The organism is Luteimonas panaciterrae (genome assembly GCF_020511115.1).
GTDB classification, from domain to species: Bacteria; Pseudomonadota; Gammaproteobacteria; order Xanthomonadales; family Xanthomonadaceae; genus Luteimonas; species Luteimonas panaciterrae.
Genome location: NZ_JAJAVH010000001.1, coordinates 56,343 through 171,685 on the forward strand (window position 1 = coordinate 56,343; position 115,343 = coordinate 171,685).

Genomic DNA, 115,343 nt, shown 5'->3' on the forward strand with positions numbered 1-115,343 from the left:
CATCACCGAGCAGATTGATCAGGGCGTGATGACGGGCGACGCCCGCATCGGCCAAGACGATGTCGCAGTCCTCGCCGCTGCCGACGAGGATCATTTCGCGTGCCGCCAGCGTGCGTCCCGCCCCGGCGTGCAGGCCCGACAAGATGCGCAGCACCTGCGTGCCATCCCCTTTCCCGGGGCCAGCGGTGGCGTTGTCGTGGCTGGAAGACATGGTTCGACTCACTTGCGGATGATCTACCGCGGTTTGTGACTTAGCTACCTAGGGAATTCCCGAGTCTGTCGCGTCGTGACCGTCTTGAACATCACTGTCCGGCACGAACGATGGACCCGGTTTGCCTAATTCGGGATGAACCCGGAGTAGGCGAAACGGGCACCGCATTCAGGCATTTCTGCCTGAATGCGGGGTCGGCGCGTCCTTGTGCCGGAAACCTCGTTACTGCCTTGAGGCTTCCCTCATGCGTTGATCTGCCCGGCCTGCACGATGCGCAGATCCGGAGCGAGCTCCTGATACGACAGGACCGGCAGATCGAAGAAATCCACTTCCATCAGCTTGCGCAGGTGGCGTCTCACATCCAGCGAGCACAGCAGCACCGGGCGCACGCCGGCTGCCTGCCGCGCCAGATGCGAGCGCACCTCGCTGCCCAGGCGCGCGGCCAGTTCCGGCGAGATCGCCAGCTGGCTGGCGCCGCCGGCCACGCGCACCGACTGCCGCAGCTTGTCTTCCAGTTCCGGATGGATCAGCAACACGTGCAGTGTGCGGTCGGCGTCAGCATAGCGATCGGCGATCTCGCGCTTCAGGGCCACGCGCACATATTCGGTGAGCAGCACCACGTCCTTCTCGCGCCCGCCGACATCCGTGATCGCCTCGAAGGCATCGCGCAGGTTGCGCACCGGCACGCCTTCCTCGGCGAGGCGGCGCAGCACGTCGGCCACGCGCTGCGGCGCGACCACGCGCAGCATTTCCTTCACCAGATCGGGGTAGTCGCGCTGCATGCGCGCGAACAGGTTCGAGGTTTCCTGGATGCCGATGAAGCTGCCCATGCGGCGCTGCAGGGCGGCGCGCACGTGGTCGGTGATCACATCCAGCGGCGCGCGCGTGTCCTCGCCGGCCTCGCTCACCCACTCGCCGGCCAGCGGCGGGAAGAAGCCGGCCAGCTTGGGCGCGGCATCGCTGGGCATGCGCGGCACGCGGAAATGCGCGTCGAAACGCAGGCGCCCGGAAGCCACGCGGGCGCCATGCGCGCTGAGGCGGTATTCGCCTTCGCCGAGCGCTTCGTTCGCGCGCACCTGCGGCGTCGGCACCGGCACGCCGAATTCCTCGCGCATCTTCTGCGTGATCTCGGTGATGCGCGCGCGCACGGGCTCGTTGCCGCCGGCGGCCGACAGTGCCGGCGCCAGTTCGAGCAACAGCGGCGCGGGCGGGGCGAGGTCCTCGGCTTCGACCTGCTTGTGCACGCCCGCCACTTCCTCCTCGGTGACGCGGAAGGCGCGGCGCAGCAGTTCGAAATGATGGCGATAGCGCCAGGCCGACATCGTCAGCAGGGCCGCGCCCAGCACCAGGAACACCTGCCAGGGGAATCCCGGCACGAACATCATCAGCAAGGCCAGGCAGCCGGTGATCAGCATCACGCGCGGCTGTCCGGAGATCTGCCGGGTGATCGCCTCGCCGAGGTGCCGGTCGTCCTGCTCGCCCGCGGTGCGCGTCACCACCAGGCCCGCGGCGATCGTGGCGAGGATGGCGGGAATCTGCGACACCAGGCCGTCGCCGATGGTGAGGATGCTGTAGGTGTGCGTCGCGGTGCCGAGGTCCATGCCATGTTGCAGCACGCCGACCGCCAGACCACCGAGCAGGTTGATGATGATGATGACGATGCCGGCGATGGCATCGCCCTTCACGAACTTCATCGCACCGTCGAGGCTGCCGTGCAGCTGGCTTTCCACTTCCAGCAGGCGGCGCTTGCGGCGCGCTTCGTCCTTGTCGATCAGTCCCGAGCGCAGGTCCGAGTCGATCGACAGCTGCTTGCCGGGCATGGCGTCGAGGGTGAAGCGCGCGGCCACTTCCGCCACGCGCTCGGCGCCCTTGGCGACGACGATGAACTGCACCACGGTGATGATCAGGAACACCACCAGGCCCACCACCAGATTGCCGCCGGCCACCATGGTGCCGAAGGTGTTGACGATGTGGCCGGCCTCGGCGTTGAGCAGGATCGAGCGCGTGATCGCGATCGACAGCGCCAGCCGGAACAGCGTGGTCAGCAGCAGCACGCTCGGGAAGCTGGAGAACGCGACGGGCGTGGGGATGTAGATCGACAGCAGCAGCAGGCCGAAGCCGATCGAGATGTTGAACGCCACCAGGATGTCGATCGCGATCAACGGCAGCGGCAGGATCATCACGCTGATGATCGTCACCGCCGCGAAGGCGAGGACGATGTCGCTGTAGCCGGTGCGCAGGCGCGGCCCGGTCCCGGCCGGGGCGGCCATGATGGATTCGATCAGTGAGCGCATGGGCGGTCTCCGCGGACGTCGGTCATTGCGAAAGCGTCGCCTGCGCGCAGCCCGTCAGCATCCGGGCATGCCCGGAAAGAAAGGGAAACCGTAACGCCTCGCCCTGCGGCGAGATCGCGAACCTGGCGCATTCTTCCCCTGACCTCATGCGTCACAAATTGGCGAATCACGATATACCGCCGGCGAGTTGAAGGCGTGAAGATGGTGTGACGACGGCGCGACAAAGCCCACTGCGCTCATCTAGATGTATTCGGGAATCGGACCGGAGAAAGGTCGGAGCGAAACCGGGACTTTAGCATCACAAAATCTTAACGTGAGCGGGGTATACCGGTGCCCTCGACCGCGGGGGGGGCTGCCGGTTCGGGGGTCTCCGGCGCGACCAGATCGCCGGGGTCGAGATCCGTGATGAATGTCACGCCTTGGCCCGCCACTCCCACGGCGAACACCCGTCCGGACCGTGATTTGACCAGCACGATCCGCTCCCTCGGGCCCACGGGAAGAATCTGTAGGATCGTCAGCGGGGTGGCGTTCTGCCCGGTCAGGCCGAAACGTCTCCGCGCGACATGCAGTACGGCAAACAGGGCGAGAATGATCAAAGCCAGCGGCAGCACAATCCCGAGCAGTTCGCCCGTCATGGACGGCGCGTCGGCCGGTGCGCCCGCCGCTGGCGTCGAGGCGGTGGCGGCGGCCAGTACCGGGCCGGCCCAGCCGCAGACCAGGGGGATGAGGATGGCCGGCAACCAGGACCGGAACACTCGGATTTGCGAACGATTTGAGGGCATGGGACCCGGCGGGACGGAGCGGACAAGCGGCGATTACCGTAGCAGGGCGTCCGTGCGCTGTCGTCTGCATGCCGGTTCGCGGCCAGAACGACCGGCATCGGCGGCCGCGCCATGAGCGCGCCCCGCGCCAAGCCGCACCCCGTTGCCGGACCCGGCCCGCTGCTGGAAGCCGTGCCCTTCGCCTGCGCCGCCTACGCGGACAAGGACGGCGCCCTGGTGGCGGCCAACCAGCGCTTCCTCGATGCCTTCTCGGCCCTGCCCGAGCACGTCCGCCGCGACGCCCTGCTGGCCGCGCTGCACGCCGATGCCGTCGGCGCCGACGCGCCGCCGCAGGAAGTACACACCCCGCACAGCGGACGCTGGTACGCACTGCACTGGGGCAAGGCCGAGCACGACGGGCAAGCCCTGTCGGTGCTCACCGCGGTCGACATCAGCGAACGCATCGAGGCGCTGGATTCGCGCAAGAGCCAGCAGGAGAAGCTGCTGTTCACCTCGCGCATGATGTCCGTCGGCGAGATGGCGGCCACGCTGGCGCACGAGTTGAACCAGCCGCTCGCCGCGATCATGAATTATTTGAACGGCAGCCTGCGCCTGGTCGGCCAGGCGGGCGGCTCCGCGCAGGTGAGCCCCGCGAAACTGGAGCACGCCCTCACCGCCGCGCGCACGCAGGCCGAGCACGCCTCGGCGGTGATCGCGCGCGTGCGCGAGTTCGTGCGCGCGCGCGAGCCCAAGCGCAGCGAGCAGGATGTCAGCGTGATGGCCGCCACCGTCATGGAACTGCTGCGTCTGGAAGCCGAGCGCCTGCAATTGCGCATCGACGTGCTGTTGGCGCCCTCGCTGCCGCCGGTGTACGCCGATCGCGTGATGATCGAGCAGGTGCTGCTGAACCTGACCAAGAACGCGATCGAAGCGATGCGTGAAGTGCCCGCAGCACAGCGCGAACTGCGCATCGAAGGCCGCGTCAATCTCGACGACGAGGTGGAAGTGCGCGTCGCCGATCGCGGCGCCGGTCTCACTTCCGCGCAACAAGGCCAGCTGTTCTCGCCGTTCTTCACCACCAAGAACGACGGACTCGGCATCGGGCTGGCGATTTGCCGCTCGATTATCGAATACCACAAGGGCCGGCTATTCTTCGAACCGCGCGAGGGCGGCGGCAGCATCTTCGGTTTCACCCTCCCGCGATTTGGTGAGAGGTGATCCATGGGTGAAACACAAGAAGCACGCATCTATCTCGTCGACGACAACGACGGTTTCCGCGATTCCACCGCGTGGCTGTTGGAAACGGCGGGATTCGAGGTGCAGGCCTTCGCCTCCGGCCCGGCCTTCCTGGAAGCGCAGGCGGGCACGCGCCCGGCCGAAGCGCCCGAATGCCTGATCTCCGATATCCGCATGCCGGAAATGAGCGGCCTGCAATTGCAGGAAGAACTGCTGCACCGCGGCATCGCGCTGCCGCTGGTGTTCGTGACCGCGCACGGCGACGTGCCGCTGGCGGTGGAGGCGATGCGCAAGGGCGCGTCCAACTTCCTCGAGAAGCCCTTCGACGACGAAGCGCTGATCGAAGCGATCCGCGCCGCGCTGGTCAACGCGCGCAACCGTCATGCGGCCGGCGCGCAGGCCGATTGCCTGGCCAAGCTGAGCCCCCGCGAACGCCAGGTGCTCGACCTCGTGGTGGCCAGCAAGCCGAACAAGATCATCGCCGACGTGCTTGGCATCAGCATCAAGACCGTGGAACTGCATCGCGCGAACATGATGAACAAACTCGGGGTACGCTCGCTGCCCGAATTGATGAAGGTAGCGCTGGGACATGGGTGAAGCCGCCGTAGCCACGCAACAGACCGCATCGCTGCGCGGACGCGTTCCGGCGCTGCGTCCGCTGCAGGCGCAGGCATTGCGGCGCTTCTTCGGCAGCGCGCAGCGCTGGTTCCTCAACGATGGCGGCATGCTCACGTTCTGGCCAGGCACGGCCGGCACGGCCGCCGAAACCTTCTACGTGGACGCCGACGGCACCGTGCTGCCGCTGCGCCTGGACGCCGGCGCGCCGCCGCAGCCGGGGCTGCGCTGGAGCGATTACAGCGGACGCTCGCGCATGCTGGCCTGGAGCCTCGCGCACGAACCGCAGCTGATGCGGCTGAGCGAAGGGCTCGGCATCTCGCTGCTGCCGGTGGCGGAATCCCCACAGCCCGACGACGACGACGCGCTCTGGTTCAGTTTCTCCATCGACGACGAGCCCGCCGAGGGCGGCGCGCCGCAGCCGGCGCGCACGCGCGGCGCGATCCGCTTCCCGACCGCGTGGCTGGATCGCCTGCTGGCCCGCGCCGAACCGGTCTACGCCGACGATCCGCTGCCCGAGGTCGCGCAGTGGCTGGATCTGCCCGCCCAGGTGACGCTGGAATGCGTCGGGCCGGTCCTCGATCAGGACGAATGGGACGAATTGCAGCCCGGCGACGTGATCCTTGCCGGCAACCGCCGCGCGCCGCCGGTGTTCGAAGCCCATGCCCGCGGCCGCGCCTGGCCGCTCGCGCCGACACCGGGAGGCTGGCGCGTCGAAGCCGACGCCAGGACGGTGACCACACCCAGATATCCGGAGCTCTACATGACGATGAACGAATCCGACCTTCCCGAAGAAGACGGCGGCGAAGCCGCGGTCGAAGACCATCCGGCGCGCCGCCTGCCGGTGCAGGTGGTGTTCGACATCGGCCAGATCGAACTGACGGTGGGCGATCTGGCTTCGCTGCAGCCGGGCTACGTGTTCGCGCTGCCCGCGCATCTGGAAGGCGCCAACGTGACCATCCGCGCCAACGGCAGCCGTGCCGGACGTGGCGAAATCGTGGCTGTGGGCGACACGCTCGGCGTGCGGTTGTTGGCATGGGGCTAGTGCCTTGCTTTCCTTCCTCCTCCGGGGGAAGTTGGCGCGAAGCGCCGGATGAGGGCGGGAAAATCCCGGCTCGCGGGAACGTTCCACGACAAGTGATTTCCCGCCCTCATCCGCCCCTGCGGGGCACCTTCTCCCAAGGGGAGAAGGAACACAAAACCTTCGGTCCACTGACAGGCAGGCCCTGACCTTATGGATTTCAGCACCCTCGACCCGGCACTCATCCTGGTGACCGTCGTCAGCTTGGCCTTGGCGCCCTTCGTGGCGGTGATGGTCACCTCGTTCACCAAAATAGTGGTGGTGCTCAGCCTGCTGCGCAACGCGCTCGGCCTGCAGCAGGTGCCGCCGAACGTGGTCATCAACGGCCTGGCGATCGTGTTGTCGATCTACGTGATGTATCCGGTGATCCTCGACACCCATGCGGCGATCGAGGCACGCAAGCAGGGATTGCCGCCGCCCGCGACCTCCATCATCACCACGCCGCCCGCGCAGACCGCGCCGCCGCCGCAAGCGCAGGCACAGACACCGCCACCGGCAACGGTTCCGAGTTCACCCGCCGCCGCCGCGGGCGAACAGGCCGAAGCCGAGGCCGTCGTCAACGCCGAGCAGAACGCGCAGGACCCCTTCGCCAACGTCACCGACGGCAGCCCGGCACCGCCGGCCGCACCCGCCGCCAACGCGCCGCCACCACAGGCACCGCTGCCACCCTTGCCCGCCAAGGGCGTGGAACGCCTGCTGGCGCTGGCGCAGGCCGGCAAGGAACCGCTGCGCGGCTTCCTGCTCAAGCATTCGCACGACGCCGAGCGCGAGTTCTTCCTGCAGAGCGCGCAACGCCTGCTGCCGCCGGCCAAGCGCAACGACATCTCCGCCAACGATTTCATCGTGATCATCCCGGCCTTCACCGTCAGCGAACTGACGGCGGCGTTCCAGATCGGCTTCCTGATCTTCCTGCCGTTCCTGATCATCGATCTGGTGGTGTCCAACATCCTGCTCGCGCTCGGCATGATGATGCTCTCGCCGACCACGGTGTCGCTGCCGTTCAAGCTGTTGCTGTTCGTGCTGATCGACGGCTGGGCGAAGCTGGTGCACGGACTCGTGCTCACTTACGGGAACTGACGCGATGGGCGAAGTCCTCGAACTCACCAAACAAGCGCTCTGGCTGACGTTGATTCTTTCAGGTCCGCCGGTCGGTGCGGCCGCGCTGGTCGGCTTGCTGGTGGCCTTCCTGCAGGCGGCCACGCAGTTGCAGGAACAGACGTTCGCCTACGCGCTGAAGTTCTTCACGATCGTGGTCACGCTGTTCGTCACCGCGGCGCTGATCGGCGGCACGCTGTACACCTTCGCGGATCGTCTGTTCCTCGATTTCCCCGGCATGGTGCGCTGAGCCGAGCCGTGCAATACGAATTGCTTGGCAATCCCCTCCTCGCGCTCGGGCTGACCCTGCCGCGCGTGATCGGCGCGTTCCTGATGCTGCCCTTGATCACCGCCGAGAACATGCCGTCGCTGGTGCGCAACAGCTTTCTGGTGAGCCTGGCGATCGTCGCCCTGCCGGTTGCACTCGCGGGCCTGCCGGCCGGCGGCATGCCCGTCACCGACATGGTGCCGATCCTGCTCAAGGAACTGTTCCTCGGCATCGCGCTGGGCTTCTGCTTCGGCATCGTGTTCTGGGCGATCGGCGCGGCCGGCAATATCCTCGACACGCAGATCGGCATGAGCATGGCCTCGATCATGGACCCGATTCAGGGCCATCAATCGTCCCTGCACGGACAGTTCCTGTCGCAGCTGGCGGCGTGGCTGTTCATGGCCAGCGGCGCGTTCCTGATCTTCCTCGATCTGCTGCTGTCGAGTTATTCGGTGTGGCCGGTCACCTCGTTCTGGCCGAACCTGCATCCCGGCGGCCTGTCCGCCTTCGTCGGCCAGTTCGGCTACATGATGACCGCGGCGCTGCTGCTGGCCGCGCCGGCGATGGTGATCCTGCTGATCATCGACATCTCCTTCGGGCTGGTGAACCGCTACGCGCCCTCGCTCAACGTGTTCGCGATGACGCTGCCGATCAAGGCGTGGCTGGCGACGGCGATCATCCTGCTGCTGCTCGGCTCGCTGGTGGAGTTCGTGCTCAGGCGGCTGGGCGATCAGCACGGGTTCTTGGAGATGCTGCAGAAAGTTTTTGGGTGAGCCAAGACGCGCTTTGCGCGGCACTGCCGCGCAGTCTTGGTGAACGCCCGGCCATGGATGGACGGGCCGGACGATCCGAAGCCATTCATGCCGCGCCATGGATGGCATCTGCTTGCTTCAAGGCAAGGCTTTAACTCGTCTCTTCCCCGCGATTGCGCCGCACGCTCTCCGCCCAGTGCAGCACCTCGGCCACGGCTTCGAAGAATTCGTCGCTGATGTAGTGGTCGAGTTCGATCTTCTCGTTCAATCCGCGCGCCAGTTCGATGTTCTGCAGGATCGGGATGCCGGCCTCCTCGGCCGCCTTCTTGATCTGCTCGGCGTCGTAATCCTCGCCCTTGGCGACCACGATCGGCAGGTCGTCGACACCGTGTTCGTACTGCAGTGCGATGGCGATGTGGGTGGGATTGGTCACGACGACGTTGGCTCCGCGCACGGCGTTGAGCATGTTCTGCTGCGACCATTCCTGATGCAACTGGCGGCGCCGCGATTTGATGTAGGGGTCACCTTCGTTCTCCTTCACCTCCTGACGGATGTCGCGCCGGCTCATGCGCAGCTTCTTGGTGTAGGTGAACTTCTGATACCAGACATCGAGCGCGGAGACGAAGAAGAACACGAAGATCGTCCACACGCCGATGCGCACCAGCGCATACCAGACCGCGGAGCCGATCGCGATCGGCGGCGAGCCGATCAGGCGCAGCAGTGACGGCAGCATGCCCCAGAGCACGACGCCGCCGATGAAGAGCAGGAAGGCGCTCTTGATGATCGACTTCACCAGCTCGACGAGATTGTCGAGCGTGAACATTTTCTTGAGGCCCTCGACCGGGTTCATCTGGTCGAGCTTGGGCGCCAGCTTCTTCAGGGACAGGATCGGCCCGACCTGCAGGAATTCCACCAGCACGCCCAGGAACAGCGCCATCACCAGCAGCGGCAGGGTCAGCCACAGCAGCACGTCGAAAGCGCCGGCGGCCACCTCGCGCACGGCGGTGTCGAATGGTTTGCCGATCGCGGCGAAGCTCAGCTCGAACAGTTCCTGCAGCTTGCCGTACATGAACCCCATCATCAGCCAGCCGCCCACCAGCCAGCCGAGCACGAGCACGGTGCTGGTCAGCTCCTTGCTCTTGGCGACATTGCCTTCCTTGCGGGCGTCGCGGATCTTTTTCTGGGTAGGCGGTTCGGTCTTGTCGGCGCCCTGATCCTTGTCGGCCATATGGGCTCACCTGTGGGTGGAAGCAGTGGCCGCGGCAGGCTAGCATGACCAGCGCTCGGACCCGGTTGCGCGGCCGGCGCCTGAACGCCAGGCAAGGCGGGATCTCCGAGCCGGCGGCAAGGCTCGATATCTAGGGTTACCCCTAGCTGCCCCGGCCCTGGCCGCCGCGATAAATTCCCTCCATCGCCGCCAATGCGGCCATTGCCAGGTTCCCCCGAACTCTCTGTCCATGAGCGGTATCAGCAGCCCGACCGATCCTCGCCTCACCGCACCCGGCCTCGACCAGGTGCATGGGCAGGTCGCGCTCGACCAGCCGCAACAGGGTGTCGTCCAGGATCCAGGCCTTCAGCCGGCACCGGCCGCGGTCCAGGACGCCGGCGAAGGCATCCTCCAGGCCCGCGCCTGGGATCAGGAAGGCCCGCACCATCTCGACAGCGAATCGGACCTGCAGGCGCAGTTCAGCGCCCTGTCCCTGGCCGACGCCGCCGCGCAGGCGCCGGAAGCGATCGCCGCACCGCTGGAACAGCCGGTCGTCGACGCGGCCTGAGCCGCCACCCCTGACGAAGCTCTAGACTGGCGGCCTTCGATGCCGCCATTTTTCATTCGTTCGCTTTAATTGATTCGCTTCATTCCGCATTCCCCATGACCGACATTCCGTCCCCCGCCGCCCTGCGATCAGCCGCCAGCCGCCTGGTGGCCGTGCTCGGCGCGCACGAGGATCCGGAATACCGGCTCGCCGTACTCAAGCGTCTGGCGCGGCGGATGGGCGAAGCAAGCCATTCGGAAGCAGGCTATCCCCTGTTCCTGCGCGTGCTCGGCGTGATCGCCGAAAGCGACGACGAGCACGCCAAGCGCCTGCTGGCCGAAACCTTCGGCACCGCGCTGCGGCGCATGGACATGCCCGGCGGCGCGCTGAACTCGTGGGGCGCGACGCGGGTGCCGGACAGCGGTGAACTGCTGTCGGCCGGTCCGTTGTCAGGCAACGTCTTCTCCGGCCAGTTCTTCGGCGCCACGCCGCAGCGCATGCTGGGACCGGTGGAATACCTCACCGTCTGGTACCTGCAGCGCACGCAGCGCATCTCGCTCGGCGCCGATGCCTTCCGCACCACGCTGTCGCGGCTGATCGCGCTGTTCAATCACAGCGACGACGCCCGCGCCCTGTATCCGCAGAAACTCGCCGCCGACGCGCAGAACGAACTGGAAGGCGCCTACACCCGCGCCACCCGCGAGCGCCTGGCGACGATCGCGGCGGCCTGGAAGGCCGGCAAGACGCCGGAGGAAGTGGCCGAGGCCGCGGTCGAGATTCCGCTGACCGACAGCCCGCGCGACTGGGTGGTGCGCGACCTGTAACGCTGTCCTGCACAGCGCACGCGCAGAGCGCCGTATCTAGAATCCCGATTCTGCGAGGCTGGTCCTTGCCGGCTCGCGGGGGCGCCGCCAAGATGCCCCGCCCTGGGGGAGAAGCTGCCGCATGCGACATCGATTCCGGAGACTCGCGTTCTCTGCCGCCTTGCTGCTGCTCGCATGCACCGCCTGCCAGCGCCAGCCCGACGGCAACACGACGACGACCACGCAGCCCCCTCCCGGCGCCGAACGCCCGGCGCAAGCCGTCACCCAGCTCACCCGCCACCTGCGCGACAACGATCTGGCCGCCTTCGCGCGCGATGCCGTGCCGCCGGCCGTGCACGCGCAACTCGAAACCGCCTGGCGCGAAGGCCGCACGCGCTGGCCGCTCGACGAACTGCCACTGGGCGAACGCATCCCGCAGTTGCTCGCGACGCTGTCCAAGCCCGGCTCGGAAACTAGTCTGCGCGCCGACTTCAACCGCCAGTTCGCCCACGCCGACGCCGAGCTGAAATCTACCGCCGCCACCCTCGGCCTGTTCACCGCGCAATACGTGCGCAACGAAGGCGACTTCAGCGAAAGCGAGCGCGAGCACTACAGCCAGCTCATCGTCGCCGCCACGCGCTGGGCACAGGCCGCGCCGCTGTCCGATCCGGAACGGGCGAAGACCGCGATCCCCTTGCTGGCCGCGACCGCGCGCAAGACCGGGCTGAGCACGGAAGCCGACTTCGCCCGCCTCGGCATGCAGGACAGCCTGCGCCGGCTCACGGAATTTTCCCGTGCCTGCAAACAGGTGCTGACCAGCTACGGCCTCGACATCGACGCCGGCCTCGACACCCTCGACGCCAGCTTGCAGTCGCAGACCGGCGACACCGCCCAGATCCGCATGCGCTACCACTTCGCCGGACAACCGATCGATGCGGTGGTGGGCGTGGAGCGCATCGACGGGCGCTGGTACGTCAGCGATTTCCTGCGGCATGCGAAAGCGGCCATCGCGGCAACCGCGCCACCGCCCGCTGCCGGGACGGCCAAAACCTCGGGCTGACGCCCTCCCAGCTCACGACAAGCGCTCGGCACGGGAGAGCCCACCCCCGGCTTCGGCATAATGCCGCCAATGCCGACCCAGCCGAACCTGTTCGATCCCGATCCGACCCCGTCGTCCGGCACCGCCGAACCGACCCCGGCCGAGACGCCGCGCGCCGACGCTTCCGTCCCACAAACCGGTGAGACGCACAACGACACGGCTGCCTCCGAGCCCCCGCACGCCGGCGGCGATGACGAATCCACCCAGCCGCCGCCCGCACCACCCGAACGACGCGATGTCCGCGTGCGCCGGCCCTGGTGGATCCGGCTGCTCGGCAAGTTCCTCAACCCCTGGATCGAACTGAAGATCGAACCGCAGGTACCGAGCGACCTGATCGGCGAGCGCCCGGTCTGCTATGTGCTCGAGGACTACGGCCTGTCCAACGCGCTGCTGCTCGACCGCGCCTGCCGCGAAGCCGGCATGCCCTCGCCGCTGAGCCCGCTGCCGGGCGATCCGCTCGGCCGCAAGCGCGCCTACCTCGCGCTGTCGCGGCGCAGCGCCGGCAGCATGCTCAGCTACCTGGCCGTGACCGGCGAACCACTGCCGACCAAGGCCAAGACCCACTCCGAATCGCTGGCGCGTCTGCTGGAAGCGCATCGCGCCGATCCGTCGCTGGATGTGCAACTAGTGCCGGTGTCGATCTTCGTCGGCCAGGCACCGGATCGCAGCAGCGGCTGGTTCTCGGTGCTGTTCTCGGAAAACTGGACGCTGGTCGGCCGCTTCCGCCGCCTGCTGGCGATCCTGCTCAACGGCCGCAACACGCTGGTGCAATTCGCCGCGCCCGTCGACGTGCGTGGGATCCTCGCCGAGCAACTGCCGCCCGAACGCACGGTGCGCAAGCTCTCGCGCATCCTGAGGACGCACTTCAACCGCATCCGCGAAGCGGTGATCGGCCCCGATCTGTCGACGCGGCGTCTGCTGATCGACAAGGTGCTCTCCTCCGATCCGGTGAAGGACGCGATCGCCGCCCAGGCCAAGCGCGACAACAGCAGCGTCGAGGAAGCGTGGAAGAAGGCCTACGCGATGGCCTACGAGATCGCCGCGGACTACTCGCATCCCGTGGTCCGTTCGCTGAGCTTCATCCTCACGCCGGTGTGGAACACGATCTACCGCGGCGTGCTGGTGCATCACCTCGACGCGCTGAAGGCGGCCGCGCCCGGCCACGAAGTGGTGTACGTGCCGAGCCACCGCAGCCACATGGATTACTTGCTGCTGTCGTACCTGCTCTACACCAAGGGCGTGGTGCCGCCGCACATCGCCGCCGGCATCAATCTCAACCTGCCGGTGATCGGCACGATCCTGCGCAAGGGCGGCGCGTTCTTCCTGCGTCGCAGCATCAAGGGCAGCCCGCTGTATTCGGCGATCTTCAGCGAATACGTCGCGCAGCTGGTGGCCGGCGGCTATTCGATCGAATACTTCATCGAAGGCGGCCGCTCGCGCACCGGCCGTCTGCTGCAACCCAAGGGCGGCATGATCGCGATGACGGTGCGCGGCTATCTGCGGCAACCGATCCGGCCCGTGCTATTCCAACCGGTCTACATCGGCTACGAGAAGCTGATGGAAGGCGGCAGCTATCTCGAGGAGCTGAGCGGCAAGCCGAAGGAGAAGGAATCGATCTGGGCGCTGCTGTGGGGCATCCCGCAGGTGCTGCGGCAGAACTACGGCCAGGTGGTGGTGAATTTCGGCGAACGCATCCCGCTCGCCGACATGCTCACCCAGCACGCGCCGGAGTGGGACGGCCAGCCGCTGTCGGAAGACGAAAAACCGCAATGGCTGTCGAACACCATCGACGCGCTGGCGCAGCGCATCAACGTCAACGTCAACCGCGCCGCCGACGTCAATCCGATCAATCTGCTGGCGCTCGCCTTGCTGTCTACGCCCAAGCACGCGATGGGCGAGGCCGACTTGCGCGAGCAGATCGCGCTGTCGAAGACGCTGCTGCAAGATGTGCCTTACAGCGACTTCGTCACCGTGACGCCGCACGCGCCCGAAGACATCATCGCCCACGGTGAGGAAATCAAGGTGCTGGAGCGTGTCACCCATCCGCTCGGCGACGTGCTCACGGTCGACGAGGACACATCGGTCCTGCTGTCCTACTTCCGCAACAACGTCATCCACCTGTTCACCGCCGCCAGCTGGATCGCCTGCTGCTTCCAGCACAACCGCCGCATGGCGCGCAACAGCCTGCAGCGCATCGGCCGCAGCGTGTATCCGTTCCTGCAGTCCGAACTGTTCCTGCCCTGGGACGAGGATGGCTTCGCCGATCGTATCGGCCGCACCATCGACGTGTTCGTGCGCGAGGGCCTGCTCGAGCAAGTGGGCGATGACGACGGCGGCATCCTGGCGCGCAACGCCGGACAGTCCGACGAAGTGTTCCGCCTGCGCGCCATCGGCCATCCGCTGCAGCAGGCGTTCGAGCGCTACTACATCGCGATTTCCGTACTGGCCAAGAACGGCCCCGGCGCGCTCGGCGCGGGCGAACTGGAAAGCCTGTGCCAGCTCGCCGCGCAACGCCTGTCGCTGCTGTACGCGCCGGCGGCACCGGAATTCTTCGACAAGGGCCTGTTCCGCGGCTTCATCCAGAAACTGCGCGAATTGAAGCTCGTATGGCTGGACGAAAACAGCAAACTGGTCTTCGACCAGCGCCTGGATACCTGGGCGAAGGACGCCAAGGTGATCCTCGGCCGCGAGCTGCGCCACACTATCGAGAAAGTGAGTCCGGAGGCAGCGAAGCCGGAACCCGAGCCGGATATGATGGCGTCGTAATCACATCACGGGAGTGACCATGCGGCTGATCGGAATGCTCGACTCGCCGTTCGTGCGCCGCGTGGCGATTTCCCTGCAATTGCTCGACCTGCGCTTCGAACACGAATCACTGTCGGTGTTCCGCACCTACGAGCAGTTCCGGGAGATCAATCCGCTGGTCAAGGCGCCGACGCTGGTTTGCGACGACGGCACCGTGCTGATGGATTCGTCGCTGATCCTCGAATACGCCGAGGCACTCGCCGCCCCGCGCAAGAGCCTCATGCCGAAGGACATCGCGCAGCGGCCGCAAGCCTTGCGCTTCATCGGCCTGGCGATGACCGCATGCGAGAAGAGCGTGCAGCGGTACTACGAACAGGGCCTGCGGCCAGAGGAAAAGCAGCATGCGCCCTGGCTGGACCGCGTCACCGAGCAGCTCCTGACCGCTTTCGGCGTGCTGGAGTCGGAACTGCAGCGGCATCCCCTCGCGGTGTCGCGCGAAGCTATCGACCAGGCGGGCATCACCACGGCCGTGGCCTGGCACTTCACGCAAGCGATGCATCCGGGTCTCGTGTCCGCGGCCGATCATCCCGCCCTGCAGGCCTTCTCCGGACAGGCGGAAGCCTTGCCGGAATTCAAGGCGGCACCGCACGGCGACAGCACGTATCGGCAGGATGGCTGACGCGATGAAGCAAGCCGCATGAGCGCCCCCATGAATGCCGCCGCCGCGAATCCGCCGCTCGCCGCGACGCACGCCTCGCCGGCCTCGGCCTGGTGGGACATTCCGCGCCTGGCCGGACGCCTGCTGTGGCGGCACTGGCCGGCGCTAACGTTCTGGTTCTTCGCGCAGCGCGTGGCCTACGACCTGCTGCTGGATGCGGCGATCAAGCTCGCCGAGCATTCCGTGCTGCTGGCCTGGGCGGCGATGGCACTGCTGATCCTCACGCAGCTGATGGGCACCATCGCGATGTTCCTGACGCTGCGGCCGTCGCTGCCTATGTTGACCGACGACAGCGTGCCCGTGGTGCGGGGATCCGGGCCGTGGACGCAATCCATTGCCGTGGCGCTGCTGCCGTTCTTCGCCTACTACGCCGCGTGGGGATTGCTGGAGAGCATCAATCGCGCTTTCGAGCTGCGCTATACCTTCAGCATCTGGTACGAGAATAAGGAACCGATCCACAACATCCTGCAGATCAAGGGCTGGTGGATTGCCTTGCTGGTTTCGTTCGGATTGCGCCACATCAGCAAGCGGCTAGCCGCGCACAGCGCCCGCCCGATCTGGCCGATGCTGGTGACGGTGTGCGAGGCGTACTGGATCTACATCGGCGTGGCCGTGATCGCACGCGGCGTCGCACGCGCCAAGGACTGGTGGCACGAGCGCGCGGTCTACGTGGCGGTCACCGACTGGTGGCAGAACCCGTTCGTGATGCCGGACTGGCTGCCCCCGGTCAAGCGCGTCGTGGAACCGCTCTGGGACGTGATCACCACTGCGGCCGGCGGCCTGGTGCTGCCGCTGATCTGGCTGGCGATCACTGCGATCGTGTACGGGCTCGACCTGCGCCGCACGCAGCGCATCGATAACGCCGACGCGCGCCTGCGCGTGGTGCGCAGGCGCTACCGCGCCGCGCACTGGGCCGTGCGCAAGCTCACCGACAAGGCCAGCGCCGGCTGGACCAGCAAGGGTGTGCCGGTGCTCAACAGCCTGCGCCTCGTCCTGCGCGCGGGGCTGCCCGCGCTGCTGACGCTGTGCGTGGGTTGGCAGCTGCTCGCCTTCATCGATGCGTGGGGATGGCGCCTGCTGGACCTTGCGCTCGGTCCGCGCGATCAAGCTTGGCAGATGGTGATCGGCCAACCGCTGTCGGCGTTGGTCAAGCCGCCCGTGACGTTGCGGCCGGCGCTGTTCACGGACGTGCTGCGCGTGGTGCTGCTGGCGGCGACGTTCGATCGCGCCATCGCGGGTTTGCCGCGAGCCGCGAAGAGCGGCCACTCGCGCTAGAACGCGAATCGCAGATAGCGGCCGGGTTCCGGCGCCTTCGGATTCTTTTCGTCGGTTGAGGGCATCACGATCTCGGGATGCAGCTCGCGCAACCGTGCGACCTGCGCGCGCGGCACCTGATAGATGTGCACGAACCGGAACGGCTTGCCCGGCGCCGCCCACGATTTGTCGCCGCGATCGTCGCTCCCGCAATCGCGCGACTGCGGATAGAGCTTGCGCGAAACGAACGCCTGATTGGCTTGCCAGAGGCGGCCTTGCGCATCCGAGAGCCGGCCCTGGCAACGGTTGAGCGTCTTGGCGACGGTGCCGGGCGCGGCGATCACCTCGAAACGCGCCACCAGCAGCGTCGCGTCCGGCCGCTCGCGCGACAACGGTCCTTCCGGCGGCAAGACGTCCACATCAAGCAGACGCCAGCGTGCACCGGCGTAGTCCGCCCATTGCCCGGCCGGCACGTCGGTCGGGAACAGCGGTTCGCGCTTGGCGTATTCGCGCAGCGCATCGCGGTACGGCGCGATCATCGCGAACGCGCCCAGCAACAACGCACCGATCAGCCATCCGAAATTGCGGCGCCACCAGCCGCGTTGCGCCGTCGTCGTGGTGTCGATGGCGGTGTTCATGGGCGCAGATCCAGGACGGGCTTGGCTTCGGCCAGCAGTGCCTTGGCGCGCGCCGCATCAATGCCCAGATCGATGTCGACGAGGCTGTCGCCGCCATTGGGTAGCAGATGGCCCCAGTACACCTGCAGATGCGCGCCTTCCAAACGATCGGGCGGCAGCTCGAAGAAATAGGCGCCCTGCGCGGGCAGCCCCGTGGCCAGCTCGCGCCCTTCGAGGTTGATGCCCTTCAAACGCGGCCGGTCGGAAGAGGCGCTGTCGTAGGCGAGACCATCGCGCGTGAGGATGCGCGCCTGCACCGCGCCCGGCCTTTGCGTGGCCTCGACCTCGGCCAGCACCGAGAGCCAGACGCCCGGCGTGTGCAGTTCGTAATCCGGCTTGCCGTAATCGCCCTTCAGCAGATAGGCGTGCGCCACCTTGATGCGCTTGATCCGCACCGTGAAATTGCGGCCCCGCGCCTCTTCGTTCGCGGTGTAGCGCTGCAGGATCGGCGCATCGCGATCCTCGTAGCGCGATTCGCCCTTGCGCAACAGCACGATCGCGGCCAGCACCAACAACACCCAGAGGAAGTGATGCCAGCGCCAGCGTCGCGACGAGGCGGCGCCCGAAGAGACAGCGTTCAAGGCGCGGCTCCCGCGCGTGGACGCCGGTCTTCCACCGGCAGCTCGAAACGCGCGCCGGGCGGTCCCTGCACCCAGGCGCTTTCGTCATTCAGATGTGCCCTTTCCTGGAACGCACGCCGGAACACGCCCCAATTTCGTTTGCCGCTGTCGATCGGCATGCCCTTAGGCAACTCCCAAATGAGATCGACCTGCGTCGGCAGGCGCGGCCCGAGATCGGACAGCAGCAGGTGGTCCCGCGCATAGGCCGCGGATTTGGCCTTCACCGGCGCGCCGTCGGGCGTCAGCAGGATCACGTCGCTCATCGGATAGCCGAAGCCCGATGCGCTGCGCGGGGTGAGATTCTCCAGCGTGACCTGCAACACCAGATAGTCCACCTGCTTCCAGTCGTAGAGATCCTTGCCGGGTTCCCGATCGGAAATCCAGGCGCGCAGCGGCGTCACCGCCAGCGCGCCGTTGTCATAGCGCTGTCCGGCGGCCAGGCGCGGCAGCTTGGCCTTCGATTGGGCCTTCTCGAACCCGCCCAGCTGTGCCGTCGTCGCGATGGCGGCCAGCGCCAGCACGCCGGCGGCCAGCCACCACGGATTGCGGATTGCTTGACGGAGATGGAATTCGCTCACGTGGGGCGTCGGCCGGGGGACCGGCCGCACCATAACATCCGTTCCCCGGAAGATCAGCTGCGGATCAGCCGCGGAATAGCGGAACCGCGAACGCCTGCGCGGCTTTGGCCAAGTCCGTCTCAGGCCGGCTCGTCGGGAATCAGCGCGCTCTCCAGCCGCGCGATCATGTCCTTCAGCTGCAGCTTGCGCTTCTTCATGCGCTTGACGGCCAGCTCGTCGGCCTCGATGTCGGCCTGCAGGCGCACGATGGCCGCGTCGAGGTCCCGATGTTCGAGCCTCAGGTCGATCAGCTGACGGCTGATGTCGGCGTCGTTGGGGAAGACCATGCGATTCGCGGTCGGCGATGGACAAGATTTCCTGAGTATAGGACGGCCGTCCCTGGCGAAACACAGTCGGCTTCGGATCGCCGGCTAGTAGAATAGGGGGCTCATGAGCGTCATCCTGCCCCTGCCCGATCCGATCGTCCGCCGTCCCCCGGGCGCGCAGCGCGACGCCCGCGAGCTGAACAAGCTCGGCAAGCGCCTGCGCCATCAGGTCGGCCGCGCCATCGCCGACTTCGGCATGATCGAGGACGGCGACAAGGTGATGGTCTGCCTGTCCGGCGGCAAGGACAGCTACACGATGCTGGACATCCTGCTCCAGCTCCAAAAGAAGGCGCCGGTCCGGTTCACCCTGACCGCGGTGAACCTCGACCAGAAGCAGCCCGGCTTCCCCGAGCACGTGCTGCCGCAATACCTCGAATCGATCGGGGTCGACTACAAGATCCTCGAACAGGACACCTATTCCGTCGTCACCCGCGTGGTGCCGGAAGGCAAGACCATGTGCTCGCTGTGCTCGCGCCTGCGGCGCGGCGCGCTGTACACCTTCGCCGAGGAACAGGGTTACACCAAGATCGCGCTCGGCCACCATCGTGACGATCTGGTCGCCACCTTCTTCCTCAACCTGTTCTTCCACTCGAAGATCAGCGGCATGCCGCCGAAGTTGCTTTCCGACGACGGCAAGCACGTGGTGATCCGCCCGCTCGCCTACGTGCGCGAGGACGACATCGCCACCTATGCGCAGGCCAAGAATTTCCCGATCATTCCCTGCAACCTGTGCGGCTCGCAGGAGAACCTGCAGCGCAAGCAGGTGAAGAAGATGATGGACGCATGGGAACACGAATCCCCCGGACGCATCGAGCAGATCGCGCGGGCGCTGGGCGACATCCGGCCTTCGCAGCTGAGCGATCCGAAGCTGTTCGATTTCCTCGCGCTGGGGCGTCGTGGTGATGCGCCGTTGCCGGATGCGCATGATTGGCTGGCGGGTGAGCCGCACGGCGACGCGGAGGTTGCGCAGGAGCGCATCACGGATGCCGATTGAAGGCCTGCAGGCCGGAGACATCCAACCCGGCGATATTTACGAAGACTGCGCCTATCATCCCTGCCTGTGCCTAGGCGTGGAAGCGAACGGCCTTGACGTCTGGGGTGTTTCGCTCGTCGATGGCTCCTATCCGCGCAGCTGCGACCTGCACCACTGCGGCGTCCGCAAACTCAGCTTGGAGGAGGCGTGGCGCTGGAAGCGTCACGGCCCTCCCGATATTGAACTCGATCCTGCCCATCGATGGTGGGCAGGATCCTCTGATCAGGATTCTTGATGTTCTTCAGAAATCTCACGCTCTTCCGCTTCCCCGTTTCGCTCGACCTCTCCGAACTCGACACCCACCTCGCCGAAGTCCCGCTCAAGCCGGTCGGCGCGCTGGAGTTGACCTCGCGCGGCTTCATCTCGCCCTTCGGACGCGATGCGGAAGCGCTCTCGCATCAGGTCGACAAGGCCATCTGGCTCAGTGTCGGCAGCGAGGACAAGCTGCTGCCCTCGGCCGTGGTCAACGACCTGCTGTCGAAGAAGCTGGCGCAGATCGAGGAAAAGGAAGGCCGCAAGCTCGGCGGCCGCGCGCGCAAGCGCCTGAAGGAAGACCTGGTGCACGAATTGCTGCCGCGCGCCTTCGTGCGGCCCTCGCGCACCGATGCCATGCTCGATCTCGAGCACGGGCTGTGCATCGTCGACACGTCCTCGCGCAAGAGCGCCGAAGCGGTGGTCTCCGACATCCGCCACGCGCTCGGCAGCTTCCCGGCGCTGCCGCTGAATGCGGAGATCGCACCACGTTCGGTGCTCACCGGCTGGATCGCCGGCGAGCCGCTGCCGCACGGCCTCTCGCTCGGTGAAGAATGCGAATTGAAGGACCCGGCCGAGCACGGCGCGGTGGTCAAGTGCCAGCACCAGGAGCTGCAGAGCGACGAGATCGCCAAGCACCTGGAAGCCGGCAAACAGGTCACGCGGCTGGCGCTCACGCTCGACGATCACGTGTCCTTCGTCATCGGCGAGGACCTGGTGATCCGCAAGCTGAAGTTCCTCGACGGCGCCGTCGATCAGCTCGAAGGCGGTGAACGCGAGGACGTGCGCGCCGAACTGGACGCGCGCTTCGTGCTGATGGCGGGCGAGCTGAAGCGGCTGTTCGAAGTGCTGGAGCCGGCGTTGAAATTGTCGAAAGCTGAACAGTAGGCCGTCATTCCCGCTCAGGCCGGAACCACGACGCTCGCTCTTTCGTCACAAATCCGACAGCAAGATTCGACCGCACCGGGTCACGAAACCGAGTCACGAAACAAAGATGAGATTCCTTCGCCGCAACGCGAAGGTTAGGATATCGACATGTCTGCTCTATCGCGCTTGCTGACGCGCCCACCTCGCAGTCTCGAACGCGATACCGTCCCCTTCGCTCTCGATGACGGCCGCACCGTCGACGTGCTGCGCGTGCGCGATCCGCGCGCGCGGCGTCTGCGGCTGTCGGTCGACGAGCGCGGCGCGCGCCTGACACTGCCGGTGCGCGCCAGCCTGATCTCCGGCGAACGCTTCCTGTGCGAACACCGCGACTGGCTCGCCAAGCAATTGGCCGTGCATGCCGACGCCGCCGCGCTGCCGCTGGTGCGCGGCGAATCGACATCCCTGCCGCTGCGTGGCGAGCAGGTGCCGCTGCGCTGGCAGGAAGGCCGCTTCGCACGCGTGCAGCACGAAGATAACGGGCTGGTGCTGCAATTCCCGGCGCGCGCCACCGATGTCGCGCTGCGGCGCGCGCTGCGCGATTTCTTCGAAGCGGAGGCGCGCGCCGACGTCGGCCGCTGGCTGCCGCGCTATCTGCCGTCGCTGCCGCACGGGCCGTCGCGCATCCGGCTCAAGTCCATGTCCTCGCAATGGGGGTCACTGGCGCCCAACGGCACGCTCGCGCTCGATCTGGCGCTGGTGCTGGGGCGTCCGTCGGCGTTCGAGTACGTGCTGGTGCACGAACTCTGCCATCTGATCCATGCCGACCATTCGCGCGCGTTCTGGCGCGAGGTGGAGCTGCGTTTCCCGGCCTGGCGCGACGAGCGCACCTACTTTCACGCCGAAGGCCGGCGCCTCAAGGCCGTGCTGCGGCAATTGTTGTCGACTGGTTGACGCGGCGATCCGATCTTCAAAGCCGCGATCTTCAAACCCGCTCTTCTCCGCGGCGCAACGGGCACCCACGCATGCTCACGGCGTCGCGGGCAACGCGTAGCGTTCGTTGCGATAGGCCCAGCTCGGCCACAGCGCGTGCGCCAGCGCGGTCTTTGCCAGGATCGGATCGACCGCGACCGGACTCAGTTTTTCGCCTTCGGCGCGATAGCGGTACTGCGTCGGCGCCCGCTCCGGCTGCAGCACCAGCAGCTGATCGCCTTTGAGGTAACCGTAGTTGTCGCCGTACTGCATGATCGCGCGGTCGGGGTCGCGCCGGGTCAGGTCGGCGCCGAGCATCGGGTGGATGCCGCTGACGCCGATCAGCGACAACAAGGTCGGCGCTAGGTCGATCTGGCTGACGAGGCGCTCGTCGCGCCGCACCGGCACGCCGGCGCCGAGGAATACCGCCGGAATGTGGAAATGCCGCACCGGCACCAGACTGGCGCCGAACACGCGCGAGTCATGATCGGCGGCAACCAGGAACACCGTGCGGCTCCAGTACGGCGATTTTTTCGCCCGCGCGAAGAATCGGCCGAGTGACCAATCGGCGTAACGCACGCTGTTCTCGACGCTGGCCGCCGGCGCAGTGGCATGGATGCGGCCGGCCGGATATTCCCACGGCGTGTGATTGGAGACGCTGAAGGCAACGGTGAAGTTGGGCGTGTCGCCGTCGCGCATCAGGCGATGGTGCAACTCGTTGAACATGTCCTCGTCGGACGCGCCCCAGGAGCCGACGAAGCCCGGCTTGACCGCGAACTTCGGCCGATCGATCACCTCGTCGAAACCGTTGCCGAGAAAGAACGCCTTCATGTTGTCGAAGTGCGCCTCGCCGCCGTAGATGAAGCGCGAGTGGTAGCCGGAGCGGCCGAGCAGGTCGGCAAGCGTGAAGAAGCCGTGCTGGCTGCGCGGCAGCTTCAGCACCGCCTCGGCCGGAGTCGGCAGGAAACCCGTGTTGATCGCCTCCAGCCCGCGCGCCGAGCGCGTGCCGGTGGCGTAGGCGCGCGCCAGCAGCCAGCCCTGCTCGCCGAGCGCATCCAGTTCCGGCGTGAGGCCGGCGCCGCCGAGGCTGCCGACGTACTGCGCGCCCAGGCTCTCTTCCACGATGATCACCACCTGCAGCGGCTTGGCCGGCGCCGCACTGGCCTGCTGGCGATGCAGGCTCGGAGAGTCCGGATCGAGCATCGCGCCCTCGAATCCGGCCGTCTCGCGCACGATGCGCTGCATCTCGGCCTCCGGCAAATTGCCGTACACCTCCACTGCCGAGCGCTCGCTGCTCATGCCACGGATCGCGTGCGCCACGTTGTAAAGTGAATTCAACGGCAGCGTGTTGATCATGCTGTCGCTGCAGAAGGCCACCTGCGCGGCGTTGAGCGGCCGATGCGCGAGCGTGCCGCGGATGGCCAGGAACAGCAGCGCGAAAGCCAGCGCCGTCGCCAGCGGGCGCAACCAAAGTTTCAACCTGGCGTCGAGCCGCTGCGCCGGCAGCAGACGCAGACCGATCCAGCCCAGCACCGCCAGCACGATCACGGCAACCAGCAAGTCGCCCTTGTAGCCATGCCAGAGCATGGCCGAGATTTCACGCGGGCTGTCGAGGTATTCGACGTAGAGCCGGTTCGGCCGCGTGTCGTACTCGCGGATGAACTGTGGTGTGGAAATTTCCAGCAGCACGAACAGCAGCCACCACAGCCGGTACCACCATGCCGTCAAATACGTCGGCCAGGCCAGATGTCCCAGCCACGGCGACAGTAGCGTCGGCAGCACGCAGACCATCGCCAACAAGCTCAGGTCGATGCGCCAGCCGCCGAACAGGATCGGCCACAGCCCGCCGGCATCGCTGACGCGCGGCCACAGCCACAGGCTCAGCGCGAGCCGGCTGAGGCTGAGGAATACCAAGGTGAGCAGCAAGAATCGCCACGTCAGCTGTCGCAAGTGTTGATCCGAAATGGATTTGATAACACCGCGGCGGCTGTTGGCGGCGCCCGCGTAAACAGGTGGGTGCGCAACGGATGCGCGGCAGTCTAGCGTGCATCCCTTCGCATCTCGTTAATTGATTCGGGGCTGAAGCGTTTACGTCTTGGTCGCCGGAGCCAGACTGGCCGGTTACGGTCCGGATGTCGTGGACTGCGATGTGCCGATCGCATGGTCCAGGCTGCTGTCGAATTCGGGATCGACGCGGATGAGGAAATCCCCGATTGCCGCCGCCACCACCGCCGGCTGTTCCATGTGCAGATGATGCGTGCCGGGCACGATCACCCGTTCGCCGCGCGGCAGCAGCGCGACGTTCTCGCTGCGCAGCGGTTCCGGCAGATAGGGCTGCGGCGGATCGGCGTAGATCACCCGCGTCGGGCATTCGATGCCGGCGATCAGATTCCGCACCTGTTCCACGGTCATGCGCACCATGGTGGGCAGGGTGAGGCGCGGGTCGCTGCTCCACTCGTAGCCACCCAGCCCTTCATCGGTATGCACAGCGCGCGCGCCACGATCGACCAGCAGCCGCGCCGCCATCTCGCTCACGCCGAGCGCACCCGCCTGCATGCGTGCGCGCACGGCCGTTTCCAGGCTCGGGAACGTGCGCAAACGCTTGCCCGCCAGCGCGCGCGTGGCCGCCACCGCCTCACGCAGACGCGTGACGGTGCGCTCTGGCGTCTCCGGCAGCGCGCCGAGCGCCTCGATGGCGAGGAAGCGTGTGATGCGCTGCGGACTGGCGGCCGCCACCAGGCTGGCGATACCGGCGCCCATCGAATGACCGAGCAGGGCGAAGCGGTCCCAGCCGAGCGCGTCGGCGATATCGAGCACGTTGTGCATCGCGCCGGCGAACGAATAATCCGCGCCGCGCGGCAGATGCACGCTGCCACCGTGACCGGGCAGATCCGGCGCGACCAGTTCGATACCCGACAGATGCGCCGACAGCGGCACGAAGCTGGCGGCGTTGTCGAGCCAGCCGTGCAGCGCCAGCACGCGCGGTGCGCCGGGCGTACCGCCGCGCAGACCGGTGATGCGGCCTAGCGGGATGTCGAGGGAGAACTCTTGCATTAGCCCCAACCCTTGCCATTCGCATGGCCCGCGTCGGGAGCTGCTTGGTCCTGGCGCAAGGAAGAGCGAGGAAGTGTATGTCGATACACGCCTGAGCGATGACGCCGCGCCAGGGGCAAACAGACCCGGCGCGGGCCATGCGAATGGCAAGGGTTGGGGCTCATGTCCATGTCTCCAGATGGCGTTGTGCCAATGCGGCCAGCGCATCGGCATGCTCCGGCGCGTCGTTGAGGCAGGGAATATAGGCGAGGCGTTCGCCACCGGCCGCGCGGAAGATTTCCGCATTCTGCATCGCGATCTCCTCCAGCGTCTCCAGGCAATCCACCGGGAATCCGGGACAGACCACGTCCACGCGCTTCACGCCGTCCGCCGCCAGCTGGCGCAGCGTGACGTCGGTGGCCGGCTGCAGCCAGCGTTCGCGGCCGAAGCGCGACTGGAACGTGAGCGTCCAGGCATCCGGGGCGAGATCGAGCGCGTGCGCCACGGCCTCCGCCGTGGCCCGGCACTGTCCGGCATAGGGATCGCCGCCATCGACCAGGCGCTGCGGGATCCCGTGGAAGGAGAACAGCAGCCGCTCGCCGCGACCGCGTGCCTCCCAGTGCGCCCGGATCGAAGCGGCGAGCGCGGCGATCACACCGGCATCGGTGGCGTAGTGCTCGATCATGCGCAGCTGCGGCGCGCGCGCGCCGTGCTCCTTGGAGAAGGCGGTGAGCGCGTCGGCGACGGACAGCGTCGTCGTCGTCGAATACTGCGGATACAGCGGCAGCACCAGCACGCGCGTGACGCCCTCCCGCGCCAGCGCATGCAACGCATCCGACAGCTTCGGCGTGCCATAGCGCATGCCATGCCTCACCCGCAGCGACGGCAGCCGCGCCTGCAAGGCTTCGGCCAGACGGCGCGTGTACACGCCCAGCGGCGAGCCTTCGGCCATCCAGATCTGCGCGTACTTGTGCGCCACGCGCGGGCTGCGCAGCGGCAGGATCAGCCCGTACAGCAGCGGCAGCCACAGCCAGCGCGTGAGCTGCACCACGCGCCGGTCGCTGAGGAATTCGGCGAGATAGCGCCGCACCGCTGGCGCCGTGGGCGCATCGGGCGTGCCGAGATTGACGAGAAGGAGGGCGGTGCCGTTATCGGGCACGCTGTGATCAAGCGTGCCGTTATCAGGCATGTGGTCGCGGGCAGGAACTGCTGGCATAGGTGTATAGGATGGCAGCCTTGGGGCGCTGCGTCCTTCACGCGATCGCCGCAAAACAGGACCCATGACCCGGACATCGCCCATGCATCGGCGATGTCGCGGAACTTCGAGACGCCCACCGGGTCCTGAAAATCAGACGCCGACGCGACAGGATGACGCCACCGAAGCCCTTCCGGGCCAAGACAACCCAAGATGCAAGACTCAGAATCGATTCACACCCGCGCGCTTAGGGTCTCGATGATCCCTGCAAGCGCTGCCATACCGCGCCTTCCCCGCTTTCGGAGCCCGTCATGCCTGTTACGAACCGTTCGCTTTCGCTGCGACTCGCCCTGCTCGCCACCGCCCTGACCCTGTCGATGGGCGTGGTCACGTCGGCCTGGGCCGGCGCCGACGAGGACAAGCGCGCGCAGGACGCCACGCGCGTGCTCACCACCATCCAGCAGATTCCCGAATCGGGCATCCCCGACAAGCTGCTCGACGAGGGCCGCGCGATCGTGGTCGTGCCGGACGCGCTGAAGGTCGGCCTGGTGATCGGCGGCCGTCGCGGCCACGGCCTGCTGTCGGTCAAGCGGCCCGACGGCACCTGGTCGAACCCCAGCTTCATCAAGCTCACCGGCGGCAGCATCGGCTTCCAGGCCGGCGTGCAGTCAGCCGATATCGTGCTGGTGTTCCGCAACGACCGCAGCCTGGAATCGATCGTCAACGGCAAGGTCACGCTCGGCGCCGATGCTGGCGTCGCCGCCGGTCCGGTCGGCCGCAACGCCGCCGCCGCCACCGATGGCCAGCTCAAGGCCGAGATCTGGTCGTGGTCGCGCGCCCGCGGCCTGTTCGCCGGCGTCGCCCTCGACGGCGCGGTGCTGTCGATCGACGATGCCGCCAACGAATCCGTCTACGGCCGCGACACCACCCCGCGCATGATCTTCGAAGGCCGCGAGCCGCAGCGCCCCTCCGACGCCGTGGTCGGCTTCCGCGATCGCCTCGAGGAGGCCAGCAACATCGCCCGCAATGCGCGCAACGCCCGCGCCAGCGACGAGGCCGCCCGCTACAACGGTCCCGCGCCCGCCGGCTCCCAACCCGTTGGAACGCAGCCCGCCGGCACCACCGCGCAACCTCTGAATGCGCCGGCGCAGGGCACGACCACGCAACCGGCACCGCAGGCCGATCCGCAGCCGCAACCCTTCCAGCCGGTGAACGACAACCCCGCCACCAGCGAACCGCTGCCGGCCACCCACTGATTCCGCATCCATGCGTCACAACGACGCACGGGCGCTGGGGTATCCTGTAGCGACACATTCACCCACAGCGAGGTACGCCATGGGCGGCTTTAGCATTTGGCACTGGCTGGTCGTACTCGCGATCGTATTGCTCGTGTTCGGCACCAAACGCCTCACCAGCGGCGCCAAGGATCTTGGCAAGGCCGTCAACGAGTTCAAGAAGGGCATGCACGACGAGGACAAGCCGACCGGCCAGATCGGCGACCAATCGCGCCAGGACGACAGCAAGTCGGACAGCCAGCAGCGCAACGACAACAACGTTCCGCGTTGATTTCGCTTTTGCCTTCTCCCACCGGGAGAAGGTGGCGCGTAGCGCCGGATGAGGGCGGAAACGTGTTGCGTTCGGGAGCGCTCCTAGGCACGCAATTCTTCCGCCCTCACCCCATCCCTCTCCCGGAGGGAAAGGGGCGTCGGTGCCGTGCGGAGTCGCTTCGATCACTTGTACCGGCATCCGAATCCTCACTGCAATCATCGACCTCTGAATGTTTGGCATCGATTTCCCCGAATTCGTGGTCATCGCCGTGGTCGCGCTGATCGTGCTCGGCCCCGAGCGCCTGCCCAAGGCCGCGCGCTTCGCCGGCCTGTGGGTGCGCCGCGCACGCGCGCAATGGGCGTCGGTGAAGAACGAGCTGGAGCGCGAGCTGGCCGCCGAGGAACTCAAGCGCAGCATGCGCGACACCGAAACCGCCATGCGCGACCTCGACGCGCGCGTGCGTTCGGTCGATGCCGGGGCGCGCAAGGAATTCGACGAGATCCGTAGCGCTGCAAGCATCGACACCGCCCGCGGCGATGCGACCTCGCCCGAGGACACGCCCGCGGCGGTGACGCCGACCGATCATCGCGATCCACCCGCCGATTCCCTCGACACCCCACTGCCGGAAAGCAAAGACGATGTCCGGCACGCCTGAGATCGACGAAAGCGAAACCTCCCTGATCAGCCATCTGATCGAGCTGCGCGCGCGCCTGCTGCGTGGCGTCGTCGGTCTGGTGGTGATCCTGGTGGCGCTGCTGCCCTTCACCAGCAAGCTCTACACCTGGCTGGCCATGCCGCTGATCGCGCGCCTGCCCAACGGGCAGCAGATGATCGCGATGAACCCGGCCGGCGCCTTCTTCGCGCCGGTGAAGCTGACCTTCTTCGTCGCCCTGTTCGTGGCGATGCCGTGGCTGCTGTATCAGCTGTGGGCCTTCGTCGCACCGGGCCTGTACCAGCGCGAAAAACGGCTGGCCATGCCGCTGCTGGCCTCGTCGGTGACGCTGTTCTATGCCGGCTGCGCCTTCGCCTACTTCCTGGTGCTGCCGGCGGTGTTCACCTTCCTGCTGCACTTCAAGCCGGACATCGTCTCGATCACGCCGGACATCGGCGCCTATCTCGACTTTGTGCTGGTGATCTTCTTCGCTTTCGGCGCGAGCTTCGAACTGCCGGTGGCGCTGGTCATCCTGGTTCTGCTCGGCTGGGTGACGCCGGCGCAGCTGAGCGAGTGGCGCGGTTACGCGATCGTCGCGATCTTCGTGCTCGCGGCCGTGATCACGCCGCCGGACGTGGTGTCGCAGCTGTTGCTGGCGATCCCGATGATGCTGCTGTACGAAGCCGGGGTCATGGCCTCGCGTCTGGTGGCGCCGAAGTCCGACGCGCCCGCAGACGAACGCGCCCACTGACCCGTCGCCGATGACGCCCGCAGGATTCTGGCGACGCTACGCGGCCTGGTCGCTCGATGCCGCGATCATCGGCGTCCCGACAGTCTTGCTGCTGTGGCGCAAGCTCGGCACGGCCGCATCGGCGGTGTCCGCCGACTACATCGCCCTGCTGCATCAGATCGTGCGCAGCATGACCGGTGCGATCGACGCCGGCGCGCTCCCCACCGAACTGGTCTCGCGCTGGCTTTCCGATCCCACGTTATGGGCGGCGATCCGGACGTTGCGTTACGACGTGTTCGCACTGCTGTGGCCGCCGATTCTGGTCTTCGCGGCGCTCGGCGCGCTGTATCACGTCGCCTTCGAAGCCTCCGCGCGCCAAGCCACGCCCGGACAGCGCGCGCTGCGGCTGCAGGTCTTCGATGCTTCCGGATTGCGCGTCGATGTGCCGCGCGCGCTTGGCCGCCACCTCGCCGGCAGCCTGTCCTGGCTCACGCTCAACCTCGGCCACGCCATGGCGGCGTTGCCGCCGCGCTATCTCGCGCTGCATGACCGGATGTCCGCCACGCGCGTGGTGCAGCGGCATCGGGACATGCCGACGTGGGTGCCGCTGTGGATCGGCGCCCAGCTCCTCGCTTGTTTTCTACTGACAGTCGCCCTGTTCGTCGTGACCAACTCAGTCTTCAACGCGGCGATCGAAAGCGCGCTCTAGCTAGACCTCGATTCCGATCGTGCCGCCGGGCCCGCGCGCCGGTGGCGACACGTCGTCCTGTTCGCCGAAGGTGTCGCGCCACGCGAAATACGCAGCGCCGGTCAGCACGACCAGCAGCACCATGCCCACGATGATCAGGATGATGAAGCCAAGCAGGCTGCCGAAGGCCGGATGCAGGAGTCCGCCGATCCACACCGCGATCAGGACGAAGACCACCGCGAACGCCCCCAGCAACAGCGAGCCTCCAAAAAACATTGCCCCGGCCAGGAAATTGGCCGGGAAATTCACCAACGTGGCGCGCAGGGCCGCGCGCAATGCTTCCGTCACCGGCAATTTCGAGAACAGGATGAGCGGAACTCCGAACAGGGTCAGTGCGAAGCTGAAATAGTTGAAGACCATCTGCACCAGCGTCATCAGACCTGGATTGTCGGGCGTTGGCATGGTCTCCGGCATGACGCCACCCGCGGCGGAACGCAACGCGGCCAGATAGTTGGTCCAGTATTCGCCGCCAGCCAATCCCACCACCAGTGCGGTGCTCAGGATTGCCAGCAACAGCTGGACGAAGCCGAGCAGCGCCAGCTGTCCGGCGCGCCCTTGGCGGAACGGTGCGAATAGGCCGCTCGCCTTCGCCTCGCGCCCGCTTTCGGCTTCGCGGATCACATGCATCAATCCGCCCAGCAGCACCGGAAACAACAGGAACAGGACCACGTACGCGGGCACCATCCAAGGCAGCACCGCATTGATATCGCTGCCGGCACTCAGCGTGGCCGAAACCGGCAACAGCAACAGCATGACCGACAGGTACAGCACTCCCATCATCAGCAATGCCGCGCCGAAGATGGCACGCGGATTGCGCGCGCCAAGATTGATCGCTTGCCGCATCCAGGCAATGGCCTGGGTGATCGGCTGTCTACGGACTTGCATGGGATCTCGTCTGATGTCGTGGCGCGGCGGTTCAACCCGCGACGGCAAGCGCCTGCGTCCTAGGAACAAAGCGCCTGACGAAGCGCCGCAGCACGCTGCGCGCGTGGGGGGTGGCGGAGATATTACGCGACACCGCATGCGCATCGATGCCTTCGCGCCCCAGCGCATCCGCGCGCGCCCGCACGTAGCCGCGCATGTGCGTGGAACTGAATTCAGGGTGGAACTGCACGCCCCAGACCCGATCGCCCCAGCGGAAGGCATGGCAGCCATCCTGTTCGGACATCGCCAGCACCGCGGCGCCCTCCGGCGCGCGCAGCACGGTCTGCAGGTGCGTGGTCTGCGCGCGGAAGCGTGCCGGCAGACCCGCGAACAGTGAATCGGCAGGCGCCTGCGGCGACAGGCCGACCTCGACCGTCCCCATTTCGCGCCCCTTCGGGTTGTCGCCGACCTCGCCGCCCAGCGCATGCGCGAGCAGCTGATGGCCGTAGCAGATGCCGAAGATCGGCACACCCGCGTGCGCCGCTTCGCGCAGCCATTCGGCGCTGCGTTCGCTCCAGTCGTGGCGGTCGGTGACCATCGCGGCCGAGCCGGTGACGATCACGCCCGCGAAACCCTCCCGGGTCGGCAGCGAATCCCCTCGCTCGACGTCGACCACCACCGCCCGATCGCGTTCGAGACCTGCGGCGGTGCGAATCCAGTGTGGGAAGCCGCCATGGCGGCGCATCGACGGCACAGGCTGGCCGGTTTCGAGGATCAGAAATGGGGCGGACATGGGGGAAATCCGGAAAGGCTTTCGTGATTGCGTCGCTATACTACCCGGCCGTCGTTTGCGGCACCGCAGGCCATGCCCGGACCTACTTTCCAGGAACTGATCCTCAAGCTCAACGCCTACTGGGCCGCGCAGGGCTGCGTGCTGATCCAGCCGCTCGATCTGGAAGTCGGCGCCGGTACCTTCCACCCCGCCACCTTCCTGCGCGCGCTCGGGCCGGAGCCGTGGAACGCCGCCTACGTGCAACCCTGCCGCCGTCCCACCGACGGCCGCTACGGCGACAATCCCAACCGGCTGCAACGCTACTACCAGTACCAGGTGGTGATGAAGCCGAACCCGGACAACATCGTCGACCTGTATTTCGACTCGCTCAAGGCACTCGGCATCGACCCGCAGGTGCACGACTTGCGGCTAGTGGAGGACAACTGGGAATCGCCCACCCTCGGCGCCTGGGGCCTGGGCTGGGAAGTGTGGTTGAACGGCATGGAAGTCACCCAGTTCACCTACTTCCAGCAGGCCGGCGGCCTGGAATGCCGGCCGGTGCTGGGCGAGATCACCTACGGCCTCGAGCGCCTGTGCATGTACCTGCAGAACGTCGACAACGTCTTCGACCTGGTCTGGACCCACGGCCCGCAAGGCACGGTGACCTACCGCGACGTCTACCACCAGAACGAAGTCGAGCAGAGCGCCTACAACTTCGAACACGCCGACGTGCCCGAACTCTTCCATCGTTTCGACGCCTGCGAGCGCGAGGCCCAGAAACTGGTCGAACTCGGCCTGCCGCTGCCGGCCTATGACCAGGTCTGCAAGGCTTCGCACAGCTTCAACCTGCTCGACGCCCGCCGCGCCATCAGCGTGACCGAGCGCCAGCGCTACATCCTGCGCGTGCGCGCACTGGCGCAGGCGGTGGCCAAACTCTACGAGGCCAAGCGTCTGGAAGTCCTCGCCGCCAAGGAGGCACGCGCATGAGCGCCAAGCTTCCTCTCCCCGCTCTTCCCCTGCTTGTAGAGCTCGGCACCGAGGAACTGCCCGTCAAGGCGCTGCCCGCGCTGGCGCAGGCGTTGTTCGATGGCGTGCTCGATGCACTGAACAAGCGCGGCATCGCCTGCGAACGCGGCGATGCCAAACCGCTGTACAGCCCGCGCCGTCTCGCGGTGCAACTGCCCGCGGTCGCCGTCGAACAACCCGAGCAGCGTTCGGAAGTGCTCGGCCCCTATCTCAACGTCGCCCTCGATGCCGACGGCCAGCCGACCAAGGCCCTGCAAGGCTTCGCCGCGAAGGCCGGCGTCGATTGGACACAGTTGGAACGCATCGCTGACAACAAGGGCGAACGCTTCGTCCATCGCGCGCTCAAGCCCGGTGCCAAGACCGCCGAACTGCTGCCTGAAGTGCTGCGCGAAGCCATCGCCGCGATGCCGATCCCCAAGCCGATGCGCTGGGGCGATCACGATTACGCCTTCGCGCGCCCCGTGCACTGGCTGGTGCTGCTGCTCGGCGACGACGTGGTCGAAGGCGGGCTGTTCGGCGTGCGCGCCGGACGCGACAGCCGCGGTCACCGCTTCCTGCACGGAGGCGCGGTCACGATCGCGCGGCCCGGCGACTATCTCGAAACCTTGCGCGCCGCCAAGGTGCTGGCCGACCCGGATGAACGCCGCACGCACATCGCCGCCGAAGTCGAACAGGCCGCGCGCGCCGTCGGCGGTCACGCCCGCATCGATGCCGACAATCTCGAACAGGTGAACTGCCTGGTCGAGTGGCCGAAAGCGGTGGCTTGCACGTTCGAGCCGGAATTCCTGGCCGTGCCGCAGGAAGCGCTGATCGCCACGATGGAAGCCAACCAGAAGTTCTTCCCCGTGTTGAGCGAGGGCGGACGGCTGACCGAACACTTCGTCGGCATCGCCAACATCGAGTCGAAGAACCCCGAGGAAATCCGCAAGGGCTACGAGCGCGTGATCCGCCCGCGCTTCGCCGATGCCAAGTTCTTCTACGACGAGGACCTGAAGCAGGGACTGAGCGCGATGAACGCCGGTCTCGCTTCCGTGACCTATCAGGCCAAGCTCGGTAGCGTGGCCGAGAAGGCGAATCGTGTCGCTGCGCTCGCAGAAGTCATCGCGCCGCAGATTGGTGTCGATCCCGTGCTCGCGCGCCGCGCGGCGTTGCTCGCCAAAGCCGACCTGCAGTCGCGCATGGTCAACGAATTTCCGGAATTGCAGGGCATCGCCGGACGCTACTACGCCAAGCACGATGCGGCGCTTGACGACTTGAGTGCCGACGATCGCCAATCGCTCGCAAACGCTATCGACGAGGCTTATCAGCCGCGCTTCGCCGGCGACGACATCGCGCTCTCGCCGCTGGGCAAGACGCTGGCGATCGCTGAGCGTCTCGATACCTTGGCAGGCGGTTTCGCGGCCGGCTTGAAGCCGACGGGCAACAAAGACCCGTTCGCGCTGCGCCGTAACGCGCTGGGCCTGGCCCGCTCCTTGATCGAAAGCGGGATCGACATCAACCTGCAGAGTCTTCTGTCGACCGCGGCACTACAAGCCGTCCTTGCCGTCGCCTCCACGAGCCCCAAGGACGCGGAGAAGCAGAAGGAACATTTGAAAGGCGTGGCAACCGCCACGACTGATACCACGGCGATTCGCAGCAGCTTCGTCGCCAACTTCCTCCGCGACCATGCCGTCGACCAGCAACAGGTGCTTCACGTTCTGAATGCCGACGCCATCGCCACGGAAGCTTACGACTTCATTCTCGACCGCCTGCGCGGCTACTACGCCGACAAGGGCGTCTCCGTGCAGCATTTCAACGCGGTTGCCGAGAAACATCCCACATCGCTCTACGACTTCGACCGCCGCATCGACGCCATCGGCACCTTCGCCACGCTGCCGGAAGCCGCCGCGCTGGCCGCCGCCAACAAGCGCATCGGCAACATCCTCAAGAAGGTGGAAGGCGACATCCCCGCTACCGTCGACGCCACGTTGTTGAAGGAACCGGCGGAAAGCGCCCTCGCCGAAGCCGTTGAAGCCGTCTACGCCGAAACCGGCCACGCGCTCGCCCACGGCGACTACGTCAACGCCCTCGCCCATCTCGCCCGCCTGCGCCCGCAGGTCGACGCCTTCTTCGATAACGTGATGGTGAACGTCGACGACCTGCCGCTGCGCAACAATCGCCTGGCTTTGCTGAAGCGCCTCGCCGACCGGCTTGGCAGCGTCGCCGCCATCGAGCACCTGTCCGGTTGACCGCGTGAATACCGCCCGCCTCGACGCCTGGCAACGCGCGCAATCCGCCCTCGCTCAGCGGAATCTGCCGGAAGCCGAGCGCCAGTTCGAGGCGGTGCTGCAAGCCGACCCCGGCCATGTGCAGGCGCGCGTCCTGATCGCCGGCGTGCTCCTCGCCACCGGACGGCTGCGCCAGGCATGCGCGCATCTCGTGCACGCGGCGAACTCGCTTCCGAACGATGCCGTCACCGTCTGTCGCGTCGCGCAAGCGCTGCTGCGTGTCGGCGAATCGGCCGCCGTGCGGGATTGCCTTTCGCATCCGGCGATCGCGCAATGCCGCGACGGCGCCGCGCTCGCTACCTTCGCGCATCTGCATCAGTCGCTGGGCGAGCACGCCAAGGCGCTCGACCTGATGGATCGCGCGCGCGCCCTGGGTTACGACAACGCGGATTTCCGCTACTTCCGCAGCATCCAGTTGCAGTTCAACGGGCTTCTGACCGAAGCCGAACAGGAACTGGAAAGCTGCCTGCGTCTTGGACCGACCTTCGGCCGCGCTTCGCTCACGCTGGCCAGATTGCGGAAACAGACACCGCAAACCCATCACCTCGACTACATCAACAAGCAACTGCCGCGGGTTCAAGCCGGCAGCGAGGACCACGCCGCCTTCGAGTTCGCCCGTTACAAGGAACTCGAGGACCTGGGCGAGTTCGACCAGGCCTGGACGGCGCTCGAACGCGCCAACGCAATCATGCATCAGCGCTTGAAGCATGATCCGCTCAAGGAAAAGGCACTCTACGATTCACTGGCGACGGCATGCGATGCCGCGTTCCTGCAGCAGTCCGCGACTGTGGCGTCCGATGCCGAAGGCCCGACGCCGATTTTCGTCATCGGCCTGCCGCGATCGGGCACCACCGTGCTGGACCGCATCCTGGGCAATCACTCCCAGGTCGTTTCGGCAGGGGAGCTTGGCGACTTCGCACATCAGCTTCGCTGGTCGGCGGACGTTCCCGGACAGACGTTGGTCGACGCCGCCGTGATCGATCGCCTGCCCAAACTCGATTTCGCAGAAATCGGGCGCCGCTATCTCGCACAGACGGGATGGCGCGCGATGGGGCATGCCTATTTCGTCGACAAGCTTCCGGCCAATTTCATGATCGCCGGCCTGATCGCCAAAGCGTTGCCGCAAGCGATCATCCTGCATCTTTCGCGCGACCCCATGGATGTTTGCTTCTCGAACTACCGCGCACTGTTCGGCAGTTCCTACCCATACAGCTACAACCTGCAGACATTGGCCGCGCATTACGGCACGTACCGGCGCCTGATGGCGCATTGGCATGCGGCCATGTCCGGCCGGATTCTCGATGTCGACTATCAGGCCCTCGTCACCGCCCCCGAAGACAGCGCGCGCAAGATACTGGCATTCTGCGGACTCGCGCAGGAAGACCACTGCATCGATCTTTCGCGCAACAAAGCGCCCGTTTCTACGCTGAGCAGCGCGCAGGTGCGCGAAGGCATCCATGCGCGCGGCATCGCCGAGTGGAAACGCTACGAGCGGCAGTTGCAGCCGTTGCGCGAGGCGCTCGATACGGTTCTGGCAACGACCGCGCAATGAAAAGGCCGGCTTGCGCCGGCCTTTTCGACTCCCTTCACTGCGACATCAGAACTTCCACGTGACCTCGACCGTGTAGGAACGCCCGTAGCCGTTGTAGTTGAAGATGTTGTAGTAGGGATAGGCCGTGTAGGTACGATCCTCCGGCGGCTCCTCGTCGAGCAGGTTGTTGACCGTGAGGGTCAACTCGACATCGTCTGTGAACTGGTAGCCCAGCGTCGTGTTGAATCGATAGTACGCGTCCACCCGCTTCGCATCCTTCGCGGCATAGCCGGCGGTGGTCAGCTGCGCGGCATAGTTCGGCGTGCCACCATAGCGGATGCCGTACAGGGTTGCGTTCCACGGGCCCTTGTTCCAGTTCAGCGAGGCACTGCCGACGCTGCGGAACTCTGACGAGTAGAACGGCTCGCTCAGATAGTCGATCGTCGGATCTTCCGGATACTGCTGACGCTCGTGATCCAGCGTGACGTTGTACTGCAGGCCCAGGCCGAAATTGCCGACGCTCGCGGTTTCCCAGCTGTAGTTCAGCTTGGCCAGGATGCCCGACACTTCCTCGTTGGAGATATTGATCGGGTTGGTGCGGACCGTATTGACCTGGTAAGGCACCGGCGCGGTCTCCGGGCTGCGGCCGATGCGGCCCAACGCGTCGACGCAGGTCGGCGATGCCGGATCGAGCTGACCGAGGCGGCAGGCCGATTCCGTGCGCATCAGGCTGTCGAGGCTCAGGTCGTTGACCTCATCCTCGATCTTGATGCGGTAGTAGTCGGCGCTGACGTCGAAGTTGGCCGACGGCGACCACACCACGCCGAAACCCCACGACTTGGCGGTGATCGACTTCAGCTCCCTGTTGCCCGACCGGGTGCCGAAGACCTGCTCGGCGTTGTAGGTGCAGTCGTCGATCGGCACGCCCGGTTCTTCGGTGGCGCAACGGTAGTAGTCGGTTGCCGTCGTGTAATAGCCGCTGTCGCCGGCAAACGTGTAGGCCATGTCGGGGGCCTTGAACGCCGTGGCGTAGTTCGCGCGGATCAGCAGCGACTCGATCGGCCGGAATTCCAGGCCGAGCTTGTAGGTGGCATCGCTGTCGGAGCTGCCGCCCTTGTTCTTGTAATGATCGTAGCGACCCGAAAGGTTCGCGGTCAGCTTGCTGAAGATCGGCACGCGGAATTCCACACCCAGCGCTTCATTGGTGCGCTTGCCCGAACCCTGCGTACCGGTGAGGCCCCAGAATTCGCCATTGACCACGCGCGGGTCGGTAGGATTTTCCCAGGACTGCTCGCCGGCCTGCAGCACCGCCGCGAATCCAACCGGACCGGCGGGAAGGTTGAACAATTCGGTATTGGTCAATTGTAGGTTGACGTTCTGCGTCCAAGTCTTGGAATCGGTCTTGATCTCGCCCTGGAAGCTGCGGTACTGCTCGGGTGTCAATGCCTTGTAGAACGCGGCCTCGTTCGGCGCGTAGACGGGATAGCCGTAGTACTCGCCCAGCTGCGGTCCGAGGAACTGCTGACGGAAGAAGTCCTCCACTTCGTCCTCGAGCGCCCACAACTGCCGGCTCTTGATCTTGTATTCGGAGCGGTTGTAGTAGGCGTCGTAGTTCCAGTTCGAGGAACCGAACGGTCCGCGGATACCCGCCGCCACGTTGTACGAATCGCTGGTCAGGCGCTCGTTGTTCGCGTTCAGGCCGCCGGTTTCCTCGGGCGCGAAGATGTGCTGGAAGGTTTCGAAGTCGCCGCTGTTCTGGTTGAAGATGATCTGATTGTCGCCACCGGCCGCCCAGAAGCGCGAGCCGCTGTTGCTCTGGGTCTTGCTGCGATTGATCAGCAGGGTGCTGTACAGCTCGGTGGTGTCGCTGAGATCGAAGCTGGCATTGAGGTAGCCGCTGAGCGAACTCTCCTTGTTCATGATCGAGGTGAAGCCGGGCTCGGCGCGACTGCCGCAGTAGAAGCCGCGGTTCGGCCGGAAGTCATAGGTGGTGGTGCCGTTGTAGAGATTGCTCAGCCCAGCGCAGGCATCTGCGCCCGGATCGATATAGGCGTTCTGAGTGGCGCTGATGCGGACGAACGTGCGGGAACCGTAGCGCAGCGCCGGATTCGGATTGTCGTTGGTGCTGTCGAAATCCTTGCGCTGGAAGCCATAGATCGGATCCTGCTTGGTGTACTGCAGACCATAGACCAGGTCGAGATTGCCGAAGGTGTGGCCGCCGGTGGCCTGGAAGCGCGCGTTGCCCCCACCGCCCTGGTCATAACCGCCGAAGCGGAAGCCCAGGGTGGTGCCGTCCAGATGCTTCTTGAGGATGATGTTGACCACGCCCGCGATCGCGCTCGAACCGTAGATTGCCGATTGGTTGCCCGGCGCGATGTCGATGCGTTCGACCATGGAGGTCGGGATGCTGGCCAAGTCGACGAAGTTGCTCTGGCCGTTGTAGAGCAAGGGATAGTCCGCCATCGGGCGGCCGTCGATCAGCACCAGCGTGAAGCCGGGATCCAGACCCAGCATGCTGATCGGCTCGGCGCCCGGCGTGAAGCCGGCGGTGAACTGCGAATCCTGCACCGCGCCGGTCGCCATCGGCTGCGAACGCAGCACGTCATAGACATCACGGAAGCCTTGGCGCTTGATTTCTTCCGCGGTGATGGACTGCACCGGTGTCGCGGTCTCGATCTCGGCCTGGGGAATCAGCGACCCGGTCACCACGACCTTGTCCAGTTCCGTGGTCTTGTCGGAGGTCGATTCCGTTTGCTCCTGCGCATGCACGCTGCCGATCGCCAAGGGCGATATCAAAGCGGCGCAAATGGCCGTGGACAAAAGTTTCTTCTTCGTCATGTTGTGATTCCCCAACCTATAGTGTGTAGATGCGCTCGTGCGCTTCGGAAAAAGCAGTTGGTGGCAGCGGCGGGCCCATCCACAAAAGATGAATCAGCGCTGCTTGCGCAGTACTTCGATGTCTTCGTATTGCCCCTCGAATCACCGCTTCTTGACGCCGAATCTGCTTCGGATAAGGAGCGGCAAATTCGAAATTACGACTTCTTAACGCGCTATGCAAGTGACCACGATGGTTCGTGACGGTTATCGAAACCGACCTTAGCCTTTATGCTTCACGACAATGCGCCTTTCCCCCGTATTCCTCACGCTCGCCGCCCTCACTGCTTCGCTTCCCGCAGGCGCAGCAAAAATTAACAAAGTAGACATCCACGGCCTCGACGAGGCGATGACCGCGAACGTCCGCGGCGCGCTGTCGCTGGAGGACGCCATCGGCAAGGAAATTCCGGGCCGCCGGCTGGGATATCTGGTGCGTGTGGCCGAAGACGAGACGCGCGAGGCCCTGGAGCCATTCGGCTACTACGCGCCTGAGATCAAGGTTGATCGCACCCGCGGCGATAAGGGGACGGCGGTCACCATCACGGTGAAGCCCGGCGAACCCGTGCGGGTACGCAACTCCGACATCGCCATTCTCGGCGCCGGCGGCGACGACCGCTATCTGAAGGAAGACCTCGCCGCCTTCACGCCGCACAAGGGCGATATCTTCAATCACGCGGTCTACGAGGCCAGCAAGACGCGGATCACGCGGCGATTGGCCGAGCGCGGCTATTTCGACGCCGATTTCAACTCGCGCCGGGTCGAGGTGACGCGCGCCGACCATGCGGCCGACATCGATCTGGTCTGGACCAGCGGCGATCGCTACAACATGGGCCCGGTCAGCTTCTCGCAGACGCCGAAGCGGATCATCAGCGACAGCTTGCTGAACAAGCTCATCTACTGGAAGGAAGGCCAGTACTACCATCAAGGGCGTCTCGATCGCCTGCGCAAGTCGCTCTCGTCGCTGGACTACTTCAGCCGCATCGACATCGAGCCGCAGACGGACAACGCGATCACCGGGCCGGACGGCGACAAGCGCGTGCCGGTGCAGGTCACGCTCACGCCCGCCAAGCGCAGCATCTACACCGCCGGCGTGAGCTACGGCACCGACAGTGGCGCCGGTATCCGCCTGGGCGTGGAGCGGCGTTATCTGAACATGCGTGGCCACAAGGCGCTGGCGCAGGTCGACTGGGCGCAGAACCGCAAGACGGCGACGCTGCAGTACCGCATCCCGGCCTTCGCCTGGCTGGACGGCTGGTACACGATCAGCGCGCAGTTGGCGGACGAGCAGACCGACTACATCGATTCGCGCCGGATCGAGTTCGTCGGCAGCCGCAGCGGGCAGTACAGCCGCAATCTCAATCTGATCGCATCAGTGCACCTGCTGCGCGAGCGCTGGGCTTATGCCACCGACGACGATGGCGACGACAGCACGCCGATCCAGTACCGCTACGCCACGTTCTTCTATCCGTCGCTGCGGGCCGAATACGTCAACGTCGACGATCGCCTGTTTCCGCGCAAGGGCATCGGCGGTTTCCTGCTGCTGCGCTCGGGCCTGGAAGGCGTGGGTTCGGACGCCACCTTCGCGCAATTGCACGCGCGCGCGTCGTGGTTCAAGGGGCTGGGCGATCGCAATCGCCTGATCGTGCGCGGCGAATTCGGCCACACCTTCACCAACGCGCTGGTCGACATGCCGCCGAGCCTGCGCTTCTATGCCGGTGGCGACCGCAGCATTCGCGGCTACGAATATCGCGAGGTCGGGCCGCGTCTGGAGAAGATCGAGATCACCAGTTCGGGCCGGGAGCGGCGTGTCGATTCGTTCGCGCTCGGCGCCAAGAACGTGATCACCGGCAGCGTCGAGTTCGAACGCTACTTCACCGAAACGCTGGGCGGCGCGGTGTTCGTCGACAGCGGCGATGCCTTCGACGGCACCACACCGGACTGGCGCACGGGCGTGGGCATCGGCGTGCGCTACAAGTCGCCGGTGGGGCCGATCCGTTTCGACATCGCGCGCGGCCTCAACGATCCGGACTCGTCGTTCACGATCGGCCTGAACATCGGAGCGGAGTTCTAACGGATGGTAGACACGCGCGAGCTCACCCCCGAAGAACGCGACGCCCGCATCGCCGAGCTGCGTGCACGGCGGCGCGCGCGCATGCGCACGCTCGCACTTCGCAGCGCGCTCGGCACGATGGTGCTGGTCGTGCTGGCGGCGCTCGCCGTGTACTGGCTGCTGTGGACGCTGGGCGGCCGCGATTTCCTGATGGCGCAGATCGTCGCGCGCCTGCCGGCCGGCACGCGCCTGACCTGGGAAAAGGCCGAAGGCCCAGTCGTCGGCTCGCTGGTCTTGAATGGCCTGCGTTTCGAGATGCAAAGCTGTCCCGACAAGGACGGCGAACCCGTGCCGTACGGCCAGTGCGCGAAGCCGGGCACGCTGGTGTTCACGGCCAAGCGCGTCGTGGTCGATCCGGACATCCGCCCGCTGCTCGGCAAGTTGCTGCGGCTGGATGCGCTCGACATCGAAGGCGCGACGCTGGAGCTGCCCAAGAGCGACGAGCCGTTCGAGCTGCCGCGCTGGCCGGAGGTACTGCCGAACATCGACCTGCCGCTGGCGTTGCAGGCCGACAAGATCCGCATCAACGGCTTCAAGGTGTCGCAAGCCGGCGAATCGCTCATCGACATCCGCAGCGCGCACGGCGGCGTCGATGCGCGCCAGGGCAAGCTGCACATCGAGCAGCTCGTCGTCGACAGCGATCGCGGCCACTTCAGTGTGCACGGCGATTACGCCCCGCGCGACGACTACCGCATGTCGCTCACCGCCAGCGCGCTATTGCCGGCGCCACCGGCGCGCACACGGCCGCGCATTGGCCTCGCCGCGCGCGGCGATCTGTCCAAGCTCGACATCGCCATCTCGGGCAACGTGCCGGACAAGCTGCGCGCCCTGCTCACACTGCGTGGCAAGGACGATCCGCGCTGGCATTTCACCGCCAGTACCACGGCGCTCGATCCAGGCCTGATCATCGGCAGCGGCGAGCCGGGAACACCGCTTGCCTTCGACCTCAAGGCCGACGGCATCGGCGGCGAAGCCAATCTGCAAGGCAAGCTGCGACAAGGCGATCTCGATGTGGTGCTGCAGCCGTCGAAAGTGAAGCTCGAGCAGCAGGTGCTGGAATTCAAGCCGCTGGCGGTGGACGTGTTCGGCGGCCACATCGTCGCGCGCGGGCGCGGCGATTTCAGCAAGCCCGAGGATGCCAATTTCAAGTTCTCGGTCAACGCGCGCGATCTTTCCTTCGGCGCCGACCCCAAAGCCGCCAAGACGAAAGATGCTGCACCCGCGATCGGTGCCAACGCCGATTTCGACATCGCCGGCACCACGAAGGACTGGACCGCCGTGGGCAAGGCCACGCTCACGCGCGAGCAGCAGCGCGCGACTGTGAATTTCGACGGGCGCGGCAACGCGGAGAAGCTCACGTTGAAATCGCTGCGCGCGGCGATGCCGACCGGCACGCTGGATGCCACGGGCGAAGTCGGCTGGACGCCGTCGCTGTCGTGGACCATCGACGCCAAGCTTGCCGGTTTCGATCCCGGCTATTTCGCGCGCGACTGGAAGGGCGCGGTGAACGGCACGCTCGCCAGCCAGGGGCGCACGCGCGAGGATGGCGGCCTGGAGATCGACGTCGATGCCGAACAGCTCGGCGGCACGCTGCGCGGTCGCAAGCTCGCCGGTCGCGCCACCTTCGCGATGCATGGCCCGGCCACCGGCAAGACGCAATCGAATTTCGACGGCGAAGTCGCGCTCAGCCTCGGCGACAGCCGTATCGATGCCAAGGGCAAGGTCAGCGACGTGCTCGCGATCGATGCGAACCTGACACCGCTGCAACTTGCCGATCTGCTGCCCGGCGCCGCCGGTGCGCTGCGCGGCAGCGTGCGGTTGACCGGCGCGCGCACCGCGCCGAACGTCGAAGCCGATCTCACCGGCAGCGGTTTGAAGTACACCGATTACACGGCGTCCAGCCTGAGCGTGAAAGGCATGATGCCGTGGAAGGGCTCGAACGGTTCGATCGCCGTCACCGCGCAAGGCGTCAACGCCGGCATCGCGCTCGAAAGCCTGCAGGTGAACGCGCGCGGCGCGATCGAAAACCTGCAGCTCGAAGCCAGCACGCGCGGGGAGATCGGCGCGCTCGATCTCGCCGGACATGCCGAACGCGATCGCAACGGTAACTGGCTGGGCACACTGGCCTCGCTGCATCTGGCGCCGTCGAAAGGCGCGGCATGGCGACTGCAATCGCCCGCGCGTTTCGCGCAGAACGGCAGTCGCTGGACGCTCTCCGAAAGTTGCTTCTCCTCCGGCCCCGGCGCCTTGTGCGCGAACGCCGACTGGCCGCAGCAGGGCCTGCGCATCCGCGGCAACGGCTTGCCGCTGACGCTGGCCACGCCCTACTTGCCCGAGCGCGAGGATGGCCGTCCCTGGATCCTGCGTGGCGAGATCGCGCTCGAAGGCCAGGTGCGCCCGGCCGGCAACGCCTATCAGGGCAACTTGAAAGTGACTTCCGCCAGCGGCGGCCTGCGCATGAGCGAGCGTGCGCGCAACGACGTGATCAGCTACGACAACCTCGTGCTCGACGCCGACTTCGACGCGCGCCAGCTGCGCGCCACGCTCGGCAGCGCCTTCAACGGCGGCGGCCGGGTCGATGCGAACGTCGCGACCGGCTGGGACACGTACTCGCCGCTGTCAGGCGCGGTGTCGATCAACACCGAGGAACTCACCTGGCTGGAGCTGTTCTCGCCCGACATCGTTGAACCCACCGGCAAGCTCGACGGCCGCATCACCCTCTCCGGCACGCGCTCGCAGCCGGCGCTCGGCGGGCAGGCGCAGCTGAGCAACTTCGGCACCGAACTGCCCTCGCTCGGCATCGTCCTGCAGGAAGGCAACGTGCGGTTGAACGCGCTCGCCGACGGCAGCGCGCGCATCGACGGCAGCATCCGTTCCGGCGAAGGCATGCTCAACATCAATGGCAGCCTCGGCTGGCAGGGTGAGGAGACGCCGCTGCAATTGCAGTTGCGCGGCAACAACGTGCTGGTGTCCGACACGCGCGATCTGCATGCGGTCGCCAATCCCGACATCACCGTGCGCTATGCCGCGAAGCAGCCGCTCAACGTGACCGGCTCGGTCACCGTGCCGAGCGCGATGATCGATCTCGAGCGCCTCGATCAAGGTGTTTCCGCTTCACCTGATGTCGTGGTGCTCGATCCTGAAGACCCGGAAGACACCGGCGACTCGCCTCTCGAACTCGACCTCACCCTGGTGATGGGCAATGACGTGAAACTGAAGGGCTTCGGCCTGGACGGCTCTCTCGGCGGACAGCTGCGCGTGCGCGCGCGACCGGGGCGCGAGATGACCGGCAGCGGCCAGCTCGAGGTCGGCGGCAAGTACGCCGCTTATGGCCAAAAGCTGCAGATCACGCGCGGCATGCTGTCGTGGTCGAACGGTCCGGTGTCCGATCCGATTCTCAATATTCGCGCCGAACGCAAGATCGAAAGCGAGAACATCACCGCCGGCATCGACGTCACCGGTCGCGCCTCGCAACCGCAGGCGAACGTGTGGACCGACCCGGCCACCGACGATTCCGAAGCGCTGTCGTACCTCGCTCTCGGCCGCTCCACCTCGCATCTGTCGAGCGACGAGAGCAACCAGCTCAGCGCCGCCTCGGCCGCGCTCAGTGCCGGCGGCAGCGTGCTGGCCTCGCAGATCGGCAGCAAGATCGGCCTCAGCGATGCCGGCATCAGCGAATCGCGCGCGCTTGGTGGCAGCGTGCTCGGCGTCGGCAAGCAGCTCTCGCCGCGCCTGTATGTCGGCTTCGGCGTGTCGCTGCTCGGCACCGGACAGGTGCTCACGCTCAAGTACCTGCTGAGCAAGGGTTTCGACATCGAGATCGAATCGAGCACGCTGGAGAATCGCGGCTCGATCAACTGGCGCAAGGAAAAGTAATTCGATGCACGAGATTACGGCGCGCGAGCTGCTGCAATGGCGCCTGCACCGGCATGGCATCGCCACGCCGCGCTTCGAACATGCGGCCGAGGTCGTCGCCTGGATGGGCGCGATGCAGGCGCAGGATTACTACGGCTCGCTGTGGGCGGTGGGCTTGCGCATGCGTGACGCGGTCGAAGCCGATATCGAGCGCGCGATCGCCGAGCGCAGCTTGATCCGCACCTGGCCCATGCGCGGCACCTTGCATCTGGTCGCGGTCGGCGACGCGCGCTGGATGCTGCAACTGACCGCCGTGCGTACCATCTCCGGCAATGCCACCCGCCTGGCGCGCGATTACGGACTCGACGATGCCGCGCTCAAGCGCTCCCGCAAGATCGTCGAGAAGACACTGCGCGACGGCGCGGTGCTGCGCGGCGACCTGTATGCGGCGTTCGAGAAGGCCGGCATTCCCACGTCGGGTCAGCGCGGCGTCAATCTCACCGGACGTCTGGCCCAGGAAGGATTGATCTGCTGCGGCCCACGCGTGGGCAAGCAACCGACCTTCGTCCTGCTCGACGCCTGGGTGCCCGCCACGCCTTCGAAATCGCGCGAGGAAGCGCTGGCCGAACTGACATGGCGTTATTTCAACGCGCGTGGCCCGGCGACCGCGCAGGATTTCGCTTGGTGGTCGGGATTGACGGTGAAGGATGCGCTGGCGGGACTGGCGATGAACGCGAACCGGTTATCGCAGATCCACTTCGACGGACGCCCTCACTGGCACGCACGCGATGATGCACCGACGCCGGAGAAACGTCTCTTCCTGCTGCCGCCGTTCGACGAATATCTGGTGTCCTACAAGGATCGCGCCGCGGCGGTCGATCCCGCCAGCAATCGTCAGGTGATCGGCATCAACGGGCTGGTCAACGCCAGCGTCGTCGTCGACGGCCGCGTGGCCGCGCTGTGGAAGCGCGTTCTGGACAAGCGTGGCGCCACACTCGCCCTGCAGGAGCTGCGCGCGCTTCGGAAAGGTGAAGTCACGCAGATCCGCAAGATCGCCCGCGATTACGCGCGCTTCCTGGGCGTGGATGTCGCGATCGCGTAATGCGTTTCGATTTGAAACGAGCAGGCTGAAAAAGTCGCGTTAGATTGCGTCCGCATTGGTTCGTCATTCCCGCGAAGGCGGGAATCCATGCTGGGAAAGTTTCAGGACATGGATTCCCGCCTTCGCGGGAATGACGAGCTTCAGCCTGAACCTAAAAATGCTCCGCCGGTGTCTCTTCGCTCGGAGGAAATCCGGCCCTGCAGACACAAGGGCCGGATTCTCATCACGCAATCGCCTCAGCGCTGCGGACCACCTTGCTGCGCCGCCAATTCTTGGCCTTGCGGCTGATTCTGTTTCAGCAACGCCAGATTCTGCACCTGCGACTGTTGCGCCGCCTCGCCCTTGTCGATATAGCTGCGAACAGTCGTGATGGAGGTCATCTCGCCCTGCAAGGCGATCAGGCCCTGGCCGTTCGTGCTCTTCACCACCGAGTCGATGCGGCTCAGACCATCGCCCTGCGCCTTCACTGCCATCGCCGCAGCAACCGCGCCGAGTTCCTCGCGACTCTTGATGCCGGAATCCGCGCCGAGCTTCTCCAGGGCGGTGACCGCCTGCGTGTAGAGCGGCGGGCCGGACAAGGGTTGCGGCGAAGCTTCGACGCGCTGACGCTTGTTGGACTCGGGTTCGACGCTCGCCTCGATCGGATGCTTCTTGGCGGCGACGTCGGTGTAAGGCAGCCCGGTATTGAGCACCGCCTTGTCGAGGCCAAGCGATTTCAGATCGATCTGGATCGTCGGCGCGACAGCCTTGGGATCGGCCTTCTTGGCCTCGGCCTGTACCCGCTTCTCGATGCTGTCGATGCGCTTGAGCGCATTGTCACCGTAGTAGTTGGTGTAGTCCTGGTCCTTGTCCGGCCCGAATCCGTTGCCCGGTGTCTTCTTCTTGCCGAAGTAGTACTTGCCCATGGCCTCGACGTTTTCTTTCGTCTCGGGCATGTGCTGGTCTTTGTCCACGCTCAGGCCGGCCTTGAGCGCATAGCTGAATTTCGGCGCGGTGCCGCTGCGCTCGATGAAATCCCCCATGCGACCGGGATGGGCGTTGTAGAAATCCTCCAGCGTCGCCTTCGGCTTGTCCTTCTGTACCTGCGAGACGATCGCGTTGTATCCGCCGATGTGGGCGCTGGCTTCGTTCTTGCGGTAGCTGTCGATATAGCCACGCACCGCTTCCGTGTAGTCGTGCGGTGATGGGCCCTTGGCGATCGCCTCGACTTGCTTCGTCAAGGTTTCGTTGGTCTTGAGGCTGGCATTGCGGTTGAAGGAATGCTGGATCTCGTGTCCCATCACGAAGATCAGCTCGGACGCGGCGCCCTTGTCCGTGTCCGACTTGTTCAGGTAATGCATCGGCAGCTCGATGGTCTTGCTGCCGGAGTTGTAGGTGCCGCCCGCGCCGGTTCCCGCCGGAAGCGGATTGAATCTCTCGAGATTGCCCTTGTCGACCGAATCGAGGATGCGCTGCTTCAGATCGGGCGACTTGTCGAGCAGGTCGCGCAGCTTCTGTCCTGGATTTTCCTTATCCGTCTTGGTGCGAGACTCGAAGTCCTTGAGCATCGCATCCAGTTTTTCCTGTGGCGTGGACATATGCGTCTCCGTTACGCATTGATGATCAGGCTGGTCACGCAGCTGTGGCCGGCCTTGGCGTCGCTTTCACCGCGCACGTACACGTGCACCGAAACATCGCCGCGCGAGAAGTCCCAATAGCGCGTGCTGTTGCGCTCGCCGGGCGCCGGCTCGGATTTGAACCCGGCCTGCTTCAGTGCCTTGGCGTAGGCGTCGAAATCGAGGCCGCAGACCGCCGACATGTCGGCATCGTCGTCGTGGTTCTGCTCGTCGAAGGAGAACATCAGCCGCGTCGGCTTGGAGCCGTCCGCCTCGGTCAAGGACACGAGGTTGTACGACCACGTGTCGGTGAGCTTTCCGCCGAAACCGTACTGGTTCTCGTCCGACGGATTGAAGTCGACCTTGATGCCGGTGACTTTCTCGATCTGCGTGGGCGCGATGTCGTCGGCGCTGCGGATGCTGTCGATCAGCTTCAGCACGCGTTTGCCGATGTCTTCAGCGGTGATGGATGTTGCGGTGGTCATGGGTCGCTCCTGCGAATCTGACGGAGTTGCTGACGTAGCGGTGGCTTGGGCGGAGACGGCAGGCCGTTCGGCATGTTCGGAAGACGCGCAGCCACCGAGCGCGAGGCCGAAGCCCGCGATCAGCGGCAGCAGGAAGGCGCCCGGCGAGATGCGCACGGACGACACATCGCGGACGATGGCCGATCGCGGGCGTTCAATGACAACGGGCAAATGCGTAGAAGTCACGCGGCATCCTGTCCTTGGCGAGTGCACGAACATCTGGCTGGCCGGAAGGGTCTCGGCCGTTGACTATATCCTTAGTCAACGCGATCAGTATCCCCTCTCGTTTCCGTGAAAGGCAAGGTACGGAAGCGAGAACGTAATGGATTTTTCAGCTTTTTACGCTTGTCCAGAGAATAAACGCGACAGCTTCGCTGTCCGCGCAGCGTAGCTAACCGGCGGCCTTGATTCTCGCGCCGTGCAATTGCGGCACACCGTTGACGGTGTCGGTCCACAACAGGAACGCTTCGCCATCACGCACGGCGAGCTTCGGGAATCCGGTGCCGCGGCCGCGACCTTGCAGCTTCGCGATTTCGATGCGTGCCAGTTCGCGCGACAGGTCCGGCGCGTAGCGCGCCAGCCACAGCGACTGTCCCTTGCCATCCTCGCGCAGCCATGCCACCCATGCATGCTTGGCATCGAGCGCGACGTCGGCGCGGCCTTGCACCACCTCGCCTTTGTCGACCACGACTGGCGCGGCGAAACTGTCGCCGGCATCCTGGCTGCGCGCAATCTGCAGCAGCGGCGTATCGTTGGCGGCAGTGAACCAAGCCACCACCGCCTGTTCGCCCGTGGCGGCGACGGCGGGTCCGTTCACCGGACAGGCCGCGATCTTCCAGCCATCGGCGTGTACCGCCGCCGGCGTGCGCCAGGTGCCACCGTCGAAGCGTGTGATGTAGATGTCGCGGATTTCATCCGCGGTGCGGTCTCGATACACGAGCAACGGGCCGCGCGCGGTCATCGCGACATCGGTGCCGCAGCAATCGCAGACCGAGGCATCGACCTCGACGGAATCCTGCACGCGCGAGGCCGCATCGATCGTGGCCGCGCGCAGCGACATCATCCCTGCGCCGTGCCCGTCGTGGCCAGCGGCACCAGCGCCGGCGATCGTGTTGCGTCCATCGAGCCAGGCGATGCCGATGCGATCGCGCGCCGCCGGCCAGAACGACACGAAACCATGTTCGACCGGCTTGCCGTCGTCGTGCGCGCGCACCGGCGCGCTCCAGATCATGCCGTCGTCGCCTGAGCGGCTGACGATGACATCGTAGGAATGACCTTCCCCTTCGGCGCCGCGCGTCTTCTGCAACCAGTGCGCCCACAAGGCGCCGTCGGCGGTGGCGGCGATGTGCGGCGTGTCGGCCCAGTTGATCACCATCGACGCGCCGACGGCGATCGTTTTCGGCGCCCACTGCCAATGTCCGTTGCGATCGAAGGTGGTGAACTGCAACACGTAACGGGATTTGTCGAACGGCTTCACCCAGCTGAGCAGCAACCGGCCGTCCGGGGCCAGGTACAAATCCGGTTCGGCCGCGCCCGCGGCGGCGGGGACGCGCCATTCGGTCACTGTGTCGCCGCTGGCCTCGGTGTGACTGGCCGGCGACTCCACTTTCTGGCAGCCCCCCAGCAGGGCGGCGGCCGCAAACGCAACGATAGGAGCGGCGACGGCAAGGGTGCTTTTCATGGCCGGAAGCGTACTCTAGGACAAGTTAATGCTATCCGAGCGGTACGCGCGGCGCATATCCACCGGCATGTTCACCACCATCGCCCACTACACCGATCCGATCGAAGCGCATCTGGCGCGCGGCCTGCTGCTGTCGGAAGGCATCGAGGCGCACCTGGACGACGAACACCTGGCCTACGCCAACTGGGAATGGCGGCTGGCGACCGGCGGCGTGAAGCTGCGCGTGCTCCACATTCACGCCGAACGCGCCCGTGCGGTGCTGCGCGCTATGGAAGCGGGTGACTATGCGCTCGACGAGGACGGCGACGCGCGGGATCCCGGGCTGCAATCGCCCTATCGCGAAAGCTGGTCGAGCCGGCTGGCCTGGTTGGCGCTGATGCTATACGGCATTCCGCTGCCGTGGCGCCGCCGGCACGATGACGAGGATGCGGCGCGCGTCGAACGCAAGGTCTGAACGCAAGACAATCCCGCGGCGCTTGTCAACGGGTTTCGGGCACGCCGTCACATTGCGACAATCGGTGATTCGCGGCGATGGGCCGCACAGCTGACGGATGCAATGCAAGACAACAACGTCGTCGCGCTCACGCGCAAGATCGCTCGCACTATCGCCGAGGAAATCGGCGCACGCGCCGAACAGACCACCGCCGCCATCGCGCTGCTCGACGAAGGCGCCACCGTGCCCTTCATCGCCCGCTACCGCAAAGAAGTCACCGGCGGCCTCGACGACACGCAGCTGCGCACGCTGGAAACCCGCCTGACCTATCTGCGCGAACTGGAAGACCGCCGCGAGGCGATCCTGGCCAGCATCGAGGAACAGGGCAAGCTCACCAATGAGCTGCGCGGCGAAATCGAAGCGGCCGATAGCAAGGCACGGCTGGAAGACCTCTACCTGCCCTACAAGCAGAAGCGCCGCACGCGCGCGCAGATCGCGCGCGAGGCCGGGCTGGAACCGCTGGCCGACGGGCTCGTCGCCGATCCGACGCAAGTGCCGGAGACGCTGGCGGCTACTTTCGTCGATGCCGAGAAAGGCGTCGCCGACGCCAAGGCCGCGCTGGAAGGCTCGCGCGCGATCCTGATCGAACGCTGGAGCGAGGATGCCGCGCTGCTCGGCGAACTGCGCAACTGGCTGACGGACGTCGGCGTGATCCGCGCTCGCGTCACCGAAGGCAAGGAAGCGGCCGGCGAGAAATTCCGCGATTACTTCGATCATGCCGAACCGCTCGCGAAGATTCCGTCGCATCGCCTGCTGGCGCTGTTCCGCGGCCGCCGCGAGGAATTCCTGCAACTGGAACTGGACCCGGGCAGCGACGCCGAAGCCGGCCATCTGCATGGCGAAGGCCGTGTCGCGCGCCATGCCGGCATCGAAGATCGCGGCCGCGCCGCCGACGCCTGGTTGAAGACCGCCTGCAAGCTGGCCTGGAAGGCCAAGCTGCATCTGCATCTGATGATCGATCTGTTCGCGCAAGCGCGCGAGAAGGCCGAAGCCGAAGCGATCGATGTGTTCGGCGACAACTTGAAAGACCTGCTGCTGGCCGCGCCGGCCGGCCCCAAGACCGTGCTCGGTCTCGATCCCGGCATCCGCACCGGCTGCAAGATCGCCGTGGTCGACGCCACCGGCAAACTGGTGGCGACCGACACCATCTATCCGCACGAGCCCAGGCGCCAGTGGAACGAATCACTGCAGACGCTGAAAGCCTTGTGCGCCAAACACAAGGTCGAACTGATCGCCATCGGCAACGGCACCGCCAGCCGCGAAACCGACAAGCTTGCGGGCGAAGTGATCAAGGCCAGCCCTGAATTGAAGCTGCAGAAGATCGTCGTCAGCGAAGCCGGCGCTTCGGTGTATTCGGCGTCCGAACTGGCGGCGAAGGAATTCCCCGGACTCGACGTGTCGTTGCGCGGCGCGGTCTCCATCGCTCGCCGCTTGCAGGATCCGCTGGCGGAGCTGGTGAAGATCGAACCGAAGGCGATCGGCGTCGGCCAGTATCAGCACGATGTCGACCAGTTCCGCCTCGCGCGTGCGCTCGACGCCAAGGTCGAGGATTGCGTCAACGCGGTCGGCGTCTACGTCAACACCGCGTCCAGCGCGTTGCTGGCACGCGTGTCCGGCCTGTCGCCGTCGGTGGCCGAAAATATCGTTGTGCATCGCGATGCCAACGGCCCGTTCAAGTCGCGCAAGGATCTGCTCAAGGTGCCGCGCCTGGGCGAGAAGACGTTCGAACAGTGCGCCGGCTTCCTGCGCATCGCCGACGGCGAACAGCCGCTCGACGCTTCGGCCGTGCATCCGGAAGCCTATCCCGTGGTCGAGCGCATCCTCGCCAGCAGCGACCGCGACGTGAAACAACTCATCGGCGACACCAGCTTCGTGCGCGGCTTGAAGCCGGAACAGTTCACCGACGAGAAATTCGGTGTGCCCACCGTGCGCGACATCCTCAAGGAACTGGAGAAACCCGGCCGCGATCCGCGCCCGGAGTTCAAGGCGGCGCGATTCGCGGATGGCGTCGAGGACATCAAGGATCTGCGCGAAGGCATGATCCTGGAAGGCGTGGTCAGCAACGTCGCCGCGTTCGGCGCCTTCGTCGACATCGGTGTGCATCAGGATGGCCTGATCCACATCTCCGCGTTGTCGGACAAGTTCGTCAAGGACCCGCGCGATGTGGTCAAGGCTGGCGACATCGTCAAGGTCAAGGTGTTGGAGGTCGATGTCGCACGCAAGCGCATCGCCCTCACGCGCCGGCTGGACGATGCACCGGCGCCGCGCGAAGCCCGCAACGCACCTCGGGACAACTCGGGCAACCACGGTCGCGATGTGCGTCCGCGCCAGAACGCTCCGCAAGCACGCCCCGCGCAACCGGCGTTCAACAGCGCGCTGGCTGATGCTTTCGCGAAGGCGCGCAGCGGATCGTAACGGCATGGGCGGCGGCGCGGATAAAGCCGCGCCGCTTTCCGTTCACCACGGATCATCGATGCGGCGCGGACTCCTCCGGCAGGACCGTGAACTCCACCGCCTGCGCATCGATGACGCGATGAGTGGGATCGGCCAGCTCCAGCAGCAATTTATGCTTGCCGGGCGCGAAGCCCCTGATCTGAATCGGCTCGTCGGTGGTATGCACCCAATGCCATGCCAGATCGTCGACGGTGACATGCAAGTGCCCGAGGCGCGGTCTTTTCTCCAATGCCTCGCGCCCGAAGATCGGCGACATCGTGATGTTCTCCGCGCGGAACACGACCACCGCGCCCTGCTTGGCCAGCGAACCGGGTGTCGGCTCCATGACGACAATCGCGGGCTTGGGTTCAACAGGAGCGGATGTTGCGGAGTAGTCAGGTTCCCGCGCGAATGCCCATACCGCGGCAAGCAACAAAGCAATCAGCAGGACAAACACCAAGAGAGGCTTCACGGGCCCTGTTCCAACCTGCATGAGTCATCGCTCCGATAGTCGATACTCCACTTACTCTTTGGCCGTCACCGCTTGTATGGCTTTTTCGATCAGACGAACCACCTCATCCGGGTGCGACAGCATCACCACGTGACTGCTATCGACGGTGACAGGTTCGATCTTGGCGCGCTTGGCGGTCCAAGCCTGTAAGTCGGGGCTGATCGAGTGATCCTGCCTGGGGATGATGCTCCAGCTGGGCTTGCTCTTCCACGCGGGCGTGGTGATCTTGTCGCCTAACGTCTTGCCGGCGAGCGGGCCTTGCGTGGCGGTGATCAGAGCCACCTTGTCCGCGGGAAGATCTGCCGCGAACGCATCTTTCAATCCGGCCGGATCGAGCCAGAAATAACCCGTGGCATCCGGCTGTAGACTCTTGGCGCCGGAAGGCGGTGCAAACTGCTCCAGGTGCAACAGGTCGCCAAGCGACTCGCCCGCCTCGGGCTGCACGCTCGCGACGTAGACCAGGCCCGCCACCTGCTCGGCGTTGCCGGCCTCAGTGATGACAACGCCGCCCCAGGAATGTCCGACCAGAATCGTCGGGCCCTTGACCCGCGCCAGCGTCCGCGCGGTCGCGGCCACATCGTCGGCGAGCGATGACCGCGGCAATTGCGCGGCAAGCACTTCATACCCCTTTTTCTGCAATCGCGGAATCACCTCGCTCCAACTCGATCCATCCGCCCATGCGCCATGAACGAGAACGATGCTGGGTTTCGCCGGTGCTGTCTTTTCCGTCATGGATTGCGCCTCTGCACGTGAATGGATTGCGATGCTCATCATCAGCACGAACGTCGCCGCAAGCAGCGGCTTCGTCGCTTTTTCGAAAAAAATCTTCCTCATATCGATTCCTCCGGGCACCGCCATGCAGCTGCGAAGCAAATGGCAGCATCAACAACATGTTCGCGAGTGATTCGCACAAGCGAATCATCGCGAAGCGTTCGATTTCATCGATGACCTCATGCCAAATGTCGTATCTTCCTCGGCGCTGGCGATGACGGCGGTCGATGTCGTCGTAACTTAGGGGGCGCTATGAAGAAGGTCCATGCTCGAAAAGACAGATTTTTTGCTCAGAACACCAGCGCACCGATGGAGATGGACCTTCTCTCGCGCGTACTGCAACTGGTTCGACTGAGCGGCAACAGAATTCATATCCGTGATCTGCACGAACACTCGGCGCTGCGTCTGGAACCGGGCTTTGGATATTTCCATTACGTCGAGAAAGGCAATGCCTGGGTCTGGTACGGCGATCGCGATCCCATCGCGATGTCGGAGGGTGACCTGATCCTGCTGCCGCACAGCAAGGGGCATTGCATCAGCGCTTGTGCGCAGCTTCCTGCGATCACGCACGATCTCGACGAGGAGACGCTTTCCGAAACGACCAAAGGCAGGAAATCGCGCGAAGACGAGCCCGCCACGAGGCTCAACATCGGCTTGTTCGGCGTCGATCCCAGCGCAGTCGCCTCGATCACCGGGCGATTGCCGGAGATCATCAACGTCCGAAAGAACGACGGCGATGCCAATCAATGGCTCAGCCTGCTCGTTCACTTCATCATGATCGAAGCAAACGATCCCAAACCAGGCGCGACCTTGATGATCTCGCGATTGATCGATGTCCTGGTTATCCGAGTGCTGCGCTTCTGGTCGCAGCATGGGCAGAAGGATGGAAAATGGCTGGCCGTGCTGCAGGACGAACGCATCGGCAGGGCGCTCAGCGCCTTCTACGGCGATCCCGCCGGCTCATGGAGCGTGACGATGCTGGCGCGGATCGCGGGCATGTCGAAATCCGCATTCGCCGAACGCTTCACGCGCTTGATCGGAACATCACCACAAAAATACCTCACGCACTGGAGGCTGCAACTCGCGGCGGACCTGCTGCGCAGCGGAAACCTCAAGGTCGGCGAAGTCGCCTATCGCGTCGGTTTCGCATCGGAGGCGGCGTTTAGCAGGGCGTTCAAGCTTTCGATGGGCATCACGCCGCATCAGGCAAAGTCGGGCCAGTGATGAAGAGTGATTCCACGACTAAGACTGTGCTGACAACACGCGACGCAAGAACGCATCCAGCTCATCCGGGTGGCCGATCGTGCCGCTCAATTTGGGCGAAGCAGTATCGAGTTCCGCCAGCGTCTTCTCGAGAAAATCGCTGATCTCGGGAATTCTCGGGCCGTCCGCGACTTCGGCGCTGCGGCGTTTGACTTCCAGCAACCGGTCTATCGCATCCCTGAGCGGACCTGTCGGTAACAGGCGCTCCAGCAATTCCTCGAACGCCATTGGTGGTGGCTCGGTGGACTGCTGTATCCATAGACAGGCCAAGGCTGGCCGCAATGCATACAGGTATTTCTTGATACTGACGCGCTCCCTGCGCAGATAAACGCGAAACGTCCCTTTCGCCATGCTCAGATAGTGGTACCAAGCGCCCGTCGGCGAATAAAAGCGCTCCGCAAGCTGCTTGAGCTCTTTCGCCCACACATCGTCCCCCCGATAGACGATGGGCGAACGCAGCCACTCATTGAGCGTCGGATTGGATTTCGACAGCAATCGCAGTGCTTTTCGGAGGTCCCATCCGCTGACGTCGAGTTCGGCGTCGATCGGCAACTCGATGACATCCCGCTGCGGCTGCCCGGGACGGGTTCTCTCGTTGACAGTGAGATACCAATCACGCTGATGCACGTAGACGAAGCGCGCGTCGTAATCGCTGTCGGGGGAGGAGAATCCCCAGCCGCGGCTTCCGGATTCGCAGGCGAACAGCACGCGTACGTCGTGCGTGCGCTCGATGCCTTCCAATGCCGCCAATACAGCCTGGCGTTTTTCTGGCGCGATCGGATGGATGGTGTCGGAACCAGCCGCCTCGCTCATGCCACCTGCGCCCGACGCGCACGGGTGAGATGCACCAGCAGCAACGAAATCGCCGCCGGCGTCATGCCGGGAATGCGCTGCGCCTGGCCGATGGTCTGTGGGCGCACGCGTTCGAGTTTCTGCTGCACTTCGGCGGAGAGGCCGCGCACGAGGGCGTAGTCGAAGTCCGTGGGGATCGCGGTGTCTTCATGGCGCTGCTGGCGCGCGATTTCCTCGCGCTGTCGATTCAGATAGCCCGAGTATTTGGCTTCGATCTCCACCTGCTCGGCGACGGCGGCATCCTCGACCGCGGGCGCGAAGGCGGAGACCGTCATCAGCTTGGTGTAATCGAGTTCGGGACGGCGCAGCAGGTCGAGCACATTGGTCTCGCGATTGAGTTCGATGCCGAGCGTGGCCACCGCTTCGCGACCGGCGACGTTGTTGGGCGCCGCCCACAAACCGCGCAGGCGCTGCGTTTCGGCGGCGACGGCATCGCGCTTGCGCGCGAAGGCACTCCAGCGCGCTTCGTCGACCAGGCCGAGTTCGCGACCGGTTTCGGTGAGACGCAGGTCGGCGTTGTCCTCGCGCAGCTGCAATCGGTATTCGGCGCGCGAGGTGAACATGCGATACGGCTCGTTGGTGCCGTGGGTGATCAGATCGTCGATCAACACACCGATGTAGGCCTGATCGCGGCGCGGCGACCAGGCTTCCTGATCCTGCGCATGGCGCGCGGCGTTCAGGCCGGCGATCAGGCCCTGCGCGGCGGCTTCTTCGTAGCCGGTGGTGCCGTTGATTTGGCCGGCGAAGAACAGGCCGTTCACGGCCTTCGTTTCCAGCGAGGCCTTCAAGCCACGCGGATCGAAGAAGTCGTATTCGATGGCGTAGCCGGCACGCGTGAGGTGCGCATGTTCGAAACCACGGATCGAGCGCACCAGTTCCAGCTGCACATCGAACGGCAGCGAGGTGGAGATGCCGTTGGGATAAATTTCCGCCACGTCCAGCCCTTCCGGCTCGACGAAGATCTGGTGGCTGGCCTTGTCGGCGAAGCGCACCACCTTGTCCTCGATCGAGGGGCAGTAACGCGGGCCGATGCCTTCGATCTGGCCGCTGTACAACGGCGAGCGATGCAGGGCGCCGCGGATGATCTCGTGGGTGCGTTCGGTGGTGTGGGTGATCCAGCACGAGACCTGACGCGGGTGGTCGGCGGTGCTGCCCAGGAAGGAGAACACAGGACGCGGATCGTCACCCGGCTGTTCGGCCATCGCCGAATAGTCGAGGGTACGGCCGTCGATGCGCGGCGGCGTGCCGGTCTTCAAACGGTCGATGACGAATGCCGGGCGTTCGCGCAGCCTGGCCGCCAGCGTCGCGGCCGGCGGATCACCGGCACGGCCGGCGGCGTACTGGGTTTCGCCGACGTGAATCTTGCCGGCGAGGAAGGTGCCGGCGGTGAGCACCACCGCAGGCGCCTCGAAGCGCAGGCCGGTCTGGGTGATGGCGCCACGCACGGCGTCGCCGTCGATGATCAAATCGTCGACAGCGGACTGGAAGATGGTGAGATTCGATTGCGACTCCACCGCGCGACGGATGTAGCCGCGATAGAGATTGCGATCGGCCTGACAGCGCGTGGCGCGCACGGCCGGCCCCTTAGAGGCATTCAGGCGCCGCCACTGGATGCCGGCGGCATCCGCGGCCTTGGCCATGACGCCGCCGAGCGCGTCGATCTCCTTCACCAGGTGACCCTTGCCGATGCCGCCGATGGCCGGATTGCAGCTCATCGCACCCACCGTCTCGATGTTGTGGGTGAGCAGCAGCGTGCGGCTGCCGGCGCGCGCGGAGGCGAGCGCCGCTTCGGTGCCGGCGTGACCGCCGCCGATCACGATGACGTCGTAATGATGGAAAGAGTTCTTCATGTCAGTGACCAAAACGGCGCCCGTGTGAAGGCGCCGTCGGGAATTCTATTCGCTTCGCACGAAATGGACCCAATACGTCAGAAGTTGGCACGCTTCCTGCGTGCTTTATCGATGCACCCGGTGTGGCAAGCGCACAAGGGGGCGCTGGCTGGGAATGGAACAGGGCCGGCCACGCGCACACTGGGGTAGCCACGGGGGCCGAATGTCGGGGGACATTCGGCCCCCATTCTTTTGCGCGCTGCCCTAGCAAGGGGTTGACCGCGCGCAGGCCTGCGGAAGGCCTTCCTGGCGTCAGTCCGAGGAGAGGCGCCGACGCCCGACGGGGAGCGGAACAGGGGGGATCCGGATTACCCCGCCGGGAGTCGACATAGATTGACCCGATTGCGTCCAAACCCGACGCTGTCGGTCACAGACGTGTAGCTTGCGACCATCCGGCCGCGGAAGCAAGCATCCTCAGCGCTCGAGATCGCGACCACGGTCTCGGAGTTGAATTCTGGGAGCCGCTCTAGGCGCGGCTGGCGGCCGTGGAGCGGCCTGAGGCGGCGCTACGGGACGCGGACGCTCGATCCCGGGCATGGGGCGGCTCGGCATGGGACGACCGATCCCGTTCGAGACCGGCGGACGGTCCCCGCCCCGCCAAGGGGTGGGGCGCGACATGATCGGTGCCTGGCGGAACCCGTCCGACCCGCCCGGGCGCACCGGACTCCCCGGCAACGGCGGACGGACGCTCGGCGGCAGCTGCCCCGAACTGGGCGGCCGGATCGGGCGGACGCCACGGTTCGGCGGCAACGGGTTGCTCATGATCGGTCCCGGGCGCGAGGTCGTCGGTGGCGGGCGGTCAGGTCGATGCGGACGGTGGTGGCGCCAGTAGTACGGTGGGTAGTAATACGACGGATAGCCGTAGTAACTGGGATAGCCGTAGTAGCCCCATCCCCGCGGGTAATAGCCGTAGCCGATGCTGCCGTAGGGCGCGCCGCCGTAGTAGTAATCGTCGTAGCCGTAGTACTCGACGGAGGGGCGGCCGTAGTAATAGTCGCCCGCGCCGCTACGGTAACCGTAGTCGGTGACGCAGCCGCTGAGTGCAGCGGTGGCGAGCAGGGCGAGGGAAATTCGGCGAAGCATGGCACGTCCCCTGTGGACAACTGCGGCCAGCATCGTCTTCCCGTTTTGAATCCGTGCTTAATTGAACCGGTTCGGCACCGATTCGCGACACGGTGTTCCAGGCCACGACAGATTCCAGCGAACGTGGGTTCATCTGCGCGCCGCATCCGACATCTGGACAGGCCACGCGGGCAGACGCCAAGCTGGATGCATGGACCCCACGACACTCACCTATCCCGATCTGCTCGCGGCGGCGGCGCGCATCGCCGGGCATGCGCACGTCACGCCGGTGCTGCGCAGCGCTTCGCTCGACGCGATCGCCGGCGCCACGTTGTCATTCAAGGCCGAACACCTGCAGCGCGCCGGCGCCTTCAAGTTCCGCGGCGCCTGCAACGCGGTGTGGTCGCTGTCCGATGCGCAGGCCGCGCGCGGCGTGGTGACGCATTCTTCCGGCAACCACGGCGGCGCGCTGGCGCTGGCGGCGCGCACGCGCGGCATTCCCTGTCACGTGGTGGTGCCCGAAGGCGCGGTGCAGGCCAAGCTGGCGGCGATCGAAGCCTACGGCGCGATCCTGCATCGCTGCGCGCCGGGCATCGCTGCGCGCGAGACCGAATGCACGCGTGTGCAGACGGAAACCGGCGCCGAACTCGTGCATCCCTACACCGATGCGCGCGTGATCGCGGGACAGGGCACGGCGGCTTTGGAATTGTTCAACGCTGGCGGACCCTTCGATGCATTGGTGGTTCCCGTCGGTGGCGGCGGTCTCGCGTCGGGCACCGCGCTGGCGCTGGCCGCGGTGTCGCCACGGACGCGGCTGTTCCTGGCCGAACCGGCCGGCGCCGCCGAGACCGCGGCATCGCTTCGAAGCAGCGAGCGCGTCGTCGATTTCGTGCCCGACACGATCTGCGACGGCTTGCGCGGCACGCTCGGCGCGCCGAATTTCTCGCTGCTGCGCGCGGCGCAGGCAGAGGTGCTCGTTGTCGACGACGCCGCGACCACGGCCGCGATGCGCCTGCTATGGCAGCGCACGAAACAGCTGGTGGAGCCTTCCTCGGCGATCACGCTGGCCGCGGTACTCGCGAATCGCGAACGCTTCGCGGGGCAACAGGTCGGCCTGATTCTCTCGGGCGGCAACGTCGATCTCGATGCCTTGCCGTGGTCCGTCGCCACGGCATGAAACCGAAGCGTTCGCTAGCGCGTCATCTGTTCGGCTTCCTGCAGAAACTGGTGGCGCTGGCCGTGCTGTGGCTGGTCGGCGTCGCGGTATGGATCATCTATGTCGGCGAACGCGATCAGGCCGCGGATGCCGGCGTGCATGCCGATGCGATCGTGGTGCTGGGCGCGGCCGCCTACGATGCCGTGCCCTCGCCCGTGCTGGCCTCGCGCGTGGACCACGGCATCGCGCTGTATCGCGCGGGCAATGCGCCCACGCTGATCTTCACCGGTGGTTTCGGCACCGGTGCGCGTTTTGCCGAATCGGAAGTGTCGCGCCGCTACGCGATCAAGCACGGCGTGCCCGCGAACGCGATCCTGATCGAGAAGCGCTCGCGCACCACCTATACCAATCTGATCGAAACCCGCGCACTGATGCGCGAGCATGGTCTGCATCGCGCGATCATCGTCAGCGATCCGCTGCACATGGCGCGCGCCCTGCGCCTATGCCACGAACTCGGCATCGACGCGCTCGGATCGCCCACGCCGAGCAGCCGCTTCCGCAGCTTCCGCACGCGCTGGCAGTTCCTGTTGCGCGAGGTTTACTTCTTCCATCGCGATCTGTTCACGGACAAGCGCTAGGGCGTCCTCGATCCGGAGAAAGCAATTTCCGATCGTCATTCCCGCGTAGGCGGGAATCCATGGACTTTGCTTCCAAGTGCTCAACGTCCTTGGATTCCCGCCTACGCGGGAATGACGAGCAAAAAACTTCCAAGCAGCTCACTTCGGCGCGAGTTGCTGCAGCCCTTCGTTGAGCATCAGGCGCGTCGCCGCGGCACGCTGCGGCAACGGCACGTCCTTGAGCGCATCGAGCATCCAGCCGAAAGAGCGACAGCGCGCATCGCGGCTGGCCGGATCGGCGCCGGTGGCGGCCATGCCGAGCATGAAATCGTCGTGCAGCAGCATCGCCGTGACGCCGGCTTGCTTGAGCGTCTTGGTGGCAGCCGCGGCGTCGTAGGACTGGCGCGGCGCCTGCAAGCCGACGGCGGCGATGTTGAGCAGGGCGGTGCCGAAGCGCTCGCGGCTGGCTTGTCCGAGCCGATTGGCGGTGGCGGCCAGCGACTCGAAGCTGCGATCGGCGTGCGGATCGAACAACGCGCACAAGGTCGATGCGTCGCGCGGCGATTGCGAGGCCTGGTGCGCGGCCTGGAACAGGTCATCGATGGCGCTGTCCGGCGCGCGCATCAGCACGTCGCCGGCACTGGCCAGGATCGCGGTAGGGTCGACCTGCGAGAGATCGACCACGTAATTCTGCGCGGCGACGGTCACCGGGACCGTGCACGCAACCAACAGAGCCCCCATCCTTCGCAAGGATTTCCGCATCGCCGCGACGCTCGTATCGACTGAAGACACGGCGAGTCTACGCAGAACTCGATGAACGCACTTCGGCCGGCGCCGCGCCGAGTGCGTGGCGCCTCCGCTTACAGTTTTTCCACTTCCAGGTAGGCGTAGAGCACGCTGCCGTCGGGCAGCGGCTGATAGGCCATGGTGACGCCGATGTAGCGCGGCCGCAGCGTGCCGACCTTCCACACATCGACCGCGGTGAAACCGGGGATGTCCGGCTCGCCGTGCTCGTCGTATTCCGGCGAACCGCCCATCTTGTCCTGAACGTGATTGCTCACGAACTTGTCCAGGATCACCCACTTGGCCGGCGCCGGATAGACGAAGAAGCGCTGTCCCACGACCCGGTACTTGCCCTGCCAGTGCTGTTCCAGCGCCTGGATCAATGCGGTCTTCTGTTCGGTGTACTGGCCTTCACCGATCGGGTTGCCCGCCGAGAAGAGAGGGATTTCATCAATCAACATGGTGGTGTCCTTTGCCGTCGTACAACCTGCCGCGCTCAGCAGCAGGGCTATCGCGATGCTCTGGCAGAAGAAGATCTTCCGGCAGAAAAGCAACGGGGAACGGGTCATCTCAACTCCTCGAGCGCCCGGCATGTGATGCGCAGCTTGTTCACATACGCATCGCCGGTGTGGTTTGCGCCGGTGCCGGCTCGGCAGGCTTCACTTCCGCCGCCGCCTGCTGCTGGTCGGCCTGCGCGCGACCATCCGCGACGAACGCCTGCGCGTCGGCCGAGGCGGCCAGCGTCTTCATCGATTCCCGCATCGCGGCCGGATTGTCCAGGCTCGCCAGCATGGCATCGACGTGACGATCGCCGGTCGTCGCCTGTGCAAGGGTCGGCTTCTCGGTCGGCTTGGGTCCGATATCGAACATCTCCAGGCCACCGCCGTCGACGATGTCCTTCAGCTTCACCGTGATGCTCGCATTGGGCGTGTCGTGGCCTTCGCCGACACCCGCGTTGCTGGCCCAGGGATTGCGGACCTGCACCTGCACATCGCCGTTGGTGTCCTTGTAGATCTTCTCGACCATGTAGACGTGGTTGTCGACGAGGCCGTCCTGCGGCGCATCCGTGCCGACCAGGCCGAAGAGGCTCGAGGTCTTTTCCGGGTCCGTGGACAGCGAGACCGGGCGATGCTCCTTCATGGCGCCGTCGATCTTCTTCAGCGCTTCGTCCATGCCCATGCTGTCGATGCTGGAGGCACTGACGGTTTCACTCTTGAGGCCGGTGAGCGCGAAGTTGGCGTTGTAGGACTTGCCGCCTTCGATCGCGTCGAAGCCTTCCTTCAGGCCGTCCTTCGGATCGCTGTCGTGCATCTTGGCGAAGGCGGTTTCCATCACCGCCGGCCAGATCGGGCCGTTGGTGCCGGGATTGTTGTCGACCGTGCTGCCGCCGCCGCGCTTGAGGTTGTATTCGAGCTCGGCCTGCGTCACTTCGATCTTGACCGGTTTGACCTCGGTGCCGAACAAGCCGAGCGGCCCGGTGCCCTCTTCCTTGTACAGCGTGACGGTGAAGGTGTTCTTGTCGGCGTTGTACTGGATCGCGTTCTCGACGCGGCTGGGCTGCTGTTCGGCCAGCGCGCCGAGCGGCGCCACGAAATAACAGTCGCCGATCGAATCCTGGTTGATGTCCGACATGCGGGGATGTCCGGACGTGCCGTACAGGGTTTTGTCGGTAAAACGGGGCTCTGCCATCGTTGCTCTCCTTAGTCTTGGTGTTTGGGTGATGACGGCGCGAATCGATCCTGAATGCGCACGGGGTGGATTTTAATCTTTTTCGACGTCGAAATACCCGAACAGGGTACCGCCATTCGGGAGGGCCGTGTCGGCCATCGCCACGGCGACGCGGTGAGTGCGGAACGTGCCGATCTTCCAGACCACCGCCGCGGACACGCCGGGGAGGTTCTGCTCGTCGTATTCACGCTTGCCGCCGAGCTTGTCCTGCACGTGGTTGTCCACGAACTTGTCCAGCACCACCCACTTGGCCGGCGCCGTGTAGACGAACAGGCGCTGGCCGGTGATGCGGTACTTGCCCTGCCACTGCCGGCTCAAGGCGTCGACGAACGCGGCCTGCTGCTCGGCATGGTCCTGCGCGGACACCGGCTGCGCTGCAGAGAAGGGCGGGATTTCGTTAATCGACATGGTGTCCTCTGCTGCTGGTGTGCAGCCTGCCGCGCACAGCAGCAGGAGCATCATGATGTTTCTTGCGAAGAATAGCCTGAAGAAAAATGGTTTGAGCCCGATCGCGGCGTTGCTCTGACCGATGTTCCGCGCAAGGCACGGAACCTCGGGAAGGAAACGCCGCGCGGCTTCAGGCATGCCGCATCGGGCTGCGCGTCACGTCCTGCGTCGCTTCGTCCGGCTGTCGTGTCAGCGCGGCTTGCTGCTCGCGGTTCTGCTGTTCCTGGAACTGCTCACGCCCGCTGGCGGCGAACTGCTGGCCCGCGGGCGAGGACGCCAGGTTCTGCATGGACTGCTTCAGCCCCGCCGGATCGCTCAGGCTCGCCAGCATCGTGTCGACCTGCGGGTCGCCGGTCTTCACGTCCGCCTGCGCGAGAGTGGGCTTCTGCGAGGGCGCCGGACCGATGTCGAAACGGCCCAGGCCGCCGCCGTCCATGATGTCCTTCAGCTTGACGGTGAAGCTCGCATTGGGCGTGTCGTGACCTTCGCCGATGCCCATGTTGGTGCCCCAGGGATTGCGCACCTGCACCTGCACGTCGCCGTTCTTGTCCTTGTAGACCTTCTCGACCATGTAGGCGTGGTTGTCGGCGAGGCCGTCCTGCGGCGCGTCCTTGCCGATCAGGCCGAAGAAGCTGGCGGTGTTTTCCGGCTTCGTGGACAGCATGACCGGGCGATGGCCCGCCAGCGCGTCGCTGAGCTTCTTGTGAGCGGCTTCGGTGCCCATGTCCTGCACGTCGGAGGCCATCACCGTCTCGCCCTTCACGCCGGTGAGCGTGAACAACGCATCGCGCGGCCAACCGCCGTGGCGGATCGCTTCGAAGCCTTCTTCCAGCCCGTTCTTCGCGTCGGAGTCGTGCATCTTGGCGAAGGCGGTTTCCATGACAGCCGGCCAAATCGGGCCGTTGGTGCCTGGATTGTTGTCGACCGTGCTGCCGCCCTGACGCTTGATGTTGTATTCGAGCTCGGCCTGCGTCACTTCGATGCTGACCGGCTTGGTCACCTTGTCTCCCAGCCCCAGGAAACCGGTGCTCTCTTCCTTGTACAGGGTGACAGTGAAGGTGCCCTTGTCGGCGTTGTATTTGATCGCGTTTTCAAGCCGCCCCGGCTGCTGTTCGGCCAGCGAGCCGAGCGGGGAAACGAAGTAGCAGTCACCGAGCTTATCCTGCTCGATGTCCGCCGAGCGCGGGTGTCCACTCGCGCCATAGAGGGTTTTATCGGTAAAACGGGGCTCTGCCATCGTTACTCTCCTTAGTCTCTGGATGGTGGCGGCGGAATCTACTCCGGTTAACTGCCGGAAACAACCGGTTTTCTCGGACTTTGGAATGAATACCGGATAATCTCGGCACCCGGACCGAGGGACTGGCGATGGATCAAGAATTTTCGACACTTGTAGAAACTGCCAAGCGGCTGGCCCTGCTGGCGGAAACCCTGGAACGGCGCTCGGAAGCGACGGTCCAGGAACACAAACAGGCGGTGTCGGCGCTGGAGGAGGCGATTTACCAGATTCGCCACGATGTTGACCAAGTGGTCAGCAATGCCGGTTCCCGGGTGTCCCAGCTGGTGCAGGAAGGCATGGATTCGGCCATGACCGAGGGCACGGCCAAGTACGATCAGGCCATCACCGCCGCCTCGTCCAAGCTGGGCAGCGCGAGCAAGGCCATGGCCGAAAGCCAGGAAACCGCTGCCGCGCATGTGCGGCGGCTGATCTGGCTGGCGTATGCCGCCGTCGGCGGTGTGCTGGTGCTGTTGCTGCTCGGCGGCGGCCTGCTGACCTGGTTTCAGTGGCAGCAGTATCACGAGGTACGCGAACGCGCCGCGGCGGTGCGCATACAGGCGGAAGTGCTCGAGGCTTATTCGCGCGTGGGCATCACCTCCTGCGGCGGGCGTCCTTGCGTGAAACTGGATACACAATCGCCGCATTGGGGTCGCGATGGTGAATATGTTCTGCTGGATACCAATACCGGCGATAAAAAATCCGCGCCGCCGAAAAATTAGATGACGATATTCTTCCGCGAATATCGCAAGCGAAAATTCGTCAGCGATATTCGCGTGACATGATCAGCGCCGACGCACCGGAATCCCGGACGCCGGCACCGACACCACGTCATATCCGCCTTCGCGAATCGGCGCGCCCGGTTGCGGCGCCCAGGCCTGGGCGTAGATCACTTCCCAGGTCGCGGGCAGGCGGCCGTCATCGGTGCGCATCTCGTCGTAGGCGGCGCTCGCTTTGGCGAAGCGCGATTTCCCGGTGAGCGTATGCCGGCGCGTGGTCAACGCGTTGGTGGCGCCGATCGCGCGCAGTTCGCGCATCAGCGCCGGCAAATCATCATAGCCGTTGACGAAGTCGTCACGATCGAGCACCGGATTGCGGAAGCCGGCGTGCATGAGCGCATCGCCGAACTCCGCGATCGAAGCGAATGGACTGACATGCGGCACAGCATCGGCCTGGGCGAAAGCCTCGCGCAGTTCGTACAGCGTGTCCGGTCCGAAGGTGGAGCACAGCAGTAGCCCATCGGGCTTGAGCACGCGACGGAAGCCCGCGAATACGGCACCGAGGTCATCGACCCATTGCAGGCACAGATTGCAGAACAGCACGTCGACGCTACCATCGGCCAGCGGTAGCGCGCGCGCATCGGCGTTGATGCGGTCGATGGGTTTCTGCAAGCGAAGGCTCGATTCCAGCATGCCCCAGCCACGTGGCTTCGCCTGTTGCAACATCGGCAAGGCGAGATCGATCGCGATCACGCGCGCGCGCGACCAGCGCTTGCGCATGTGCGTGGCCGCGCGTGCGGGGCCGCAGCCGAGGTCGACGACGACGTCCGGGACGCGATCGTCGAGATAATCGAGCGATTCGAGCAATCGGTTCTCGACCTCGTGCTGCAGCTGCGCGGCCGCGTCGTAACTGGCAGAGGCGCGCGAGAAAGCGCGGCGGACGTGGCGGTGGTCGAAGACGTCGTTCATGCCACACTTGATTCCATGCTGTTGCCCGCCGTGGCGCGCAAGAATTCTTCGATCAGCGCCGCGACTTCATCGGCTTGAGTGAGGAACGGCGCATGTCCGCCATGCTCGATCTGCACGAAACGGGCACGCGGCGCGAGCACTGTCGCTTCGCGCATCGCGCGCGGATCGACGAGACGATCGCGACGGCCGGCGATCCACAGATTCGGCTGCGACAGTCGCGGCAGTTCCGCGCGCAGATCGGCGGTTTCCAGCAATTCGAGCCCATCGGCCAGGATGTGCGCCGCGGGCTCGCCGCGCGTGAACAATTCCGCGCGCAGCGCGCGCAGTTCACCCTTGGCGTCGGTGGAACCGAATGCCTCGAGCGCGACGAAGCGATCGAGCGTGCCGCGATAATCCTCGCGCAGACCGGTGGCGAAATCGCGGAAGATCTCCGGCGACATGCCGTAACGCCAGCTATCGCCGGATGTTTCCTCCCCGCGCACGAAACGCGGGCTCGCGCACAGCATCACCAGTGCCGGCACCGAAGCCGCGCGCGTGGCCGCGGCATGCAGCGCCATCAGGCCGCCCAGCGACCAGCCGCACCAGGGCGCCACGGGCACCTGCTCGGAGATTGCGGCGACGCAATCTTCCGGCGTCAACGGCACCGCGCTGTCGCGGCTGTTCCCATGCCCCGGCAGATCGACGATGTGCAACGTGTGGTGCGCGCGCAAACGCGCGACCAGCGGCGCGAACACGCCACCGTGCATCGCCCATCCGTGCAACAGCACCAGCGGCGGACCTTCGCCTGTGATTTCGATGGATAGAGCCGTACTCATGTCGATGTCCGCGCCGCGATCACCAACGGCTCCAGCTTGTTCCACTGCGCCCGGACGAAACCACGCATCGCCGGATACACATGCAGCCATCGCAGCCACGCCGGTTGCGACAGACGCTGCACGATCCTCGTGGAAAGCACGCCCTCATCGAAGCCAGCCCACTCGCCGGCGACCGAAAGCAGGTTGAAACACACCACCGGATGCACCTCGTCCTGCAGGATGTCCCGCAGCGTTTCAAGGGAATAGGGTGAACTCGCCAATGCGTCGGCGATGCTCGGATAATGCGCCTCGTTGTCGAGATACAACTCCGAGAATGCAAGCCAGACCTTGCGCCGGACGGCGAGTTCGCTCTGATCGAATGACGGGCGCGACTGCATGGAAGAATCAGGCCGTGCCGTGCTGCTGCAATTTCGCCAGGGCCGCCAAGGCTTCGTCGCGGCGTTCGGAAGGCACCAGCAGATGATCGTGATGAAAACCGGCGAGCACATTGCAAGGAATGCCGCGCGCGGCCAGCGCCGCCGACACCGCCGCGGTCAAGCCGACGGCGTGCAGCGCGGAATGCACACCAAGCGTGAGCCAGGCGGCGCGAAAATCGTAGGGCAATCCGTGCGCGTCGGCATCGGCGCGCGACAGCACGTAGGCGATGCCCTCTTCCTCCCGCACGCTCGCCTGTGCCAGCGATGCCAGCGTTGCATCCGCGTCGGCGCGCGTCACGAAGACGTATTCGCCTTCGCGCACGCGCACCTGCAACCCGGCCAGCATGCGGGCGAGATCAGTTTCTGGCGCCATCGTGTTCCGTGTGTTCGGCGATCCCGCGGTGCGCGGGCGCGGAAGCGTCGCCGCTGATGTCGACGCCGCGAACCTCATCGTTGGCGCGCGCCAGCGCTTCGACCAAGCCTTCGATGTCGGCGGTGGTATGCAGCGCGGACAAGGCGACACGCAGGCGCGCGCGGCCTTCCGGCACCGTGGGCGGACGGATCGCGGCCACCCAATATCCTTGCGTTTCCAATGCCTGCGCCATCGCGACGGCGCGGACATCGCTGCCGCACAGCAGCGGCTGGATCGGCGTGTCGGAAGGCAGCAGTTCTAGGCCGTGCCTGGTGGCCAGACGGCGGAAGTGCGCGATGCCCGTTTGCAGCTTGTCGCGGCGCCAGTGTTCGGTGCGCGCGAGTTTCACGGCCGCCAGCGACGCCGCCGCCTGCGCTGGCGGCAGAGACGTGGTGTAGATGTAAGGGCGGGCGGTTTCGGCCAGATGCTCGATCACGTCCTGCGCGCCCAGCACCGCCGCGCCGTAACCGCCGAGCGCCTTGCCGAGCGTGGCCAGTTGCAGCACGCCGGTATTGCCCGAGGACAGTTTCGCGTCGGCGACGCTGCCGCGTCCGTCCGGGCCGAGCACGCCGATGCCATGCGCGTCATCGACGTACAGCAAGGCGCGTTGCGTGCGCGCCACCAGCGACAGTTCGCGCAGCGGTGCGACATCGCCATCCATGCTGAAGACGCCATCGGTGACCAGCATCGCCGCGCCTTCCGGCACCGTGCGCAGCTGTCGCAGCGCGCCTTCGGCATCGAGGTGCGGATAGCGGCGCATCCGGCAGCCCGACAGGCGCGCGGCATCGATCAAGCTGGCGTGATTGAGGCGATCCTGCACACAGACATCGTCCTCGCCGAGCAGCGCCTGCAGCACGCCGAGATTGGCGGTGTAGCCGCTGCCGAACAGCAGCGCGCGCGGCGCGCCGATCCAGTCGGCCAGTTCGCGTTCCAGCGCCTCGTGCAGTGCGTGATGGCCGCAGACCAGATGCGAGGCGGTGCCGCCGGCGCCGTGGCGTGAAGCGGCTTCCTGCAACGCGTTCACCACCGCGAAGTGTTGCGAGAGTCCGAGGTAATCGTTGCTGCAGAAATTCACCAGCCAGCGCGACTTGCCATCGCGATCGAGCACTTCGCAGCGCACGCCGTCGCGGCGCGCCACCGTGCGGCGAACGCGCTGACGGCCGGCGTCGATGCGCTGCGCGCGCGCCTGGGCAATGCGGGTGTGCAGGTCTGGCCGCGGCATGGTCGGATCGGCTGGCTGAGCGGGAAAGGTCAGTGTGTCATTCCGGCCGTGACAGGGAGTTGTTCACGGTCGTAATTCGGAAGGCGCGACGCCGTCGGTCATGCCGCGTGGGGGCGCGCCTCCGGCTCCTGGCCATTGGGGTCCAGGATATCGAGCTCCAGTATCTCCGCATGCACCGTGCCGGCATGGTCGTGGCCGTCCGCATCCACGGTCACCTGCATCGGCCGCAGGCCGAGGCGTGCGAACAGGGCCAGATCGCGCTCGGTGTCCGGATTCCCGGTGGTCAACAGCTTCTCGCCGTAGAAGATCGAGTTGGCGCCGGCGGCGAAGCACAGTGCCTGCAGCTCGTCGCTCATGGTTTCGCGGCCGGCCGACAGGCGCACCATCGACTTCGGCATCAGGATGCGGGCGATCGCGATCGTGCGCACGAACTCGAACGGATCGAGGGCTGCCACGTTTCCGTGCAGCGGCGTGCCTTCCACCTGCACGAGGCGGTTGATCGGCACCGAATCCGGATGCGCCGGCAGCGTCGCCAACGTCTGCAGCAATCCGGCGCGCTGGCGACGCGACTCGCCCATGCCGACGATGCCGCCGCAGCAGGTCTTCATGCCGGCGTCGCGCACGTGCGAGAGGGTGTCGAGACGATCCTGCATCTCGCGGGTGTGGATGATCGAACCGTAGTACTCGGGATCGGTGTCGATGTTGTGGTTGTAGTAGTCCAGGCCAGCGTCCTTCAACGCGCCCGCCTGTTCCTGGCTCAGCATGCCGAGCGTGGCGCAGGTCTCCAGACCCAGCGCCTTCACCTCGCGGATCATCGCCGCGACCTTGGGGATGTCGCGATCCTTCGGCGAACGCCAGGCCGCGCCCATGCAGAAGCGCGAGGCGCCGGCCGCCTTGGCCTGGCGCGCCTTCTCCAGCACGGTCTCCGTGCTCATCAGCTTCTGCGCCTCGACACCGGTGTGGTAGCGCTGCGCCTGCGGGCAGTAGGCGCAGTCCTCCGGGCAGCCGCCGGTCTTCACCGAGAGCAGCGTGCTGACCTGCACCTCGGCCGGGTCGAAGTGCTGGCGGTGCACCGACGCCGCGCGGTGCAGCAGTTCGGTGAAGGGCAGATCGAACAGGGCTTCGACTTCGGCGCGGGTCCAGTCGTGGCGCAGCGCGCCAGCGTCGCGGTGAATCGCGTCGCCCTGTGGCGATTCGATGGGATCGTGGCTGCTGGCGGCTTCGATGGCTGGCATGGGTTGGCGAGGCGACGGAACGAAGCCGGAAGTCTGGGAAGCGGGAATGGGCCTGTCAACCTGAATGGACCTGTTGAAGTTGACATCCCTGTGCCGTGGCCCGCCCCACGCCCTTCGAAGCAGGGCCGAGGGCCACTTGCAAAAAGTCCCTATTGGGACTATAAGTGCAACAGAGTGCTCATTTGGCACTTTTGGAGGATCGCATGAATGCCAACGCCGTCCACCTCTCCCTGCCAGCTCGCCGCGACCTGGCCGGACCGGCCCTGAAGGCGTTCTTCAACATCGCCGATCGCTGGCGGCTGAGCGCCGAGCAGGAACGGCGATTGCTCGGCAGTCCCGGCCGATCGACGTTCTTCCGCTGGAAGCGCGATCGTGCCGGCTCGGTGCCCGCCGACGTGCTCGAGCGGATCAGCTATCTGCTGGGCATCTACAAGGCCCTCCACATTCTCTTCCCGAACGACGATCAGGCCGATGCCTGGGTGCGTCGCTCCAACACGGCGCCGCTGTTCGGCGGCACGACCGCGCTGGATCGTATGCTCGGCGGCCGCGTGTCGGATTTGTATGTGGTGCGCGAATATCTCGATGCGGAGCGAGGCTGGAACTGAATGGCGATTCCAGTCTCCGCCGTCGCCTGGCGGCCGAGCCATCGCATCGTGTCCAGTCGTTTTCCGGCGGTGGGTGTCTTCGACACCATCGCCGATCCCGAAGACATGGAGGCGCTCTACGAACTGGAGAGCATGACCAACCCGCGTCTTCGCGAGGCCTGGGGAGAAATCAGTCTGGTGCCGGCGAATCGTCGCATCGTCGGTCCCGGCACCACACCGATCATGGCGGCGTTCACGCATCCGCATCGCGACGGATCGCGCTTCACCGACGGCACCTACGGCGTGTATTACGCGGCGCTGGAACGGGATACCGCCATCGGCGAGACCGTCCACCATCGCAAGCGCTTCCTGGCCTACACGCAGGAACCCGCCTGCGTTCTGGAGATGCGTTGCTATCTCGCCGACATCGCGGGTGATTTCCACGATATCCGCGGCGGCTGGCCGGAACTCCACGACCCCGACAGCTACGTGGCCAGCCAGCGCACTGCCGTCGAGCTGCGCATCGGCGGCAGCAATGGGCTGGTGTACAACAGTGTCCGGAAAGCGGGAGGCCAATGCGTCGCGGTCTTTTATCCGGACCTGATCGCGCCGGCACGGCAAGGGCCGCATCTGATGTATTACTGGAACGGCGAAACGATCACGCATGTGACGGTGGGGACCGAGGTGGTGAGGCCCACCGCCTGACACGGACAGTTTTCTCGCTCGATTTTTTCACTGGATGTCCGAATGCGGAGTTCTCCGACACGCGGCCGTCGAGTGCTCCGACAGACACCGTGATGTCGTGTCGGCACTCTGGGGGACCATGTCCCTCGCCAACACATTGCACAGTTGTTTCCGGCTGGAAGGCGGCTTCGTCGGCGCTTTGCACCGCCTGTGGCCCGCGCATTGCCTGGTCTGCCGCGAACCCGCACGCTCCGGCCGTGATCTGTGCGCGGCCTGTACGGACGCCCTGCCCTGGAACCGGCAAGCTTGTCCGCACTGCGCGATTCCCTTGCCATCGCCCACCGATGTCTCCGCTCGGATATCGACATGCGGCGACTGCCTGCGACATCCGCCACCGCTGCATGCCGCACGAACCGCATGCCGCTACGATTTCCCGCTCGACCGCCTGTTGCCGCGCTTCAAGTTCCACGGCGACCTCGCCGCCGGCCGCCTGCTCGCGCAGCTCATGCACGAGGCGTTCGCGCAGGCCGAAAGACCGGATGCACTGATCGCCATCCCGCTGCATCGCACACGTCTGCGCCAACGCGGTTACGACCAGGCGCTGGAGCTGGCGAAGCCATTAGCTCACGCGCTGCGATTGCCGCTGCGGCCTGATCTCCTCGTCCGCCACCGCGACACCGCGCCGCAATCGCGACTCGACGCGGTGCAACGCCGGCGCAATCTGCGCCGCGCCTTCACCGTCAACACGAAGTCCGAACTGCCGGCGCACGTCACCCTGATCGACGACGTCATGACCACCGGTGCCACGCTGCACGCCGCCGCGCATGCTTTGCAACGCGCCGGCGTCGCGCGCGTGGACGCCTGGGTCTGCGCGCGCGTGCCGGCTCCCTGATCGAAACCGATGTCAGGTTTCTTCCGGTTCCTTCGATCTCCCTGATGCCCGCCTGCGCACGGAAGCGATCCGCATGCGCGCAAGCGATTCCGGATCCCGACAAGTCAAGAGAGACTTCCATGTCCGCATACAAATCTTCCTCCGTCCTCGCCTGCGCGGGTGTCTGCGCGCTGGCGCTATCGAGCCAGGCCGCGGCCATCGACCGCTCGCAGGGCGTGTACCGCATTCCCTACACCAACGGCACCGAGGTCGAAGTCAGCAACGACCACATCGATCACGATCCGCCGGGACGCATCGACATGCATGGTGAGAGCGGCGGTCCGTACAAGATCGTGGCCGCCGCCGACGGCGTCGTGCGCTTCGTCGTCGACGGCTTCAACAAACGCCTGGACTGCGATGGTCTCGCCGCCAGCGAGAAAAAGAACAACTACGTCTGGATCGAACATCCCAACGGCGAGTGGACCAAGTACACGCACATGCGCAAGGGCTCGTCCAGCAACAAGGCCAAGCTGTTCGTGGGCAAGTCGGTCAAGACCGGCGACTATCTCGGCGACGAGGGCGAGGTTGGCTGCGCCAGCGGCGAGCACCTGCACTTCGAGGTCGGCGTGCCCAAGAACAGCACCGCGATCACCACGGTCGGCGGCTATCTCACCGACAACACGGGGAGCAAGCGCAATCGCATTCCGCGCATCTGCGGCATCTCCGGCGGCATCTTCGTCAGCGACGAAAGCTACACCGCGCGCAAAGTGCCCGGCCGCATCGAACCCGGATCCAGCGAAGTGGCGCGTCATGGCGTGCCGGCGCGCGACTACCAGTGCCTGTTCGATCAGGCCGTCATCGGCGGCTACATGCCCGACTGGATCGACGGTTTCGACGTCGACGGCAAGATCTACTACAACGTGGTCTTCCGCCCGAACACGGGCGTCGCCTGGCAGGCGTTCCACGGCCTGACCGCCACGCAATATCAGCAGCGTTTCGACGAATACACCGACAAGGGCTATCGCCCGTATCTGGTCGAAAGCTATCGCGGCGACGACGGCGTGCGCTATGCCGCGATCTTTCGCAAGCAGTCCGGTCCTTCGTATTCGGCGTATCACGGGCTGACGGCCGCGGAGCATCAGAACCGCATGGACACACTCAGCGAAAGCGGTTTCCGGCCGCGCAACGTCTCGGTCGTGTCCGTCGGCGGCCAGCGCCGTTACACCGCGCTGTACGAGAAGACGGACATCGGCAGCTGGCAATCGAAATCGCAGATGACCGCGAGCCAGTATCAGCAGCTGTTCGACACCAATGCGCAGGCCGGCCGCCAGGTGGTCTATCTCAACGCCTATCGCCACGATGGCCAGGCGTACTACTCGGCGATCTGGAGTTCGAAGGCGAGCGGCGCATGGAGAGCGCGCCACGGCCTCACCAGCGCGCAGTATCAGAACGAATGGGAAAGCGCGACCGGCGCGGGCCTGTCGACTCGCAACGTCACCGCCTATGGACAAGGCGACAGCGCGCGCTACGCCGGGATCTGGCGCTGACCCCAAAACCCCGCAGCGTTACGCGCCGGCTGCGGGGTTTGGCCTTGCCTAGGGCATGACCGGCGGCTGGTAGGTCAGCGTCAACCCCAGCAGCCATAGCAATCCCAGCACCAGCGGGATATGCACCAGCAACTGCAGGAAAGTGAAACCGACGATGTCGCGCGCCTTCAACCCCAGCACGCCCAGCAGCGGCAGCATCCAGAACGGATTGATCAGGTTCGGCAGCGCCTCGGCCGCGTTGTAGATCTGCACCGCCCAACCCAGATGTACCTTCAATTCGTTGGCCGCCTGCATCACGTAGGGCGCCTCGATGATCCACTTGCCGCCGCCCGAAGGTACGAAGAAACCGAGCACCGCCGAGTACGTTCCCATCACGATGGCGAACGTATCGGTGGAAGCGACATGCACGAACAGGCTGGACAATCGGTGCGCCAACGTTTGTCCGTCACTGCCCGCCGCCTTGGTCAACATCAGCGCGATGCCGCCGTAGAGCGGGAACTGGATCAGCACACCGGTCGTGCTCGGCACGGCCTTCGCCACCGCGTCGAGGAAGCTGCGCGGCCGCCAGTGCAGCAGCAACCCGAGCGAGAGGAACAGAAAGTTGTAGGTGTTGAGACTGGCGATGGCCACCACCGCCGGCTTGGACGCGAATTCCGAGAACAGCCAGCCGAAGGCGAGCAGCGACAGCAGCACGGTCAGCAGCGGGCTGTATTCCAGCCATTCGCCGGGCCGGCTACGCGGCGGCAAGGTGTGGGCGCGATCGGCGCCGACATCAATGAACTCCGCCGCCTTGCGCGCCGCGCCGCCCGAAGGAGCAGTGAGGAAGGCGATCAGCAACGACACCGCGATCAGCACCGCCGTCAACGCGATCGACTGCCACAGCAGGATCGTCTGCGAGAACGGCAACACGCCGGTGATCTCGACCAACCCCGGCGGCATGCTCGCCGGATTGGCCTGCAACTGCGCCGCCGAGGACGACAACCCCATCGCCCAGACCGCGCCGAGGCCGAGATACGCGGCGGCGCCTGCGGCGCGATAGTCCATGTCCAACTCTTCGCGGCGCGCCAGCGCCCTCACCAGCAGACCGCCGAACACCAGCGAGAAACCCCAGCTCAACAACGAGGTCAACATGCTCACCAAACCGACGTAGCACACCGCGCCGCGTCCCGTGCGCGGCGCGCGCGCGAGGAAGTCGATGAAACGCGCCATCACCGGCGCCGTCGCCACCACATAACCGCCGATCACCACGAACGCCATCTGCATGGTGAAGGGGATCAGGCTCCAGAACCCTTCGCCGAACGTCGCCGCCGTCGTCTTCGGCCCGGCACCCGCCGCCATCGCGCACACGGCCACGACCACCACGCCGAGCACGGCGAAGACATAGGCATCGGGAAACCAGCGTTCGGCGAACGCGGCGCAGCGCAACGCGGCACGCACGGGCCAGGACTGAGGGGCGGAACGCACGGCGTCGTTCATGGACCGATCTCCGGCATGAAAGTCGGCATTGTGGCGGCGTTGCCGCCGCCGCGGCAGCTATCCCTTGGTCTAGGCCGGCGCTAGGCCCCGGCTCCCAGCAGATAATCGAGCGCGATGCCCGCGAAGATCGCCAGCCCCACCCAATGATTGTGCAGGAACGCGCGGAAGCAGGCCTCGCGATCGCGATGACGCACCAGCACGAACTCGTACACGACCAGTGCAGCGGCGACGGCGAGACCGGTCCAGTAATACACCCCTAGTTCCGCGCGCCAGCCCACCAACGCCAGCGCCAGGAACACCAGCGCGTACAGCACGCCCTGGATGACCAGATCGAACCTGCCGAACAGGATCGCCGTCGACTTCGCGCCCGCGCGCAGATCGTCCTCGCGATCCACCATCGCATACCAGGTGTCGTAAGCCGTCGACCACAAGATGTTGGCCGCGTACAACACCCACGCCACCGCCGGCACCGTTCCCTGCACCGCCGCGAACGCCATCGGAATGCCCCAGCCGAACGACATCCCGAGATAGACCTGCGGCAGATGCGTGTAACGCTTCAGATACGGATAGCTCGCGGCCAGGAACACACCGACGAAACTCATCCAGATCGTCAGCCGGTTCATCGTCAGCACCAGCGCAAACGCCGCCAGCATCAGCACCGCGAACACCGCCAGCGCCTCGCGCCCGCGCACCGCGCCGGTCGCCAGCGGACGCCCGCGCGTGCGCTCGACCTGCGGATCCAGCCAACGATCGGCGTAATCATTGATCACGCACCCGGCCGAGCGCGTCAGCCACACCCCGGCGCTAAACACGAACAGCGTCCACAGCGGCGGAATCCCGCCCGCGGCGATCCACAGCCCCCACCAGGTCGGCCACAACAGCAGCAGCCACCCGATCGGGCGGTCACCGCGCACCAGTTTCCAGTACTGGCCCAGCCGTTCGCGCCAGCGCGGCTGCGCCAAAGAGGGCTGCGACAAGGGGAGATGACGTTCTTGGGGCATCCCATTAGCGTACGCGACTCGCGCCGCGACGCACGATCGTGGACAATAGCCGACCCGCGCGCCCGTAGCTCAGCCGGATAGAGTAGTGGCTTCCGAAGCCATTGGTCGGGGGTTCGAATCCCTCCGGGCGCGCCAGTTCTTCCGTTCCGCACCGCTCCCCAGCTTTGACGGTGACGCCGAAATCCCCCTTTGTTTGCGGCCTTTCCGGCATACGTCCTTGGTATCCGCCATTGCGTCGTCGAGGCACATTCGGCCCCGTTTTCGCTCTCTCCTCCCCGTTTTTCTCCGCCCCCTTGGACTGCGTACCAAGCGATGCATTTTTTCGGCCCTTCCCGATCAAAGGCTTAGGCCTGGTGCGGAGAGAGCGGTGTTTCGCGATCCATGACGCCAAATTGGCGATCAAGCCGCCAACGCGCGACAATGTCGCGGTATATACCCGCACCCATCTAAGAAGACCTGCATGACTGGTAAAAACCACACGAGCCTGGATGCCATTGCTGAAGCCAAAGCCAAGTTGGCTGAAGAGTTGCGAAAACTGGACGAGCAGGAGACCCAGCTTCGCGAGCAACAAGCAGCGGATGCCTTCACTCAGATCACCACGCTGCTTCGGGGGTTTGGTACGCATTTCAGCGCAAAGCAGAAACAGGAAATTTCCGGTCTGCTCGGGACGGATAAGCCGAAGGCGAAGAATGCTGCAGCCGGCAAAGAAGTCGCGCCGAAGTATTGGCTGCCGCATTCCGGAGATACCTGGACGGGACGTGGCCGTCCTCCCAAAGCCTTCACCATTTGGGAAGGCAGTGCCTCCTACAAGGAATGGAAGGCCAAGCATCCGAATGAGAAGTTCCCCGCCTACCCAGGCTGACCAGGCCGCCGCTCCGTCGGCCTGATTGCTCCCCGCTGTAGCCGATCACCTCGCGCTGGGCTTCTTCTTATCGACCGTCTTACGTAGCACCTCGACGGCCTTCGCCTGCTCTTCCTTGGGCAACTGCGCGATCACCAGGCACGCCTCCAGCAGCGGGGCGTTCTTCGCCAGATCGGCGACCGCACGTGCCAGCTTCTTCTGCTTCCCCGTCCCGGCTTGGCTCAGGGCCAGGATGGCGTCGGCCACCGCCAGCGGTGGGCCCAAAGGCACAACGCTGTCTCCGTTGCGCATTCAGTGAATTCGGAATTTTCCGACACGATGACAGTCGGTTTCCCGACTGGAGGAAATCATCGATCCGGACATCCTCTCGGCATAATATCCAGGTGGCTACTCGGGGCGTCTGTAGTCGCAGGCCATGCGATGCACTTTCGATACTCTGCCGTGCTCCGAAAATTCGCTTGAAAAAAGGCAGCGGCACCTTCACCAGGCCGCAAAAATTTCATGCCATATTCCGACCAGAATTGGCTTAAGACTTAAGCAGTTCGATCAGGGGGTAAAACGATGGATGTTACGAGAAGCTGGGCATACAGCAAGGCTCCAAGAGCCGCATTGCCCGCAGTGGTGATGGTGTTGTTTCTCTGTAGCATGCTGTTGCCAGCAACTTCGGTGTTCGCCCAGGAAAGCGGGCGCACATGGACGGTTAACGGACTCGAGGGGACGTTCAATACCCAGGAGGATGCCGAGAAGGCGATCCGTGCGGTTAGCGATCCCTACCAATATGTTCGTTATATTCGCGATCGGACGATTAAGGAAGGACGCATCGAGCTCACCTATTGGATGGGCTGGGATAAGTCGGAACTGCAGCCTTGGCGGTATCGCACGGTGGGATCCCCGACTTCCGATGAAGAGATGATCAATAACTTCATCGCGTATTTCGATCAGAAAAGTATCGAAGATGGATGCGCCACGGGTGCTTATCTTGAGTCGAGAACGAACTGGCGCACGGCCAACACTTGGTCGGATGGTCTCGTCAAAGAGGAGGCGGCCGACTTGGTATTTCGTTATCGAGGCGATAATGACGTTACGGGTGCGCAATGCGTTCTCATAAGATGGCCAGAATTTGTGATGCGGGATCGCGACCGATGTGCGAATACCTACATGGGTTGGAACTCAGCGACCAATACCTGTTCGAACGACACCTACACAGCAGTGGTCGCATCTACGCCCTTGGCATGTGACGCCTGCACACTAGTCGGCAACCCGGCGGATTTCTCAACTGGCGATAAATTCCAAACAGAACCCGACTTTGATCTGGGCTGGGTTTCGTTCGTGCGTTATTACCACTCGGCCACGTCCAACGACGGTAATGGCGGTTTTGGCTACGGCTGGACGCACAATCACAACATCCGTCTGGCAATTGAGCCGGGCAGTAGTACGCCGGAGATTGGGCTAATCCGGGCAAACGGCTCGCATCAGCCATTCCGTCGGTTCAGCGGTTACTACGAAGCTGCCGACGGAAGCGGAGATCGTATCGCCGCCAACGGTAGTGATTGGAAACTCTACCAAACTGACAGAGTCCTCACCTTCACCTCGGATGGTCAGTTGTCCAAGCAGGACTTTGAGGATGGCACGGCGCTCACCTATGTCTATGACGGCATCGGCAGACTGAGCACGATCACCCATTCCACGGGTCGAGCGCTAGTCTTCAATTATGCCAACGGCATGGGCGGCGCCCCGATTGCTTCGATCACCTTCGCCGGCCTTCCTTCGACGACCTATACCTATAACGTCAACGGCCAGGTCGAGACGGTGACCTATTTTGGTGGCGACAAGCGGACCTATCACTATGAAGATTCGCGCTTCCCGAAAAACCTCACGGGCGTCACGGATGAAAACAATCAACGCTTCAGCACCTTCACTTATGACGTCAAGGGCCGACTAACCTCGAGCAAGCACGCAGGCAACGTGGAGAGCACCACGCTGGCGTATACGGCACAGGGCGGAGCAACCGTTACCGGCTCGTTGGGCTACCAAACAACCTATGGTCTGACCGCAGATAGCGGCGACGGCAAACCGCGTCAGGCCGGGAATGCAGTCGATAGTCAGGGCACGGTCGGCCTGACGTATTACGCTGCAGCAGCGGACTTCCGTCGTCGCCCCGATACCGTCACTGATCGTAAGGGTGTTCAAACCAAATACACCTACAGCGAGGGCACGCTGGACGGGCAGGCCGTCAGTGTCACGACCGTCGAGGAAGCGAAAGACAAGCCCGAGGCCCGGACAACTGTCGTGTATCGCAATCTTGCCAATAACCGCTTGGTAATGAGCAAGGTCGGCAACCGAGAGACCAAGATCACACGTAACGCCAGGCTGCAGCCGTTGACGGTCACCGTCAAGGACACTGCGACCAACGAGGTGCGGACCGCCACCAATGCCTACTGCGAGCAGGCCGATATCACTGCGGGCACCTGCCCCCTTATCGGACAGCTGATCAAGGCAGATGGCCCGCGGACAGACGTCAGCGACATCACTACCTACACCTACTATCCCAGTGACGATGCCAGTTGCGGAAGTGATCCGGTCAACTGCCCCCATCGCAAGGGCGATCTGTGGAAAGTGACCAATGCATTGGGCCACGTCTCTGAAATCGTGAAATACGGGGCTTCGCGTACGGTTCTGACCGTGAAAGATCCCAATGGAGTGGTCACCGACTTCGAATATACCGTCCGCGGCGGCAAGGCTTTGATCTCCGCTCGCAAGCTGCGCGGCACTGACAACACGACCGAGGCCGACGATCAAATCACCCGCATCGAGTACTTTCCGACTGGACAGGTGAAAAAGATCACCGATCCGACCGGAGCCTATAGCAGTTTCACCTACGACGCCGCCCAGCGGCTCACGGACATCGTCGACGACAATAACCACAAGATCCACTTCACGCTCGACAATGCCGGAAATCGCGTCAAGGAAGAGACCTTCGCGGCTGGCAACACAACAGCCAAGCGGACGCTGTCCAGAATCTACAATGCCCTCGGTCAGCTGGAAACCCAGGCGGACGCCGACAACAACCCGACTGACCTCACCTACGACAAGAACGGCAACCTGGAGACGGTGACCGACGCCTTGAACCATTTGACCAGTCAAAGCCATGACGCGCTGGACCGACTGGTGGGCACGCAAGAAGACAAGAACGGATTGAATGTCGCGACGGGATACAAGTACGACGCCCTCGACAACCTCACCACGGTGACCGATCCGCGGCAGAAGGCGACCACGTATACCTACAACGCCTTCGGCGAGATCACGAAGGAGGTCAGCCCGGATCGTGGAACTACAGCATACACTTACGACAGCGCCGGCAATCTCAAGACCAAACTCGACGCGCGCGGCGACAGCGTCAAGGCGACGTACGAGTACGACGCTTTGAATCGCGTCACCAAGATCACGGCGGGCAGTGAGGTGCAGACCTTCATCTACGACACCTGCACCTTCGGCAAGGGCCGGCTGTGTGAGACGCGAGCGACCGATGCGAATACGCAGTTCGCCTATGCCAGGGATGGTCAGATCGCGACACGTCGCGAAATCATGACCGTGGGCGGCGTGCAGTCGAACTATCCGACCACCTACGCCTATGACGCTGCGGGCCGACTGACGACCATTCAGTATGTCAATGGGGTCAAGGTCGGCTATGGCTACACCCGTGACAAGCCAAACTCCATGGAGGTGACGATCGGCACGGTGAAAACCACGATCATCAGCGGTGCCACCTACGAGCCTTTCGGGCCGGCCAACGGCTGGACCTATGGCAATGGCCTCAAGCGCCTCATCGGCTACAACCAGGACGGCCAGCCTTATGCGATCAGCACGAGCAATACCAGCCCGTTGCAGAGCTTGACCTACGCCTTCGATGACAACAACCGCATCCACAAGATCACTAACGACCCCTACAGCACCAACACGCAGGAATATGACTACGACGGTCTCTCGCGTGCGCGGCAGTTCATCCTTCCTGTCGATGGCACATGGACCTATTCCTACGACAGCACGGGCAACCGGACCAAGCTGGAGGTCGTCAAGAATAGTCAGACCACCCGGACGGACACCTATACCGTCGACGGCGACAACAACCGGCTGAACACCATTGGCGGCGGGCAGACAGCGTCCTTCGGCTACGACGATGCCGGCAACACGACCAGTGCCTATGGCTTGACCCTGGCCTACAACGGATTCAACCGCTTGAAGACTGTGAGCAGGAGCGGGGCGGTTGTGGGCGAATACCGCTACAACGTCTTCAGTGAGCGCGTAGGCAAAACCGCCGGGGCATTGCTCACTCGCTATGTCTATGGCGAAGACAGCAGGCTAATTGCCGAACACCTGGACAACGGCGATGTGTGGACGAACTATCTGTGGTTTGGCGGCGAGTTGGTGGGTCTGGTGCGCGGCGGCCAGATTTATTACATCCACAATGATCACCTGGGACGGCCGGAACTCGCGACCGATGCCTCAAAGGCGGTGAAGTGGCGCGGGAACAACTATCCGTTCAATCGGACGGTGGGATTGGATGCCATCGGCGGCCTCAATGTGGGATTCCCGGGCCAGTACTACGATGCGGAGAGCGGATTCTTTTACAACATCAACAGGTACTATGACGAGAATACGGGCAAGTATCTGCAGGTTGACCCGATTGGATTGGCAGGGGGGATCAATCCGTTTGCTTATGTTGGCGGGAATCCGGTCAGCTTCGTCGATCCGCTTGGACTAGAGGCGCCATTCTCTGGCAACAACGGTGGATACAAGCAGTCATGGGAGACCCCAACCGCAGGAGCAGGATATGCCGTTAGTGCGATGGGGATCGTTGGAGCGGTAGCTTCCGGGTGGGGAGTCGGCTGGGCAACTTGGTTTCATCCAGCGACACCGGGTGTTTCCACTGCAGTCGGGGAATTTTTAGGGAGTGCCGCTGGTGTAAATGGACAGGCAGCTGTTGGCTTAGGGGCAGCAGGGTTTAGTCTGGCTTCAATGGCTAGCAAGGGAATGATCAACCCTGCCCTAGTTCGCTTCAGTCAAGACAGTGTTAGAGCAGCGTTTACAGCAGGCAATACAATTAAATCGTTAGCTCAAGGACTAGCCAACGGTGCGATAAAAGCTTGCGATGTCCCAGCCATCAGACTCGTTATAAAGGAGGGTAAATTGTTTACATTAGATAATCGGAGGCTTGAAGCATTCCGTCGCGCAGGGATTGAGGTACCCTATAGGATGGCCACCCCCGAAGAAGCAATCAAAGAGGCTTGGAAATTTACAACAAAGAACGAGGGCGTTTCAGTTAGAGTGAGAGGTGAATAAAGTGAATTTTGAAGAAAGCATTAAACACATTGAGTCTCGCGATGACTTTGTAGGTTTTGTAAGAGCTTTGAAAAATGATTTACTTCTAGACCCAGAAAGTTGGGAAAATCCAACTCTCGAAGAGTTTTTAGAGGCTCTTTCTTCTTGGACAGAGGACATGGACGGCTATTACAAAAACAATAATTTGCCTATGCCGACTGACATACCCTGGAGCAGGTTCGCAGAAATTTTGCTTGCTTCGAAATACTACGAATAGAGACTTCTATTACTAACCTCTTATCGGACTTGCCATGTATTCTCCAAGAATAATTGGGTTTGAGGTTAAGTCTATAGTTTTAGAGTAGCTGCTACAGCAACTGCAGTAAACGACAGCAGAGCTGCCTTTCAAATACGGCTCTAGTCAAGCCCATGCCATTTCGGTAGACGAGGCGTGTCTTAGAGCCGCGCTTCTTGGCGAGACTGGGTACTTGCAAGAAGGTTTTGACACTACCCTCATGCGCTATTCTCAGATTTTCGTAAGTGCTCACTCGATTTTGTATCTGAGAAATAAGGGCGCCGACGCCGAAGGAAAGGGGCTTCAACAAGGCGGTAGCTAAGATAACCGATTGGATACATTGCCAAGAAACAGACTACTGCCCAGAGGCAAGCTAGGTAGAAGCGTCCTGACAGCTGCATGATGTGCCCATCGACGAAAGACGCCATCTTGAACACCAAGAAAAAGTGCAGCAGATAAATTGAGTACGAGTAAGCGCCTATGCGTGCGGCAACTCCGGAAACACCTTCAGCCTTTGGTTGAAAGGTCGCATCGTAATATGCGATCAGAATGGAGTAGGCAATTCCTTCAAACGTGAAGAGATAGATCCAGGCCGCCTGCACCCAAGGTTTTGAATAGCCGTAGTAGCTTCCTGAAAAACCACCATCCTGATCGAACTTCCAGTAGAGCAACATGATCGCCAGCGCCACGCCTACGGCGAGCCAATGACGTCCGCGCAACCAATTGCGCCCGTAGCAAGCCAGCATGCCTAGCAAGAAGTGGTCGATGTGGCCGATCAAGGTCAAGTACGCTGTTGCTTGAACCTTGCCAGTTTTCCAGAAGATAAAAGCTCGCAAGGCAATCGCCGCCGCCGTCAGCACAAGCAACCACCATGGCGACCGTCGCGCCAGCACAAGCAGCAGCGGCAACAGGATGTAGAAGTGCATTTCCACGGTGATGGACCAGCCACCGTTAGGCAGCGTCGGCAAGAGCCAGCCCCATTTCACCATCTGCAGATAGATCGCGAAATTGTCGTTAGCCAGATAGTGATAGGCGCCGATGCCTACAACCACCAAGAGCAGCAATGGCAATAGACGCAGCGCCCTGTTCCAAAGGAACAACGAATAAGAAATCCGCCTCCCCTCCAGCAAACGCGCAAACAGGTAGCCGCTCAATGTCATGAACAGGGCAACGCCCGTATGACCTTCGTCCAAGATGGCTAACGGGAATACATTCGGGGTGTAGTCGAGCCGAATCGGTGTTCCGGGGACGGGCGTGGGTCCAAACCCTTGTCCATGCAGGAAGTGCCCGCAGAAGACAATAAATGCAGCCAAAGCCCGCACATGATCCAAGGCGACGAAGTGTTCGCCAGACGACGACCTCATTTGCTCCGCATCCCTTAGCTCCCCTACCGCGCCAGATTCCTAGTAGTTGATGCTAACGCCCAACCATAGGCACACGGTCACATTCTCTCTGCTCTGATTACGAACGGCAAATATGCTTGCTTCGTTGAATGCTTTGGAGCACTTCTCTCGCCGAACCTTGAAAAAATCTCTTCGAAGATCGTGCCTAGGTCTTCAAGCTGGGAATCCTCACCAACTTCACCGCCGACCCAACAGACTTGGTGTAACGGTTACTTTCGATATCGATGCATTGCGTGCACCGGCCAGGCATGAGATTGCCGAGCACAACTTGAGGTTGATTGGATTTCTGGGAAAGCGCAGCCTCAGGCTGCGATGCGTTGCGGTTGTCGACATCATTGGCTCTTTGCGATGACGGGCATCCGTGAATGCTTCATTCGCAATTAACGCCATGAAGGACAACCGAGATATTCCGGTTGTGGTTGATCTGCAGGCACCCGGTTGCAGCTCACGCGGGAGCCCAATGCCATCCTGCGGATCCCGCAGCATCACGTTTCTTTGAGCAGCATCCGAACATCTGCAATCACTGCATATCCCATCCCTATCTAGGCTGCAGCAAGCAGGAGAACGACATGGCCGGCCGAGACAACGGGTGGAGACCTCTCGCGAGCGCTAGCACGTAATCACCGTTACGTAGTGTGAATTTAGATCGATACATTTGACGGTTGTAAAGATAAATCTTGATGTACGTCACAGATGTGAGAAGTGACTGTTTTGAATATTGACGATCATCACGGAATCATCTTCGAAATAAGATGAACCATTTAGTCGCCGACTGGCCGGAATAAGTAGAAAAAACCCGGGAAAAAAACCGGCAGATCGCACCCCCCGCACCATTGTTAAAACCATGACTGGGGAATCTAATGAAACGGCTCATCGTCGTAACGGCTTTGCTTTGCCTAATGTCAGGCCCCGCCCAGGTAGCAGCGGCGGGAAAGAAAATCTCAGCTGAGGACATGCAGCGCGCCAAATACGCCGCGACCATCTCCAAGAAATGGGGTCCGCAGATCCAGAAGAAGTTCGGCATGTCTTCCGGCGAATGGACCGAGCAGATGATGGGGACCTTCGCAGGTGCCGATCTCACGAATCTGAAACGCGCATCCGAAGCCTCAAGCTTCGATGCGATGTCCGGTGCTCTGTTCGGTGGCAGTTCGGCCAAGAACATGGCGCTGAGGCGGCCCACCATGATCGGTGACACCGAGAACGATCTGGTGTTCACCCCGCTGCCGCCATGCCGCATCGTCGATACGCGTGTCACCGGTGGTCCCATCGGCGCGAATCAGTCTCGTAACTTCATCGGCTGGACGTCCACGGACTATCTCACCCAGGGCGGTTCGGTGACCAATTGCGGCATCCCGGAGAATGCTTCCGCGCTGTCCGCCAACGTGGTCGCGGTCGATACCGTGCAGAAGGCGGGCTTTCTGACAGCATGGCCCTCGAATGTGTCGCGGCCGTTTGCGGCCACGATCAACTTCGTCGGTTCCGATATCGGTAACGAGGTCGTCCTCAAGCTGTGCCGTCCGGGCTGTCAGACCCAGTTCTCCGTGTACAGCACTTCGCAGACACAAGTCGTCGTCGACGTGTATGGCTACTACATGGAACCGGTCGCCACACCAGTCGACTGTACTGTCGTGGGTCAAGCAGCACCATTGTTGAGCGGGATACTCACCGATGTGTCTGCTGCCTGCCCAGCGGGTTATGCCGCCACGGGTGGAGGCTGCACGGGCCCGGTCGGATTGCAGATCGGTGGTTCCTTCCCCGCCGTCACCAGTGGCAAGCCGACGGGATGGACCTGCAGAATGGCCACACTGATAATCGGTGGTCTGCTCGGCGCGCGCACGGACGCAACGTGCTGCCGGATTCCCGGACGCTAATAACTTACGTTAAGAACAGAATACCTTGCTACGCACACGGGGTCTTTGTCTTCGACCCCGTGTTTTTTCATCCGCCCAAGGAAACGCTGTGCATCCGAGCTCGCCGCAACAATTACAGACTCGTCGCGGCGCCGCTTCTTCGCGTTTCACTTCATCCGATAGACGAACTCCAGAGCGACTTCCCGACCGATGGCATAGTCGGTCGCGCCAAACTCGTAGTCTCCCTTGTATCGATCGTTGCGTCCGGCGTTATTGAACAGGTCGTTGACGTAGAGGCCCACCGACACATCTTCGTCGATGAGATACCGTGCCGACAGATTGAACAGCCACGGCCGCTTGATGCGATCCCAATAACGTTCGGCGGTCTTCCCGTAGTTGACGCTGGTCGAATCCGTGCTGACACAGGTGTCGTTATCGATTGCCGTGCCGCGCTCGCCGTTTTCGAACGGCACGCATCCACCCCAGTTGGAGCCACGGTAATCGGAACGCTTGGAAGCGAATAGCGTGGCGTTGAAGTCCCCGAGTGCCCAGCCGACGCTCGCCGTGGTCTTGGTGTGGTAACCGTCGGTATGCGCGCCGACTTCGCCATCGCTCCACTCGGAGGCCTCGAACTGCTTTGTCGACAGCTTCAGCACGTTGGTGTAATTCAGGCCGAAGGAGAAGTTTCCGTAACGACCGGCCTCCAGGCGGTAGCGGGTGGAAAAATCGATGCCGCTGGTACGGCGGCCGCTACGATTGATCGGCCCTTCGCGGATCTCGGAAATCGCCCCGTTCGGACCGTTGCGATCGATGCGGCTGTTGACGAAGTCGCAGAAGTCCGGAGCCGGAGGCCGTCCCGTGGCGGGATCGGTATAGGGTGAGCCATCGTCCTTGGTGCCGAGGGCGCAGCCGAGTTCTCCTGCGAGGAGATCGTCTTTGCTGATTTCCTCGATCACATTCCTCAGCTCGATGTTCCAGTAGTCGATACTCGTCGACAGATTCTGGATCGGATCCCAGACGAATCCGAACGTCCAGGATTCGCCTTCCTCGTAATCAAGCGACGGAGACCCCGCGCGCGTGGTGGTGCCGCGATAGTAGGTGCCGACCGCCGGATCATCACTGCCGGAAGCGCAATTGTTGTACTTGCCCTGCTGACCACAGCGCAGTTTGTCGACAATGAGGCTGTAGGATTCGCCGCCCTTGGCGTAGACGTAGTGCATGTCGGGCGCGCGGAAGCTGGTGGCATAGGAACCACGCACCAGCAGGTTAGTGAACGGCCGCCATTCCACACCCGTCATCCAGGTCGCCTTTGCGCTGTCGCTGGTCTGGCTGTAGCTGTCGTAGCGGCCGGCCAGATTGAGAGTCGCCGATCCGAGTCCTGGCGTCTTGCTGTCCCAGACCGGCACGCGGAATTCGGTGCCCACCGCCCAGCGGTTGCGCGAGCCGCCGCCCAGATCGAAACCATAGTAGGGACTACCGAATTCGGTGACGTAGAGATTCTCGACTCCTCGCTGTTCTCTCGCTGCAGCCTGCTCCGGCGTCGGCACCGTCCTGGGATCGGGGCGCAAGGAATAACTCTGTCGCGCCCACTCGCCCACGGCGGCGAAACTGATTGGCCCCGCCCAGCCTTCGAACAGATCGCCGGAGAACACGACCTGGAACTGATCGACCTTGGAGCGCGCTTCGTCTTTGCCATGAGTCGAGATCGATTCCCACTCCTGGCGGGTGATGGGCGTGAAGAAACGATTGATGTCGACGGCATGGATCGGCGTGCCCACCGGCACACCGGCGTAGCTGGCATCGGTCACGCCCAGCTGCGGACCGAGGAAGAACGTATTGACCAGCGCCGGCACCGCCGCCGGATAGCTCTTCTTGACCACGTACTCGGCGTGATCCACCGAAGCTTCCCAATCGAAGCGATCGAAGAGGCGGCCTTTCAAGCCGAACGCATAGTCGTAGGAGCGCTCGTTGCTGTAGGTCAGCGCGTCGCCGATCTCCGTTCGCGTCAGGAAGCGCTTGCCTTCGACATAACTGCCGAGCCCGGCGTCGTACCACTTCACTGGCGGCACATAGCCCATGCCGAAGTCGCCGACGCTGCTGGTGCCCTCGCTGTCGAAAGCCATGAAGCTGGCCCAGCCCTGCAGGCGATCACTGAAATCGTAGGTGCCGTACAAGTAGAGCGAGGTGCTCTCCTCGCCATCGCGGATTGTCCAGTTGTGCGGGAATTTTCCGTTCGCGCAGTACTGCCCCAGCGAAGGGCCGAGCGTATGCGTGGCGCCGTCGTACTTCCTGTAATCCCAACGCTCCGCGACGCCGCCGTAACCAGGCGACTCGCATGTACCAGGCGGCGGTGTAATGCGCAGATCGCTGCCATCCAGGCGGCTGATGCGCGCGGTGTCGTAATAGTTGTTGAAGCGATTGCCCCGGGCACGCTCTTCCTCGCTCCAGGCGCCCCATGCGGCATCGTTCTCGGAATCGAGGAAGTCGCGCTCGCCCGCGAACAGCGGATCGCGCTTCAGATATTGCAGTGCATACGTGAGGCTCCACTTGTCGCCGGCCCGTCCGCCTGCCCAGGACGTATCGATCAGCCTGCGGCCGCCTTCGGTCGCGCCGCCGCCCTTGATGCGGAACTCGTCTCCCACGTATCCCTGCTTGAGCACGACGTTGATGACGCCGGCTATCGCATCCGAACCGTAGATCGCCGATGCGCCCGACGCCAACACCTCGATCCGGTCGACCGCGGCGCTCGGGATGTTGGTGAAATTCTGGAAGTTGCTCCTGCCCTGGTAAGGCAGCGGATAGTCCGCGGCGCGATGGCCGTTGATCAGCAGCAGGCTGCGGCCTGGCCCCATGTTGCGCAGGTTCAACGGACTGGCGTTGCTGGTGTGCGACCCCCACCCCGCATCGCTTTCCACACCGCCGGTGGCTTCCGTCAGCGTCGACAGCACATCGTAGACGGTGACGAAGCCTTCCTTTTTGATGTCCTCCGAAGTGATGACGGTGACGGGCGTGGGCCCTTCCACCTGGGCGCGCGCGATGCGCGAGCCGGTGACGACGACCTTGTCGAGTTCGGCGGGTTCGCTTTTCGCACCGCTCGCGGCGTCCTGGGCGTGAACTTGCGTTGAAGTCAGCAGTGCAAGACTCAGTGCACTGCAAAGCGCGCTTCGAATCGGAATGTGGCGCACGGTTTTTTCTCCCCGTTCAAATGTCTTGAAAGTTACGGCACGAGTTGGCATCAAGCTGACGAATTGCCCATTCCGTCTCCATCGTCATCACTTCCCCCCTGTGTCGGAGATGACGTGGCTTTGCGTGGAAGCGCCGACCGGGTCGATGCCCGGCCGGCGCCCTTGATCACCTTTCTTAGTGCTCCAGAACACTGACGCTGGTGCGGTAGACCGAATCGCTGGTCCACGGCGATGGATTGCCGACACCGAGCGAGAACTGCAGCGTCTTGCCGGTGATGTCACCCAGATCGAAATAACGCATCGGCACCAGCGCACCCGGACACCAGCTGCGCGGGTTGGTCGTGTTGTTGTTGCGGAAAATGCCCGGATTGCCGCGCGGGCTGTATTGCTCATAGCTGGCACAGTCGATCTTGGTGCTGAAGGTAGCGATCTGCGTGCCGTTGAACTTCACGGCGATGTTGGTATTGGTGTACTCCTGGCCGCCCGAGGACGCACCGTAACCGGCGATGCTCACCGCTAGCGTGGCGATACCCAGGTTCGCGGTGTGGGAGGCTGTGCCAGTGGTGATGTTGTCGTCGGTCTCGTCCGAGCGAGACAGGAAGCTGATCACATCCGGATCGCCGCCAGCGGTGAGTGACTTGGTGGACACCAGGGCCAGCGAATACTTGAAACCGACTTCCGCGATAGCCGGATCCGTCACCTTGGGAACGTGCGTTTCGCAAGCATCGCCACCGTACTGCGGATTGGAGCCACCACTGATACCGACCCAGATGTCGCGACTGGGATTGGCCAGCGCGGCGGCATAGGGATCCATCGGCGCGTCCGGGTAGACGCGCGTGGCCTTGGCACCTTGATACATGTCGCTAAAAGGCGAGATGAAGTCGGTGAAGGTCACACGCGGCGTATCGACGGTCGGCACCTCGCCCTTCGGCACGCTGATGAAAAAGGCCGAAGCGAAACGATCGTAGGGATCGCACTGCGCGTGATAGGTGATGCGCAGCGCGACGTCGTCGCCGATCTTGGCCTTTTCCTCGTCGCTGAGCCTGCGCGCGTATTCGGTGCCGCGCTTCCACATCAGCATGCCGGCCGGCGGCGTGTAGGTGGTCGGTTCGGCGCTGCGGTAGATACCGAACTGCGGCACCTGGTCGAGCACCAGCACGACTTTTTCAGCCGCGGGCGCCGTGTCGTGCACTTCGAGTTCGTAGATGCGCGCGGCGGTGTCGCTGGTCTGGGTCGGCGTGGTGATGTTGAGCTTGACGTAGCGCGCACTGATCGCGGTGATGGTGTGCGTGGTGACGTTGGCGGTGTTGTTGCTGACGGTGACCGCGGTGGTCCAGGACGAACCGTTGCTCGATGTCTGGATGTTGAAGTTCTTCGTGTTGAACGAAGTGGATTCACCGCCGGCACCGGCGTGCTTGACCACGAAGCTGGTGATCGACTGGCTGGAACCCAGATCGATCTGCAACCATTTACTGGACGCGGTGGAGCAGAACTTGTCGCTGTTGCCGCCGCTGACGCTGCCGTTGACCGCCTTGGCCGGGCTTTCGTTGGAATTGCAGGCGGTCGAACCGGTAGCGGTTTTATTCAAGGCGAGATTGGTCGCGGATGCCGCGCCGGCCAGACCGAAACAGAGCAGCAGGCCCGTGGCGGATGCCGTCCAGCGCGCTCGCGCTAAATGCGTTCTCGTTTGCATGGTGGTTCCTAATGGATAGTCAGTGAGCGGGTTCAGTCATGGGATACGTCCAGCGGACCGCGGCATTGACTGAGTTGCCGCGCCCGAACGGGCTCCACTCCACAAACGAACAAATGGTCCAAAGGTCCAGCCAATCAAGATGCAACAACATGCTCTTCCGCTGCCTTCCGCCACTGCTATCGGCGACGAAGTTGAGGCCGCAGCCGAACCTGGATTTGTAACGATCTAATTCTCGTACCTTCCAACCCTTTCAACGAAGTTGCGTCACGGGCCGCAAATCCGCATGTGTTGAATAACACAGCGACCGGCGTGGCGCATTCCGTATTGCACAATTCTTTCCTGCTCAATACAAACCATTGTTTCCAATGAACTTTCTCATGGCAAAGTGCCGCCGCCTGGCGCCCGGCATGGCACGGCCCGCTCAGAAATCATCGGCCTCCCGGTAGGCCTCGATCACCCGGCGCTCGCCTTCCACGCCGGAGGCGGCGTTGCCGTGCTCCATGCCGAACACGAAATCGCGGCCTTCCTTCTGCATACGCCCATGGATGTGGCGAAAGATGTTGCGGTAGTTGATCTCGCCGGTGCCGGGCTCCTTGCGGCCCGGCACGTCGCCGATCTGGAAGTAGGCGATCTCGTCCCAGGCCAGATCGATGTGATGGATCAGATTCCCTTCGTTCCGCTGCAGGTGATAGATGTCGTAGAGAATCTTGCAGGCCGGGCTGTCGACCGCGCGCGCGATCGCGTAGGCCTGCGCGGACGTGCGCAGGAACAACTCCGGCCGATCGCTGAGCGGCTCCATCACCATCGTCAGCCCATGCGGTTCCAGCACTTCGGCGCCGGCACGGATCGCATCGATGACGTGGCCGGTCTGGATGTCGAGCGGCAGTGTGGCGTCGAAGAACCCCGGCACCACGGTCATCCATTTGGCGTTGACGCGCCGCGCCGTCGTCACGGCATCGCGGCAGGTCTTGACGAAGGCCTCGCGGAACTCCTTCTTGCCGGTGGCGTAGGACACCTTCCAGTTGTCGCCGGCATCGATCACGAACACGCCCATGGTCATGTCCGCGCGTGCCAGCGTCTCGCCGATGCGCTCCTGCAACGCAGCCGGACGCTCCATCAGTTCGTTGTCCTCGTACGCGCGGAAACCGGCGTCGGCCATGAATTTGATTTGCGCGATCGGATCCTGGCCCGCCGACGCCTCGAACATGCCCAGATGCGGCGCGTATTTCAGCTTGAAGTTCGAACCGGACGCGGCGCGCGTTGCCGGTTCCGCGCCAAGCACAGCGCCGGAAGACAGCGTCGCGATGGCCGCGGCGGAAGCGGTCGACTTGAGGAAAGCACGTCGTTGCATGGCGAATCCTGTGTGAAAAATGTACCGCGATGAAGGGATGGAAGATTTCGTGATGGGATCTGCGCTCAGGTCCACCACGGCTCATCAGGCGGATCCCGCAGCAAGGCTTGCTTGAGCGTCTCGATGGCGCTCTGGAATCCTTGATCGGACGACATCAATGCGTCCTCGTGCTCCAGGCTCACGACGTAGTCGTAGCCCACCACGCGCAAGGCTTGCATGATCTGCTTCCAGGTCAGCAGATCGTGGCCGTGGCCGACCGAACGGAAACTCCAGGCGCGCCGCGCGATGTCGCGATAGGACTTGGCATCGATCACGCCGTTGACGGCGATGTTGGCGCGATCCAGGGCCACGTCCTTGGCATGGAAATGGAAGATCGCGGGGCCAAGCGCGCGGATCGCCTGCGGCACGTCGACACCGCGCCACAGCAGATGGCTGGGATCGAGATTGACGCCGAGATGATCACCGGCTTCGGCACGCAGGCGCAGCGCCGTTTCGGGATTGTGGACGAGGAAGTTCGGATGCGGTTCCAGCGCGACGCGCACACCGTGCTCGCGCGCGAAGCCGGTTGCCTCGCGCCAGTACGGGAACGCCTTCTCGTTCCACTGCCATTCCAGCGTGCGCAGCATTTCCGGCGGCCAGGGCGAGGTGATCCAGTTGGGCACACGCGAGGTGTCGCTGTCGCCCGGGCAGCCGGAGAAGGTGATCACGACCGGAACCTGCAAGCGTTCGGCCAAGCTGACAGTGCGGCGGAAGGTCGCATCGTCGCGCTGCGCGACGTCGCGATCCGGATGCAAGGGATTGCCGTGGCAGGACAGCGCGCTGATGATCAGGCCATGATCCTCGACACGCACGCGGAATTCACGCACGCGCTCCGACGAGGCAAGCAGGCCGTCGACATCGACGTGATCGGCGCCGGGAAATGCGCCGGTGCCGAATTCGATCGCATCCAGGCCGGCCGCCTGCACGCGTTTTAGCACGTCGTCCAGACTCAGCTTGGCGAACAATGGGGTGAAGACGCCGAGTTTCATGTCGCGTTCCTCCGGGATTGCACTTGCGTCGCGACCGGCGTCCACACGCCGCCGCCGGCCGCGCTGGCGAGCATGGCGTCGATCGTGCATTGCACGCGCAATGCATCCTCGAACGTGGCCACGGTCGGTGGCAGGGTATCGCCGTCCTCGGGCCAGCGCGCGATCGCGGCGTAGAGATCACGCATCAGATTGCAGAACGCATCGCTCCAGGCTTCCTGATGGCCGCCAGGCAGACGCGCGTAAGGTTGTGCTTGTGGCGACAACAGGGCGGGATCTTTCTGCAGCAGTTCGTTGGCGCGATCGCTGTGACCGATCCAGAGTTCGTTCTGCGCTTCCTGACGCCACTTCATCGAACTGGCGGAGCCGCAGACTTCCAACACCAGATCATTCTTATGTCCGGCACAGACCTGGCCGGTCAGCAACATGCCGCGGGCACCGTTATCGAAGCGCAGCAGCACGGTGGCGAGATCTTCCAGCGTCATGTCGACCCACTCACTCGCGTCCAATTCATTCCCGGACACGAAGGTGCCCGTGGACTGCGTGGGTTTGCGTCGACGCGGCACCACCGTGACGGGATCGGCAAGCACGTGCGTGATGCTCAGGCCGGTCACGTGTTCGGCCAGATCGCACCAGTGCGAGCCGATGTCGGCAAGCGCCAGGGATGCGCCGTTTTGTTCCGGCTCTAGCCGCCAGGACCAGTCGCTGTCGTGCAACAGCCAGTCCTGCAGATATTGTCCGTGTACCAGATGCGGTATGCCGATCGCGCCTTCGGTGATGGCGATGCGTGCCTGCTGCACGAGCGGATTGCCGCGATAGTTGAACGTCACCGCGTGGAAAACGCCGGCGGCGCGTGCCGCATCGAGCAGTTCCCTGGATTGCTCGGCCGTGTCGGTAAGCGGCTTGTCGCAGATCACATGCTTGCCGTTCGCGACCGCCGCCATGGCGATCGCATGATGCAGGCGGTTGGGCGCGGCGATATGCACCACGTCGATGTGTGGATCCTCGACCAATGCGCGCCAATCGCCGTAAGCACGCGGAATGGCAAGCTCGCGCGCGCGCGTTTGCGCACGCGCGAGATCGCTGCCGGCCAACGCCGCCACTTCGACATGACCCAGGCGTCGGAACGCATCGACATGCCACGGGCCGATGAAGCCCGCGCCCACCAGACCGGCGCGCAAGCCACTCACGGCGTGGAGGCTCCCGTTTCGCTCTCGGGCAACCGCTTCGGTGCGCGATCGCGGAAAAACAGGGCGAACAACAGGAACACCGCGGCCGCGCCGATCGCCGGTACCAGCCAGATCTGCGACCAGTCATGCGTGACCGGATCGCCACCGGCGCGATACGCGTCGACAACTCTTCCTGACAACCAGGAGCCGATCAGCATGCCGACACCCCAAGTCACCAACGTCAGGAATCCTTGCGCGGAAGCGCGCAGATGCGCCGGCGCTTCGCGATCCACGTAGATCTGGCCGCTGACGAAGAAGAAGTCGTAGCAGACACCGTGCAGCAGGATGCCCAGATACAGCATCCACATCAGTTCGCCACTGTCACCCATCGCGAACAGTAGATAGCGCGCCGCCCACGCGGCCATGCCGATCAGCAGCATCGCCTTGATGCCGAGGCGCCGGAAGAACAGTGGCATCGCCAGCATGAAGGCGATCTCGGACATCTGCCCGAAGGTCATCTTGCCGGCCGCATTGGGCACACCGATCTCGTTGAGGAAACCGTTGGTGAAGGCGTAGTAGAACTGCAGCGGGATGCAGACCAGCAGCGAGCCGATCATGAAGATCGCGAACGAGCGGTCGCGCATCAATTGCAGCGCGTCCAAGCCAAGGAAATCACGCAAACTCGGTTTCTGCGCGCCTTCGGCCCGCGGCAGCGGCGGCGTATGCGGCAACGCCAGCGAGAACAGACCCAGCACCACCAGCGCGATCGCCGAGACGTGGAACTGCGTAGCCACAGCCTCAGCATGCAGCACATAGCCGACCAGCCAGCCTGCGGCGATCCAGCCGATCGTGCCGAGCACGCGCACGCCAGGAAACTGCTGCTGCGGCTTGTCCATGTGGCAGAACGCGACCGCGTTGCTCAAGGCGATCGTCGGCATGAAGCACAGCATGTGTACCAGCAGTGCCACGTAGAACGGGACGAACGCGGTCTGGAGCGAGGCGTAGTACAGCGTGGCCGCACTGAGCAAGAACAGCACCGCCAGCGCGCGCTGGCTGGCGAACCAGCGATCCACCACGAGGCCAACGAACAAGGGCGAAACGATCGCGGCGATCGACGCCGTGCCGTAGGCCAGGCCTGTCTGCTCGCCGGAAAAGCGCAGAGTCTGCAGCAGATACGTCCCCATCGTGACCGTCCACGCGCCCCAGGCGAAATACTGCAGGAACATCATGATCGACAGGCGGAGGCGGATCGATGGGGTCATGGAGATGCCGTGGCGATGAAAGGATGTGTGCGTCGTGCGTGCGATGGAATCCTTCGATGTCTCTTCCGATTTACAGCTCGCGGATGCGGATGTTGCGGTAACTCACTTCGTCGCCGTGATCCTGCAGGCCGATCACGCCGCTGCGCAGCATGGCGAAGGACGGCCAGTCCTTGAACTTGCTTGCCGCCACGCGCGCCTTCCAGTCCGGCGATCCGATCTCGCAGTCGACCACTTTCTCGCCGTTGAGCCAGTGCTCGATGTGGTCGCCGCGCACGACGATCCGGGTCTCGTTCCATTCTCCGATCGGGCGTGTTGCGATCTTGTCAGGCGCGTACAGGCCGTAGAGGGCCGAGGCCCAGCGGTCGCGGCCGTTCTTGCCGTCGGGATGGCGGTCGTTGTCGAGCACCTGGTATTCGATCGCGGTGCGGTAGATCTCCGGTTCGGATTCGTCACCGCGATAGAAGATGCCGCTGTTGCCGCCTGGCGTGATCTTCCAGTCGATGCGCAATTCGAAATCACCGTAGCTGCGATCGCTGACCAGATCACCTCCGGCACCAGTCCGCACGATCGCGCCGTCGATGACCTGCCACCCCTGAATCGGCTGTCCCGGCTTGCGATAGCCATGCCAGCCGCGCAGCGTGCGTCCGTCGAACAGCGAAACGAAACCCTCGCGTCGTTCGGCGCGGCTCAATCCGTCCTTCGGCGCGGGTGGCGCCGCGCTCGCGGAAGCTGCGAAGGACAGCAAAGTGCCCAGAACGATGCGCGACGAAAGATTGAACAAAGGAAAACGAATCATGGCACCCTCGATGATCTTGTCGAAGCGGACCGGCTCGAAATAGACCAGCCGTCCGCGACAGCGGTCACATGCGAGCGCGCTTGCCGCTCGCCGTCGTACACCAGTGGCGCGCGCTGCGGCCAACCGTCCGATGTGCGCACGTCCGTAGCGGCGCCCTCCGGCCTCTGCCGTTCCATGCGCATGGCCGCACCCGGCACGGATTCGACCAGACGCGTGCCCGCCTCCGGTCCGAGCAATGCAGCCGCGGTATCCAGGCCATCGGCGTCGATGCCACGGCGCGCGATCACGGTGGTGGCGCTACGTCCCTGCATCGGCCAGCCGCTGCGCGGATCGATCAGATGCGAGTAGCGCCGTCCGTCGACCTCGAACCATTGCTCGGCATCGCCGGCGGTGGAGATCGCGGCATGACGCAGCATCAGCGTCTGCTTGCGTACTTCGCGCGCGGGCGCCAGCGGGGCGATGCCCACCCGCCATCCGGGTTCGCCCGGCGGCGCGTCGGATACCGCGATGTCTCCGCCGAGGCCGACCAGCGCCTGCGTCACGCCTTGCGCCGCGATCGCTGACAACGCTTCGTCGGCCGCGTAACCCTTGGCGATGCCGCCGACGTCGAGACCGATGCCCGGGCGATCGATGCGAGCGGTGCGCGCGCGCGCATCCAGATGCAGGAAGCGATAGCCACCGTTCGCGCGCGCCTGCTCGACGCGTTCGCTTCGCGGCAATTCACTGAGCTTGCGCGCGCTGCGCCACAGGCGGGTGAGCGCGCCTTGGGTGACGTCGAAGGCACCGTCCGAGCGCTCGGCCACGGTTTGCGATGCCTGCAGTACACGGAACAGATCCTCGCCGACCGCCACTTCGCCTTGGCCGGCCCGTGCGGCCAGGCGCATCAGCTCGCTGTCCTCGCGGTAGTCACTCAGTTCGCGATCGAGCATGGCGATGCGATCGAAGCCCGCCTGCATGGCGCGTTCGGCGACGGCGGCATCAGCGGCATACACCACGATCAGCACGCGGGTGCCCATGTGTGCTTCGTGTCGTTCGTAACGCGTCAGCGATGGGCCGGCGAGCGCTGCCGGGATCATCGACGCCAGGGCGCCGAAGATCGACAGCGCGGCCAGCGCGCGCCTCACTCGCCCATCACCCACTGCAATCCGCCGATCAGGAAGCGCTGGAAGCGCGGATCGCGCCAGACCTCGGGTCGATGGCCGAGCGCGGAGTAGAACACGCGCCCCTTGCCCTGCGTGCGAGTCCAGGCCACGGCGAAATCGCCGTCCTTGCGATGGACCTTGGGATTGGTCAAGTCGACCGAACGCGTGTCGATGCTGAGCAGCACATGCACATCGGCGCGCGACCAGTCCTTGAACTGGTAGATCTCGTCTGTGATCACGAAACTCCTGCCGAGATGGCGCGTGGCCGGATTCGCGCGATCCTCCACCTTCACCGTCACTTCCTGATGCCAGGGGTGCTCGTCGAAGTAGCCGCCGAGCATACGGCCGTATGCCGGCCACTGATAGAACGTATCACTGGCGCTGTGGATCCCGACGAATCCCTTGCCGCCTTCAACAAAGGCCAGCAGATCGCGCTTCTGACGTTCGTCGATCGGCAATTCGCCGGTGGTGTAGAACACGACCGCATCGAAGCGCGCCAGATGCGCGGCATCGAGCACGGCCGGATCGTGGCTGACGGTGACACGGAAGCGACCGGACTCCTCGCCGAGCTTGACCAGGATCTGTTCGGACTCCGGCACCACTTCGTGCTTGTAGCCGGCCGAATAGGTGAAATACAGCACCGAGGGCACGGCCTTGCCCTTGCGATCGCGTTGCGCCGCATCCACCGGAAGCACGCCGAAGACGAAGAACAGCAGCGCGACGAATGGCAGTATCGAACTTCGCCAGTGCGACTTGCTGTTCGATAAGGATGCGCGATCGATCATCGGTGCCCTCACGCCGGCTTCGGTTCGGTTTTGCCCGGCATGGCGACAGCCGGCACGGCGATCGTGCCGCTCAGGGCGAACGGACCCGGTGCGAGCGACTCCTGCGAATTCAACGCCTCCTCCCAAGTGACGCGGCCACCGCTGTAGCCGGCCATGCGCCCCATGATCGCGGACAGCGTGGCTTCCGCCACCTGCCTGAGTTCGTTGAGCGGCTTGCCGCCGCGGATCGCCTGGACCAGATCGATGTGTTCCTGATAGTAGGGACTGGTGTCGTTCTCGGTCACGCGCGGATCGCGCTTCCAGGCGTTGGCGCCGGTGATGATGTGCTGATCGACCTGCGAGTTGCCGCGCGTGCCGACCAGCGCTTCGGAGATGTTGTTGGCGCAACCGTCGATCTGCCGGCACATGCTGATCATGTGCGCGCCGTTCGCATATTCGTAGTCGGTGGCGAAATGGTCGTACACGTTGCCGTACACCGTGTCGGTGCGAACCTGCCGTCCGGCCAGGCTCACCGCGCTGGCCGGATGCGCGTTCATCGCCCAGTTGATCACGTCGATGTTGTGGATGTGTTGTTCGACGATGATATCGCCGGACAGCCAGTTGAAATACGGCCAATTGCGCAACATCCACTCGCCGTCGCTCCAGGCCGGCTGCCGGTCGATATGCCACAGGCTGCCCTGGTTCCAGTAGGCGCGCGCCGCAACAATCTCGCCGATGGCGCCGTCGTGGATGCGCTTGATGGTGTCGAGATAACCGGCCTGATGCCGGCGCTGCGTGCCGGCGGCGATCTTCAGACCTTTTTGATCGGCGATGTCGTGCAGCGCCAGCACCTGGCGCACGCCGGGCGAATCGACGGCGATGGGCTTCTCGGTGAAGATGTGCTTGCCCGCCTCGACGGCGGCACGCAGATGCTCGGGACGAAACGCGGGCGGGCTGGCCAGGATCACATAGTTGATGTCCTCGGCCAGCACGTGCTGGTAGGCGTCGAGCCCGACGAAGCGGCGCTTCTTCGGCACGCCGAGCGACTTGCCGATCTTCGACTCGACCAGCGCGATGCTCTTGTCGATCCGCTCCTCGAACGCATCGCCGATGGCGACCACGCGCACGCCGGGCGCCGCGGCATGCAGGATGTTGCGCAATGCGCCGGTGCCGCGATCACCGGCGCCGATCAGGCCGACGCGGATTTCATCGCTGCCGCGCGCGTAGGCCGTACCGAAGGTGGAGGAAGCCAGGCCGATCGCCGCGGCCGTGCCAGCGCCGCGCTTGAGGAATTCACGGCGCAGCGGATCGAAGGGGGACGTTGCGGCGCGGCGGAATTCATCAGTCATGTCTGGCTTCCTCCATAAGGAATCGTTGGGTTTTGTCGATGCAATGCGCGACCGGGATCGACTCACTCGCCGCGCGTGTCATTCATTCGGGCTGGCGCGCGTCACCTTCGACTTGAAATCTTTCAGCGCCGGCGTGTCATCGTCGACGCGCACGATGCGGAAACCGACGAAGGTCGCATCGGTGTGCCACCAGATGCTTTGCGGTTCCTGCGGATCGCGCCGGCTCCAGGCCGGTTTGGATGCGCGGCGGGCGGCGCTGCGCAGGTGTTCGGCATCGTCCTCGAAGGAACCGCCGCGCACCACGTGCGGATAGCGCGCCGCGTCCGGCATCGCCACCGGATTTCTGGCCGCCTTGCCCTTCAGCGCGGCATAGCGCTTGGGGTCGTAGCGATCCAGCGTCCACTCGGCGACGTTGCCGTGCATGTCATAGAGGCCGAAGGCATTGGGCTGCTTGCTGCCCACCGCATGCGGCACGCTGTTGGCGTTGTCGGCGTACCACGCGCTGTTCGCCAGCGATGCCGCCTGTGCGCCGGAGGACCACGGCGTTTCGGTGCCGGCGCGCGCTGCGTATTCCCATTCGGCCTCGGTGGGCAGGCGATAGTGATGGCCGGTCTTGGCCGAGAGCCAGCGGCAATATTCGGCCGCCGCATGCCAGGTCATGCCGATCGCGGGCTGGCGTCCCTTGCCGAACCCCCATGACTCATCCGCGTAGGGAGGCGTCGGGCCGGTCACCGCGTCGGTGGGCGCGTCGGCGCCCTTGCTCAGCTTCGGCGCTTGCTTGCGGAACTGGTCGTACTCGTCCCAGGTGACTTCGTATTTGCCGATCCAGAACGCGCCGACGCTGACCTCCGCCTGCGGGCCTTCGTCTCCACCACGCCCGCTCTCCGATGCCGGGCTGCCCATGCGGAAACGGCCGGCGGGGATCGGCACCATGTCGAAACGCACCTGCGAGCCCGGAACCGTTTCGGTGTAGGGCTTGAGTTCGGCGGGAGACGGCTCCTTCGCGCAGGCCCATGTGCTCAGCAGTCCGAGCATCGGAACGCAGATCGCGATGCGGAGGAGGCGAGAGCCCGTCGCCGCGGCTGTCGAAAGCGCCATTCGCCGAGCGCTGCCAGCCCCCACGGGGGACGGGGACGGCGCGCGGACGCGGGCAAGATGGCATGGCGGTCGACAGCGTGCGATCACTCGATCCCCTTCGAAAGCAGGCCGGACCAATGGTCCAACCTTTTCGCGCATGCACGCCCCGCTTCTCTTGGGTCGCCACGGCATGGAAACGAAACCGCGATCCCTCCAGGCCCGCAGCGGACAGACCATAACGGCAAAATTCGGCCTTAATTGTGATTTAAATCACAATTTACATCGATCTAATCGCTGAGACTGCGGTGCCAGGGCGCAACCTGTGAAGGACAGCACCGAAGCGTTTCAGCCGGTCACGGTGATCGCCTTCGGCTGATCCTAGGTTTCCCGCCGGCCATTCATGGGTATAAATTGGTCCAACCAATGGGCCAATGAGGGCGTATGAGAACCCATCTGTTCGCTTTGTTGAGCGGCCTGGCGCTGTGGCTGCCAGGACCTCTCGTTGCCGCCGCCGAGACGGCTGCCGCACCGGCCCCGGATGCTCGCGCCGAAAGCGTCGAAGCCAAGGCGCGCCGGATGCAATGGTTCGCCGACGCCAAGCTCGGCATCTTCATCCACTGGGGCATCTACGCCGTGGACGGCGTCGACGAGTCGTGGGCGTTCTTCAACGGCAAGATGTCGCATGCCGACTACATGAAGCAGTTGGGCGGCTTCACCGCCAGTCGCTACGACCCCGCCGCATGGGTGGACCTGATCCAACGGAGCGGCGCGCGCTACGCGGTGCTGACGGCGCGCCATCATGACGGCGTCGCGCTCTGGGACAGCCGGCAAGGGCTCAACGTCGTCAAGGACACGCCGGCCAAGCGCGATTTGATCGCGCCCTTCGTCGACCGCTTGCGCGATGCGGGATTGAAGGTCGGCCTGTACTACTCGCTGCCGGACTGGTCGTATTCCGACTACGACGGCTTCACGCGCAAGCAGAAGCGTTACGACTTCACCGCGGAGCCGCAGCGCTGGCAACGCTTCCTGGATTATTACCAGGGCCAGCTCGCCGACCTGGGCGAGCGCTACAAGCCCGATCTCTATTGGTTCGATGGCGACTGGGAACACGACGCCAAGGCCTGGCAGTCGGCGAAAGTGCGGCGCGAGATCCTGGCGCGCAATCCGAACGCGATCATCAATTCGCGCCTCAACGCATACGGCGATTACGCCACGCCCGAACAGGGCGTGCCGGTGCTGCGACCCGAGGCGCCGTATTGGGAACTGTGCCTGACGATGAACATGTCGTGGGGCTATCAACCTCGCGATACGGAATACAAGAACGCCAACCAGATCATCCATCTGTTCGCCGGCGTCGTCGGCATGGGCGGCAATCTGCTGCTGGACATCGGGCCGCGCGAGGACGGCACGATCGATCCGCGCCAGGTCGCGATCCTGGAAGGGCTCGGACGCTGGACCGGCAAGCACGCGCAAGCGATCTACGGCACCGTCGCCGGCCCGTCGCTGGATCACTACGCAGGCCCCAGCACGCAGTCGAAGGACGGGAAGACGCTGTATCTGTTCGTCGACGGCAAGCCGAGCGGCGAACTGCTGGTCAAGGGCCTGGATGCGAAGGTCACGAACGCCTACGTCGTCGGCGGCAAGCAGCCGGTGCAAACGCGCGTGCTCGGCAAGTACGACTGGAGCAAGGTGCCGGGGCTGCTGTACCTCTCGATTCCGGAGGATGCCTTCGATCCCGACATGACCGTGGTCGCGCTGGAACTCGACCGCCCCGTGACGCTGTATCGCGAGACCTCCAAACCGATCGAGAGCAACGAATGACCTCATCACGCTCGCTATTGCTGGCAGCGCTGCTCGCGACCTGCGCTTTCCAGGCCTCGGCGAACAGCCCAGGCGATTACGTTCCAGAAACCGATCCGGCGGTGCTGCGCAAGTTGGAACAATGGAAGGACTGGAAATTCGGTTTCATGATGCATTGGGGGCCGTACAGCCAGTGGGGCATCGTCGAATCGTGGTCGATCTGCTCGGAGGACGTGCCCTGGTGCAAGCGTCCGCCCGGCGTGAGCTATGTCGATTACGTCAGGCGCTACGAGCAGCTGCCGGAGACGTTCAATCCGGTGAAGTTCGATCCGCAGTCGTGGGCGCGCGTGGCCGAGGCCGCGGGCACGAAGTACGTGGTGTTCACCACCAAGCATCATGACGGCTTCAACATGTTCGACACGCGGCAGAGCGATTACCGCATCACCGCGCCGAACGTGCCCTTCCACGACAATCCGCGCTCGAACATCACGAAACAAGTGTTCGACGCCTTCCACGCGCGCGGTTTCGGCATCGGCGCCTACTTCTCCAAGCCGGACTGGCACAACGACGACTACTGGGCGCCGGAATGGGCCACGCCCGACCGCAACGTCAACTACGACACGGGCAAATATCCGGAACGCTGGAAGCGCTTCGTGAAATTCACGCATGCGCAGATCGAGGAACTGACCACAGGCTATGGACCGCTGGACATCCTCTGGCTCGATGGCGGATGGGTGCGCTCCAAGGACCCGGCTCGCGGCGAAGGATCCCAGCACTGGTCGCAAGACATCGACATGCCGGGACTGACGAAGCTGGCGCGCTCGCATCAGCCGGGATTGATCGTGGTCGATCGCGCGGTGGGGGGTCCCTATGAAAACTACCGCACGCCCGAGCAGGAGATTCCCGACAAGCCTCTGCCCTATCCCTGGGAAACCTGCATGACCTTGGGCGATTCCTGGTCGTACACGCCCAACGACAACTACAAGCCCGCGCGCAAGGTGGTGCAGATGCTCGTGGATGTGGTGGCCAAGGGCGGCAACTACCTGCTCAACGTCGGGCCGGATGCCAACGGTGAACTGCCGCCGGTCGCGGTGCAGCGATTGCAGGAAATCGGCCAGTGGATGCACGTCAACGGCGAAGCGATCTACGCCAGCCGCGCGATCGCGCCCTATGTCGCCGATCGTTTCCGCTACACCGCGCTGCGCGATGGCACGGTGTACGCGATCTATTTGCCCGAAGCCGCGGAATCGCAGCTGCCCGCCAGATTGGAAATCCCTGGCCCCGCGCCGGCTGCGGGCGCGAGCGTGCGCATGCTGGGCGACGACACGGCGCTGACGTGGCGGCGCGAAGGCGATCGCACCGTCGTCGAGGTGCCCGCGAGCGTGCGCAAGCGCAGCGCAGGTGGTTATGCGTGGACGATCAAGTTGCCTGGTGCCGCTCCCGCATCGCAAGTTGCGATCGAATGATTTCGAAAACCCCGCTCTCGCGAACGAGAACGGGGCTTCATTGCTCCGATCAGTCCGCGGCGACCTCGAACTCGCCCTGTTGGCGAATGTCTTCCGATCCTGATCCGACCATGACGCGGAAACGGCCCGGCTCGACGACGTGCTGCATCTGCCGATTCCACAACGCCAGATCCGGGGGCTTGAGAACGAAGCGCACGGTCCGGCTTTCGCCGGGCTTCAGATGGATGCGCTCGAAGCCGCGTAGATTCTTCTCGTAGGTCGTCACCGAACTGACCAGATCACGCGTATAGAGTTGCACCACTTCATCGCCGGCGCGGCGGCCGCTATTGCGCACCTCCACGCTGACGGTGATCTCGCCCTGCGGATGCTGACGCGTCGGCGCGATGCGCAAGTCGGAATACTCGAAACTCGTGTAGCTCAACCCGTAGCCAAAGCTGTACAACGCGCCGTTGATGCGGGATTTCTCGCCTTCCCACTGCGCGTTCGGTTTGGTCGGGAAGTTGAACGGAATCTGCCCGGCCGTTTTTGGAAACGTCACCGTCAGCTTGCCGCCCGGGTTGTAGTCGCCGAACAGGACATCGGCGATGGCGGTGCCGCCCTGATCGCCCGGAAACCAGGCTTCCAGGATCGCCTGCACATGCGCGTCGGCCCAGTTCACCGACATCGGCCGGCCGTTGATGAGCACCAGCACCACCGGCGTGCCGGTAGCATGCACGGCCTGCAATAGCTCTTGTTGCCTGCCGGGGAGATCAAGACTGGTGCGGCTCAGGCTTTCGCCGACGGTGCGATCGCCATCGCCGAGCACGACCACCGCGACGTCGGCGCCGGTCGCCGCGCGCACGGCCTCGTCGATGCCGGCGCGCTCGATGGCGCTCAACGGCTCCGGCAAGATTTCGATGCGCGGCCAGTTGTCGCCCGCGATCTCGACGCCCTTCGCGTAACGCACATCGACCTTCGCACCGAGCTTGCGCCGGAGCCCTTCGAGCACGGTGACCGCATGGCCGCCGCCCGGACCGTAGTGGCGATGCGCATAGCGGCCGTCGTCGGCGTTCGGACCGATCACCGCGATCGATTTCAGATGCTTGTCCAGCGGCAGCGCGCCGCCTGCGTTCTTCAGCAGCACCAGGCTTTCGCGCGCGGCCTGCAGCGCCACGGCGCGATGCGTCTCGGAGTTCGCCAGCCGCGCGCTGGCCTCGGCATCCTCGACGTACGGACGATCGAACAGGCCGATAGTGAACTTGACCCGGAGGATGTCGCGCACGCGCGCGTCGATGGTCGTCATCGACAGACTGCCATCTCGCACCGCTTCGCGCAGCGGCAGCACGAACCGCTCTGGTTCGGTGAAGTTGGTGCGGATGTTGAGCCCGGCCTCCACCGCCTGCCGCACCGCGTCCTTCGCATCGGAGGCCACCGCATGCTTCGTGTACAGATATTCGACCGCTTCGCTGTCGGACACGACGTAGCCGCGGAAGCCGAAATCGTTGCGCAGGCGCTCGGTCAGCCAGTACCGGCTGCCCGTGACCGGAATGCCGTCGTAATCGTTGTACGAACTCATCACGCCGAGCAATCCCGCTTCGCGGATCGCCGCCGCGAACGGTGGCAGGAAAATGTCCTCGACCTCGCGCGGCGTCACCTGCGGATCGGTACGCGCATCGCCTTCGCGCGCGCCCTTGTTGTTGCTGTAGACAGCGAAATGTTTGGCGGTGGCGGCGACGGTGAAGTCCTGCTGCAATCCCTTCACCATCTCGACGCCAAGACGCGAGACGAGGTACGGATCTTCGCTGTACACCTCCTCCATGCGGCCCCAACGCTGGTCGCGCGCGACGTCGAGGATCGGCGCGTAAACATTGGTATAACCGAGCGCACGCGCTTCCAGACCGGTGATGCGCCCGATCCTGCGCACCAGCGCCTTGTTCCAGGTGTGGCCGATCCCGAGTTGGCTCGGGAAGTTGGTCGCGCTCCAGGCCTCGACGCCACGGATGCCTTCGTTAGTGAAATCCGCGGGAATGCCGAGGCGGGTCTGTTCGATGAAGAAGCGCTGCACCTCGTTCATCGCCCAGATGTGACGGCGCGGATCGGTCGCGTAAGGGCTGCGCTTGCCGTCGCCGAAGCCGTTGTGCATCTCGTCGATGTTGCCGATGCCGTCCTTCCACAACTGCTGCTTCCATTGCGGCGTCGGCAAAGGATCGCGCAGGACACGGCCGTAGCCGTAGAGCGTGGCCATCTGCACGGTCTTTTCTTCGATCGTCATCTGCGAGAGCAGATTCTCGATACGTGCGTCGATGTTCGCGCGAGGATTCTCGTAGACGTCCTGCCGGCCGTTCTTGTTCAGATCGAGCCAGCCGTCGCGGTAGACGGCCGGAACCGGTGCAAAGGCCGCGCGATCCGCCTGCGGTGGCGCGGCGCCTGTCTCGGCACCCGGCATCGCCAGCGCGATCGCCCCCGCGAGCGCGCAGCAACGCAGGTGGTTCAATGCAACCACCAGTCGTGGGGCACTGGCACGGCCGTGGCGCCATCGCGTTCGACAAGCAACTGCAATTGCTTGTCACCGCCGCCCTGGAAGTAGCGCAGCTCGAAGGCATGCAGTCCGGCCCCCAGTGCGACGCTGCCGTAAGAATCGCCGGGCGATTGCGGACCGTCACGATCGACCACCAGCTTGTCGTCGATCAACAGCCGCGCCCCGTCGTCGGAGCCGAGCACGAAGCGGTAGACGCCGTCACTCGGGACGGCAATGTAGCCGCGATAACGCAGACCGAACGTATCGGGGCGCGCTTCCTCCGGCAGGCCGATGTCGCGCACCGTTTCGCTGCGAACCGCTTTCTGCGACAGCAATTGCTCGGTGCGCGTGATCGCGACTTCGTAGTAGTCGCGTTCGAGTCCTGGCCGCAACTTCTTACGCTCGATATTTGATGCCGGCTGCAGCTGCGCGAGCGCGTAATGCGCGCGACTGATCGGCCCCAGGCGTCCGCCCGGCAGTTCCAATCGCGCCGACACCACGGTGCCGCCTGGCTCGAGTGCGAGCGCGATCGGTCCTTCGTACGCGGGCGACGCGCTCGTCGGCGCACTGCCATCCAGGCTGTAGCGCACGCGCGCATCGGGCAACGGCGAGGTCAAACGCACCTTCGTCTGTGGCTGCAGCGAGATCGCATCGCCTTCGAGCCCGATCACGTCGGGTACGCGGTAATTCACCCGCAACGTATCCAGAAACTGCAATTGCGGTTCCAGGCGGCGATTGAAATCCTCCCAGCCACGCCCTTCGCGCGGGGACCACAACACTTCGCTCAATGCCAGTGCGCGCGGCCACAGCATGTACTCCACCGCGTCGCTGCTGCGCATGCGTTCGGTCCAGACATTGCCTTGGGCACCGATCACATGTTTGGCCTGCGCCGGCGTCAGCTTGTCCGGCACCGGTTCGAACGCATAGACCTGCCGCAGCGGCAGATTGCCGGAGCAGACCGGCTCATCCTTCGACAGCGACTGGCAGTAATCAAGATAGACGTGGGAAGTGGGCGACATGATCACGTCATGGCCACGCCGCGCCGCGACGATGCCGCCATCCATGCCACGCCAGGACATCACGGTGGCGCTCGGCAACGGATTGCCGTCGAGGATCTCATCCCAACCGATCACCTTGCGGCCGTGCTCGTGCAGGTACTTCTCCACGCGCCGCATGAACCAGCCTTGCAGCGCGTGTTCGTCTTTCAATCCTTCGCGACGGATGATGTCCTGCGCGAGGGGGCTCTGCTGCCAGCGCACGATCGGTGCTTCGTCGCCGCCGAGATGGATATAGGGCGAGGGGAAGATGTCCATCACCTCGGTCAACACGTTCTCGATGAAGGTGAAAGTCGCCTCGCTCGGGCACAACACGTTGTCGTCCACGCCCCAGGTGGCGCGCACCTCGAACGGGCCTGGCGTGCAGGCCAGTTCCGGATACGCGGCGAGCGCGGCGACGGTGTGGCCGGGCATCTCGATCTCGGGAATGACCTGGATGTGCAGTTGCTTGGCATACGCCACCAGTTCGCGCGCCTCGGCCTGCGTGTAGAAGCCGCCGTAGCGCCGCTCATCGAACGTGTCCGGGCCGTCGCGATGCTGGATCGAGGTACGCGCGCGCCAGGCGCCGACTTCCGTGAGCTTGGGATAACGCTTGATCTCCAACCGCCAGCCCTGGTCCTCGGTCAGATGCCAGTGGAAGGTGTTGAACTTGTAGCGCGCCATCAGATCGAGCGTGCGCTTGAGGAAATCCAGCGGATACAGATGCCGTCCGACATCGAGCATCAGGCCGCGATAACCGAAGCGCGGCGCGTCCTCGATCGCGAGCGCCGGCACGCCGGTCTTGGCGCTGTTGGGAGGCGCGAGTTGCCGCAAGGTCTGCAAGCCGTAGAACAGGCCGGCCGGCGTGGCGGAGGTCAATCGGATGCCGTCCGCGTTCACGGCGAGGCGATAGCCCTCGGGGTTAGCACCGGGTGCCGGCTGCAGGGCCAGGGTCAGATCCGCCCGGCGATCGCCGCCGTGCTGCAACTCCACCGGCACGCCCCAGGCCTCGCGCAGGATCGTCACGGCCAGTTCGCCCAAGGCGCGGCCATCCGCGTCGTCGGCCGGGATCGCGACCCGTGCCGAGGCTCCCGGCCGATAGCGCCCCTCAGACAACTGCATATGCGCAGGCGCAGGCAGCAAGCGGGGCGCGGGCGCTTCCTTCGCCCCGGCAAATGCCGGCAACACGTTCAGGGAAACCAGGCAGACAGCGAACAGACCGGGGAGGAATCTCATGGGCACTCCGGATTCTTGGATTCAAGATGAAATGAATAGCAGGGGTGGACGCATCCGGTCCGCCAGCGTCTAATCGCTGTCGTGCAGTGGTTCCCAGCGATGCTTCGACGGATCGATAATGAACCCCGGCAAAGGTTCAATGGTCCAACCATTACCATACTATGCCCGTCCAAAGCATCCAGAACCGCCGTCTTTATCAACAAATCGCCGATCAGCTGCGGGTCCTGATCAACCGCGGCGAGTACCCGCCGGGCAGCTATTTGCCGGCCGAGCGCGAGCTTTCGCAGCAGTTCGGCGTGAGCCGGACCTCGCTGCGCGAGGCACTGATCGCACTGGAAGTGATCGGGATGGTCCGGGTCCGCGTCGGGGACGGGGTCATGGTGATCGGGCCGGAACCGCCGGTCGCCGCCGATGCGGCCGTCCTCGGCCAGAAGTCCGGCGGCCGCGTCCTGGACCGCGCCATGCGCAGCCAGCCGTGGGTGCCGGACCCGGAACTGGGCATCGAAACCGACCTGGACGCGGAGATCCCGCCGTTCTCGCTGCTGCAGGCGCGGCGGCTGGTGGAACCGGAAACCGCGGCTCTGGCCGCCGAGAACGCCACCGATGCGGAGATCGACGGCATCGAAGAGGCTTACCGGCGCAATATCGAGGACAACCGCGTCGGCTCGGTCACCCACCCGGGCGACCGCCTGCTGCACATCCGCATCGCCGACGCCAGCGGCAATCCTGCCTATGCCCTGTTGATCCGGCACCTGCTGGGGCACAAGTACGGCGCCATGTTCCAGCGGGTCCAGGAGCTGTATTCCAGCGAGGACATGCCGCATCGCTCCGAGCACGAGCACGCCGCCATCGTCACCGCCATCCGTCGCCGCGACCCCATCGCGGCCCGCCTGGCCATGCAGCGGCACCTGGACTCGGTGCTGCGGATTTTCTCCGGCAACGAGCGCTGAAACACTAGTCCTCACGTACCGGACCGACGGCGGCGGGCGGAAAGCCTGCCCGCCGCTTATCCCTGAACGCATTCATCTTCAGTGCCGGCCCAGGCACCGCTGCGCCTGGACGCGATGCTGCGCCGCAGCTTGATAACATTCAAATATAAGATGATGTTTGTATATAAAATATCGCCAACTGCCTTGTAAGGGCTTCCCCATCGCCACCGACCACCAGGTCTTGCGAGGAAATGTCGCGTCGATCGGGGCCGTCGGCCCTTCGTCCGGAGCATGCTCATGTCCGGCGACGGCGATTCGTGAAGGAGTGTGCGTGCCGGACGATCCCACGACGAATCAGATTGAGAAGAATCTGATCCAGATGACGCGACCCGTCGGCGCGACCGCCACGTCGGTCTCCGCGCTCGGCTTCGGCGCGGCGCCGATCGGCAATCTGTACGAGGAAGTGGACGAGGATCAGGCCTTGTCGGCCATCCGCGCGGCTTACGACGCCGGCGTGCGTTATTTCGACACCGCGCCGTACTACGGCTATGGCCTCAGCGAAAGCCGCCTGGGTCGTGGCTTGCGCGATCTGCCACGCAGCTCGCTGACGATTTCCACGAAGGTCGGCCGCCGTGTTCACGACGATGCGGCCGCGGTGGGACGACGCGATGGTTTCGCCGTCGACGGCCGTCGCGCGGAATTCGACTACAGCCGCGACAGCGTGCTGCGTTCGATCGAATCCAGTCTGCGGCGGCTCGACACGGATTACATCGACATCCTGCTGCTGCACGACATCGGCCGGCTCACACACGGCGAACGCCACGAGGCCGTTCTGCGTCAGGCGCTGGAGGAAGCACTGCCGGCGATGGACGAGCTGAAGGCATCTGGCGTGTGCCGCGCGATCGGCATCGGCGTCAATGAGCAGGACATCGCGCTGGAGTTGATGCCTTTGTTTCCACTCGACTGCGTGATGCTCGCGGGACGCTACACCCTGCTGGAACAACACGATAGCCTCGCCGCGTTGCGGGAAGCACAACGACGCGGCATCTCGATCCTGGTGGCGGGTCCGTACAGCTCGGGATTGATGAGCGATGCCTCCGCGCCGGGGAAAACATACAACTACGCGCCGGTAGATGCGCGCACGCTGAAACGTGCCGAGCGGATTTACGCAATCTGCGCGGTGCACGGCGTCGACGTCGGCGCGGCCGCACTGCAATTCCCCTTGGCCCATCCCGCGGTGGCGACCGTGGTCGCGGGCATGCGTTCGCCCGCGGAAGCGCGAAGCGCGGCACAGCGCATGCGGGCTCCACTCCCCTCGGCGCTGTGGCAAGACCTGCACACAGCCGGGTTGCTGGAAGCTGAGGCGCCGACGCCATGAACATCGTCGATGCGCATCTGCATTTCTGGCAACTGTCGCGCGGCGACTACGGCTGGCTGACGCCCGCGCTCGGCGCCTTGTACCGCGACTTCGTTCCAGCCGACATCGACGCGACGCTCGATGCCTCGGGCGTGGATGCTGTCGTCGTCGTGCAGGCCGCGCCGACCGAAGCGGAAACCCGCTTCCTGCTCGCTCTGGCGCAGCGGCATCCGCGCATCGCCGGCGTGGTGGGGTGGACGGATTTCGAGGCGGCCGATGTCGCCTCTCGTATCGCCGATCTGCGCGCCGTCCGCAATGGTGTGTTGAAAGGCTTCCGGCCGATGGTGCAGGACATCGCCGACACGCGTTGGCTGATGCGCCCCGAACTGGACGCGGCATTCGAGGCATTGATCGCCCACGATCTGGCATTCGACGCGCTGGTGAAGCCCGAACATCTTCCCGCGCTGGAATTCCGACTGCAGCGGCATCCTTCGTTGCGAACCGTGCTCGACCACGCCGGCAAGCCCGCGATCGGCCCGCACGGATTCGATGCGTGGGCCGATACGATCGCGCGTTTGGCGAAGCAGCCGCAGCTGGTCTGCAAACTTTCAGGCCTGCTGACCGAGGTCGGCGAGAACGTATCGCCATCGTCCGTGGAGCCCTTCGTCGCCCACGTCTTCGCCTGCTTTGGACCAGAACGCGTGATGTGGGGCAGCGATTGGCCGGTGCTGACGCAACGGGCCAGCTATACCGAGTGGCTGTCGTTCGCTCAGGCGTTGGTGGCGCGTCATGCCCCCGGCCACGAGCAATCGGTGTTTTCACAAAACGCTCGGCGCTTCTATCGCCTCGACATCGATTCCCTTCTCCCAGATTCCACGAGGAATGCGACATGAGAACACGCCTCGACCAGGCAGAGGCCGCAGGATGAGCGCGCGCTTGAGCGGAAAGCGCTGCCTGATCACCGCGGCGGGCGCGGGCATCGGCCGCGAAAGCGCGCTCGCGTGCGCGCGCGAAGGCGCGCAGGTGCTGGCGACCGACATCGACGCGGCCGCGCTGGCGTCGCTCGCGGCGGAGAACTCCGCGATCGAAGTCCGCACCTTGAACGTGACCGATCCCGCCGCGATCACTGCGCTCGTCGCGGACGAGCCCGGCTTCGATGTCCTGTTCAACTGCGCCGGCTACGTGCACCAGGGCAGCATCCTCGATTGCGACGAGGAGGCATGGAAGCGCTCCTTCACCCTCAACGTCGATGCCATGTATCGCCTGTGCAAGACGGTGCTGCCCGGCATGCTGGCGCGCGGCAGCGGCAGCATCATCAACATGTCTTCGGTGGCGTCCAGCATCAAGGGCGCGCCGAACCGCTTCGTCTACGGCGTCACCAAGGCCGCGGTGATCGGGCTGACCAAATCCATCGCCGCCGATTTCGTCGCCAAGGGCATTCGCTGCAACGCGATCTGTCCAGGCACCGTCGACACGCCCTCGCTCGCCGGACGCATCGCCGCGCTCGGCGGCGACCAGGATTCGGTGCGCAAGAGTTTCGTCGATCGCCAGCCGATGGGACGCCTGGGCGATCCGCGTGAGATCGCGGCGCTGGTGGTCTATCTCGCCTCCGACGAATCCTCGTTCACCACGGGCCAGACCCACGTCATCGATGGGGGCTGGTCGATATGAAGCTTGTTGATACGAAGCACGCCGATATGAAGCCGCGTCACGGGAAAGGATCGCGATGAAACTGCTGCGTTATGGAACACCGGGCCGCGAGAAGCCCGGATTGCTGGATCGGGACGGACGCGTGCGCGATTTGAGCGCGATCGTCGACGACATCGCGGGTGAACATCTCACCCGCGCCGGACTGGATGCGTTGCGCCGGATCGATCCCGCCACGTTGCCTATCGTTGAAAGCGCGGCGCGCTACGGCCCCGCGGTCGGCCGCGTGGGCAAGTTCGTCTGCGTCGGTTTGAACTATGCGGATCACGCCGCGGAATCCGGCATGGCCGTGCCGGATCAACCGGTGCTGTTCATGAAGGCCACATCGGCGATCGTCGGTCCGAATGATGACGTCGTCATTCCACGCGGCTCGGTGAAGACCGATTGGGAAGTCGAGCTAGGCGTGGTGATCGGCGATGTCGCGCGCGACGTGCCGGTGGACGCTGCGCTCGAACACGTCGCCGGCTATCTGGTGGTCAATGATCTATCCGAGCGCGAATTCCAGCTCGAACACGGCGGCCAGTGGGTGAAGGGCAAGAGTTGCGACACCTTCGGTCCGATCGGCCCGTGGCTGGTGACGCGCGATGAAGTGCCCGATCCGCAGAACCTGTCGTTGTGGCTGGAGGTCAACGGCCATCGCTATCAGAACGGCAATACCCGCACCATGATCTTCACCATCGCCCATCTGGTCAGCTACATCAGCCGCTACATGACGCTGATGCCGGGCGATGTGATCAGCACCGGCACGCCGCCCGGCGTGGGACTGGGGCTGAAACCGCCGACCTATCTCAAGCCCGGCGATGTGATGGCGCTGGGAATCGAAGGTCTCGGACAACAGCGGCAACAGGTGATCGCACACGACGCCGATGCGCATCGCGCGTCGAGTGGATCGTGACCGGCAGCCTCGGCAACGAAACGACATCAGGACGACAGGCTTCCTCCCGCATGAGCACGATCACCGCCATCGACACCTACGACGTGCGCTTTCCGACATCGCGCCAGCTGGATGGCTCGGACGCGATGAATCCGGACCCCGACTATTCGGCCGCCTATCTCGTCCTGCGTACCGATGCCGCCGATGGCCTGGCCGGTCATGGCCTGGTGTTCACCATCGGGCGCGGCAACGACGTGCAGACGGCGGCGGTGGCGGCGCTGTCGCATCTGGTCGTCGGCCGCAAGGTCGAGGAGGTACTGGATGATCTCGGCGCCTTCGCGCGCAGCCTCACCGACGATTCGCAACTGCGCTGGCTCGGCCCGGAAAAAGGCGTGATGCACATGGCGATCGGCGGCGTGATCAATGCCGCCTGGGACATGGCGGCACGGCGCGCGGGCAAGCCGTTGTGGCGCTTCATCGCCGAGATGAGCCCGGAGCAGTTGGTGTCACAGATGGAT

97 protein-coding genes, 1 tRNA gene and 2 pseudogenes (2 of these 100 cut by a window edge) are annotated in these 115,343 nt (G+C 64.5%); 51 read left to right on the forward strand and 49 right to left on the reverse strand.

From position 1 onward, the window contains the following. The 3 genes from LG367_RS00275 to LG367_RS00285 all read right to left on the reverse strand — a co-directional run. A protein-coding gene (locus tag LG367_RS00275) for an FHA domain-containing protein (RefSeq protein ID WP_226467217.1) crosses the window boundary here: on the reverse strand, positions 1-211 show its start. The gene continues 1,124 nt to the left of window position 1, outside the view; the window shows 211 of its 1,335 coding nt (coding positions 1-211); the start codon lies at positions 209-211; the stop codon falls past the left edge of the window. 242 nt (positions 212-453) lie between these two features. After that, positions 454-2,505: a type III secretion system export apparatus subunit SctV gene (gene sctV / locus LG367_RS00280; RefSeq protein WP_319003997.1), complete on the reverse strand. Its 2,052-nt coding sequence runs from the start codon at positions 2,503-2,505 to the stop codon at positions 454-456. 308 nt (positions 2,506-2,813) lie between these two features. Further along, a complete protein-coding gene (locus LG367_RS00285) occupies positions 2,814-3,245 on the reverse strand; it encodes a flagellar biosynthetic protein FliO (RefSeq protein WP_226467218.1) in 432 nt (143 codons plus the stop codon). Between the two features lie 153 nt (positions 3,246-3,398). Here LG367_RS00285 and LG367_RS00290 point away from each other — a divergent pair, with 153 nt between their 5' ends. The 6 genes from LG367_RS00290 to sctT all read left to right on the forward strand — a co-directional run bounded on the left by LG367_RS00290 (position 3,399) and on the right by sctT (position 8,334). After that, on the forward strand, positions 3,399-4,484 hold the full coding sequence (locus LG367_RS00290) for a sensor histidine kinase (protein ID WP_226467219.1): 1,086 nt from the start codon (positions 3,399-3,401) through the stop codon (positions 4,482-4,484). A gap of 3 nt (positions 4,485-4,487) precedes the next feature. Next, on the forward strand, positions 4,488-5,099 hold the full coding sequence (locus LG367_RS18590) for a response regulator transcription factor (RefSeq protein ID WP_319003998.1): 612 nt from the start codon (positions 4,488-4,490) through the stop codon (positions 5,097-5,099). After that, entirely contained in the window at positions 5,092-6,162 is a 1,071-nt protein-coding gene (gene sctQ / locus LG367_RS00305; RefSeq protein ID WP_226467220.1) for a type III secretion system cytoplasmic ring protein SctQ, read from the forward strand. Before LG367_RS18590 ends, sctQ begins: the two co-directional genes overlap by 8 nt. 189 nt (positions 6,163-6,351) lie before the next feature. Continuing rightward, the gene (locus LG367_RS00315; protein WP_319003999.1) at positions 6,352-7,275 is read left to right on the forward strand and encodes an EscR/YscR/HrcR family type III secretion system export apparatus protein; all 924 of its coding nucleotides are present in this window, start codon (positions 6,352-6,354) and stop codon (positions 7,273-7,275) included. Positions 7,276-7,279: 4 nt separating this feature from the next. Then, entirely contained in the window at positions 7,280-7,543 is a 264-nt protein-coding gene (gene sctS, locus LG367_RS00320) for a type III secretion system export apparatus subunit SctS (RefSeq protein ID WP_226467221.1), read from the forward strand. Positions 7,544-7,551: 8 nt separating this feature from the next. Further along, positions 7,552-8,334 (forward strand): type III secretion system export apparatus subunit SctT, encoded by a 783-nt coding sequence (gene sctT / locus LG367_RS00325; RefSeq protein WP_226467222.1) that lies wholly within the window; start codon positions 7,552-7,554, stop codon positions 8,332-8,334. Between the two features lie 130 nt (positions 8,335-8,464). On the opposite strand, the gene sctU is transcribed toward sctT, so the two are convergent. After that, positions 8,465-9,541, reverse strand: a complete 1,077-nt coding sequence (sctU, locus tag LG367_RS00330; RefSeq protein ID WP_226467223.1) for a type III secretion system export apparatus subunit SctU — start codon at positions 9,539-9,541, stop codon at positions 8,465-8,467. Positions 9,542-9,770: 229 nt separating this feature from the next. Here sctU and LG367_RS00335 point away from each other — a divergent pair, with 229 nt between their 5' ends. The 6 genes from LG367_RS00335 (at position 9,771) to LG367_RS00360 (ending at position 16,707) form a co-directional block, all read left to right on the forward strand. Next, positions 9,771-10,088, forward strand: coding sequence for a hypothetical protein (locus LG367_RS00335; RefSeq protein ID WP_226467224.1), 318 nt, complete (start codon positions 9,771-9,773; stop codon positions 10,086-10,088). Positions 10,089-10,183: 95 nt separating this feature from the next. Continuing rightward, the gene (locus LG367_RS00340; protein WP_226467225.1) at positions 10,184-10,891 is read left to right on the forward strand and encodes a hypothetical protein; all 708 of its coding nucleotides are present in this window, start codon (positions 10,184-10,186) and stop codon (positions 10,889-10,891) included. Positions 10,892-11,012: 121 nt separating this feature from the next. Continuing rightward, positions 11,013-11,930, forward strand: coding sequence for a hypothetical protein (locus LG367_RS00345; protein ID WP_226467226.1), 918 nt, complete (start codon positions 11,013-11,015; stop codon positions 11,928-11,930). A 60-nt stretch (positions 11,931-11,990) separates the two neighbouring features. Further along, complete coding sequence (gene plsB, locus LG367_RS00350; RefSeq protein WP_226467227.1) at positions 11,991-14,735, forward strand: glycerol-3-phosphate 1-O-acyltransferase PlsB; 2,745 nt, start codon at positions 11,991-11,993, stop codon at positions 14,733-14,735. 19 nt (positions 14,736-14,754) lie between these two features. Further along, positions 14,755-15,393: a glutathione S-transferase family protein gene (locus LG367_RS00355; protein ID WP_226467228.1), complete on the forward strand. Its 639-nt coding sequence runs from the start codon at positions 14,755-14,757 to the stop codon at positions 15,391-15,393. An 18-nt stretch (positions 15,394-15,411) separates the two neighbouring features. Then, entirely contained in the window at positions 15,412-16,707 is a 1,296-nt protein-coding gene (locus LG367_RS00360) for a hypothetical protein (RefSeq protein WP_226467229.1), read from the forward strand. On the opposite strand, the gene LG367_RS00365 is transcribed toward LG367_RS00360, so the two are convergent. The 4 genes from LG367_RS00365 to LG367_RS00380 form a co-directional block, all read right to left on the reverse strand. After that, entirely contained in the window at positions 16,704-17,324 is a 621-nt protein-coding gene (locus tag LG367_RS00365) for a hypothetical protein (RefSeq protein ID WP_226467230.1), read from the reverse strand. The two genes, LG367_RS00360 and LG367_RS00365, sit on opposite strands and share 4 nt — an antisense overlap. Continuing rightward, positions 17,321-17,944 carry a hypothetical protein gene (locus LG367_RS00370; RefSeq protein ID WP_226467231.1) on the reverse strand — a complete coding sequence of 208 codons (624 nt, stop codon included), beginning with the start codon at positions 17,942-17,944 and terminating at the stop codon, positions 17,321-17,323. The genes LG367_RS00365 and LG367_RS00370 overlap by 4 nt, the downstream gene beginning before the upstream one ends. Further along, positions 17,941-18,561: a hypothetical protein gene (locus tag LG367_RS00375; RefSeq protein ID WP_226467232.1), complete on the reverse strand. Its 621-nt coding sequence runs from the start codon at positions 18,559-18,561 to the stop codon at positions 17,941-17,943. The genes LG367_RS00370 and LG367_RS00375 overlap by 4 nt, the downstream gene beginning before the upstream one ends. Before the next feature lie 119 nt (positions 18,562-18,680). Beyond that, entirely contained in the window at positions 18,681-18,887 is a 207-nt protein-coding gene (locus tag LG367_RS00380; RefSeq protein ID WP_226467233.1) for a YdcH family protein, read from the reverse strand. Between the two features lie 103 nt (positions 18,888-18,990). On the opposite strand from LG367_RS00380, the gene ttcA reads away from it, so the two are divergent. The 4 genes from ttcA to LG367_RS00400 all read left to right on the forward strand — a co-directional run bounded on the left by ttcA (position 18,991) and on the right by LG367_RS00400 (position 22,029). Continuing rightward, positions 18,991-19,920, forward strand: a complete 930-nt coding sequence (gene ttcA, locus LG367_RS00385; RefSeq protein ID WP_226467234.1) for a tRNA 2-thiocytidine(32) synthetase TtcA — start codon at positions 18,991-18,993, stop codon at positions 19,918-19,920. Then, positions 19,910-20,194 carry a hypothetical protein gene (locus tag LG367_RS00390; protein WP_226467235.1) on the forward strand — a complete coding sequence of 95 codons (285 nt, stop codon included), beginning with the start codon at positions 19,910-19,912 and terminating at the stop codon, positions 20,192-20,194. Before ttcA ends, LG367_RS00390 begins: the two co-directional genes overlap by 11 nt. Continuing rightward, positions 20,194-21,099, forward strand: a complete 906-nt coding sequence (locus LG367_RS00395; protein WP_226467236.1) for a recombination-associated protein RdgC — start codon at positions 20,194-20,196, stop codon at positions 21,097-21,099. Before LG367_RS00390 ends, LG367_RS00395 begins: the two co-directional genes overlap by 1 nt. Positions 21,100-21,246: 147 nt before the next feature. Continuing rightward, on the forward strand, positions 21,247-22,029 hold the full coding sequence (locus tag LG367_RS00400; RefSeq protein WP_226467237.1) for a M48 family metallopeptidase: 783 nt from the start codon (positions 21,247-21,249) through the stop codon (positions 22,027-22,029). Between the two features lie 75 nt (positions 22,030-22,104). Here the strand turns inward: LG367_RS00400 and LG367_RS00405 are convergent, their stop codons facing one another. The 3 genes from LG367_RS00405 to hemH form a co-directional block, all read right to left on the reverse strand. Further along, a complete protein-coding gene (locus tag LG367_RS00405; RefSeq protein ID WP_226467238.1) occupies positions 22,105-23,997 on the reverse strand; it encodes an LTA synthase family protein in 1,893 nt (630 codons plus the stop codon). A gap of 171 nt (positions 23,998-24,168) precedes the next feature. After that, complete coding sequence (locus LG367_RS00410) at positions 24,169-25,101, reverse strand: alpha/beta fold hydrolase (RefSeq protein WP_226467239.1); 933 nt, start codon at positions 25,099-25,101, stop codon at positions 24,169-24,171. 160 nt (positions 25,102-25,261) lie between these two features. Next, entirely contained in the window at positions 25,262-26,269 is a 1,008-nt protein-coding gene (gene hemH / locus LG367_RS00415) for a ferrochelatase (RefSeq protein WP_226467240.1), read from the reverse strand. 317 nt (positions 26,270-26,586) lie between these two features. Here hemH and LG367_RS00420 point away from each other — a divergent pair, with 317 nt between their 5' ends. The 5 genes from LG367_RS00420 (at position 26,587) to LG367_RS00440 (ending at position 29,914) form a co-directional block, all read left to right on the forward strand. Then, positions 26,587-27,531, forward strand: a complete 945-nt coding sequence (locus LG367_RS00420; RefSeq protein ID WP_425490885.1) for a lipid-binding SYLF domain-containing protein — start codon at positions 26,587-26,589, stop codon at positions 27,529-27,531. Between the two features lie 79 nt (positions 27,532-27,610). Next, positions 27,611-27,841 carry a Sec-independent protein translocase subunit TatA gene (gene tatA / locus LG367_RS00425; protein ID WP_226467241.1) on the forward strand — a complete coding sequence of 77 codons (231 nt, stop codon included), beginning with the start codon at positions 27,611-27,613 and terminating at the stop codon, positions 27,839-27,841. A gap of 211 nt (positions 27,842-28,052) precedes the next feature. Continuing rightward, the gene (tatB, locus tag LG367_RS00430) at positions 28,053-28,478 is read left to right on the forward strand and encodes a Sec-independent protein translocase protein TatB (protein ID WP_226467242.1); all 426 of its coding nucleotides are present in this window, start codon (positions 28,053-28,055) and stop codon (positions 28,476-28,478) included. Next, positions 28,462-29,226: a twin-arginine translocase subunit TatC gene (tatC, locus tag LG367_RS00435; protein ID WP_226467243.1), complete on the forward strand. Its 765-nt coding sequence runs from the start codon at positions 28,462-28,464 to the stop codon at positions 29,224-29,226. The genes tatB and tatC overlap by 17 nt, the downstream gene beginning before the upstream one ends. Positions 29,227-29,236: 10 nt before the next feature. After that, positions 29,237-29,914 (forward strand): RDD family protein, encoded by a 678-nt coding sequence (locus LG367_RS00440; protein WP_226467244.1) that lies wholly within the window; start codon positions 29,237-29,239, stop codon positions 29,912-29,914. Here the strand turns inward: LG367_RS00440 and LG367_RS00445 are convergent, their stop codons facing one another. Further along, positions 29,915-30,838, reverse strand: a complete 924-nt coding sequence (locus LG367_RS00445; RefSeq protein ID WP_226467245.1) for a hypothetical protein — start codon at positions 30,836-30,838, stop codon at positions 29,915-29,917. A gap of 31 nt (positions 30,839-30,869) precedes the next feature. Continuing rightward, the gene (locus LG367_RS00450; protein WP_226467246.1) at positions 30,870-31,610 is read right to left on the reverse strand and encodes a glutamine amidotransferase; all 741 of its coding nucleotides are present in this window, start codon (positions 31,608-31,610) and stop codon (positions 30,870-30,872) included. 72 nt (positions 31,611-31,682) lie between these two features. On the opposite strand from LG367_RS00450, the gene glyQ reads away from it, so the two are divergent. The 4 genes and pseudogenes from glyQ to LG367_RS00465 all read left to right on the forward strand — a co-directional run bounded on the left by glyQ (position 31,683) and on the right by LG367_RS00465 (position 36,434). Continuing rightward, the gene (glyQ, locus tag LG367_RS00455) at positions 31,683-32,576 is read left to right on the forward strand and encodes a glycine--tRNA ligase subunit alpha (RefSeq protein WP_226467247.1); all 894 of its coding nucleotides are present in this window, start codon (positions 31,683-31,685) and stop codon (positions 32,574-32,576) included. Then, positions 32,573-34,360 (forward strand): annotated as a pseudogene (gene glyS, locus LG367_RS00460) (glycine--tRNA ligase subunit beta); the annotation flags it as partial. The gene glyQ and the pseudogene glyS, both read left to right, overlap by 4 nt. Further along, a pseudogene (locus LG367_RS18715) lies at positions 34,337-34,843 on the forward strand (DALR anticodon-binding domain-containing protein); the annotation flags it as partial. The pseudogenes glyS and LG367_RS18715, both read left to right, overlap by 24 nt. A 4-nt stretch (positions 34,844-34,847) precedes the next feature. Then, positions 34,848-36,434 carry a tetratricopeptide repeat-containing sulfotransferase family protein gene (locus tag LG367_RS00465; protein ID WP_226467249.1) on the forward strand — a complete coding sequence of 529 codons (1,587 nt, stop codon included), beginning with the start codon at positions 34,848-34,850 and terminating at the stop codon, positions 36,432-36,434. A 45-nt stretch (positions 36,435-36,479) separates the two neighbouring features. On the opposite strand, the gene LG367_RS00470 is transcribed toward LG367_RS00465, so the two are convergent. After that, positions 36,480-39,251 (reverse strand): TonB-dependent receptor plug domain-containing protein, encoded by a 2,772-nt coding sequence (locus LG367_RS00470; protein ID WP_226467250.1) that lies wholly within the window; start codon positions 39,249-39,251, stop codon positions 36,480-36,482. A gap of 280 nt (positions 39,252-39,531) precedes the next feature. On the opposite strand from LG367_RS00470, the gene LG367_RS00475 reads away from it, so the two are divergent. The 3 genes from LG367_RS00475 to LG367_RS00485 are packed head-to-tail and all read left to right on the forward strand — an operon-like array spanning position 39,532 to position 46,354. Then, positions 39,532-41,358 carry an autotransporter assembly complex protein TamA gene (locus LG367_RS00475; protein WP_226467251.1) on the forward strand — a complete coding sequence of 609 codons (1,827 nt, stop codon included), beginning with the start codon at positions 39,532-39,534 and terminating at the stop codon, positions 41,356-41,358. A 3-nt stretch (positions 41,359-41,361) separates the two neighbouring features. Then, entirely contained in the window at positions 41,362-45,273 is a 3,912-nt protein-coding gene (locus LG367_RS00480) for a translocation/assembly module TamB domain-containing protein (RefSeq protein WP_226467252.1), read from the forward strand. A 4-nt stretch (positions 45,274-45,277) separates the two neighbouring features. Next, positions 45,278-46,354 carry a winged helix DNA-binding domain-containing protein gene (locus LG367_RS00485; protein WP_226467253.1) on the forward strand — a complete coding sequence of 359 codons (1,077 nt, stop codon included), beginning with the start codon at positions 45,278-45,280 and terminating at the stop codon, positions 46,352-46,354. A 236-nt stretch (positions 46,355-46,590) separates the two neighbouring features. Here LG367_RS00485 and LG367_RS00490 read toward each other — a convergent pair whose 3' ends face one another. The 3 genes from LG367_RS00490 to LG367_RS00500 all read right to left on the reverse strand — a co-directional run bounded on the left by LG367_RS00490 (position 46,591) and on the right by LG367_RS00500 (position 50,154). Next, a complete protein-coding gene (locus LG367_RS00490; protein WP_226467254.1) occupies positions 46,591-47,931 on the reverse strand; it encodes an XVIPCD domain-containing protein in 1,341 nt (446 codons plus the stop codon). Positions 47,932-47,942: 11 nt separating this feature from the next. After that, a complete protein-coding gene (locus LG367_RS00495) occupies positions 47,943-48,434 on the reverse strand; it encodes a hypothetical protein (RefSeq protein ID WP_226467255.1) in 492 nt (163 codons plus the stop codon). Positions 48,435-48,864: 430 nt separating this feature from the next. Continuing rightward, complete coding sequence (locus LG367_RS00500) at positions 48,865-50,154, reverse strand: hypothetical protein (protein ID WP_226467256.1); 1,290 nt, start codon at positions 50,152-50,154, stop codon at positions 48,865-48,867. A 28-nt stretch (positions 50,155-50,182) separates the two neighbouring features. Here LG367_RS00500 and LG367_RS00505 point away from each other — a divergent pair, with 28 nt between their 5' ends. Next, positions 50,183-50,608, forward strand: coding sequence for a putative signal transducing protein (locus LG367_RS00505; RefSeq protein ID WP_226467257.1), 426 nt, complete (start codon positions 50,183-50,185; stop codon positions 50,606-50,608). A gap of 102 nt (positions 50,609-50,710) precedes the next feature. Next, positions 50,711-53,062 (forward strand): Tex family protein, encoded by a 2,352-nt coding sequence (locus LG367_RS00510; protein WP_226467258.1) that lies wholly within the window; start codon positions 50,711-50,713, stop codon positions 53,060-53,062. A gap of 52 nt (positions 53,063-53,114) precedes the next feature. Here the strand turns inward: LG367_RS00510 and LG367_RS00515 are convergent, their stop codons facing one another. Next, positions 53,115-53,537 carry a DUF6130 family protein gene (locus LG367_RS00515; RefSeq protein ID WP_226467944.1) on the reverse strand — a complete coding sequence of 141 codons (423 nt, stop codon included), beginning with the start codon at positions 53,535-53,537 and terminating at the stop codon, positions 53,115-53,117. Positions 53,538-53,603: 66 nt separating this feature from the next. Beyond that, positions 53,604-54,425, reverse strand: coding sequence for an alpha/beta fold hydrolase (locus LG367_RS00520; RefSeq protein ID WP_226467259.1), 822 nt, complete (start codon positions 54,423-54,425; stop codon positions 53,604-53,606). A 246-nt stretch (positions 54,426-54,671) separates the two neighbouring features. Here LG367_RS00520 and LG367_RS00525 point away from each other — a divergent pair, with 246 nt between their 5' ends. Beyond that, positions 54,672-55,586, forward strand: a complete 915-nt coding sequence (locus tag LG367_RS00525) for an AraC family transcriptional regulator (RefSeq protein ID WP_226467260.1) — start codon at positions 54,672-54,674, stop codon at positions 55,584-55,586. A gap of 18 nt (positions 55,587-55,604) precedes the next feature. Here the strand turns inward: LG367_RS00525 and LG367_RS00530 are convergent, their stop codons facing one another. Beyond that, positions 55,605-56,438, reverse strand: coding sequence for a nucleotidyltransferase domain-containing protein (locus LG367_RS00530; RefSeq protein ID WP_226467261.1), 834 nt, complete (start codon positions 56,436-56,438; stop codon positions 55,605-55,607). Beyond that, the gene (gene mnmG, locus LG367_RS00535) at positions 56,435-58,327 is read right to left on the reverse strand and encodes a tRNA uridine-5-carboxymethylaminomethyl(34) synthesis enzyme MnmG (RefSeq protein WP_226467262.1); all 1,893 of its coding nucleotides are present in this window, start codon (positions 58,325-58,327) and stop codon (positions 56,435-56,437) included. The genes LG367_RS00530 and mnmG overlap by 4 nt, the downstream gene beginning before the upstream one ends. Before the next feature lie 1,312 nt (positions 58,328-59,639). Here mnmG and LG367_RS00540 point away from each other — a divergent pair. Both LG367_RS00540 and LG367_RS00545 read left to right on the forward strand, forming a co-directional pair. Then, a complete protein-coding gene (locus LG367_RS00540; RefSeq protein WP_226467263.1) occupies positions 59,640-60,605 on the forward strand; it encodes a pyridoxal-phosphate dependent enzyme in 966 nt (321 codons plus the stop codon). Next, positions 60,602-61,222: a YdcF family protein gene (locus LG367_RS00545; protein WP_226467264.1), complete on the forward strand. Its 621-nt coding sequence runs from the start codon at positions 60,602-60,604 to the stop codon at positions 61,220-61,222. The genes LG367_RS00540 and LG367_RS00545 overlap by 4 nt, the downstream gene beginning before the upstream one ends. 138 nt (positions 61,223-61,360) lie before the next feature. Here LG367_RS00545 and LG367_RS00550 read toward each other — a convergent pair whose 3' ends face one another. From LG367_RS00550 to LG367_RS00570, 5 genes are all read right to left on the reverse strand, one after another. Next, a complete protein-coding gene (locus LG367_RS00550) occupies positions 61,361-61,942 on the reverse strand; it encodes a hypothetical protein (RefSeq protein ID WP_226467265.1) in 582 nt (193 codons plus the stop codon). Between the two features lie 119 nt (positions 61,943-62,061). Further along, the gene (locus LG367_RS00555) at positions 62,062-62,553 is read right to left on the reverse strand and encodes a hypothetical protein (protein ID WP_226467266.1); all 492 of its coding nucleotides are present in this window, start codon (positions 62,551-62,553) and stop codon (positions 62,062-62,064) included. Between the two features lie 40 nt (positions 62,554-62,593). After that, positions 62,594-63,673: a C2 family cysteine protease gene (locus LG367_RS00560; protein WP_226467267.1), complete on the reverse strand. Its 1,080-nt coding sequence runs from the start codon at positions 63,671-63,673 to the stop codon at positions 62,594-62,596. Positions 63,674-63,745: 72 nt separating this feature from the next. Then, the gene (locus tag LG367_RS00565) at positions 63,746-64,297 is read right to left on the reverse strand and encodes a hypothetical protein (protein WP_226467268.1); all 552 of its coding nucleotides are present in this window, start codon (positions 64,295-64,297) and stop codon (positions 63,746-63,748) included. Beyond that, a complete protein-coding gene (locus LG367_RS00570) occupies positions 64,290-65,396 on the reverse strand; it encodes a C2 family cysteine protease (protein WP_226467269.1) in 1,107 nt (368 codons plus the stop codon). The genes LG367_RS00565 and LG367_RS00570 overlap by 8 nt, the downstream gene beginning before the upstream one ends. Positions 65,397-65,524: 128 nt before the next feature. On the opposite strand from LG367_RS00570, the gene LG367_RS00575 reads away from it, so the two are divergent. Continuing rightward, positions 65,525-66,154, forward strand: a complete 630-nt coding sequence (locus LG367_RS00575; RefSeq protein ID WP_226467270.1) for a hypothetical protein — start codon at positions 65,525-65,527, stop codon at positions 66,152-66,154. A 63-nt stretch (positions 66,155-66,217) separates the two neighbouring features. Here the strand turns inward: LG367_RS00575 and bioC are convergent, their stop codons facing one another. From bioC to bioB, 6 genes are all read right to left on the reverse strand, one after another. Beyond that, positions 66,218-67,120, reverse strand: coding sequence for a malonyl-ACP O-methyltransferase BioC (bioC, locus tag LG367_RS00580; protein WP_226467271.1), 903 nt, complete (start codon positions 67,118-67,120; stop codon positions 66,218-66,220). Then, positions 67,117-67,935, reverse strand: a complete 819-nt coding sequence (bioH, locus tag LG367_RS00585) for a pimeloyl-ACP methyl ester esterase BioH (RefSeq protein WP_226467272.1) — start codon at positions 67,933-67,935, stop codon at positions 67,117-67,119. The genes bioC and bioH overlap by 4 nt, the downstream gene beginning before the upstream one ends. Beyond that, the gene (locus LG367_RS00590; RefSeq protein WP_226467273.1) at positions 67,932-68,312 is read right to left on the reverse strand and encodes a DUF7079 family protein; all 381 of its coding nucleotides are present in this window, start codon (positions 68,310-68,312) and stop codon (positions 67,932-67,934) included. Before LG367_RS00590 ends, bioH begins: the two co-directional genes overlap by 4 nt. A gap of 7 nt (positions 68,313-68,319) precedes the next feature. Continuing rightward, positions 68,320-68,724, reverse strand: coding sequence for an ACT domain-containing protein (locus LG367_RS00595; protein WP_226467274.1), 405 nt, complete (start codon positions 68,722-68,724; stop codon positions 68,320-68,322). Beyond that, the gene (gene bioF / locus LG367_RS00600) at positions 68,708-69,985 is read right to left on the reverse strand and encodes an 8-amino-7-oxononanoate synthase (RefSeq protein WP_226467275.1); all 1,278 of its coding nucleotides are present in this window, start codon (positions 69,983-69,985) and stop codon (positions 68,708-68,710) included. Before bioF ends, LG367_RS00595 begins: the two co-directional genes overlap by 17 nt. Positions 69,986-70,083: 98 nt before the next feature. After that, positions 70,084-71,220, reverse strand: a complete 1,137-nt coding sequence (gene bioB / locus LG367_RS00605; RefSeq protein WP_226467276.1) for a biotin synthase BioB — start codon at positions 71,218-71,220, stop codon at positions 70,084-70,086. Positions 71,221-71,423: 203 nt separating this feature from the next. On the opposite strand from bioB, the gene LG367_RS00610 reads away from it, so the two are divergent. From LG367_RS00610 to LG367_RS00625, 4 genes are all read left to right on the forward strand, one after another. Further along, on the forward strand, positions 71,424-71,825 hold the full coding sequence (locus LG367_RS00610; protein WP_226467277.1) for an MbcA/ParS/Xre antitoxin family protein: 402 nt from the start codon (positions 71,424-71,426) through the stop codon (positions 71,823-71,825). Beyond that, positions 71,826-72,509, forward strand: a complete 684-nt coding sequence (locus LG367_RS00615) for an RES family NAD+ phosphorylase (RefSeq protein WP_226467278.1) — start codon at positions 71,826-71,828, stop codon at positions 72,507-72,509. Between the two features lie 118 nt (positions 72,510-72,627). Beyond that, entirely contained in the window at positions 72,628-73,380 is a 753-nt protein-coding gene (locus tag LG367_RS00620) for a ComF family protein (protein ID WP_226467279.1), read from the forward strand. Positions 73,381-73,499: 119 nt separating this feature from the next. Then, complete coding sequence (locus tag LG367_RS00625) at positions 73,500-74,906, forward strand: peptidoglycan DD-metalloendopeptidase family protein (RefSeq protein WP_226467280.1); 1,407 nt, start codon at positions 73,500-73,502, stop codon at positions 74,904-74,906. 48 nt (positions 74,907-74,954) lie between these two features. Here LG367_RS00625 and LG367_RS00630 read toward each other — a convergent pair whose 3' ends face one another. Together LG367_RS00630 and ubiA are read right to left on the reverse strand one after the other, a co-directional pair. Next, entirely contained in the window at positions 74,955-76,382 is a 1,428-nt protein-coding gene (locus tag LG367_RS00630) for a short-chain fatty acid transporter (RefSeq protein WP_226467281.1), read from the reverse strand. 80 nt (positions 76,383-76,462) lie between these two features. Further along, on the reverse strand, positions 76,463-77,383 hold the full coding sequence (gene ubiA / locus LG367_RS00635; protein WP_226467282.1) for a 4-hydroxybenzoate octaprenyltransferase: 921 nt from the start codon (positions 77,381-77,383) through the stop codon (positions 76,463-76,465). Between the two features lie 58 nt (positions 77,384-77,441). On the opposite strand from ubiA, the gene LG367_RS00640 reads away from it, so the two are divergent. Together LG367_RS00640 and LG367_RS00645 are read left to right on the forward strand one after the other, a co-directional pair. Next, positions 77,442-77,518: transfer RNA gene (locus tag LG367_RS00640), tRNA-Arg, on the forward strand. A 325-nt stretch (positions 77,519-77,843) separates the two neighbouring features. Beyond that, on the forward strand, positions 77,844-78,245 hold the full coding sequence (locus tag LG367_RS00645) for an H-NS histone family protein (RefSeq protein ID WP_226467283.1): 402 nt from the start codon (positions 77,844-77,846) through the stop codon (positions 78,243-78,245). A gap of 45 nt (positions 78,246-78,290) precedes the next feature. Here LG367_RS00645 and LG367_RS00650 read toward each other — a convergent pair whose 3' ends face one another. Next, positions 78,291-78,536 carry a hypothetical protein gene (locus tag LG367_RS00650; protein WP_226467284.1) on the reverse strand — a complete coding sequence of 82 codons (246 nt, stop codon included), beginning with the start codon at positions 78,534-78,536 and terminating at the stop codon, positions 78,291-78,293. 333 nt (positions 78,537-78,869) lie between these two features. Between LG367_RS00650 and LG367_RS00655 the strand changes: the two genes are divergently transcribed. Beyond that, entirely contained in the window at positions 78,870-83,585 is a 4,716-nt protein-coding gene (locus LG367_RS00655; protein ID WP_226467285.1) for an RHS repeat-associated core domain-containing protein, read from the forward strand. Next, positions 83,578-83,841: a DUF7660 family protein gene (locus tag LG367_RS00660; RefSeq protein WP_226467286.1), complete on the forward strand. Its 264-nt coding sequence runs from the start codon at positions 83,578-83,580 to the stop codon at positions 83,839-83,841. The genes LG367_RS00655 and LG367_RS00660 overlap by 8 nt, the downstream gene beginning before the upstream one ends. Positions 83,842-84,077: 236 nt before the next feature. Here the strand turns inward: LG367_RS00660 and LG367_RS00665 are convergent, their stop codons facing one another. Next, the gene (locus tag LG367_RS00665) at positions 84,078-85,223 is read right to left on the reverse strand and encodes an acyltransferase family protein (protein WP_226467287.1); all 1,146 of its coding nucleotides are present in this window, start codon (positions 85,221-85,223) and stop codon (positions 84,078-84,080) included. Positions 85,224-86,122: 899 nt separating this feature from the next. Here LG367_RS00665 and LG367_RS00670 point away from each other — a divergent pair. Then, on the forward strand, positions 86,123-87,133 hold the full coding sequence (locus LG367_RS00670; protein ID WP_226467288.1) for a hypothetical protein: 1,011 nt from the start codon (positions 86,123-86,125) through the stop codon (positions 87,131-87,133). Between the two features lie 146 nt (positions 87,134-87,279). Here the strand turns inward: LG367_RS00670 and LG367_RS00675 are convergent, their stop codons facing one another. From LG367_RS00675 to LG367_RS00725, 11 genes are all read right to left on the reverse strand, one after another. Further along, complete coding sequence (locus tag LG367_RS00675; protein WP_226467289.1) at positions 87,280-90,297, reverse strand: TonB-dependent receptor domain-containing protein; 3,018 nt, start codon at positions 90,295-90,297, stop codon at positions 87,280-87,282. Positions 90,298-90,472: 175 nt separating this feature from the next. Then, on the reverse strand, positions 90,473-91,990 hold the full coding sequence (locus LG367_RS00680) for a discoidin domain-containing protein (protein ID WP_226467290.1): 1,518 nt from the start codon (positions 91,988-91,990) through the stop codon (positions 90,473-90,475). Between the two features lie 421 nt (positions 91,991-92,411). After that, positions 92,412-93,341, reverse strand: a complete 930-nt coding sequence (locus LG367_RS00685) for a hydroxypyruvate isomerase family protein (RefSeq protein WP_226467291.1) — start codon at positions 93,339-93,341, stop codon at positions 92,412-92,414. 65 nt (positions 93,342-93,406) lie between these two features. Continuing rightward, positions 93,407-94,369: a sugar phosphate isomerase/epimerase family protein gene (locus tag LG367_RS00690; RefSeq protein WP_226467292.1), complete on the reverse strand. Its 963-nt coding sequence runs from the start codon at positions 94,367-94,369 to the stop codon at positions 93,407-93,409. Next, a complete protein-coding gene (locus tag LG367_RS00695) occupies positions 94,366-95,556 on the reverse strand; it encodes a Gfo/Idh/MocA family protein (protein WP_226467293.1) in 1,191 nt (396 codons plus the stop codon). The genes LG367_RS00690 and LG367_RS00695 overlap by 4 nt, the downstream gene beginning before the upstream one ends. Beyond that, on the reverse strand, positions 95,553-96,797 hold the full coding sequence (locus LG367_RS00700) for a nucleoside permease (protein ID WP_226467294.1): 1,245 nt from the start codon (positions 96,795-96,797) through the stop codon (positions 95,553-95,555). The genes LG367_RS00695 and LG367_RS00700 overlap by 4 nt, the downstream gene beginning before the upstream one ends. 70 nt (positions 96,798-96,867) lie before the next feature. Continuing rightward, positions 96,868-97,593, reverse strand: coding sequence for a 3-keto-disaccharide hydrolase (locus LG367_RS00705; protein WP_226467295.1), 726 nt, complete (start codon positions 97,591-97,593; stop codon positions 96,868-96,870). Beyond that, positions 97,590-98,717 carry an FAD:protein FMN transferase gene (locus tag LG367_RS00710; protein ID WP_226467296.1) on the reverse strand — a complete coding sequence of 376 codons (1,128 nt, stop codon included), beginning with the start codon at positions 98,715-98,717 and terminating at the stop codon, positions 97,590-97,592. Before LG367_RS00710 ends, LG367_RS00705 begins: the two co-directional genes overlap by 4 nt. Further along, positions 98,714-99,520, reverse strand: a complete 807-nt coding sequence (locus LG367_RS00715; RefSeq protein WP_226467297.1) for a ThuA domain-containing protein — start codon at positions 99,518-99,520, stop codon at positions 98,714-98,716. Before LG367_RS00715 ends, LG367_RS00710 begins: the two co-directional genes overlap by 4 nt. A gap of 8 nt (positions 99,521-99,528) precedes the next feature. Continuing rightward, a complete protein-coding gene (locus LG367_RS00720) occupies positions 99,529-100,848 on the reverse strand; it encodes a Gfo/Idh/MocA family protein (protein WP_226467298.1) in 1,320 nt (439 codons plus the stop codon). A 78-nt stretch (positions 100,849-100,926) separates the two neighbouring features. Then, the gene (locus LG367_RS00725; RefSeq protein ID WP_226467299.1) at positions 100,927-101,883 is read right to left on the reverse strand and encodes a formylglycine-generating enzyme family protein; all 957 of its coding nucleotides are present in this window, start codon (positions 101,881-101,883) and stop codon (positions 100,927-100,929) included. A gap of 483 nt (positions 101,884-102,366) precedes the next feature. Between LG367_RS00725 and LG367_RS00730 the strand changes: the two genes are divergently transcribed. Both LG367_RS00730 and LG367_RS00735 read left to right on the forward strand, forming a co-directional pair. Beyond that, entirely contained in the window at positions 102,367-103,746 is a 1,380-nt protein-coding gene (locus LG367_RS00730) for an alpha-L-fucosidase (RefSeq protein WP_226467300.1), read from the forward strand. Then, positions 103,743-105,191 carry an alpha-L-fucosidase gene (locus LG367_RS00735; RefSeq protein ID WP_226467301.1) on the forward strand — a complete coding sequence of 483 codons (1,449 nt, stop codon included), beginning with the start codon at positions 103,743-103,745 and terminating at the stop codon, positions 105,189-105,191. The genes LG367_RS00730 and LG367_RS00735 overlap by 4 nt, the downstream gene beginning before the upstream one ends. Before the next feature lie 49 nt (positions 105,192-105,240). On the opposite strand, the gene LG367_RS00740 is transcribed toward LG367_RS00735, so the two are convergent. Next, positions 105,241-107,664: a glycoside hydrolase family 3 N-terminal domain-containing protein gene (locus LG367_RS00740; RefSeq protein WP_226467302.1), complete on the reverse strand. Its 2,424-nt coding sequence runs from the start codon at positions 107,662-107,664 to the stop codon at positions 105,241-105,243. After that, entirely contained in the window at positions 107,661-109,958 is a 2,298-nt protein-coding gene (locus tag LG367_RS00745) for a family 20 glycosylhydrolase (RefSeq protein WP_226467303.1), read from the reverse strand. Before LG367_RS00745 ends, LG367_RS00740 begins: the two co-directional genes overlap by 4 nt. Before the next feature lie 161 nt (positions 109,959-110,119). On the opposite strand from LG367_RS00745, the gene LG367_RS00750 reads away from it, so the two are divergent. From LG367_RS00750 to LG367_RS00775, 6 genes are all read left to right on the forward strand, one after another. Continuing rightward, positions 110,120-110,908 carry a FadR/GntR family transcriptional regulator gene (locus LG367_RS00750; protein WP_226467304.1) on the forward strand — a complete coding sequence of 263 codons (789 nt, stop codon included), beginning with the start codon at positions 110,120-110,122 and terminating at the stop codon, positions 110,906-110,908. Between the two features lie 358 nt (positions 110,909-111,266). Beyond that, complete coding sequence (locus LG367_RS00755; protein WP_226467305.1) at positions 111,267-112,265, forward strand: aldo/keto reductase; 999 nt, start codon at positions 111,267-111,269, stop codon at positions 112,263-112,265. Next, complete coding sequence (locus tag LG367_RS00760; RefSeq protein WP_226467306.1) at positions 112,262-113,137, forward strand: amidohydrolase family protein; 876 nt, start codon at positions 112,262-112,264, stop codon at positions 113,135-113,137. The genes LG367_RS00755 and LG367_RS00760 overlap by 4 nt, the downstream gene beginning before the upstream one ends. Positions 113,138-113,168: 31 nt before the next feature. Continuing rightward, a complete protein-coding gene (locus tag LG367_RS00765) occupies positions 113,169-113,915 on the forward strand; it encodes an SDR family oxidoreductase (protein ID WP_226467307.1) in 747 nt (248 codons plus the stop codon). A gap of 55 nt (positions 113,916-113,970) precedes the next feature. Next, positions 113,971-114,846 carry a fumarylacetoacetate hydrolase family protein gene (locus LG367_RS00770; protein WP_226467308.1) on the forward strand — a complete coding sequence of 292 codons (876 nt, stop codon included), beginning with the start codon at positions 113,971-113,973 and terminating at the stop codon, positions 114,844-114,846. Between the two features lie 50 nt (positions 114,847-114,896). Continuing rightward, positions 114,897-115,343 carry the beginning of an L-fuconate dehydratase gene (locus LG367_RS00775; protein WP_226467309.1) on the forward strand. 906 nt of this gene lie beyond the right edge of the window, so only the first 447 of its 1,353 coding nucleotides appear in the window; the start codon lies at positions 114,897-114,899; the stop codon falls past the right edge of the window.

Coding starts and splice junctions, on each gene's coding strand:
- sctV (WP_319003997.1), bottom strand. CDS start 2,505: ATGCGCTCACTGATCGAATCCATCATGGCCGCCCCGGCCGGGACCGGG.
- LG367_RS00290 (WP_226467219.1), top strand. CDS start 3,399: ATGAGCGCGCCCCGCGCCAAGCCGCACCCCGTTGCCGGACCCGGCCCG.
- LG367_RS18590 (WP_319003998.1), top strand. CDS start 4,488: ATGGGTGAAACACAAGAAGCACGCATCTATCTCGTCGACGACAACGAC.
- sctQ (WP_226467220.1), top strand. CDS start 5,092: ATGGGTGAAGCCGCCGTAGCCACGCAACAGACCGCATCGCTGCGCGGA.
- LG367_RS00315 (WP_319003999.1), top strand. CDS start 6,352: ATGGATTTCAGCACCCTCGACCCGGCACTCATCCTGGTGACCGTCGTC.
- sctS (WP_226467221.1), top strand. CDS start 7,280: ATGGGCGAAGTCCTCGAACTCACCAAACAAGCGCTCTGGCTGACGTTG.
- sctU (WP_226467223.1), bottom strand. CDS start 9,541: ATGGCCGACAAGGATCAGGGCGCCGACAAGACCGAACCGCCTACCCAG.
- LG367_RS00335 (WP_226467224.1), top strand. CDS start 9,771: ATGAGCGGTATCAGCAGCCCGACCGATCCTCGCCTCACCGCACCCGGC.
- LG367_RS00340 (WP_226467225.1), top strand. CDS start 10,184: ATGACCGACATTCCGTCCCCCGCCGCCCTGCGATCAGCCGCCAGCCGC.
- LG367_RS00345 (WP_226467226.1), top strand. CDS start 11,013: ATGCGACATCGATTCCGGAGACTCGCGTTCTCTGCCGCCTTGCTGCTG.
- plsB (WP_226467227.1), top strand. CDS start 11,991: ATGCCGCCAATGCCGACCCAGCCGAACCTGTTCGATCCCGATCCGACC.
- LG367_RS00355 (WP_226467228.1), top strand. CDS start 14,755: ATGCGGCTGATCGGAATGCTCGACTCGCCGTTCGTGCGCCGCGTGGCG.
- LG367_RS00360 (WP_226467229.1), top strand. CDS start 15,412: ATGAGCGCCCCCATGAATGCCGCCGCCGCGAATCCGCCGCTCGCCGCG.
- LG367_RS00365 (WP_226467230.1), bottom strand. CDS start 17,324: ATGAACACCGCCATCGACACCACGACGACGGCGCAACGCGGCTGGTGG.
- LG367_RS00380 (WP_226467233.1), bottom strand. CDS start 18,887: ATGGTCTTCCCCAACGACGCCGACATCAGCCGTCAGCTGATCGACCTG.
- ttcA (WP_226467234.1), top strand. CDS start 18,991: ATGAGCGTCATCCTGCCCCTGCCCGATCCGATCGTCCGCCGTCCCCCG.
- LG367_RS00390 (WP_226467235.1), top strand. CDS start 19,910: ATGCCGATTGAAGGCCTGCAGGCCGGAGACATCCAACCCGGCGATATT.
- LG367_RS00395 (WP_226467236.1), top strand. CDS start 20,194: ATGTTCTTCAGAAATCTCACGCTCTTCCGCTTCCCCGTTTCGCTCGAC.
- LG367_RS00400 (WP_226467237.1), top strand. CDS start 21,247: ATGTCTGCTCTATCGCGCTTGCTGACGCGCCCACCTCGCAGTCTCGAA.
- LG367_RS00410 (WP_226467239.1), bottom strand. CDS start 25,101: ATGCAAGAGTTCTCCCTCGACATCCCGCTAGGCCGCATCACCGGTCTG.
- hemH (WP_226467240.1), bottom strand. CDS start 26,269: ATGCCTGATAACGGCACGCTTGATCACAGCGTGCCCGATAACGGCACC.
- LG367_RS00420 (WP_425490885.1), top strand. CDS start 26,587: ATGCCTGTTACGAACCGTTCGCTTTCGCTGCGACTCGCCCTGCTCGCC.
- tatA (WP_226467241.1), top strand. CDS start 27,611: ATGGGCGGCTTTAGCATTTGGCACTGGCTGGTCGTACTCGCGATCGTA.
- tatB (WP_226467242.1), top strand. CDS start 28,053: ATGTTTGGCATCGATTTCCCCGAATTCGTGGTCATCGCCGTGGTCGCG.
- tatC (WP_226467243.1), top strand. CDS start 28,462: ATGTCCGGCACGCCTGAGATCGACGAAAGCGAAACCTCCCTGATCAGC.
- LG367_RS00440 (WP_226467244.1), top strand. CDS start 29,237: ATGACGCCCGCAGGATTCTGGCGACGCTACGCGGCCTGGTCGCTCGAT.
- LG367_RS00445 (WP_226467245.1), bottom strand. CDS start 30,838: ATGCAAGTCCGTAGACAGCCGATCACCCAGGCCATTGCCTGGATGCGG.
- LG367_RS00450 (WP_226467246.1), bottom strand. CDS start 31,610: ATGTCCGCCCCATTTCTGATCCTCGAAACCGGCCAGCCTGTGCCGTCG.
- glyQ (WP_226467247.1), top strand. CDS start 31,683: ATGCCCGGACCTACTTTCCAGGAACTGATCCTCAAGCTCAACGCCTAC.
- LG367_RS00470 (WP_226467250.1), bottom strand. CDS start 39,251: ATGACGAAGAAGAAACTTTTGTCCACGGCCATTTGCGCCGCTTTGATA.
- LG367_RS00475 (WP_226467251.1), top strand. CDS start 39,532: ATGCGCCTTTCCCCCGTATTCCTCACGCTCGCCGCCCTCACTGCTTCG.
- LG367_RS00480 (WP_226467252.1), top strand. CDS start 41,362: ATGGTAGACACGCGCGAGCTCACCCCCGAAGAACGCGACGCCCGCATC.
- LG367_RS00485 (WP_226467253.1), top strand. CDS start 45,278: ATGCACGAGATTACGGCGCGCGAGCTGCTGCAATGGCGCCTGCACCGG.
- LG367_RS00490 (WP_226467254.1), bottom strand. CDS start 47,931: ATGTCCACGCCACAGGAAAAACTGGATGCGATGCTCAAGGACTTCGAG.
- LG367_RS00495 (WP_226467255.1), bottom strand. CDS start 48,434: ATGACCACCGCAACATCCATCACCGCTGAAGACATCGGCAAACGCGTG.
- LG367_RS00500 (WP_226467256.1), bottom strand. CDS start 50,154: ATGAAAAGCACCCTTGCCGTCGCCGCTCCTATCGTTGCGTTTGCGGCC.
- LG367_RS00505 (WP_226467257.1), top strand. CDS start 50,183: ATGCTATCCGAGCGGTACGCGCGGCGCATATCCACCGGCATGTTCACC.
- LG367_RS00510 (WP_226467258.1), top strand. CDS start 50,711: ATGCAAGACAACAACGTCGTCGCGCTCACGCGCAAGATCGCTCGCACT.
- LG367_RS00520 (WP_226467259.1), bottom strand. CDS start 54,425: ATGAGGAAGATTTTTTTCGAAAAAGCGACGAAGCCGCTGCTTGCGGCG.
- LG367_RS00525 (WP_226467260.1), top strand. CDS start 54,672: ATGGAGATGGACCTTCTCTCGCGCGTACTGCAACTGGTTCGACTGAGC.
- LG367_RS00530 (WP_226467261.1), bottom strand. CDS start 56,438: ATGAGCGAGGCGGCTGGTTCCGACACCATCCATCCGATCGCGCCAGAA.
- mnmG (WP_226467262.1), bottom strand. CDS start 58,327: ATGAAGAACTCTTTCCATCATTACGACGTCATCGTGATCGGCGGCGGT.
- LG367_RS00540 (WP_226467263.1), top strand. CDS start 59,640: ATGGACCCCACGACACTCACCTATCCCGATCTGCTCGCGGCGGCGGCG.
- LG367_RS00545 (WP_226467264.1), top strand. CDS start 60,602: ATGAAACCGAAGCGTTCGCTAGCGCGTCATCTGTTCGGCTTCCTGCAG.
- LG367_RS00550 (WP_226467265.1), bottom strand. CDS start 61,942: ATGGGGGCTCTGTTGGTTGCGTGCACGGTCCCGGTGACCGTCGCCGCG.
- LG367_RS00555 (WP_226467266.1), bottom strand. CDS start 62,553: ATGACCCGTTCCCCGTTGCTTTTCTGCCGGAAGATCTTCTTCTGCCAG.
- LG367_RS00560 (WP_226467267.1), bottom strand. CDS start 63,673: ATGGCAGAGCCCCGTTTTACCGACAAAACCCTGTACGGCACGTCCGGA.
- LG367_RS00565 (WP_226467268.1), bottom strand. CDS start 64,297: ATGCCTGAAGCCGCGCGGCGTTTCCTTCCCGAGGTTCCGTGCCTTGCG.
- LG367_RS00570 (WP_226467269.1), bottom strand. CDS start 65,396: ATGGCAGAGCCCCGTTTTACCGATAAAACCCTCTATGGCGCGAGTGGA.
- LG367_RS00575 (WP_226467270.1), top strand. CDS start 65,525: ATGGATCAAGAATTTTCGACACTTGTAGAAACTGCCAAGCGGCTGGCC.
- bioC (WP_226467271.1), bottom strand. CDS start 67,120: ATGAACGACGTCTTCGACCACCGCCACGTCCGCCGCGCTTTCTCGCGC.
- bioH (WP_226467272.1), bottom strand. CDS start 67,935: ATGAGTACGGCTCTATCCATCGAAATCACAGGCGAAGGTCCGCCGCTG.
- LG367_RS00590 (WP_226467273.1), bottom strand. CDS start 68,312: ATGCAGTCGCGCCCGTCATTCGATCAGAGCGAACTCGCCGTCCGGCGC.
- LG367_RS00595 (WP_226467274.1), bottom strand. CDS start 68,724: ATGGCGCCAGAAACTGATCTCGCCCGCATGCTGGCCGGGTTGCAGGTG.
- bioF (WP_226467275.1), bottom strand. CDS start 69,985: ATGCCGCGGCCAGACCTGCACACCCGCATTGCCCAGGCGCGCGCGCAG.
- bioB (WP_226467276.1), bottom strand. CDS start 71,220: ATGCCAGCCATCGAAGCCGCCAGCAGCCACGATCCCATCGAATCGCCA.
- LG367_RS00610 (WP_226467277.1), top strand. CDS start 71,424: ATGAATGCCAACGCCGTCCACCTCTCCCTGCCAGCTCGCCGCGACCTG.
- LG367_RS00615 (WP_226467278.1), top strand. CDS start 71,826: ATGGCGATTCCAGTCTCCGCCGTCGCCTGGCGGCCGAGCCATCGCATC.
- LG367_RS00620 (WP_226467279.1), top strand. CDS start 72,628: ATGTCCCTCGCCAACACATTGCACAGTTGTTTCCGGCTGGAAGGCGGC.
- LG367_RS00625 (WP_226467280.1), top strand. CDS start 73,500: ATGTCCGCATACAAATCTTCCTCCGTCCTCGCCTGCGCGGGTGTCTGC.
- LG367_RS00630 (WP_226467281.1), bottom strand. CDS start 76,382: ATGAACGACGCCGTGCGTTCCGCCCCTCAGTCCTGGCCCGTGCGTGCC.
- ubiA (WP_226467282.1), bottom strand. CDS start 77,383: ATGCCCCAAGAACGTCATCTCCCCTTGTCGCAGCCCTCTTTGGCGCAG.
- LG367_RS00645 (WP_226467283.1), top strand. CDS start 77,844: ATGACTGGTAAAAACCACACGAGCCTGGATGCCATTGCTGAAGCCAAA.
- LG367_RS00650 (WP_226467284.1), bottom strand. CDS start 78,536: ATGCGCAACGGAGACAGCGTTGTGCCTTTGGGCCCACCGCTGGCGGTG.
- LG367_RS00655 (WP_226467285.1), top strand. CDS start 78,870: ATGGTGTTGTTTCTCTGTAGCATGCTGTTGCCAGCAACTTCGGTGTTC.
- LG367_RS00665 (WP_226467287.1), bottom strand. CDS start 85,223: ATGAGGTCGTCGTCTGGCGAACACTTCGTCGCCTTGGATCATGTGCGG.
- LG367_RS00670 (WP_226467288.1), top strand. CDS start 86,123: ATGAAACGGCTCATCGTCGTAACGGCTTTGCTTTGCCTAATGTCAGGC.
- LG367_RS00680 (WP_226467290.1), bottom strand. CDS start 91,990: ATGCAAACGAGAACGCATTTAGCGCGAGCGCGCTGGACGGCATCCGCC.
- LG367_RS00685 (WP_226467291.1), bottom strand. CDS start 93,341: ATGCAACGACGTGCTTTCCTCAAGTCGACCGCTTCCGCCGCGGCCATC.
- LG367_RS00690 (WP_226467292.1), bottom strand. CDS start 94,369: ATGAAACTCGGCGTCTTCACCCCATTGTTCGCCAAGCTGAGTCTGGAC.
- LG367_RS00700 (WP_226467294.1), bottom strand. CDS start 96,797: ATGACCCCATCGATCCGCCTCCGCCTGTCGATCATGATGTTCCTGCAG.
- LG367_RS00705 (WP_226467295.1), bottom strand. CDS start 97,593: ATGATTCGTTTTCCTTTGTTCAATCTTTCGTCGCGCATCGTTCTGGGC.
- LG367_RS00715 (WP_226467297.1), bottom strand. CDS start 99,520: ATGATCGATCGCGCATCCTTATCGAACAGCAAGTCGCACTGGCGAAGT.
- LG367_RS00720 (WP_226467298.1), bottom strand. CDS start 100,848: ATGACTGATGAATTCCGCCGCGCCGCAACGTCCCCCTTCGATCCGCTG.
- LG367_RS00725 (WP_226467299.1), bottom strand. CDS start 101,883: ATGCTCGGACTGCTGAGCACATGGGCCTGCGCGAAGGAGCCGTCTCCC.
- LG367_RS00730 (WP_226467300.1), top strand. CDS start 102,367: ATGAGAACCCATCTGTTCGCTTTGTTGAGCGGCCTGGCGCTGTGGCTG.
- LG367_RS00735 (WP_226467301.1), top strand. CDS start 103,743: ATGACCTCATCACGCTCGCTATTGCTGGCAGCGCTGCTCGCGACCTGC.
- LG367_RS00745 (WP_226467303.1), bottom strand. CDS start 109,958: ATGAGATTCCTCCCCGGTCTGTTCGCTGTCTGCCTGGTTTCCCTGAAC.
- LG367_RS00750 (WP_226467304.1), top strand. CDS start 110,120: ATGCCCGTCCAAAGCATCCAGAACCGCCGTCTTTATCAACAAATCGCC.
- LG367_RS00755 (WP_226467305.1), top strand. CDS start 111,267: ATGACGCGACCCGTCGGCGCGACCGCCACGTCGGTCTCCGCGCTCGGC.
- LG367_RS00760 (WP_226467306.1), top strand. CDS start 112,262: ATGAACATCGTCGATGCGCATCTGCATTTCTGGCAACTGTCGCGCGGC.
- LG367_RS00765 (WP_226467307.1), top strand. CDS start 113,169: ATGAGCGCGCGCTTGAGCGGAAAGCGCTGCCTGATCACCGCGGCGGGC.
- LG367_RS00770 (WP_226467308.1), top strand. CDS start 113,971: ATGAAACTGCTGCGTTATGGAACACCGGGCCGCGAGAAGCCCGGATTG.